The sequence below is a fragment of the Streptomyces sp. NPDC058231 genome (assembly GCF_042882275.1).
GTDB lineage: Bacteria > Actinomycetota > Actinomycetes > Streptomycetales > Streptomycetaceae > Streptomyces.
The window spans coordinates 1-87,315 of the sequence record NZ_JBHVWN010000030.1 but is presented as its reverse complement, the minus strand read 5'-3'; the positions used below and the strand labels follow the sequence as shown (position 1 = coordinate 87,315).

The following is an 87,315-nucleotide window of genomic DNA, read 5'->3' as shown; positions in this document are numbered from 1 at the left end:
GACGCGGGGCGGTCGGCGGGCGGCCGTCAGCGGCGCGGCGGCTCGCCGAAGAGGTCCACGGCGACGCGTACGTCCCTGAGCGCGGATGCCAGTGCGCTGACCGAGCCGACCGCCCCCGCGATCAGCAGCAGCGAGCGGCGCAGCCGCGGAATCTCGGGCGCTCCGGTGATCGCCATCGCGTCCAGGGCCGCCAGTTCGTCCTCGGCGATCCCGCGGTCCGGGAACTCGGCAGGGTGCCCCGCCAGCTCGCGGCGGAGCCGGGAGACGGCCGTACGCAACTCCGTCACCCTCGGGTCCTCACCACTGCTGGTCACCCGCGTCTGCCCCACGCTTCGCAACAAAGCACTCCCCCTCGCACATCTTTGTGCCAGTGTTTCGACCAAATCCCGGACCGTGGTCAAGTGCCCGGGGATGCGCGCAAGTTAACGCCATGAAAGGTGTCGAGCGCCACTCCACCGACAGAATTCAGGGTGACCACCGAGGGACGCAGGGTATCGGCGGTCAGGTAGGAATACGTGGGGCCGGTGGGGTATCCAGAGTCCCATGGCTCATTCTTTCCACTCCCCGCCCTCCCCCGCCCCGACAGATCCGCCGGAGCCACCGGCCGACGGGCGGCGGCCCGTGATCGCCGGGCTGCTGCTCGCCGCGGGCGGCGGCCGTCGCCTCGGCGGCAGGCCGAAGGCTCTGCTGGAACACCGCGGCCGGCCACTCGTCGAACATGCCGCGCACGCGCTGCGGGAGGGGGGCTGCGGCCCCGTCCATGTGGTGCTCGGCGCCGCCGCGGACGAGGTGGCGGCACGGGCGGACCTCTCGGGATGCGTGGTGACCGTCAACCCGCAATGGCCGGAAGGCATGGGTTCGTCGCTGCGGGCGGGGCTCGGCGCGCTCTCCGCCACGGGCGCGGACGCGGCGCTCGTCCTCCTGGTGGACCAGCCGGGCATCGGTGCGCGGGCGGTGGCGCGGGTGCACTCGGCGTACCGCTCCCGGGCGAGCCTGGCGGCCGCCTCCTACGGCGGGGAGCGCGGCCATCCGGTGCTGTTCGGGGCGGACCGGTGGGCGGACATCGCTGCGGGCGCGGTGGGCGACCAGGGCGCCAGAGCCTACCTGCGTACCCACCGCGATGCGATCACGCTCGTCGAGTGTTCGGATGTGGCGGAGGCGTACGACATCGACACGGCGCAGGACCTGACGCACCTCGAATGAGCGGCGCGGCACGCCGCGCCACCGCGCCGTCACTTCCCTCGACCCGGAGAATCTCGACATCAACAAACCATTGAACTTCCACCATAAGGAAACTACTATCCACTGGCCAGAAGCGCTCTGTACCCCGTAAGGCACCCGAGGCCGCATCCCGGCGCCCTGGCACGCCGTGCCGTTCGGGGCGACCCGGCGGCGTACGGCGCCGCCCGCACCGCTCGCTGAAGGAGTGACAGCTCATGTCCGCACCAGCGCCGTCCCCGCTGGCCATCGTCGATGCCGAGCCCCTGCCCCGGCAGGACGAGGTCCTGACCGACGCGGCCCTCGCGTTCGTGGCCGAGCTGCACCGGCGGTTCACGCCGCGCCGTGACGAGCTGCTCGCCCGCCGCGGTGAGCGCCGCGCCGAGATCGCCCGCACCTCCACACTGGACTTCCTGCCCGAGACGGCGGCGATCCGCGCGGACGACTCCTGGAAGGTCGCCCCGGCCCCGGCCGCGCTGAACGACCGCCGGGTGGAGATCACCGGTCCGACCGACCGCAAGATGACCGTCAACGCCCTGAACTCGGGCGCCAAGGTCTGGCTCGCAGACTTCGAGGACGCGTCCGCCCCCACGTGGGAGAACGTCATCCTCGGCCAGCTCAATCTGATCGACGCCTACGAGTGCCGCATCGACTTCACCGACCCGAGGACGGGGAAGTCCTACGCGCTGAAGCCGGCCGGCGAACTCGCCACCGTCGTCACGCGCCCCCGCGGCTGGCATCTGAACGAGCGTCATCTCCAGCTCGACGGTGTCCCGGTGCCCGGCGCGCTGGTCGACTTCGGCCTCTACTTCTTCCACAACGCCCAGCGCCTCATCGACCTCGGCAAGGGCCCCTACTTCTATCTCCCGAAGACGGAGTCACATCTGGAGGCCCGCCTCTGGAACGACGTCTTCGTCTTCGCCCAGGACTACGTCGGCATTCCGCAGGGCACGGTCCGCGCGACCGTGCTGATCGAGACGATCACCGCCGCGTACGAGATGGAGGAGATCCTGTACGAGCTCCGCGACCACGCCTCCGGCCTCAACGCGGGCCGCTGGGACTACCTCTTCTCCATCGTCAAGAACTTCCGCGACGGCGGCTCGAAGTTCGTCCTCCCGGACCGCAACGCGGTGACGATGACCGCCCCGTTCATGCGTGCGTACACCGAACTCCTCGTCCGCACCTGCCACAAGCGCGGCGCGCACGCGATCGGCGGCATGGCGGCGTTCATCCCCTCGCGCCGTGATGCCGAGGTCAACAAGGTCGCCTTCGAGAAGGTCAAGGCGGACAAGGACCGCGAGGCGAACGACGGCTTCGACGGATCCTGGGTCGCCCACCCCGACCTGGTCCCGATCGCGATGGACTCGTTCGACGCGGTCCTCGGCGAGAGGCCGAACCAGAAGGATCGTCTGCGCGAGGACGTCTCCGTGGCGGCGGGCGATCTGATCGCCATCGACACGCTGGACGCCACACCCACGTACGACGGACTGCGCAACGCCGTCGCGGTCGGCATCCGATACATCGAGGCATGGCTGCGCGGTATGGGCGCGGTCGCCATCTTCAACCTGATGGAGGATGCCGCCACCGCGGAGATCTCGCGCTCGCAGATCTGGCAGTGGATCAACGCGGACGTGGTCTTCGAGAACGGCGAGCACGCCACCGCGGCCCTGGCCCGCACGGTCGCGGCCGAAGAACTCGCCGCGATCCGCGAGGAGATCGGTGCGGAGGCGTTCGCGTCGGGCCGGTGGCAACAGGCCCACGACCTGCTGCTCCAGGTCTCGCTGGACCAGGACTACGCGGACTTCCTGACCCTGCCGGCGTACGAGCAGTTGCGCGGCTGACCCGCTCCGGAGACCGACGCTCCCGGCGCACCACCGGGGGCGTCGGTCGCGTCTCCGGGGCGGACCGCCGTGCGCCGGGTCCTGCGTCTACGCCGGTCCCTCACCGAGGACGACGGTGCGCCGTGCCGAGAAGTCGCCCCACTTCCCGTCCGGGAGCTTGGCGCGGATCTTCATCGAGTGGCGGGTCCCGCGCGGGTCACCGACGGTGAGCCGGTAGCTCGCCCGGCCCGCCGGAGGCCTGCCGCCCCAGACGATGGTGGTGGTCAGCCGGCCGTCGATGAAGAGTTGGTACGCGGGGATCTCGCCACCGGTGTCGGGCTGTGCCCAGTCCAGGTCGATCGCGTACTCCTTGCCCTGCGCGCGGCTGGTGACCCGCAGGTCGGTGGGGGCGGTACTCGCCGGGGCCCCGGGGGCGGACGGTGTGGTGAGGTCGAGGGTGTTGCTGTCCGGCGAGGACGTGTCGGCGGCGTCGCGGGCCCGGACGGTGAAGGTGTAGACGGTGCCTGGGCGCAGTCCGCTCAGGTGCGCGGTGGTCTGCGTGCCGGGCACGCTGTGGATGCGGGAGTCCTCCTGGTAGATGTCGTACGAGGTGACGCCGATGTCGTCCGTCGAGCCGCCCCAGGACAGGGTCGCCGCCTTGCTGCCGTCGACCCTGCCGCGCAGCCTGACCGGCCGGGTCGGCGGCCGGTGGTCGGCGGGTGTCGGCGCCGGGGTGGTGACGGCGACGGCCTCGCTCGGTGCGGAGAGGTTCCCCGCGGCGTCGCGGGCCCGGACGGTGAAGGTGTAGGGGGTGGAAGGCGTGAGTCCGTCGACGTCGATCATCTGTCTGGACGCTGCGACGGACTTGACCATCCTGCCCTTGCGGTACACGTCGTAGCCGGCGATCGCCGTGTCGTCGGCGGCCCGGTTCCACATCACGTGCACGGAGGTGGCACTGCTCGCCTGGGCCGTCACCCCGCCGGGCACGGTCGGTCTCTGGAGGTCGGCGGCGTCCGCGGACCCGCCGCAGGCGGTGAGCGCGGCGAGGAGCAGGGCGGTGGAGGTGGTCAACGCGGCGTGTATGTGGGGGCGTCGCACGGTCTTGCCTTCCATCCGGCAGCAATGGTCTGGACCTATATGACACGCCTGACGGGTCTCCGACAAGAGGGTGCGCGGTGTGCTCCGGAACGCGGCCGTGCTGTGCGGTGCACGAAGTCGTGGTGCCCGGCATACGCCGCCCTGGTGCACGGTGCACGCGACGAGCGATGAGTTCCGGGCGCCCGAGCAGTCTGAAGACCATGGACACAGAGAACGGAACGACCCCCACGGCCGATCTGGGACCCGCGGCACGCATGATCACCGAACTGCTCGACGGCGTCGACGAACGGCACCTGGCCGGCCCCACCCCCTGCCCCGACTACGCGGTACGGGAGCTGCTGGCCCATCTGGTCGGGCTGAGCGCCGCCTTCAGGGACGCGGCCCGGAAGGATCTCGGCCCGACGACCGACAACTCGCCGAAGGCCGCGCTGCCGGTCCTCGGTGACGACTGGCGCGCCGCGCTGCCGCCCCTGCTGGACGAGCTGGTGGCGGCCTGGCGTGACCCCGCGGCGCGGCAGGGGATGACCAGGGCGGGCGGTGTGGACCTGCCGGGCGAAGTGGCCGCGATGGTCGCGCTGAACGAGCTGGTCGTCCACGGCTGGGACCTGGCCCGGTCCACCGGCCAGAAGTACGAGGCGGACGAGGCGAGCCTGCTCGTCTCCCTGGCCATGCTGACCCCCCGCGACAACATCCCCCGGCCCGACATCTTCGGGCCACCGGTCCCGGTGCCGGCCGACGCGCCCCTGGTCGACCGCGCTATCGCCATGAGCGGCCGCCACCCGGACTGGCAGCCCGGCCGCTGACGCCCGCGCCCCGGCCTCCGCGCCGAGGCGCTTCACCCGCGGGCGACCGGTGGGCGCCGTCCCCCGACGCAGGGCGCGTGCTGCCCCGCGCCCCGCTCGCCCGGTCGTTCGACCCCGGCCCGAAAGATGGCGGCGGCCGGCCGAGCCCGTCACCGGCTCCGGACGTCGGCGGCCGGTCAGGCTCCCGGGTCAGCTGGTGAAGAACTCGGTGATCTGCTGGGCGACCTGGTCGGCATGGATTTCGTGCACCCGGTGGCCACCGCCGAGCGTGATCAGCCGGCAGTCCGGGATCAGCGAGGCCATATCGGCCAGGCGCCCCTGCGGCATGGTGCTCTCCGGTCCGCCGGCGATCATCAGCGTCGGCGCGACGATCTCGCCGAGACCCTCCGCCCACTGCGGGTCCGGGTCGGCGATCTGGGCCCGGACCGGCGCGACGGCGTTCCAGTCGTAGTCCACCGGGCCGTCGGGTTTCGCGGCGGCCCCCAGCTCGCTGGGGAACGGCGGTGGCGTCTCCACCAGCACCAGCCGCTCCACCCGGTCCGCGTGCTCCTGGGCGAGCAGATGGGCGACGACACCGCCCATGGAGTGACCGACCAGGCCGACGCGGTCGAGCTCGCACTCGTCGAGGAATCCGAGGACGTCGTCCCGCATCAGCTCGAAGGCGTACTCGTCCGGCCAGTCGCTCTCCCCGTGCCCACGCAGGTCGAGGGCGTACACCCGCCATTCCTCGCCGAGCAGGCCCCCGACCGCTTCCCAGCTCGCGGCCGAACCTCCGAGGCCGTGCAGCAGCACGACGGGCGAGCCGAACGAGTCGCCCCAGGTCCGGTACGCCAGCCGGACGTCACCGACATCCACAACAGACTGATCTTCCATGGTCCAGACGCTACAGCCGATCGGGCCAAGATCCTTCTCCGCGCCTGGCAGGCTGGAGAGGTGAAGGTCTCTCCGCGCTCCCGGCCCGCCCCCGCCACCTCTGCCGTCACGGCTCTGCTCATGGCTGTCGCCGTACTCACGGCGTGTTCCGTGCCGGGGGCCGCTTCCGGCAAGGGCGCACCAGGGACCGGGCTCGACGATCCGGCCAGGAAGGAGATCGCCATGGAGCTGGTCTCCAGCGCGGAGAACTCCTCGCTCGACTGGAAGGCGCAGTACAAGTACATCCAGGACATCAGCGACGGCCGCGGCTACACCGCGGGCATCATCGGTTTCTGCTCCGGTACAGGCGACATGCTGAAGGTCGTCGAGCGGTACGCGGCGGCGCGGCCCGGCAACGGGCTGGAGCGGTTCCTGCCCGCGCTGCGCGCGGTCGTGGGCACCGACGCGCACGACGGTCTCGGCCGTCCCTTCACCCGTGCGTGGGTCCGGGCCGCCTCCGATCCCGCGTTCCGGTCGGCGCAGGACACGGAACGGGACCGCTCGTACTTCGGTCCCGCGGTGGAGCGGGCCAAGGAGGACGGGCTGGGCGCGCTCGGCCAGTTCATCTACTACGACGCCTATGTGATGCACGGGTACGGCGACTCGGGGGGCACGGTCGGCTTCAGCACGATGCGGCGGGAGGCGCTCGCCGCGACCGACCCGCCGGCGAGGGGCGGTGACGAGGCGACGTACCTGAACGCCTTTCTCGACGCCCGGGTCGCCGCCATCCGCGAGGAGCCCTCGCACTCCGACACCAGCCGGATCGATACGGCCCAGCGCGTCTTCGTGCGCGAGGGGAAGTTCCAGCTGGAGACGCCGCTGGAGTGGCGGGTGTACGGCGACAAGTACCGTATCGACGCGCCCTGAACCGGAGGAGCGCCCGGTATCGGGCCAGGTGAACCGGGGCGGAACACCGACCGCCCCGGCCGTCGGTGGCGGCCGCGCACGGCGCGGGCTCTTCGCGGATCCCGCGACAGAACTGACTCGCGCGCGTCGAAGGGGTGTACGACTCTCTTCCCGCTCTGATAGTAAAGCTTCCTAACAGAGCAAGGGAACGACGAACTCCCCCATGGAGGAATGGTGTCCGCTCCCCATCAGCGCACCGCACGTCGCAGCACCCGCCCGGTCCGGCTCGCGCTGGCCGCACTCGGGGTGACCGTCCTGGCGGTACCCGCCAACGCCTACGCCGGTGCCCCCACGCACCCGGCCTCGCACCGGGTGGTGACCGCCACCTCGCAGGTGGCCGCCGCCACCGGGCTGGACGATCCGGCGAAGAAGGAGATCGCCATGCAACTGGTCTCCAGCGCGGAGAACTCCTCGCTCAACTGGAAGGCGCAGTACAAGTACATCGAGGACATCGGCGACGGCCGCGGCTACACCGCGGGCATCATCGGATTCTGCTCCGGCACCGGCGACATGCTCGACCTCGTCGAGCTGTACACCCAGCGCAAGCCGGACAACGTCCTCGCGAAGTACCTGCCCGCGCTGCGGGACGTGGACGGCACGGACTCGCACGACGGCCTCGACCCGGACTTCACGAAGGACTGGGCCGGCGCCGCGTCGGACCCGGTGTTCAAGCAGGCGCAGAACGACGAGCGTGACCGGGTCTACTTCGACCCGGCGGTCAGCCGCGGCAAGGCCGACGGGCTCGGTACCCTCGGCCAGTTCGCGTACTACGACGCCATCGTCATGCACGGCGACGGTGACGACAGCACCAGCTTCTCGGCCATCCGCGAGCGGGCCCTGGCCGAGGCGGAACCGCCGGCCCGGGGCGGCGACGAGGTCACCTACCTCAACGCCTTCCTGGACGCGCGGGTCTGGGCGATGCAGCAGGAGGAGGCCCACTCGGACACCACCCGGGTGGACACCGCACAGCGGGTCTTCCTCGACAACGGCAATCTGAACCTGGATCCGCCGCTCGACTGGAAGGTGTACGGCGACAGTTACCACATCGGCTGAGTCCGCCCGGAACACCCGTGGCGCGTACGGCGGCGGTCGCCGTACGCGCCACAGTGCCGTACCGACTACGGCTCAGCGCGCCGTCACCGGCCCCGCGGCGACGGGTTCCTCCCCCGCCGTACCGGCCTTCCGGCCCAGGTGGTTGAAGGCCAGATTGAGGACGATCGCGACGATGCAACCGGTCGAGATTCCCGAGTCCAGGACGACCAGCAGGTCCTTGGGGAAGGCGTGGTAGAAGTCCGGTGCGGCGATCGGTATCAGGCCGGTGCCGACGGCGGCCGCGACGATCAGCGCGTTCTCGCCCTTCTCCAGGGCGGCGGTCGCCAGCGTCTGGATGCCGCTCGCGGCCACCGATCCGAAGAGCACGATGCCCGCGCCGCCGAGCACCGGCAACGGTACGAGCGCGATGACGGAAGCGGCGACCGGGACCATGCCGAGCACGACGAGGATGACGCCGCCCGCGGCGACGACGAACCGGCTGCGCACCTTGGTCATCGCGACCAGTCCGATGTTCTGCGCGAAGGCACTGCACATGAATCCGTTGAAGAGCGGGCTGACTGCGCTGCCCAGGGTGTCGGCACGCAGACCGCCCTCGATGGTCCGCTCGTCCGCAGGACGGCCGACGATCCTGCCCAGGGCCAGCATGTCCGCGGTGGACTCGGTCATGCAGACCAGCATCACGATGCACATCGAGATGACGGCGGCCGTCTCGAACTGCGGGGCCCCGAAGTGGAACGGGGTCGGGAAGCCGACCGGTTCGGCGTCCTTGAGGGCACCGAAGTCGGTGATGCCCGCAGGGATCGCGACGAGGGTGCCGGCGACCAGACCGAGCAGGATCGCGATCTGCTGCAGGAAGCCGCGCAGCAGCCTGCGCAGCGCGAGGACGATCACCAGGGTGGCGGCCGCCATGGAGATGTTGGTCGCCGAACCGTAGCCGTCGGCCGTGGCGTTGCCGCCCTGGGACCAGTTGAAGGCGACCGGCAGCAGCGAGAGACCGATCAGGGTGATGACGGTGCCGGTGACGACGGGCGGGAAGAAGCGGACCAGTCTGCAGAAGTAGGGGGCGAGTACGAAGCCGAGCAGGCCGGCCACGATGATCGCGCCGAAGACGACCGTGATGCCCTCGTGCCCGCGGTCCTTGCCGATCGCGATCATCGGCGTCACTCCGGCGAACGAGACTCCGTTGACGAACGGCAGCCGCGCGCCGACGCGCCAGAAGCCGAGGGTCTGGAGCAGGGTGGCGATGCCCGCGGTGAACAGACTCGCCCCCATCAGGAAGGCGGTCTCCTTCGCGGTGAGCCCCACGGCGGGTCCCACGATCATGGGCGGGGCCACCACGCCCGCGTACATCGCGGCCACGTGCTGCAGTCCGCTGGTGAACATCCTCAGCGGGGGGAGGCGCTCGTCGACCGGGTGCCTGTCGTCGGCGGCCCCGGGGCCGCCGGGTACCGGCTGCCGGTCGGGGACTGCGACTGCGTCGTCACGAAACCTGGATTGTGCTGCCACGGCGATATTCCTCCGGTCGGGTACACGTCAAGGCGACGTGGGTGTCAGGGAGGTGATGCGTTGGTGCGGGTGGGGAAGGTCGTGCAGCTGGTGCGGCAGCTTCGGGGACACCGGTCCGGCGGGCGCTCACGCGCGCGCCGGACCGGCTGCCACGGACCCCGCTCGGGTCCGCGGCGGCCGGCCGAGGGCCGTCCCCCTCCGGCCGGCCGTTCTCGGGATGGCCCCGGAGCCGTCAGGCCCCGGCGGCGATCTGCGCGAGGCGGCGTGCCTCGTCGCGGGTGGCGCGGGCGACGGCTTCCTCGTCCACCGTCGTCAGGTGGTTGCCCTCGACGACCGGTCTGCCGTCGACGAGGGAGAGGGTGACGGGCGCCGCGGCGCCGAAGACCAGCGCGGTGACCGGGTCGGCGATGGAGGCGTGGGCGAGGGTGTCCAGTTTCCAGAGCACCAGGTCGGCGAGTTTTCCTGCCTCCAGGGAGCCGATCTGGCCGGCTCGGCCGAGGACCTGGGCCCCGCCGTACGTACCCAGCCGCAACGCCTGACGGGCGTTCAGAGCGCGTTCGCGGTGGGCGCCGAGGCGGTTGATGAGGAGGGCGTTGCGCAGTTCGGTGTGGAGTTCACCCGACTCGTTGGAGGCGGTCCCGTCGACACCGAGCCCGACGGGAACACCCGCGGCGAGCATGTCGGGGACCCGGGCGATGCCTGCCGCAAGGCGGGCGTTGGAGGACGGGCAGTGCGCGACCCCGGTGCCGGTGCGGGCGAACGCGGCGATGTCGGAGTCGTTCATGTGGACGCAGTGCGCCATCCACACGTCGTCGCCGAGCCATCCCGTCGACTCGAAGTAGTCGGTGGGACCCATTCCGAACAGCTCGTGGCAGAACTTCTCCTCCTCCACGGTCTCCGACCCGTGGGTGTGCATCCGGACCCCGCGCCGACGGGCCAGCTCGGCTCCCTGGCGCAGCAGTTCGGTGGAGATGGAGAACGGCGAGCAGGGCGCGACGGCGATCTGCGTCATCGAGTCGAACGAGGCGTCGTGGTGGGCGTCGATGGCCGCTTCGGTGGCGGCGAGCGCGTCGTCGAGCGTCTCGACGGCGAAGTCCGGCGGCAGTCCGCCGTCCTTCTGGCTGCGGTCCATGGAGCCGCGGGCCAGTGTGAACCGTACGCCCATGTCGCGGGCCGCCCCGATGATGGCGCCGGAGAGATCGCCGGAGCCCTGCGGGTAGACGTAGTGGTGGTCCATGGCGGTGGTGACGCCGCCGCGGGCCATCATCGCGAGTGAGCCCTGGGCCGCGGCACGGACCATCGGCTCGTCGATGCGCGCCCAGGTCGGGTAGAGCGCGACCAGCCAGTCGAAGAGGTTGTGGTCGGTCGCCAGTCCCCGGGTGATCCACTGGTAGAAGTGGTGGTGGGTGTTGACGAGGCCGGGGGTGGCCAGATGCCCGGTGCCGTCGATGCGGCGTACGACGTTTTCCAGGCCCTCGGGGGCCCGGCCGGCTCCCACGCGTTCGATCCGGTTGCCCGCGACGACGACATGGCCCGAGGCGTACTCGGTGTCGTGGGCGTCGACGGTCGCGATCGCACAGTTCTCGATGACGACGCGTTCCACACGATCAGGGGCTGCCATGGCACTTCCTTCTTCTCGCTGCGGTGGGGTGGGCACGGCAGGACCCTGGGAGGTTCGAGTGCCGCGGCCGTGCGGCCGCGGGTGCCGAGATGATGGAGGAACACTTCCCTCCGGGGCGGCCGGTCCCCACCCGCCGGCGGGCGGGGACCGGCCGGCGCCGCGTCAGAGGTTGGTCATGTCGACCGGGATCTGCGGCTCGATGCCGTCGCGCAGCACGGTGGCCTCGATCAGTCCGTACGGGCGGTCGGCCGCGAAGTAGACAGCGCCGTCGGCGGTGTCGTTCTTGAGGCCGAACGGCTCCAGGTCCACCAGGAAGTGGTGCTTGTTCGGCAGCGAGAAACGGATCTCGTCCACCTCGCTGCGGCTGTTGATGATGCGTGAACCCATCTGGTAGAGGGTCTGCTGCAGGGAGAGGGAGTACGTCTCGGCGAAGGCCTGGAGCAGGTGCTTGCGCGTCTGCTCGTAGGACTTCTCCCAGTTCGGCATGGGCGCGTCGTCGCTGGTCCAGTTGTAGCGCCACCTGGCGGACACCTCGGTCGCCAGGATGCGGTCGTACGCCTCCTTGAGCGTCGTGTACTTGTCCTTGACGTAGCCCCAGAACTCGGAGTTGGTGGAGTTCATCACCACGAGGTCCTTGAGGCCGGAGATGATCTGCCAGTTCTCGCCGTCGAAGGTGACCTGGGTAGTGCGCGTCTCCTGGCCCTTGCGGACGAACGAGTGCCGCACCTCGTCGGCCCCGATGAACCGCGAGTTGCCGTCGGATGTGGCGATGCGCTCCCAGGCGTACTCCTCGATCCTGATCCGCGCGGTCCTGATCGGCTCCTGCGAGGTCACGAAGTGACGGGCGAGGTGGATGCCGAACTGTTCGGCGGACTCGATGCCGTGCTCCTTGGCGAACGCGTACACCGTGTTCTTGGTGGTGTCGGTCGGCAGGACATTGGTGTTGGCGCCGGAGTAGTGGACGTCGTCCATGTCGCCGGAGAGGGCGACCGAGACGTTCAGGTCCTTGATGTGGTGGGTGTCGCCGTCCCGCGTGATCCTGACGACGCGGTTCTCTGCTTTGCCGTACTGGTTCTGGCCGAGAATCGTGGGCATGTCGGTGCTAGCTCCCTCGGTAAACGGAGTAGCCGAACGGGTTGAGCAGCAGCGGTACGTGATAGTGCTCGCCCGGTACGACGGCGAAGGTGATCGCCACTTCCGGGAAGAACACACCGCTGTCCCTTGCGCGGGGGGCGTCCTGCTGCGCCTCGGCTTGCCTGTCGGAACGGTGCTCCTGCGTGAAGTACGCCTCGGTCCCGAATTCGAGACGTACCCGGGTGGTGCCCGCCGGCAGCGCCGGCAGGTCCTTGCACCGACCGTCCGCGTCGGTCGCGGAACCGCCGAGCACCACCCACTGGGCGTCGCCGCCGCTGCGGGCGGCGAGTGAGACGGTGACGGCTGCGGCGGGGCGGCCGATGCTGGTGTCCAGGATGTGCGTGGACACCGATGCGGTGGTGTCGGTGCTCAAGACCGTCACTCTCCTTCGGTTACGAGACGGGTCAGCCGGATACGGTTGATCCTGCCCAGCTCGGTGCGCGCGATCTCGCGCTCGTGCTCGGGCGAGTTCCCGATCCGGGACTTCACCGCGTCGCACATCTGCTCACCGGTGGCGCCGGTGGCGCAGATCAGGAAGACATGTCCGAACCGCTCCTGGTAGGCCAGGTTCAGTTCGAGCATCTCGGCCCTGAGCTCCTCGGTGGCGCCGGCCATCCCGCGCTGTTCGCGCGACGAGGCGGGGTCCCCGGGGACCGGGCGGCCGATCGGGGGGTGCCCGGCCATCGCTTCGGCCAGATCCTCACCGGTCAGCGCCGCCGTGGCGGCGTCACCGGCGGAGAGAAGGGCTTCGACGGTGGCGTACGGGCGCCGGGAGAGGATCGCTCGTCCCCATGCCGTACCGGCACACACCTCGTGCAGCACGGTGGTGGCCTCGTCGTCCGCCAGGGCGTTGAACCGGGCGAGACCCGGCGTCGAGCTCACAGTCACGGGAGCCTCCGTGGCTTCTTTCGCTGTGCGTTGGTCGGGCTGCGGACAGCTAACGCCTTCCACAACACCACGTCAACACTTTGTTGAAATAACGCGAACGTAAAAGGCCGTCGCCCAGATGATCCGGACGACGGCCTTCCACGCACTTCCGAGGCGTTCGCTCAACTACTCACCTTTGGCGGCGTTTTCGCGGTTCAGGTAGTTGTAAACGGTGAAACGGCTGACCCCCAGGGCCCCCGCCACCGTCTCCACGCCATGGCGTACCGAGAAGGCACCCCGCGCCTCCAGGGTCCGTACGACCGACTGCTTGGCCTTGCGGTCCAGCTCGGCCAGCGGCATGCCGTGCCGCCGCTCCATCGCGGCCAGGATGTGGTCGAGCGAGTCCGAGAGCTGCGGGAGCCGGACGGCTATGACATCCTCGCCCTCCCAGGCCAGCACCACGTCGTCGGCCTGCGCCTGGTCGGGGCCGACCAGCTCGGCGCCCATGGCGTCGACGAGCGGCTTGACCGCCGCGACGAGCGGGTGGTCGGCGGGCGCGGTCACTTCGCGCCCTCCCCGATGACGTTGACCTGGAGCGACACCCGGGTGGCACCCGACGCCAGGGTCCTGCGCAGCAGCGAGTCCACCACGGTGAGCACCGCGTCGGCGCCGCCCTCCGCCGTATTGCCGAACGGGCCGACGTCCACGGCGTCCAGCTCGGCCGACTGGACCACCTCGCGGGCCACCACCGCGTGAGCGGGCGCCTCGTCGAGATCGAATGGCTCGGTGGTGAACTCCACTCTCAAGCGCACTGTGCCTCCCTCATGTGCTCGCCGCACCCGGGGGCCCGCGGCTCGGCCCCGACCCTAACGGACCGCTACCCGTGCCGGGGCGCGAGCGGCAGCACACAGACGGCCACCGGGGCGGCGAACGGGGAACCGGTGCGGCGCAGCCCCCCGCCGGCCCGGTCCACCTCGAAGACCGTCACGGTTCCGGACCGCTGGTTGGCGGCGAAGAGCAGGGCGCCGTCGGGCGAGAAGGCGATCTGCCGGGGGAAGTCGCCGCCCACCGGGACCGTGTCGATCAGCCGCAGCGCCGCCCCGCCGTCCTCGACGGCGTAGCGGGTCAGGCTGTTGTGCCCGCGGTTGGCGAGGTAGGCGAAACGCCCGTCGGCGGTGACCAGGAACTGGGCGGGGTAGCTGGTGCCCGGTCCGGTCCCGGTGGACTGCGGGTCACCAGGGGTCAGGACACCGGTGGCGGGGTCGTAACCGCAGACGACCACGGTGTTGTCCACCTCGCAGGCGAGGTAGGCCGAGCGGCCGCCCGGATGGAAGGTGAGGTGGCGCGGTCCGGCCCCCGGCCGCAACGTGGCCCGCGCGACCTCGTGGAGCGTCCCGCGGTCCAGGTCGAGGCGGTACGTGTACACGGTGTCGTTGCCCAGGTCGACGGCGAGCACGTGACCGCCGTCGGGGGTGGTGACGATCTGGTGGGCGTGCGGACCGTCCTGGCCGGGGCCGGGCGCCGGCTCGGTGTGGGCGACCAGGTCGCTGCGCTCCCCCAGTGAGCCGTCGGCGGCGATCGGGTGCACGGCGACGCTGCCCGAGGTGTAGTTGGCGCTCAGCAGCCATCGCCCGGACGGGTGGACCGAGAGGTGGCAGGGCCCGGCGCCGCCGGTGGAGCGGGTGCCGAGCACCCGGAAGGTCCCGTCCGGCCCGACCGCCACGGCCGTCACACCGCCCTGTTCCTGCTCGTCCACGGCGTAGACCGTGGCGCCGGAGGGGTGCTCGGCGAGGTACGAGGGGTTGTCGACGCCGGTCACGGTGGCTCGTCCGGTGATCGTCCCGGTCGAGGGGTCGTACCCGGCCGCACCGATCCCCGTGCCCCCTCCGTCGGACGAGGTGTACGTCCCCAGGAGGAGCGTCCCGGTCCGGCCCGCGCGGGCGGTGGGGGCGGTGGGGGCGCCCCGCCGGCTCCCGGGCCGGTCCGTCGCGGGCGGGGCGGGCGCGGCGGCGAGCGCGGCGCCCGCCAGGAGTGTTCCGAGAAGGGTGCGGCGGCTGGTGGGGGCGGTCATACGGGGCACCTCGGGGATCGACTGCGTCGGACGTCAGCCACAGTGACCTTCCCCGGCCACCGCCGCAAGATGCGCACCGGCCATTGCATCCTGCACAACGGTGGCGTGCAGGCGCCGCTCCGCGCGCCGGGCCCATGACCGGCCCCGAATCGCGGACTCACCCTTGACACTCTCCCCACCTCGCAGGCACTCTTCCGTTGAGCAGAAATCAACTTCCGCAATACGGAAGGAGCGCCGCATCTCATGGCCGCTCTCCCTGCAGAGAAGACTGGGCAGGACCAGCGCTTCGATGTGAACCTTTCGATCCTCTTCACCGAACTCCCGCTCCTGGAGCGACCGGCGGCAGCCGCCGCGGCCGGCTTCACGGCGGTCGAGCTGTGGTGGCCGTGGCCCGAGAACCCCACACCGCCGCAGGCGGATCTCGATGCCCTCAAGAAGGCGCTCGACGACGCCGGTACGCAGCTGGTGGGGCTGAACTTCTACGCCGGCCGGCTGCCAGGCCCCGACCGCGGCGCACTCTCCGTGCCCGGCGCGCAGTCCGACCGCTTCCGCGCCAATGTCGAGGTGGCGACCGCCTTCGCCGCCTCGGTCGGCTGCGGGGCGCTCAACGCGCTCTACGGCAACCGCGTCGAGGGCGTGGACCCGGCGGCGCAGGACGAACTCGCCCTGGAGAACCTGACCCTGGCCGCCCGCGCGGCCGACCGGATCGGGGCCGTCCTGCTGATCGAGACCCTGAACGGGCCCGAGTCGCCGGATTACCCGCTGCTGAGCGCACCGGCCGGGATCGAGGTCGTCGACCGGGTCAATGCCGCGACGGGCCTCGGCAACGCGAAGTTCCTGCTGGACCTTTACCACCTGTCGATGAACGGGGAGGACCTCGGCCGGGTCATCACCGACCACGCCGACCGGACCGGTCACGTCCAGATCGCCGACAACCCGGGACGCGGCGCGCCGGGCACCGGTTCGCTCCCGCTGGAGCAACTCCTCGGCGCGTTGACGAAGGCCGGATACGACGGCTGGGTCGGCCTGGAGTACAAGCCGGGCGACCGGCCGAGCGCCGAGTCCTTCGAGTGGCTCCCGGCCGCGTCCCGGGCGGCCTGCTGAGGGCGCCGGCCCCACCCCCGTACGCATGTTCACCGGAAGGCATCCTCATGAGCAACAACCTCCCCAAGGTTGCGTGGATCGGGCTCGGCATCATGGGCTCGCCCATGTCCGAGAACCTGATCAAGGCCGGTTACGACGTCACCGGCCACACTCTGGAACAGGACAAGATCGACCGGCTGGTCGCGGCCGGCGGCACGGGCGCGGACTCGATCGCCGAGGCCGTCGCGGACGCGGACGTCATCATCACGATGGTGCCCGCCTCCCCGCAGGTGGAGGCCGTCGCCTACGGCCCCGGGGGCATCCTCGAGAACGCGCGGCGCGGCGCCCTGCTGATCGACATGTCCTCCATCACCCCCCGGACCTCCGTCGACCTCGCGAAGAACGCGGAGGAGAAGGGCATCCGCGTGCTGGACGCCCCGGTCTCCGGCGGCGAGGCCGGGGCGATCGAGGCGGTGCTCTCGATCATGGTCGGCGGCGAGCGGGCCGACTTCGACGCCGCCAGGCCGGTGCTCGACGCGCTGGGCACGACGGTCGTGCTCTGCGGTCCGCACGGCTCCGGCCAGACGGTGAAGGCCGCCAACCAGCTGATCGTCGCGGTCAACATCCAGGCCTGCGCCGAGGCTGTCGTCTTCCTGGAGAAGTCCGGGGTCGATCTCGCGGCCGCGCTCGACGTCCTGAACGGCGGGCTGGCCGGCTCGACCGTACTGACACGCAAGAAGGACAACTTCCTGACGCGGGACTTCACACCGGGCTTCCGGATCGACCTGCACCACAAGGACATGGGCATCGTCACGGACGCCGCCCGCAACGTCGGCGCCGCACTGCCCGTCGGCGCCGTGGTCGCCCAGCTCGTCGGCTCGTTGCGCGCCCAGGGCGACGGCGGCCTGGACCACTCGGCGCTGCTGCGCTCGGTCGAGCGCCTCTCCGACCGGCCCGCGCAGGCATGACCCGCCCCGGGCGGGCCCGCACGGGGCGCGGCCCGGACGCACCGGCCGCTCCCTCCGGGGACAACGGCCGCGCGGACTTCCGGATGGCGCCGACGCCGACACCTGTCCTGTCGCGCCCAGGCGCCGACGCCATCCGGAACACCCCTCCCTCGATTTCAACAAACTGTTGACGTTGGGTTCGGGGCGTACTTACGCTCCTGGAGCCCCCAGGGCGTCGCAGTTCAGCAGCTCCCGTACGGAAGGTTGCCCCGACACCATGACGCAGCGTGTGCTTACGACCGAGTCAGGCGCCCCGGTCGCCGACAACCAGAACTCCGCCACCGCCGGTGCCGGTGGCCCGCTCCTCCTCCAGGACCAGCACCTGCTGGAGAAGCTCGCGCGCTTCAACCGTGAACGCATCCCGGAGCGGGTGGTCCACGCCCGCGGCTCAGGTGCGTACGGCTACTTCGAAGTGACCGACGACGTCACCGGATTCACCCGCGCCGACTTCCTCTCCGCCGTCGGCAGGCGCACCGAGACGTTCATCCGGTTCTCGACGGTCGCCGATTCCCTCGGCGGCGCCGACGCCGTACGCGACCCGCGCGGTTTTGCCCTCAAGTTCTATACGGACGAGGGCAATTACGATCTGGTCGGCAACAACACTCCGGTCTTCTTCATCAAGGACCCGGTCAAGTTCCCCGACTTCATCCACTCGCAGAAGCGCGACCCCTTCACGGGCCGCCAGGAGCCGGACAACGTCTGGGACTTCTGGGCGCACTCCCCCGAGGCGACCCACCAGGTGACCTGGCTGATGGGTGATCGCGGCATCCCCGCGTCGTACCGGCACATGAACGGCTACGGCTCGCACACCTACCAGTGGACGAACGCCGAGGGCGAGGCCTTCTTCGTCAAGTACCACTTCAAGACCAACCAGGGTGTGCGCTCGCTCTCCGGCGAACAGGCCGCGGAACTCGTGGGCAGGGACGCCAGCTCGCACCAGACGGACCTGCTGCAGGCCATCGAGCGGGGCGTGAAACCGTCCTGGACGCTGTATGTGCAGGTGATGCCGGCCGCCGAAGCCGCGGACCACCGCTTCAACCCGTTCGACCTCACCAAGGTCTGGCCGCACGGCGACCACCCGCTGCAACGGGTGGGCCGACTGGTCCTGGACCGCAACCCGGACAATGTGTTCGCCGAGGTCGAGCAGGCCGCGTTCTCCCCGAACAACTTCGTGCCCGGCATCGGCCCGTCCCCGGACAAGATGCTCCAGGGCCGGCTGTTCGCCTACGCCGACGCGCAGCGCTACCGTCTCGGCGTCAACCACACCCGGCTCCCGGTCAACGCGCCGCGGACCGCCGTCGTCGACAACTACGGCCGCGACGGTCTGCACGCGACCCGCAACGGTGCTCGCCACGACAGGAACTACGAGCCCAACTCGTACGCGGGTCCGGCCCAGACCGACGCGGCGCTCTCCGCGCCGCTCGCGGTCCACGGCTGGACCGGCACCCACGCGACACCCGCCCATACCAAGGACGACGACTTCTTCCAGGCGGGCGAGCTCTACCGGCTGATGTCCGAGGACGAGAAGGGCCGCCTGGTCGCCAACATCGCCGGCGGCCTCTCCCAGGTCACCCGCGACGACGTGATCGAGAAGAACCTCACCCACTTCCGCGCCGCCGACGCCGAGTACGGCAGGCGCGTCGAAGAAGCGGTCCGCGAACTGCGCGAGGACTAGGGTCTTCCGTTCGATCGGGCCGGAGCCGGCCGGAGCAGCCACCGGGGCACACCGTCCCGGCCCGGTCCGGACGAAGGACGTCGGCCACCAGGACCGCGCAGGAGTGTGACGAGTTGTCAGACTCCTTGCGCCGTCCGCCCCGTCGGCCCTGAGGGAGTGCCCGGCGGGACGGACGAGACCGAGCACCGCGGCGGCGCGCGAGCCAGTGCGGTGGTGAAGGCAGCCGGCGACCGCTCTCCGCCTGAGAGAGGGCGGCCCGACTGTCCGTCGCCCGCCGCCGCGGTCCCGGGAACCGGACCGGCGACGACTCCGCCCGGTGGCGCGAAGGACACGGACGCAGCACCACTCGCCGCCGGGCGGTCACCACTCCCGCGTAGGGCGCGGAGGTGCGGACGGCCCCGTACTCCGTCCGTCCCGCGCGTGCGGAGGCCCGGCTCCGTGCACCCGCGTGCGGCTCAGCAGCCGCCCGGGCGGACCAGGCCCGTCTCGTACGCGAAGACCGCCGCCTGGGTCCGGTCGCGCACCCCCAGTTTGGCCAGGATGCGGCTCACATGGGTCTTCGCGGTCTGCTCCGCCACCACCAGCAACCGGGCGATCTCCGCGTTCGACAGGCCCTGCGCGACGAGGGACAGAACTTCGGTCTCACGCTCCGTCAGAACACCCACGCGCTCCTTGAGCGGCGCCCTGGGCGCGGCGGTCACACGGGAGAACTCGGCGATCAGCCGCTTGGTGACGCTCGGGGCGAGCAGGGCGTCACCGGCTGCCACCACCCGTACCGCCTGCGCCAGTTCCTCGGCCGACGCGTCCTTGAGCAGGAAGCCGGAGGCGCCGGCGCGCAACGCCTCGTACACGTACTCGTCGAGGTCGAAGGTGGTGAGGATGAGCACCTTGACCTGCGCGCCGAACGGCGACGTGACGCGGCGGGTCGCCTCGATGCCGTCGAGCTGCGGCATCCGGACATCCATCAGGACGACGTCCGGGCCGAGTTCGGCGACCTGGGTGACGGCGTCCAGTCCGTCCACCGCCTGGCCGACGACCTCGATGTCCGGTTCGGCGTCGAGCAGTACCGTGAAGCCCTGACGGACCATCACCTGGTCGTCGGCTATCAGTACGCGGATGGTCGTCACGTGGCGTCCTCAACAGGGTCGGCGGCCGGGCCGTGGCCGTGTACCGGGAGGACGGCCGTCACCTCGTAGCCGCCGTCCGGGGTGGGCCCGGTGGCCAGTTCACCACCGAGCATGGCAGTGCGTTCGCGCATGCCCAACAACCCGTGCCCGAGGGTGGACGGGACCGGGGCTGATCCGTGCGGTGCGGTGTTGGTGATTCTGACGGTCAGTCCGGCCGCTGCGTAACCGGTCTCCACCCGCACCTCGGCGCCGGGGGCGTGCCGCATGGCGTTGCTGAGTGCCTCCTGGACGATACGGAAGGCCGACAGCTCCACGCCCGGCGGCAGTGGACGCCGCGCACCGACGGTGGCGGTGCTCACCGCGAGCCCGGTGGCGCGCACCGTGTCGACCAGTTCGTCCAGCCGGTCCAGGGTGGGCTGCGGACGGTGCCCCGCGCCGTGCGACAGGGCGTCCTCGGAACGCAGTACGCCGAGCACGTGCCGCAGTTCGGTGAGTGCCTCGACGGCACTGCGCCGGATGCCCGCGAGGTTCTCCCGGAGCTCGTCGGACGGGTTCTCGACCAGGTGGGGTGCGACCTGCGCCTGGATGGAGATCACCGACATGTGGTGGGCGACGACGTCGTGGAGTTCGCGGGCGATCCGGTTGCGCTCCTCCAGCAGGGTGCGCCGCGCCCGCTCCCCGGCGGTGAGTTCCTCCTGCTCGACGAGCTGGGTGCGGGCCATCCGCAGTCCGCGCAGCACGGCTCCGAGCAGCGCGGCGGCGATCAGGACCGGTGCGGTCCGGTCGACGAGGTAGTGGTGCGGCAGGGTGGCGAGGAACGTGCAGGCCTGCATGGCGAGCACGGTGATCGCCAGTGCCCCGGCCGCGCGCCGGGGCCGGACGCGCAGCGCCAGCAGGAAGAGCGCGCCGCTCTGCAGCGCGAGCCCGATGACACCCCAGGGGAACAGGGGTCCCTGCGCCGTACCCGGCTCGCCGAGCAGCACGGTGGCGACCATCAGGACGGTCGACGCCCACCAGGCCGACACCGGGCGGAACATCCCGGCGACGAGCGCCACCCCCTGGCAGAAGCCGAGCACGACCACGTACGAGGGGACCGGGCCACCGGCGGTCCGGCTCAGTTCGTTCACGCGCAGCACGGTCAGGAGGGTCGCGCAGATGACGAGGAGCATTCCGTACACCGGCCGCCAGACCGGCCAACCGGGCTGCCCCATGGGCGGCATCGGGTCGGCGGCCGCGGTCAGATCCTCGAACAGCACCCGTGGCGCCCTGCGCAGGGCGGTCCTCAGTCGCTCCATGTCCCCCATCGCCCCCCCACTTCGTCCGGCCCACCTTATGGGCTGTTCAGTCACTCCTGGCAGGTGCACGACGACCGCCACGGCGCCCGGCCGCGTTGCCGCAACGCCCGCACAAGCCCGGCGCGGCGGGATCCTTCGGCCCTGCGACGCACCGCATCCGGCGCCGTGCGCCGGTACACCGCGGATCACGGGACAGCCCTCAGGCACGGCGGACCACGGGCGCCCTGTCGGGACGGCTCGCGCGGACGACCCGGCCGCTCCTTCGCGGCCGGCCCTCCTCGTACTTGCGGAACGCGGCCCAGCACACCAGCAGCGCCACGGCGAACGCGGGCAGCCAGGCCAGCCGTGCCAGCACCCACTGCGGGTCACCGGGGACGGTGTGCAGTCCCGGCAGCGCCTCGCCCGCGAGAAGACCGAGGGCGGTGACCGCCATCATCGCGGTCTGATGCCAGAGGAACACCGTCATCGCGGAGAGGTTGACCAGCGCCACCGCCGCCCAGGCGGCCGGGCGCCGCAGAATTCTCCGGAGCGGGCCGAGCAGCAGCCGGGCCGCGCCGCACTGGGCGAGACCGAAGGTGACGGCCGCGAGCGTGGGCGGGTCGAGGTTGGAGATGCGGCTGCCGGGCACCCCGACCATGGACGCCGGGTATCCGGCCCACAGGACGAGTCCGGCGGTGGCCGCGGCGCCCGTCAGCAGCACCGCCCATCCGGTCGCCCGGCTCCGCAGACCGCCGCGGGCCCAGGTCGCACCCAGGCAGTACGGGACCAGCCAGCCGGCCGCCACGTTGATCCAGCCGAGGCAGGCCGGGCCGCCCAGCCCGAACCTGATCAGATCGACATGCACCACGACGGCGAGCGGCCACAGCGGATGGAGTCTCGCGACGAGCGGGGTCGCCGCGGTGAGTGCCGTGAGGACCAGCAGGAACCAGAGCGGCGACAGCACCAGTTTGAGCAGCGCGTGCACGGTCCCGATACCCACTCCGGAGGCGAGCAGCACCCCCGCGATCACGGTCCACACGACCAGCAGGGCGGCCACCGGCCGGAACAGCCGGCTCGTCCGCGCGCCGGTCCACTGCCCGTACGTGACGCCGCGGGCACGGGCCGCGGCGTAGCTCCTCGCTCCCATCTCCCCGCCCACCAGGAAGAAGACCGCAAGAGTCTGGAACAGCCAGGAGACCGGCACCAGTTCGGGCATGTGCTGGAGGGGGCTTGCGGCGCGCACGGATCCTGTGTCGGCGATCAGCGCGGTGACCAGCCAGTGCCCGAGCACCACGCCGAGGATGGCGAGGGCGCGCAGCGCGTCTACGGCGCGGTCCCGGTCATGCGGTGTGGCGGCGTCGATCCGCCGGACGATTTAACAGATCACCGAAGACCTCCGCGCCGCGGCCGCCGTCGCGCCCGTCGAAGGAGAGGAAGTGGCGTGCGGGATCGGCGAAGGCGCGCAGGGCGGCGGCCCGCTTCCGGTCGCCGTGGCCGGTGGCCATGCGTTCGGCCGCCAGGATGGATCCTCGGTTGGCCGCGTAGCGCCGGGCCAATGCCTCGGGGGTCGCTGCGCGCAGCGGGGCGAGGGCGGCGGGGGCCGGCGCCGGGACCGCCGTGGGCCGGGCCGCACCCGACACGGGTACGGCGACCGCGGCGATCACGAGGGCGGCGAGCAGCGTGCGGGCACCGCGCGCACGGCTGGTGGGGGTGCGTCCCGCGAGCGGGAGCCTGCTGGGCGGGCGGGGCGCCATGGGAATGGTCCTTCCGTACCGGATGTCCGTGGTTCTTCCGGTACAGAAGCTAGGGACCGGACCCCGTGGCCGGCGTCAACCCGTGGGGGTCACCTTCCAGATAGCTCTGAAGTACTACGAGTAGGGGGAATTGGCCTCGCCGGCCGCGCCGGGACCGGTGTGCGGGACGGATCACCGGGGTCCGGCGGTCCGCCCCGCGAACGGCACCGGCGGGTGAGTCGTCAGCTCGCCACGAAAGGGCGGACCGCGGTCGGGGCGTGACCCGGTTCGGTGACGACGTCCTCCCACTCGTTGACGGCGTCGATGCCGGCGGCGCCCATCGAGATGTTCGTGACGCGCTCCAGGATCGCCTCGACGACCACCGGGACCCGGAACCGGGCAGCCAGCTTCTTGGCCTCCTCGAACGCGGGCAGCAGCCGGTCGGGCTCGGTGACCCTGATCGCCTTGCAGCCCAGCCCCTCGACGACCTTGACGTGGTCGACGCCGTAGCCGCCCAGCTCCGGGGAGTTGATGTTCTCGAACTCCAGGTTGACCTGGAAGTCGATGTCGAAGCTGCGCTGCGCCTGGCGGATCAGCCCCAGATAGGAGTTGTTCACCAGGACATGGACGTACGGGATGTGGTGCTGTGCGCCGACCGCCAGCTCCTCCAGCATGAACTGGAAGTCGTAGTCGCCGGAGAGCGCGACGACCTGGCCGTCGGGGTCTGCGGTGGCGACGCCAAGCGCGGCCGGGATCGTCCAGCCGAGCGGCCCGGCCTGGCCGCAGTTGATCCAGTGGCGCGGCCGGTGGACGTGCAGGAGTTGCGCGCCGGCGATCTGGGAGAGGCCGATGGTGGTGACGTAGCGGGTCTCGGGTCCGAAGGCGCGGTTCATCTCCTCGTAGACCCGCTGCGGCTTCATCGGGACCTGGTCGAAGTGGGTACGGCGCTGCAGCCTGGCCCTGCGCTCCTGGGTGGCGGCGGCCCACGCGCTGCGGTCCGGGAGCCCGCCCACGGCCTTGAGCTCCTTCGCCACCTCGACGAAGAGCTCCAGCGCGGCCTTGGCGTCGGAGGCGATGCCGAGGTCAGGCGCGAAGATCCTGCCGAGCTGGGTGGGCTCGATGTCGACGTGGACGAATGTGCGGCCCTCGGTGTACACGGCGAGGTCGCCGGTGTGCCGGTTGGCCCAGCGGTTGCCGATGCCGAGGACGAAATCGGACTCCAGGAAGTTGGCGTTGCCGTAGCGGTGCGAGGTCTGCAGTCCGACCATGCCCGCGTTCAGACCGTGGTCGTCGGCGAGGATGCCCCAGCCCATCAAGGTCGGGACGACCGGCGTTCCGGTCAACTCGGCGAATTCGACGAGGAGGTCGCAGGCGTCGGCGTTGATGACGCCGCCGCCGGCGACGATCACAGGGCGTTCGGAGGCGAGCAGGAGAGCGGTCGCCTTCTCGATCTGGGCGCGGGACGCGGCCGGCTTGTAGACGGGCAGCGGCTGGTACGTCTCCGGATCGAACTCGATCTCGGTGAGCTGGACGTCGATCGGCAGGTCGATCAGAACCGGCCCCGGACGGCCCGAACGCATCAGGTGGAAGGCCTCCTGAAAGACGCCCGGCACCTGTGCGGCCTCCAGGACGGTCGTCGCGGCCTTCGTCACCGGCCTGGCGATCGAGGCGATGTCGACGGCCTGGAAGTCCTCCTTGTGGAGCTTGGCCACCGGTGCCTGGCCGGTGATGCAGAGGATCGGGACGGAGTCGGCGGCGGCCGAGTACAGCCCGGTGATCATGTCGGTCCCGGCCGGTCCCGACGTACCGATGCAGACACCGATGTTCCCGGCTTCGCTCCGGGTGTAGCCCTCCGCCATGTGGGAGGCGCCCTCGACATGGCGGGCAAGCGTGTGGTCGATGCCACCGCCCGCCCTGAGCGCCGCGTAGAAGGGGTTGATCGCCGCGCCCGGCACGCCGAACGCGTGGGTGACGCCTTCCCGCTTGAGGATCTCAACTGCCGCTCGGGCAGCGGTCATTCGAGGCATCGATTACTCCTGCTCGCCTGGTGGAGTCGGGCTCCGTCGCGCCACCTGAGAGCGCCGATTCCGTATCGTGGAATCTCATTTCTACTATACGGAAGCAATGTAGGAGCTGGTCCGACGGCCGTCAAGGGCGGGCGCCGGAGCTGCCCCGCAGGGCACGCGTGGTGCGGCGATTCCGCCAAGTCGCTCCCCCACGCCCGGCTCTTGGTGGAGCATGGGGACGCGGGGCGCAGCCGGCGCGGGGTGCGACGGGGAGCGCCGCGCGAGGCCGGACCGCGTTCCGGCGTCGGGCCGCGGGGTGTTCCCGTGCCGCCGGCCGGGTCCGAGGCGCGGCACGGGGTACCGGAGGGAGACGATGGTGGAGTCCGTGCCGGTACGCTGCCCGGCCTGCCGACTGGATCAGCCATATCTCGCACCGGTCTATCCGTGCCCGTGCGGCTCCCCCACCTCCCCGCCGTTACTGCCCGGCGCCCCGCCCCAGCCGGTCACGCACCGCTCCTGGAACGACGACTGGGTGACCGTGCGCTGCCTCGCCTGCGGACGCCACGACGAGTGGCCGCAGCCGGAACTGTGCTGTCCCTGCGGGACGGTGCTGCGGATCCCGGTCCGTCCGGTGGCTCCGGGTGGCACCCTGCCGTCCCACATCCCGTCGCCTCGCACGGCGCCCGCCCCGCGCCCCCCGTTCCGGCCGACGACAATCCGTACCGGACCTGACGCGGTCACCGCCGCCGCGGCGTATCTGACCTGGCTGGGCTACCGCGACGTGGTGCGGTCGGCCGAGCGTCCTTCGTCCCGGATCGATCTGCGCGCCGCCGGTCTGATCGCCCAGGTCGACTCGACCACCCGGCCGACCGCCCGGCGCGACGTCGAGTGCCTCTGGCTGTACGCCCTGAACTCGTCGGTGACCGGCGTCCTGTTCTCGCTGGCGGGGTACGCGCCGGATGCCGGAGCACGCGCCGACGGCCTCCGTGTCCCACTCTTCGTGATGGACCTCACCGGGACCCCGCAGCCGGTGAACAGCCCGGCGGACGAACTGCTCTCCACCGGAGCCTGACCGCACACCGGCCGACCACGCCATACTGAGGCATGCGTATCCGTCCCGCCCGCCGCTCCGATCTCCCGCAGCTCCAGGACATCGAGCGCGCCGCCGGCGAACCGTTCCGCTCCCTCGGCATGTCCGCCGTCGCGGACGACGACCCACCACCCCTCGGCCTGCTGGACGACTACCGCAGGGGCGGCCGCGCCTGGGTGGCCGCCGATTCCGACGACCGTCCCGTCGGATATCTGATCGCCGACCCGCTCGACGGCGCCGCCCATGTGGAGCAGGTCTCGGTCCATCCGTCCGCCGCCCGGCAGGGCGTGGGACGCACACTCATCGATCACCTCGCCGACTGGGCGGGCGACGGACGGCTGACCGCCCTCACCCTGACGACGTTCTCCCATGTCCCGTGGAATGCGCCGTACTACACGCGGCTCGGCTTCCGCGCACTCACGGAGGCCGAACTCACCGACGGACTGAGGAAGATCAGGGCCGAGGAGGCGGAACACGGACTCGACCGCTGGCCGAGGGTCTGCATGCGACGCGAACTCTGACCCACCGCCGGACCGGCCGGTTCCGCTGTGGAACCGGCCGGCAACAGCGAGTGCAATCGGTCACGTTCGGTCCTGGGCCCACAAATGTTCGGTCTCTGTCAGTGGGCGGCCTTAGAGTGGTGCGCATGGCCTTAATCCCACGACACGCACCATCCTCCGACCCGCTGGACACCGTACAGCCGACGCACACGTCCGCCGTCGAGGCGAACGAGGCGATCCGCGCCCTGGTGGACGCGCGAGCCGGACAGGACTGGTCCTCCGTGGAGTCCGCCGCCTACGAGGTGCTGCTGATCGAGTGGGCGGCGGCGACCCGTGGCGCCGCCGGCGACGTCATCGAAGCCGCCTGACGGCGCGGGGGCACCGCCTTCCCGACTCGGCCTATCCGTAGCTCTCGCGCAGTTCGATCTTCCGGACCTTCCCGCTGACCGTCATCGGGAAAGCCTCCAGGATCCGCAGCCGCCGTGGCACCTTGTAGTGCGCCAGCTGCTCCCGGCAGTACTCCGACACCTCGTCCAGGGTCGGCGGGTCCGCGGGGTCCCGGGGGATGACACAGGCCAGGATCTCCTCGCCGTACCTCTCGTCCGGCACCCCCACCACCTGCACGTCCGCGATCTTCGGGTGGCCGTAGAGGAACTCCTCGATCTCCCGCGGGTACACGTTCTCGCCGCCACGGATGATCATGTCCTTGATCCGGCCGACAATCTGTACGTAACCGTCGTCCCGCATCACCGCGAGGTCGCCGGTGTGCATCCAGCGTCCCTCGTCGATCACCTCGGCGGTGCGCTCGGGCTGCTCCCAGTAGCCGAGCATCACGCTGTAGCCGCGGGTGCGGAGTTCGCCCGCCTCACCTCGCGGCAGGGTCACGCCCGTCACGGGGTCGACCACCTTCACCTCGATGTGCGGCAGGGCCCGGCCGACCGTGCCGGTGCGGCGCTCCAGATCGTCCTCGCGGCGGGTCTGGGTGGAGACCGGGGAGGTCTCCGTCATGCCGTAGCAGATGGACACCTCGTCCATGTGCATCTCGGCGACGACCCGCTTCATCACCTCGACCGGGCAGGGCGACCCGGCCATGATCCCGGTGCGCAGCGAGGACAGGTCGTACGAGGCGAATTCAGGGAGGTTCAGTTCCGCGATGAACATGGTGGGGACACCGTAGAGCGAGGTGCAGCGCTCCTGCTGGACCGCGGCGAGTACGGCGGCGGGCTCGAAGGCGGGGGCCGGGATCACGATGCAGGCGCCGTGCGAGGTGATCCCCAGGTTGCCCATCACCATGCCGAAGCAGTGGTAGAACGGGACGGGAAGACAGACCCGGTCCTGCTCGGTGTAGGCAACCATCTCCCCGACGAAGTAGCCGTTGTTGAGGATGTTGTGGTGGGAGAGCGTGGCTCCCTTGGGGAAGCCCGTCGTACCCGAGGTGTACTGGATGTTGATCGGGTCGTCGCAGGACAACCCGGCTTCCCTGTGGGCCAGTTGCTCGCCGGTCACCGATCCGGCCGCCGCCGTCAGCTCGTCCCAGGAGGGATCGCCGATGTAGTGCACGGACCGCAGGGCGGGGCACTCGGCCCGGACCTGGCCGACCAGTGCACGGTAGTCGCTGGTCCGGTGGGAGAGCGAGGAGACCAGGAGCGAGATCCCGGCCTGGGCGAGCACGTACTGCAGCTCGTGCGCCCGGTAGGCCGGGTTGATGTTGACCATGATCGCGCCGATGCGGGCGGTGGCGTACTGGACGAGCACCCACTCGGGGCAGTTGATCGCCCAGATGCCCACGCGGTCCCCCTCGGCCACCCCGGAGCCCATCAGTCCGCGCGCCAGCTCGTCGACCGCGGCGCCGAATTCGGCGTAGGTCCAACGGCGTCCCGAGGCGACATCGACGAGTGCCTCGCGCTCCGGGTACGCCTCGATCGCCCGGTCGAGATTGCGTCCGATGGTGTCGCCGAGCAGGGCGGTGGTGCCGGTGCCGTGTGCGTAGGACAGTCCGGTCCGTCCGGTCATCGCAGGTCCCCCTCGTCGTACTCGGTTCCGATGCCCTCGGCCGTGCGCTCACGCAGTTCGATCCGGCGGATCTTCCCGGACACGGTCTTCGGCAGCTCGGCGAACTCCAGCCGGCGGATCCGCTTGTACGGGGCCAGCACCGCCCGCGAGTGCGCGAACAGCACCTTCGCCGTGTCGGGTCCGGGCTCCCAGCCCTCGGCGAGGACGACGTACGCCTTCGGGACGGCGAGCCGGAGCGGGTCGGGGGCGGGCACGACCGCCGCCTCGGCGACCGCCTCGTGCTCCAGCAGGGCGCTCTCCAGCTCGAACGGCGAGATCTTGTAGTCGGATGCCTTGAAGACGTCGTCGGCACGCCCCACATAGGTGATGTAGCCGTCCTCGTCCCGGGAACCGATGTCGCCGGTGCGGTAGTAGCCGCCCGCCATCGCCTCGGCGGTACGGTCCGGGTCGCCGTGGTAGCCGGTCATCAGGCCGACCGGACGGTCCGTCAGGTCGAGGGCGATCTCGCCCTCGGAGGCACCGGGCTCGCCGGTGACCGGGTCGAGCAGCTCGACCTTGAAGCCCGGGCTGGGCCGCCCCATGGAGCCGGACTTCAGCAGCTGGCCCGGGGTGTTGGCGACCTGGACGGCCGTCTCGGTCTGCCCGAAGCCGTCCCGGATGGTGACGCCCCACTCGCGCCGGACGGTCTCGATGACCTCGGGGTTGAGCGGTTCGCCCGCGGCGACGACCTCGCGCGGCGGGGTTCGCAGCTGGGAGAGGTCGGCCTGGATGAGCATCCGCCAGACGGTGGGCGGGGCGCAGAAGCTGGTGACGCCCGAGCGGTCCATCTCCGCCATCAGCCGGCCCGCGTCGAACCGGGTGTAGTTGAAGATGAAGACCGTCGCCTCTGCGCTCCACGGCGCGAACAGGTTCGACCAGGCGTGCTTGGCCCACCCGGGCGACGAGATGTTGAGGTGGATGTCCCCGGGCTTGAGCCCGATCCAGTACATCGTCGACAAGTGGCCGACGGGGTACGAGACATGGGTGTGCTCGACCAGCTTGGGGCTGGCGGTCGTGCCGGAGGTGAAGTACAGCATCAGCGGCTCGTCGGCGTCGGTCTCCCGGTCCGCCCGGAAGGTCTCCGGCTGCCCGTCGGCGCCGGTGTACGGCAGCCAGCCCGCCACGTCCTCGCCGACGGCGATCCGGGTGTAGTCACCGGGCACCTCGTCGAACTTGGCGGCGTCCTCGTCCCGCACGATCACATGCCGGACCCGGCCGCGGGCCACCCGGTCGCGCAGGTCGACGGGGCCGAGGAGCGGTGTGGCGGGGATGACGACGGCACGCAGCTTCATCGCGGCGAGCGCCGTCTCCCAGAGTTCGACCTGGTTGCCGAGCATGACGAGGATCCGGTCCCCGGCCCGTACCCCTTGGACGCGCAGCCAGTTCGCGACCTGGTCGGAGCGGGCGGACATCCGGGCGAAGGACACCTCGGTGCGCCGGCCGTCCTCCTCCACGATGTGCAGGGCGGTGCGGTCGTTGTCCTCGGCGATGGCATCGAACCAGTCGAGCGCCCAGTTGAAGTGGTCGGCCCGGGGCCAGCGGAAACCCTCGTAGGCCGCCCGGTAGTCCTCCCGATGCCGCAGCAGGAAGTCCCGGGCGGCCCGGAACGTCTCCGTCGCGCTGGTTGCCGACATGTGCCCTCCTCATTGCGGACCGGACCGGTCTCTTAACATCATGTAAACAGTGACCCAGGTCTCACCACCCCCGAACGGGGGGTACCCGCGGCGAGGCCGATCGGCCCGCCCGGACCGGGCAGAGAGGCGACAGCGTGCCGGAACCGGTGGATGTGGTCGAGATGCAGACGGCGCTGCTGCGGTTGCGGCGGACGAGCGGGCTGCCCGTGGTGTTCGGCGGACTGCTCTCGGACGCGCGCCACGCCCGGATCGCGGAGCTCAACGGGGCGCGCACCGCGGCGCTGCGAGGACTCGTCATATCGGCGGGCAGCGGGCTCGGCGGCAAGTCGATCGCCCTGTCCCGGCCCTGTGCGGTGATCGACTATCCGTCGTCGCGGCACATCAGCCACGAGTACGACACGGCCGTCGCGGCGGAGGGGCTGCGCTCGGTGGTCGCGGTGCCCGTCGTCGTACGCCGCAAGGTGCGGGGGGTGCTGTACGGGGCGCTGCGTGAGCCGCTCGCCCTCGGGGACCGTACCTTCGACGCGGCGGTCGCAGCCGCCCGGGACGTGGAGCAGGCGCTCGCCGTGCAGGACGAGGTGCAGCAGCTCCTGTCCGTCACCCGCGACCGGACGACGGACCCCGGGGAGGCCCCGGGCGCGTGGGAGGAAGTGCGCGAGGCCCACCGCGAACTGCGTGCGCTGCTCCCGAAGGTGGCCGACCCGGCGCTGCGCGAGGAGCTTCTCTCGGTGTGCGGCCGGCTCGCCTCGGCGTCCGGGCGGCGGGTACCGCGCTCCCGCGGGGTGCAGCTGGCACCCCGCGAGATCGACGTCCTCGGCTGCGTGGCGACGGGCGCGACCAACGCGGTGGTGGCGGACCGGCTGGGGCTGCGGCCGGAGACCGTGAAGGGATATCTGCGCGCGGCCATGCGCAAACTGGGGGCCCGCACCCGGCTGGAGGCGGTGGTGGCGGCGCGGAAGGAGGGGCTGCTGCCGTAGGCCCGTCGGGCGAGGCGTCCGCTCATTCACCGAAGTCGACGAAGCGGGCGAACCGGACTTCGTGTGCGGACGGGTCCGCGGGAAGCATCGCCGCGAGCATGCCCATCCCCTCCTCCGTGACCGCGTCGCGCTCGGCCCGGCTCAGCCGGCCGAGTGCCTGCACGGTGAGGGTCGTCGCCTCGCGCGGCTTCCCACCCGGCGTCCCGTACCGCCAGACAGCCGCGAGGAATCCGTCGACCAGCACGGTTCCGTACGCCTGGTTTCCGTTCCCGTTCCGCCCCCGGTACCGCGGCGGGATGATGCGCGTACGGTCCGCGTGGCCGAGCAGCACGTTGTCGAACTCGGGCAGGAAACGCGGCGGGGCGGGGGTGTCCGGATCGGGGCGCGGGGCGTCGGGCAGGTCGAAGAGTTCGACGCCGTTCTCGTCGCGGAAGGTGACCAGCCGCGGCCGCAGTCGTTCGAACACCTCCCCCAGCCGGGTCAGTCCGGCCCACCGCTGCATGTCCATCACGGAGGCGGGTCCGAATGCGCCGAGGTAGCGCAGCACGGTCGCGTCGGGTGCGGCGGCCTGTCGCGCCGGCCGGCCGAGCCAGTGCTCGACGGTGGTCAGCTCTACCTGTCCGCTCCGGCCCCAGAGCCCGCGCGGGACCACCTGGACCAGCGGCAGCGTGCAGCGGGCGGCCACGCTCAGCGCCTGCGGGTCGGCGTCCGGCCACTGGACGAGCAGCGCCTCGCGGAGTTCCTTCGGAGTGCGTGGCCGCTCCTCGACGAGCTCTCTGCCGATCGCCGCGAGCCGGTCCGGATCGACGCCGACGAGCCCCCGGCGGAACATGTTCAGTTCCCGGTCGCGCGCCGGCTGGACGAGCGGGCGCAGGGTGAGCGCGTCGTCGGCGGTGTGGGTGTGGATGGTGGACCGGAGGGTGACGATGCGCACCACCTCACGGGACTCCATCAGCGTGGAGAGCTCGGCGGGGTCGAAGTCGGCGAGGCGGGCGAAGAGCTGGTAGTACGGCGGCCTGGTGTTCTGCGCCTGGAGCCCCACGAGATGGCCGACCGCGTCCTTCGCGGACATCGGGCTCCGGCTCAGGAGCAGTTGGCGCTCCAGGGTGGCTCGGCCCAGCGCCCGGGGCGGGAGCACGCGGGGTCGGGCGGATGCGGCTGGTGCGGCGGGGTTCGTCTGCTCGGCCATGACCGGCACGGTACGTGCGGTTGCGGACACCCGCGGTCCGCAATCGCACCGCCCCGCCGTTCCTCCGGCCGCCGCACCGCAGGAGGGCAGGACCCGGGATCGGGCGCGGTCCGCCCGCATCATGGACCGGTGATCAGTGTCCTGTTCGCCATCCTGACCGCAGTCAGCAACGGCGCCGCCTCCGTCCTACAGCGCCGGGCCGCTCTCGTCGTACCCGACACGGAGGCGATGCGTCTTTCGCTCATCGGCCATCTGCTGCGCCAGCGGGTGTGGCTGGCCGGCATCGGCCTGGTGATCGTCGCCGCGGTCTGCCAGGCGGTCGCGCTGGCCACCGGTCCGATCGCCGTGGTCCAGCCGATCTTCGTCATCGAACTGCCGGCGACGCTGTTGCTGGCCGGATTCGTGATGCGGGTCCGGGTGCCCCGGAAGGTCTGGTACGGCGTGGCCGCCGTGACTTTCGGACTGGCCCTCGGCATGGGGTCGGCGGCGCCGGGCGGCGGCAGCACCTCGGTGGCGGGCACGGCCTGGATCCCCGCGCTGATCCTGACCGGGATCTTCGAAGCCGCCCTGATCACCGGCGCGATGAAGACCCGGGGCAACCCCCGGGCCGCGCTGCTCGGACTGGCCGCCGCGTGCGGGTACTCGCTCACCGCCGCGCTGATGAAGGACGCCATGGGGCGGCTCGGCGACGGCGGGCCGACCGCGCTGCTGACCTCTTGGCAGCTGTACGCCACCGCCGCCGCCGGAGTGGGCGCGCTGTACCTCCTCCAGAACGCCCTGCAGGCCGGCACCCTGGTCGCAGTCCAGCCGATGCTGACCCTGGGCGACGCGCTGATCAGCGTTCTGTACGGGGTGACGCTGTTCGGCGAGGAGCTGCGCACCGGCTGGTGGCTGCTGCCGGAACTGGTCGCCGTCGCGCTGATCGCGCTGGGCTGCGTCGAGCTGGCCCGCTCACCGCTGGCATCCGGAAACGCCGTACCGCCGCGCTCCTCCCGCGTGAAGTGACACTCCCGCGGCCGGACGGCCGCTCCACGGCGGCGTGAGCCGGACGGCCGGCGGCGAGAGTGCCGCCGGCCGGTACCGGGCACCGGCGGGAGCGGAACCGGCCCGCGGGTGCCCTGCTCCGGCGGCGCCGGGACACGCGGGCCGGACCGGTCCGGCCGAGAAGCCCTAGACGCCCTGGCCCGGTCCGGAACCCGTCCCGGACGCCGCCTTGATGCCCTTCGTGATGTCGTCCATCACCGAGATCGCGGGCGCCTTGGCACCGGCGTCGAAGCCGGACCGTACGAGAACCAGCATGTCGGCGGAGTTCGGGGAGGGCAGGGCCAACGACTGGACGTAGCCGTCGTCGCCCTCCTTCGTCACCACCTTCCAGCGCACCAGGTAGCCCTTCTGGCCCGCCACGGTGACGGCCTCGGACTTCAGCTGCTGGTGCGAGGTGATGGCGCCGTACGCCTTGCCGCCGTACGACTCCTTGGCGTTGGTGGCGATATCGGCCTTCGCCGCCGCCTCCGCCGTCTTCGCCGTGATCTTCAGCGCCTGCGCCGGGGCGACGAACACCCCGCCACGCTCGCATTTCTGCGAGGCGTCGGCCGGGCAGTTGTACGTACCGGTGCTCACCGAGGCGCCGGCCGTGGCCGACTTCCCTGTCCAGCCGTCGGGCACCGGCAGGCTGAGGCCGCTGATCATGTCGGTGACATAGCCGTCCTCGGACGGCGGCTGCTGCTGCTCGGGCGCCGGGCTCTGGCCGTCGGTACCTCCCTGGCCACCCGAGCCGCCCTGGCCGTTCCGACCGCCTCCGGGGAAGCCGCCTCCGGGAAAACTGGGCGCGGGCGACACGGCACGGTCGGACGTGTTCTCCGGGTTACCGGATCCGTCCGTCAGCAGGACGGCACCACCCGCGACCGCGGCCAGTACCACCACACCCGCGACGACGCCGACACCGATCCGGATCCGGCGGCGCCGCACGGCGGCGGGCGGCATCCGGAGCTGATCCGTCCACTGGCTCCCGTCCCACCAGCGTTCCTGGACGGGGCCTGTTCCTGTATACCCGGGGTCCGTATGCCAGCCGGGAGGGCTCATCTGGGTCACGTCGCCCACCGTAGAGGGGCTCTGTGAAAATCCCATGAAACGGATGCGGAAATCCCCGCCGCTCGCAGCCTACGGACCTGGGCACGACAGGTCCGTAGGCCCCCCGTTCCGGGTGCGGCCATGACCCCGGAGGTAATCGACGCGCCTTCCCGCATCGGACACCGTGTCACTCACCAGCCGCACCGGAGCCCGGCCGCGGGGCCGGGTCCGTGGGAGAGGAGACACGATGACCGCATACGAGGAAGCCGTCCAGCGCTACTTCGCCGCCTGGAACGCGCCCACCCCGGAAGAGCTCGCCAAGGCGGTCGCCGCCGCGTTCACCGAGGGGGCCACGTACACCGACCCACTGGCCGACGTACGGGGCCACGACGGGCTGGCCGCCGCGATCAGCGGAGCCCAGCAGCAGTTCCCCGGCTACGAGTTCACGCTGACCGGAGCCCCGGACGGGCACCACGGCATCGTCCGCTTCAGCTGGGACCTGGTCTCCACCGCCGACGGGTCGGCGCCCGCCGCCGGGTCCGACGTCGTCACCCTCGACGACGACGGGCGGATCAGCTCGGTCAGCGGGTTCCTGGACCGGGTCCCCGGAGCATGAGCGGACGCTACGCGGCAGGCGTGGCGCGGCGTCGCCGCGCCGGGTCTGTCAGCGCGACCGGGTGGTAACCGGCGTCACGCGCCGACAGGTTGGTGCCGGGCGGGACGATCTTGTCGATCTGGTCCAGCACGTCCCGGCTCAGCCGCACCCGGTCGGCGCCGAGCTGCCCCTGCAGCTGCTCGAAGGTCCGCGGGCCGATGATGGCGGAGGTGATCGCCGGGTGCTCCAGGACGAAGGCCAGAGCAAGTTGCACGAGGGTCAGCCCGGCATCCTCCGCCAGCTGGGCGAGGGCTTCGGCGGCGGCGAGCTTGGCGCTGTTCTCCGGGGAGGCGATGTCGAAGCGCTCCGCCTGCCGTTCGGCGCGGCTGGAGACGGGCTGACCGGCCCCTGTGCGGTAGCGGCCGGTGAGCCAGCCGCCTGCCAGTGGACTCCAGGAGAGCACCGCCAGGCCGTACCGCTGGGCGACGGGCAGCACTTCGCGTTCGATGCCGCGGGCGAGGAGGGAGTACGGAGGCTGCTCGGCGACCACGCGCTCGCGGCCGCGGCGCTCCGCGATCCACTGGCCCTCCACGATCGCGGAGGGTTCGAAGGTGGACGTGCCGATGTAGCGGATCTTGCCCTGCCGTACGAGGTCGGAGAGGGCGCCGAGAGTCTCGTCGAAGTCGGTGTCCGGGTCGGGGCGGTGCACCTGGTACAGGTCGATCCAGTCGGTACCCAGCCGGCGCAGGCTGTTCTCGACCTCGCGGACGATCCAACGTCGGGAATTCCCCTGCTGGTTGGGGTCGCTTCCGAGGCTGCCGTGAAACTTGGTGGCGAGCACCACGTCGTCGCGGCGGCCACCGGCGAGCGCCTTGCCGACGATGGTCTCCGACTCCCCGGCGGAGTAGACGTCGGCGGTGTCGACGAAGTTGATGCCGGAGTCCAGGGCATGGTGGATGATCCGGATGCTGTCGTCGTGGTCGGGGTTGCCGCGCGGTCCGAACATCATGGTGCCCAGACAGAGCGGGCTGACCTTCACGCCCGTTCGGCCGAGGTTGCGGTAGTCGGTCATCGTGCACTCTCCTTGACGAGTCCGGTGTTCTGCGGGTGGTTGCCGGTGACGGCCGCCGCGTCTCCGGTCTGCCGGAAGGCGTCCCAGAGGCGGCGGTACGGGCCTTCGGCGGCGAGCAGTTCGGTGTGGGTGCCGGTCTCGACGACGGTTCCCGCGTCGAGGACCACCACCCGGTCCGCCCGGGCCGCCGTCGTCAGCCGGTGGGCGACGACGACGGTGGTACGCCGGCGGGTCAGTACCCGGGTCGCGGCGGCCACCCGGCGTTCGGTGGCCAGGTCCAGCGAAGCGGTCGCCTCGTCGAGCAACAGGACGTCCGGGTCGACGAGTTCCGCCCGGGCCAGGGCGAGCAGCTGGCGCTGCCCGGCGGAGAGACCGCGACCCCGCTCCCCCACCGGCTGGAGGTAGCCCAGCCGCAGCCCGGCGATCATCTCGTGCGCGCCGACCGCGCGGGCCGCCGCCTCCACCTCGGTGTCGGTGGCGTCCGGACGTCCGTAGGCGATCGCGTCCCGGACCGTGCCGCTGAACAGGTGCGCCTCCTGCGGCACCACACCCAGCCTGCGGCGGAAGCCTGCCAGATCGAGCTCGCGCAGGTCGTGCCCGTCCACCCGGACCGTACCCGCCGAGGGGTCGTAGAAGCGGGCGAGGAGTTTGACGACGGTCGACTTGCCGGCCCCGGTGGCACCGACCAGGGCGACGGTCTCGCCGGGGGCGATGCGCAGGCACACCCCGTGCAGGACCTGTCGGCCGGCGCCGCCCTCGTAGCCGAAGGAGACACCGTCGAACTCGACCTCCCCGCGCAGCGCCCCGACCGGCCGGGCCTCCCGGGAGAGCGGCGTGCCGGTGGGGGTCCGCATCAGCGCCCGGAGCCGGCCCAGGCCGACGACGGCCTGCTGGTAGCCGTCGAACACCTGGGAGAGCTGCTGGATCGGCGAGAAGAACAGCTCGACGTAGAGGAGGAACGCGATGAGCGTGCCGGCGCTCAGTTCGCCCGACCGGACCTGCCCGGCGCCGACGGCCAGCACGGCCGCGGTGGACAGCGTGCCGAGGAACTCGACGAACGGGAAGAAGGTTCCCATGTAGCGCTGGGCGCGCAGTCTGGAGTCCCGGAAGGACCAGGCCAGTTCGGCGAAGTCACGGGCGTTGCGCCGCTCGCGGCGGAAGGCCTGGGTGACGCGGATGGCGGTGACGTTCTCCTGGAGGCAGGCGTTCACCGCGCTGATGCGTTCCCTGGCCTCCCGGTAGGCGGGTACGGAGTAGTGACGGAAGACCGCGGTCGCGGCGATCAGCACCGGCAGCGCGGCGAGCAGCACCAGGGCGAGTTCCGCGTCGATCGCCAGCAGTGTGACGAGGACACCGAGGACGGTCAGCAGGCTGACCACGGCGGTGATCAGTCCGGTCTGCAGGAAGTTCGACAGGGCGTCCACGTCGGTGGTCATCCGGGTCATGATGCGTCCGCCGAGCTCCCGCTCGTAGTAGTCCAGGCCGAGCCGCTGCAACTGCGCGAACGTTTTCACGCGCAGGGTGTACAGCAGTCGTTCGCCGGTGCGTCCGGTCGTACGGACCTGGGCCACGCCGATCATCCAGTTCACGGCGACGACGGCTGCCGCGGCCACGGCGGCGGCCAGCAGAACACCCCCGGCGTGGTGGGCGACGCCGCGGTCGACCCCTTGCCGTACCAGGACAGGCACGGTGATCTGGGCGAGTGCGTCCAGCGCGACGAGCAGCAGGCCGAGCAGCAGCGGCACACGGAACGGCCGGAGCAGGACGCCGAGCCCGAACGCCGGGTCGGCGGCGACGGCCTGGCCGGTGGGGACCTGGGGGTCGGCGGCGGGCAGCGGCAGCCGGGCGAGCCCGGCGATGAGTTCGGCACTGGGCGGGGCCGAGCCCAGGACCCCGGCGCCCGGTCCGCCGCGTCCCGGCCCGGAGGTGGCCGCGGCTTCGGCGAGGGCCCGGGCGGCGCGGACGGCGGTTCCTTCGAGCTGGTCCGAGCTGGGGTCGTCGGGGCGGTGCCAGAGATGGGCGGTGAGGGTGCCTGCGGGCGGCCCCGTCGCCTCGGCCGCGGGACCTGCCGCCGGTACGGCCTCCGGCGCGGTCTCGTCGGCGTTGCTGCCCCTGGCACCGACCATGACGTCCGCGGGAGCCTCTGCCCCGGTCCCGGGCGTGGCTTCGGCCGTGACATCGGCCGTGGAGAGCAGGTTGCGGAACAGGGCCGAACCGGAACGGAGTTCGTCGAGGGTTCCGGTCTCCACGATCCGTCCGTCGTCGAGTACGGCGATCCGGTCGGCGAGTTCCAGGGTCGATCTGCGGTGGGCGACGATCAGCGTGGTGCGGCGCCGGGTGTCCTCGCGCAGCCGCTGGTGGATCTCCGACTCCACCCGCGCGTCGATGGCCGATGTCGCGTCGTCGAGGACGAGGACCGCCGGGTCGCCGATCAGCGCGCGGGCGAGAGCCATCCGCTGACGCTGCCCGCCGGAGAGGGTGAGGCCCTGTTCCCCGACCACCGTGTCGTACCCCTGGGGCAGCCGGTCGACGAACTCGTCGGCCCTGGCGATCCGCGCGGCGGCCCGTACCTGTTCGTCGGAGGCGTCCGGGAGGCCGTACGCGATGTTGGCCCGCACGGTGTCGGAGAGCAGCAGGCTCTCCTCGAAGACGAAGCCGATACGGGAACGCAGGGAAGCCAGGGCGAGTTCGCGTACGTCGCAGCCGCCCACCCGTACCGAGCCGTACGGAACGTCGTAGAAACGGGCGAGCAGCGCCGCCGCTGTGGACTTGCCGGAGCCGGCCGGGCCGATCAGGGCCAGCGTCTCGCCGGGACGGATGTCCAGGGAGAACCCGCGGAGCAGCGGTTCACCGTCCCCGTAGCCGAAGGTGACGTCGCGCCAGGAGAGAGTGGGAGGTTCGTCGGGCAGCTGCCGGGCGTTCGTCGCGTCGGCGATGGCGGGCCTCTCGTCGACGACCTCCAGGACGCGCTCGGCGCCGGCCCGTGCCTGCTGCCAGACGGTGAGCAGGGTCGCCACCTGACGCACCGGGGTGACGAACGAGCCGAGGTAGGTGGTGAAGGCGAGAAAGGTGCCGAGGGAGATCCGGCCGTGCAGCGCCATCCAGCCGCCGAGGGCGAGGACGGCGACCTGGCCGAGCGCCGGGACCGCCTGGAGCGCCGGGTTGTAACGGCTGGTGAACCGGACGACCCGCAACCGGGAGGCGAACAGCTTCCGGGCGCGCTGTTCGAGACCGGCGACTTCGCGCTGTTCCTGGCCGAAGCCTTTCACCACGCGGACGCCGGTGACGGTCGCCTCGACGGTCGAGGCGACCTCGGCGGCTTCCTGCTGGGCGTGCCAGTTGGCTGGGAACAGGTGGCGGCGGGAGCGCAGGGCGATGAGCCAGAGCAGCGGGCCGACGACCAGGGCCACCACCGTGAGCAGCGGCGACAGCAGCGCCATGAAGACCAGGGAGAAGAGGAACATCAGCGCGTTGCCGGTGAGGTTGGGCAGGAACTGCAGGAGTGTCTGGATGAGGGTGATGTCGGAGATGGACCGGCTGACCACCTGCCCGGTGCGCAGATCGTCCTGCTGGGCGCCGCCGAGCCGCAGCAGCGCGGCGAACGCGTCGTTGCGGAGGTCGTACTGCACGCCCAGGGAGAGCCGGCCGGAGCGGTAGCGGCGGGTGAAGCTCGCCCCGAGGCGGACCGCGCCGACGGCGGCGAGGAGGACGGTCCACGGCAGGAGCGAGGCGGTGGTGCCGGCCGCCACCCCGTCCACCACGTGCCGCAGCACGAGCGGCAGGGTGGCGGTGGCGACGGCCGCGACCACGGCCGCGCCGAAGGCGGCCAGCAGGTCGGTGCGATGGCGCAGGCAGTAGCCCAGCAGCCGCCGCGCCCATCGGGACGGCTGCTGGGCGACAGAACCCGGCGTACAGTCCGTCACCGGATCTCCGCCAGCCCGATGCCGATGTGGCCCTCGCTCCGGTCGACGGGCTCGAACAGCCGGTTGGCGGGGCGCGGCAGCCCGTAGTGGCCGCGGAGCGTACGGGCGGTGTACTCGGTACGGAACAGGCCGCGCTCCTGGAGGATCGGCACCACGCGGTCCACGAAGACCTCCAGGCCGGAGGGGAGGACGGCGGGCATGATGTTGAATCCGTCGGCGGCTCCGCTGTCGTACCAGTGCTCGATGGTGTCGGCGACCTGCTCGGCAGTTCCGGCGAAGGTCCGGTGTCCGCGCCCGCCGCCGAGCCGGCCGATCAGCTGCCGTACCGTCAGCTTTTCGCGCCTGGCGAGCTCCACGATGAGGGTGTAGCGGCTCTTGGCCCCCTCGATCTCGTCCTCGGTGGGTATGTCCTCGGGGAGTTCGGCGTCCAGGTCGAGCGCGTCGGGAGCGATCTTCAGTCGCTGGGCGAGCTGCCGCTTGGCGTACTCGGGGACGATGAGCGCCTCCAGTTCGGCGTCCAGGGCGAGTGCCTGCGCCTCCGTGTCGCCGATGACGGGCACGATGCCGGGAAGGATCTTGATGCCGTCCGGGTTGCGGCCGATGGCCGCCGCGCGCTGCTTGACGTCCTTGTAGAAGGCGATGCCCTCCTCCAGGGTCTGCTGCGCGGTGAACACCGCCTCCGCATAACGCGCCGCGAAGTCCTTGCCGTCCTCGCTGGAGCCCGCCTGCACCAGCAACGGGTAGCCCTGCGGCGGGCGTTGCACATTGAGCGGCCCGTCGACCCGGAAGAACTCGCCGGAGTGGCCGATCGCGCGTACCCGCTCGGCCAGTGCGTGCACGCCGCGTTCCTTGTCGGCGATCACGGCATCGTCCGCCCAGCTGTCCCAGAGCTTGGTGGACACCTCGACGAACTCACCGGCCCGGCGGTAGCGGTCCCGGTGCAGCGGGGTGTCGTCCAGGCCGAAGTTGCGGGCGGCGTCGGCACCCGCCGTGGTGACGATGTTCCAGCCGGCCCGGCCACCCGAGACATGGTCCAGCGAGGCGAACCGGCGGGCCAGGTTGTACGGCTCGTTGTAGCTGGTGGATGCGGTGGCGATGAGACCGATGTGTTCGGTGGCGCCGGCGAGTGCGGTCAGCAGGACGGTGGGCTCCAGTTTGGCAGCGGGCCGCCTCCCCGGGTCACCCATCAGGACGGGACTGTCGGCGAGGAAGACCGAGTCCAGCCTGCCTCGCTCGGCGATCCGGGCGAGGTTCTTGTAGTGCTCGATGTCCGCGTTCGCCCCGGCCGGGCTCTCGGGGAGACGCCAGGACGCCTCGTGGTGACCGGTGGACATCAGGAAGGCGTTGAGGTGGAGCGTCTTGCGGTCAGGCCTGCGGGACATGGGTTTCCTTCTCCTCGTACGTGGTGTGGGGCTGCGTCACGCCGAGCGCGGCGAGCAGGGTGTCGCGGTACTCCTGGAACCGGGGGTCGCGCCGCGACCGCGGGTTCAGCAGGTCCACGGAGAGATCGACGGAGATCCGGCCGTCCTCCAGAACCAGTACCCGGTCGGCGAGTTCGACGGCCTCGTCGACGTCGTGGGTGACGAGCAGCACCGCGGGGCGGTGGCGTTCGTACAGTTCACGGAGGAGACCGTGCATCTTGATCCGGGTGAGGGCGTCCAGCGCGCCGAACGGCTCGTCGGCGAGCAGGAGTTCGGGTTCCCGGACGAGGGCGCGGGCCAGGGCGGCCCGCTGCTGTTCGCCGCCGGACAGTTCGTGCGGCCAGGACCGGTCACGGCCTTCCAGCCCGACTTCGGCGAGTGCGGTCAGCCCGCGTTCGCGGACCGCCGGCCCGCGCAGACCGAGCACCACGTTGTCGAGCACGCGGAGCCAGGGCAGCAGCCGGGAGTCCTGGAAGGAGAGCGACACCCGTTCGGGGACGGCGAGTTCGCCGGATCCCTCGACGGTGTGGTCGAGGCGGGCGACAGCCCGCAGCAGAGTGGACTTCCCGGAGCCGCTGCGGCCGAGCAGGGCGGTGAACTCCCCCTGCGCCACCGTCAGGTCGAGCTCCTTGAGGATCCTCCGGTCGCCGAACCGACGGACCAGCTTCCTGGTCCGTACCGCCGCGGGGCCTGCCTCCTGCGCGATCAAGGCCGCCCAGCCGCTCCCCGCGCTGATGCCGCTCAGCCCGCCAGTGTGCGTCGCCATGACAGGACCCTCCTCTCCACGGCGCGTACCGCCGCGTCCGAGGCGAAGCCGAAGATTCCGTAGGCCACCAGCCCCACGATGATCACGTCGGACTGGGCGTACTGCTGGGCCTGGAACATCATGTAGCCGATGCCGCTGGTGGCGTTGATCTGCTCCACCACGATCAGGCCGAGCCAGGAAGCGGTCACGCCCAGCCGCAGGCCGACGAAGAACCCGGGCAGCGAGCCGGGGACGACCACCTTGCGGATGAACTGCGGGCGGCTCAGGTCGAGGCCTTCGGCGAGTTCGACGTACCTGCTGTCGATGCCGGTCAGCGACGAGTACGTGTTGATGTACATGTTCACCGCGACGCCGAGGGCGATGACGGTGACCTTCATCTGCTCACCGATGCCGAGCCAGAGGATCAGCAGCGGAAGCATCGCCAGCGAGGGGATGGCCCGTTTGATCTGCAACGGTCCGTCGAGGAGGTACTCGCCGGTGCGGCTGAGTCCGGCCGCCACGGCCAGGATCACCCCGGCCGCCACTCCGAAGAAGAGGCCCAGGCCCGCCCGTTGGAGCGAGATCAGGACGTTGTCCTGGAGGCGTCCGCTCCGTATCAGGTCCGCGGCGGTGGACACCACGGTGCCGGGCCCGGACAGGATGCGGGGGTCGAGAAAGCCGGCGGCCGAGGCCGCCCACCAGGCCGCGACCACCAGCACCGGGCCGATCAGCCGGCCGAACGGGAGGGCGCGGCCGGGGCCGAGCCTGCGCCGGGTGGACCGGGCGTCGGAGACGGTGGGCGGCTCCGACGCGGGGTCCGTGGTGTCGTGGGGCGGCAGCGGCCGGTTCTCCGGTCCGGCGCTCCCGGCCGACCGGTGCGACCCGCGTGCCTTCGACAGCAGCTCGGTCATGACGTCTCCCGGTACCGGGCGGGTACGGCCTTCGCCGCCAGCCCCTCGAAGCGGCGGTCGAACAGCCCGGTGACGTCCTGCTTCGGCACGAAGCCGCCCTCGGCCATCAGGTCGGCGGTCTCCTGCTCCCACTCGATCGCCTTGTCCCAGCTCACCGGGAACTGCGGCTTGTGGAGGGAGGCCACGATGCGCCTGCCGTCCTCCTTCGTGACGCCCTGGTCCTTGACGTAGTACGCGTCGATCCACTCGTCGCCGTTCTCCCACGCCCACACCTGGCCGCGGGACCACAGCGGGACGAAGCTGCGGACGGCCGCCGCCTTCGCGCTGTCGCGCAGCACCTCGTCGGGCGCCCACAGGACGCTGAGCAGGTCCACCACGTCTGTGGTCACCCCGCGGGCGCCGTCCTTGCCGTACTGGCCGAGGTACTTGGTCAGCGTCGGTTCGCCCAGCGGGGCCACATCGACCTGCTTGGACTGCAGAGCGGTCAGGAACTGGGTGCTGGGCAGCGCGACCAGCTCGACGTCGCTGTTGCGCAGACCCGCCTTCTTCAGAGCCCGCAGGACGACCACGCCCTGCGCCTGCCCCTGGGAGAAGCCGATCTTCCGGCCTCGGAAGTCGGCCACCGTCCTGATGTCCGAGCCGGGAGCCGTCGCGAAGACGTAGGACGGGTGGGGTCGCACCTGCACCGCGACGATTTTCGCTGCGACACCGATGGCGTGGGCCTGGATCGGCGGTATTCCGGCGTTGACCGCGAGGTCGATGGAGTGCGCCCGGAATCCCTGGATGATGTCGGGACCGGCATTCAGATTGGGCCATTGCGACACCGTGAACGGCAGATCCTTCCGCAGTCCGGCAGGGCCCAGTTGAAGGCGGGTGGTCCGCACCGCTATCGACAGTTCGGTGCCCGGCGGCGGCGCGCCGGAGGGGAGTTTGCCGGTGGGCTCCGCACCGGCGACTGTTCTTACCTGCGGGGAGCAGGCGGCGAGACCCAGAATCGCCCCGCCGGTGAGCGCGAGGAACGACCGGCGGCCGACTGCATGGTGTACGTCGTGGCGTGGCATGGTGAATTCCCGATCAGTGGTCGTGAGGAGGTTTCGGCGCGTGCCGGCGGTCAGAGCGAGTGGTAGGTGCCGTCGTGGAAGAGAAGCGGGCTGCGCCCCTCGTCGAGCCAGGAGTCCACGACGCGGGCTATGACGATCCGGTGGTCGCCGGCCGGGACGATCTGCTCGGTCTCGAGCCGCAGCCAGCCGGCCACGCCGTCGAGGACGGGTTCGCCCTCCGGCAGCCGTCGCCAGGCGGTGGGCGCGGCGAACCGGTCGATGCCACTGGTGGCGAACGTCGTTGCCAGGCGCTGTTGTTCGGCACCCAGGAAGTTGACGACGGCGGTGGCGGACCGCTCGATGTGAGGCCAGGACGAGGTGGCCGTCCCGATGCCGAAGGAGACCAGCGGCGGGTCGAGCGAGAGGGAGGTGAGCGACGTGGCGGTGAAGCCGACGGGGCCGTGACCGGCGTCGGCGGTGACGACGACCACGCCGGCCGGATAGCGGCGGAAGGCCTGCTTGAACCGGTCCGGGGCAATGCCCGGCGCGGCCGTCGCGGGATATGAGGACACGGTGACGGTCAACGTCTCTCCCAGGATGGAAGGCGAATACAGGAAAGGGATCGGCGAATGCGGAGAAATATCAGCGGACGCCGGACGAGCACGCCGAATCGGGGCTGCGCGCAGACACGTGTAACCGTTGGAACGATTTCAGCGGGTGGTTATCGGCAGCCCGTACAGGGGCGACAACAGAATCGGCGGGCGGAGACACGCACCGGCGCGGCCGAGCGGCGGCGGCGCGCGGCTGAGGGCGCGTACCGTGAATTCCGCTGCTGGCTGGTCATGAATCCATCATCCGTCGGGGCTCCGGCTCGGTCAACAATGCAACTGTCTGAATTAAGTCGGGTATTCGAGGTGTGTCACGACACCGCGGGGAGGGCGGGCCACGGGCCGAGCGGGTCCAGGTACAGCGCGCCCAGCGCCACCGCGCCCCCTGCGGTCGCCAGGACGGAGCCGGTGAAACTGGACGGCACCACGGCCCGCTCCGGGTCGTCGCAGACCCATGAGCGCTCCGCCACTTCGGCACGGAGGTCGGCCAGGCACTCCGGGATCCGGCCCGCCCCCGGCTCCACCACGACGAGCACCTCCGGGTCGAACATGTCGAGGAGCAGGGCCGCGGCCCGGCCCACCAGCCGGGCCCGGCGCCGGAACAGCGCCACCGCCCGTGCCTCGCCTGTCAATGCCTGGTCGAGCAGGTCCCGGAACGAGGCTGCCGGCAGCCCTTGTTCGGCCGCCCGGCGAATCATGGCCCGCTCCGACACCTCGGACTGGAGGCACCCGGACCGCCCGCACGAGCACGGTTCGGCGCCACCGGATCCTCCCGGGCCGAGCGGCAGATGAGCGACGCTGCCCGCCCCGGAGCGCGGCCCGCGGTGCAGGGCACCCCCGGTGGCGAACGCGGCGTCGACGACCGCGCCGACGAAGAGCAGCACGGTACTCGCCCGGGTCGATGCCTCGCCGAACATCTGCTCGGCCCGCGCCAGCGCCCGGGAGTGGCTGTCCACATGGACGGGCAGTCCGGTCGCGGAGGAGAGGACGTCCCGCACCGGTACGTCGCGCCAGCCGAGTTGCGGGTGTTCCACGATCACCCCGGAATCCGGGTCGACCCGGTGACCGGTGGCGACGCCCAGCGCGAGGACGTCCCGCCCCGCGGCGTGCGCGGACACCAGCGGGGTGAGGCGCCCGGCCAGGTCGTCGAGCATCCGGCGGGGGTCCGTGGTCCGGTGCGGCCGCCGGTCCTCGGCGACGACCCGCCCCCGGAGATCCATCAGTGAGACCGTCGAATGGGCCACGGCGATGTGCGCCCCGGCCACCAGGTAACGGCCGGTGTCGATCTCCACGGGGATGTGCGGCCGCCCGAGCCCCCGAGGGCCGGTGGTCTCCGCACTCTCACGGACCAGCCCGCGGGCAAGCAGCTGCCCGACGTGCCCGGTCACGGAGGCGGGTGACAGGCCGGTGAGCCGGGCGACGGTGGACCGGGCGACCGGGCCGTGGTCGAGGATCGCCCCGAGTACGGCCCCGGTGCCCGGGAGACGGCGCACGGGCGCGGCGGGGGTGACATCGGATCGGCGCAGGGGGACGGAACGGCGGGCGGGCGCAGACAGACTCTTCACGTGTCTTCCAGGTCCTCGACGGCAGCGGGTGACGCGATGCGCGCTCCTCGAAGAAGGGCGTGACAGAGCTCGGCTGACGCATGATCAGCGAATCTCTGCTTCTCCCGTGGAGAGAAAACACCCTGCGAGGGTCCGGTGGGCTGCACCCGGGGTGCTCACCCCTGCGGCCGGTCGCGCGGGCGCCGTGCTCTCAGACCTGATGACACGCGGCGGAGCACACACGCTTGAGGTCGACATGACCTCGCGTCGTCAGGTGTGTGGATCGCTGCATGTCGCGCAAGGTAGCCGGAATGACATAACCCGGTCAAAGGGGTGCCCGCATCATGGACAGCTCCGCGCGCGGCGGGTGTTGCCCGCACATTGCGGCTGCATGGCGTGGTGCCCCGCCCCCGGCCGCGCCGGCCGTGCGTCCGATGCCCGTCGGGGCGTTTTCTGGAATTAACCTCTGATGCCTTGTCATGGCCGGGTCTACGCGCATAGCTTGTGCCCCCTCAACACACTTTGGGGGCAGTTCACCGTGCACATATCCCGACCCCGTTCCGTCCTCCTGGCCGGCGCGGTCGCCGTGACGCTCTCGGCGACCGCGCTGCCCGCCGCCTTCGCCGCCCCGTCCTCGACCGCCGTGATCTCCGAGGTGTACGGCGGCGGGGGCAATTCGGGCGCGACACTCACCCGCGACTTCATCGAACTGGCCAACGCCGGCTCGGCGGCGTACGACCTGTCGGGCTTCAGCGTCCAGTACCTGCCGGGCGCACCGTCCGCCGGGTCGCTGTGGCAGGTCTCCGCGCTGACCGGATCGGTCGCGCCCGGCGGCCGCTACCTGATCGCCCAGGCAGCCGGCACCGGTGGCACCGTCGCCCTGCCCACCCCGGACGCCACCGGGACCGTGGCGATGTCCGCGGCCAGCGGCACCGTCGCTCTTGTCTCCGGCACCACCCCGCTGACCTGCAAGACGGCAGCCGACTGCGCCGCCGAGACCCGCGTCGTGGACCTCGTCGGCTACGGCTCCGCGGTCGTACGGGAGGGCAGCCCGGTGACGGGTGCCTCCGCCACCGCCTCCGTGGCGCGCGGCACGTCGCTCGCCGACACCGACGACAACGCCGCCGACCTGACGGCGGGCGCCCCGACACCGGTCAACACGGCCGGTGAGACGTCCGGCGGCACGGGACCGGGCGACCCCGGTGACCCGACCGAGCCTGGCACCGTACGCGTGCACGACATCCAGGGCACCACCCGTGTGTCGCCGCTGAACGGCCAGTCGGTGACGGGCGTCCCCGGCATCGTCACCGGCGTGCGGACCAGCGGTTCCCGCGGTTTCTGGATCCAGGACGCGACGCCCGACGCCGACGCCCGTACCGCCGAAGGCGTCTTCGTCTTCACCGGCTCCGCCGCACCGGCCGTCGCGGTGGGCGATTCGGTGCTGGTCAGCGGCAAGGTCGACGAGTACTACCCGTCGACCACCACCCAGTCGATCACCGAGATCACCGCACCGCGGACCACCGTCCTGTCGTCGGGCAACACGCTGCCCGCCCCGGTCGTTCTCGACGCGGCGTCCGTGCCCGGCGCGTACGTCCCCTCGGCGGGCGGCGGTTCGATCGACGCGCTGGCCCTGGATCCGGCGACGTACGCACTCGACCTCTACGAGTCGCTCGAAGGCACCCGCGTGCGGATCGCCGACAACCGGGTCACCGGTGCGACGACCGCGTACGGCGAGGTCTGGGTGACGGTGAAGCCCGACGAGAACCCGACCCGGCGCGGCGGCACGCTGTACTCCTCGTACACCGACCAGAACACCGGCCGCATCAAGGTGATGTCGCTGGACCCGGCCGGGCCCGTGCCCACCGCGAACGTGGGCGATGTGCTCTCCGGCGCCACGACCGGTGTCATGGACTACGACTCCTTCGGCGGCTACAGCCTCCAGGCCACCGAGCTCGGCACACTCACCGATCACCACCTCAAGCGCGAGGTCACCCGCAAGCAGAAGAGCAAGGAGCTCGCGGTCGCCACGTACAACGTGGAGAACCTCGACGCGCTCGACGAGCAGGCGAAGTTCGACACCCTCGCCGCGGGCGTCGCGGTCAACCTCTCCTCCCCCGACATCGTGTCGCTGGAGGAGATCCAGGACGACAACGGGGCGGTGAACGACGGAACGGTCGGCTCCGAGGCGACCCTCAAGCGGTTCACCGACGCGATCGTCGCGGCGGGCGGCCCGCGCTACGCGTGGCGCTACATCGCCCCGGAGGACGGCAAGGACGGCGGCGAGCCCGGCGGCAACATCCGTAACGTCTTCCTCTTCAACCCCAAGAGGGTCGACTTCGTCGACCACCCGGGCGGCGACGCGACCACCGCGGTGACGGCCGTGAAGACGAAGAAGGGCGTCACCCTCTCGGCGTCACCCGGCCGGATCGACCCGGCCAGCGACGCGTGGGACGACAGCCGCAAGCCCCTCGTCGGCGAGTTCCGCTTCCACGGGAAGGCGGTCTTCGTCATCGGCAACCACTTCGCCTCCAAGGGCGGCGACCAGCCCCTGCACGGGCGCTACCAGGAGCCGACACGCAGTTCGGAGACGAAGCGGGTGAAGCAGGCGACGGAGGTCAACACCTTCGTCAAGTCGCTGCTGGCCGCGGACAGGTCGGCCCAGGTCATCACACTCGGCGACCTCAACGACTTCGCGTTCTCGCCGACAGTGGGCGCGCTGACCGAGGGCAAGGTGCTCAAGCCGTTGATCACCACACTGCCGAAGAACGAGCAGTACAGCTACGTGTACGAGGGCAACTCGCAGACGCTGGACCACATCCTGACCAGCCCCGGCGTGCGCCGCTTCGACTACGACGTCGTGCACGTCAACGCGGAGTTCGCCGACCAGGCGAGCGACCACGACCCGCAGATCGTCCGGGTGGACGTGAACGCCCCGGCCCACGGGCACCACGGTCACCACTGACCCGGCAGGCAGGGGGCCGCCCGCCGACGGGCGGCCCCTCTGTTCGACCGGTCGTATCGCTATCGTCCCCGCTCATGAGCGCCGGACCGATACGACCGAGCGGCACCGCGCAGAGCGTGCTGCGTCCCGTCACCCCTGCCCGGATCAGCGGCGGCCTCTGGGCCGCCCGCCGCCGCACCAACGCGGAAGTCAGCATCCCGCAAGGACCCCGCAGGCTCGAAGAGGCCGGAAACCTGGCGAATCTGCGGGCGGCCGCGACCCGCGGGGGCGGCTTCGCCGGAGACTTCCCCTTCCAGGACTCCGACGTCCACAAGTGGCTGGAGGCGGCGTCCTGGCAACTGGCCGACCCGGACACCCCGGACGGCGTTCGGCTCGCCGCCGACGTGGACCGGTTCATCGAACTGCTCGGCGCCGCACAGGAACCGGACGGCTATCTGCAGACCCACTACCAGGTCGCGCACGCCGAGCGCCGCTGGCAGGAGCTGGACTGGGGCCATGAGCTCTACTGCGCCGGCCATCTCATCCAGGCGGCCGTGGCCCACCACCGCTCCACCGGAAAGCCGGAACTCCTCGCCCTCGCCGAGAGGTTCGCCACCCACATCGACTCCGTCTTCGGTGCGGACCGGCGCATCGACGGCGTCTGCGGGCACCCCGGGATCGAGACCGCGCTCGTCGAACTGCACCGGGAGACCGGCGACCGGCGCTGGCTGGACCTGGCCGGGTACTTCGTGGACCGGCGCGGCCACGGTCTCCTCGGTGACGGCGAGAAGGGTTTCCCCGGCGCCGCCTACTGGCAGGACCACGTTCCCGTGCGCACGGCGGAGACGGTCACCGGGCACGCGGTGCGCCAGCTCTACCTCCTGGCCGGCGTCACCGATCTCGCCGCCGAGACCGGCGACGCAGGGCTGCGGGACGCGTCCGTGCGGCTGTGGGAGGCCATGACCGCGTCGAAGACGTATCTGACCGGCGGACTGGGCGCCCGGCACGAGCTGGAGTCGTTCGGCGACCCGTACGAGCTGCCGCCGGACCGCGCGTACGCCGAGACCTGCGCGGCCGTCGCGTCGGTGCAGTGGAGCTGGCGGCTGGCCCTGCTCACCGGCGAGGCCCGCTACTCGGACCTGATCGAGCGCACGCTCCTCAACGGGTTCCTGGCCGGGGCAGGGCTCGACGGCGACAGCTGGCTGTACGTCAACCCGCTGCAGGTCCGTGAGGGGTACGAGGGCCGTCGCGACGACCGGGCCGCCCGCCGCACCCCGTGGTTCCGGTGCGCCTGCTGCCCGCCGAACGTGATGCGGCTGCTGGCCTCGCTGCCGCACTACTTCGCCAGCACGAGCGGCGACGGGGGTGATGTGCAGCTGCACCAGTACGCGACGGGGACCTTCGGGCCCGTCTCCGTGGAGACCGGCTACCCGTGGGACGGGCGCATCGCCGTGACCGCCGGCCGGTCCGGTGTGTGGACGCTCTCGCTGCGCATCCCCGCCTGGTGCACCGGGGCCACGCTGGACGGTACGCCGGTGATCGCCGAGGCGGGCTGGCTCCGGGTACGTCGCGACTGGCGGCAGGGCGAGACCGTCGTGCTCGGCCTGCCGATGGAGCCTCGGCTGACCCGCCCCGACCCGCGCGTCGACGCGGTGCGCGGCTGTGTCGCGATCGAGCGCGGGCCCCTCGTGTACTGCCTGGAGTCCGCGGATCAGAGCCGGCGTCTGGACGAGGTGGTGCTGCCACCGGACACCCCGCTCACCGCCGGCCACCGGCCCGGCCTGCTGGGCGGGGTCACGGTGGTGACGGGAGGCGGGCTGACCGCGGTGCCGTACGCGGTGTGGGCTAACCGGGGAGCCGGAGCCATGCGCGTGTGGATCCCCACCGCCTGAGAGCCGGCGGAGTGCCCGACGACGACAGGCGGGTCAGGCGATCGCCGCGCCGAGTACGGCCCGGTGCTGGTGCGGCACCGAGGCGAGCACCGGGGCGGTGCCCAGGGGACGGTCGGTGAAGAAGCGGGCCACCAGGTCCGCCACGTCGTCGGGGCGCTCCAGGACGGCCCAGTGGTCGGTCTGCCCGATGGTGAGAAACGCGCTTCCCTCGATGGTGGCGGCGAACTCCCGCTGCTGCGCCGGCGTACTGACCGTGTCGTGCTCGCCCGCGAAGACCAGTGCGGGCACTCCCGTCAGCCCGCCGGAGAAGTCGGGCGGGTCGCCCAGCACCCGGCTCATCGAGTCCGCGGCGTGCGGGGACCGGGCCAGGGCGTGCAGGAAGGAGCGTCGTACGTAACGCAGGGCCAGTTTCCTGCGGTGGACCGGGCGCTCGGGGTCGAGGCACATCAGCCCTTCCGCGGCGAGAGTGGCGAAGCCCTCGGAGTCACCGGCGCGCAGCCGTTCCTCGGCCCGCAGCCAGTGGGCCCGCTGACTGTCGTCGATGTGGGAGGGCACTCCGCCGAGGATGAGGCGGGCAACGCGGCCGGGGTTGTGCTGGGCGCATCGCAACGCGATCGAGGTGCCGTAGGAGTAACCGAAGAGGTTGACCCTCGGCGCGCCGAGATCGTCGATGATCCCGGTGACGGCGCTGCACAGGAGTTCGGCGCTGGGACCCGCGGGAAGCGGCTCGGCGTCGCCCATGCCCGGCAGGTCGGCGGTCACCACGTCGGCCACCGCGCCCACGTGATGGTCCATCTGGGGCCAGCCGAACATCCCCTGCAGCGCGCCGCCGAGGATGACGACCGGCTCGGTGCGCGGGGCGGGCTGTGGCAGCACACGGTAGCCGTAACGCACTCCGTCCACCGTCCGGGTCCGGACGATCTCCTCGGGCTCCATGCCGAGTCCTCCGTTTCTACGTCAGGCCCTGGTGAGGACGAGTGCGGCGTTGTGGCCGCCGAAGCCGAGCGAGGTCTTCACGGCTGCGTCGAAGACGCCGGCCCTGGCCTCCTTGCTCACCACGTCGACGGTGATCTCCGGGTCGGGGGCGTCGAGATTGACCGTGGGCGGGACGAGTTGGTGCTGCAGGGCGAGCACGGTCAGCGCGGTCTCGATACCGCCCGCGGCGCCGAGCGTGTGCCCGGTCATCGCCTTGGTGGAGGTGACGAGGGGCCGGTCGCCGAGGACCCGGCGGAGCATCGCCGACTCGATGAGGTCGTTGGACACGGTCGAGGTGCCGTGGGCGTTGACGTGGCCGATGTCCGCTCCGGCCAGGCCGGCGTCGGCGAGGGCGGTGCGGAGCGCCCGTTCGATGCCGAGCCCTTCGGGGTCCGGGGCGACCGCGGAGTACGCGTCACTGGACGCCCCGTACCCGGCGACGTGGGCGCGGATCGTGGCGCCACGGGCGCGGGCGTGTTCGGGGTGTTCCAGTACGAGCAGGCCGGCGCCCTCGCCGACGACGAAGCCGTCGCGGTGGGTGTCGAACGGGCGGCACGCGGCCCCCGGGTCGTCGCGGCGGGTGGAGACGGCCCGGAGCTGGCAGGCACTGGCGATCAGCAGCCGGGAGCAGACCGATTCGGCGCCCCCCGCGATGACGATGTCGCAGGCACCGGTGCGCAGCATCTGGTGGGCGGTACCGATGGCGACGGTGCCGGAGGAGCAGGCGGTGGAGACGGCCTGGCTGGGGCCGTGGACACCGAGGTCGGTGGCGACGCTGCTGGCGGCGCCGTTGACGACGCTGAGCGGGGCGAGCTTCGGTGAGACGCGACGTGCCCCTCGCCCGGTGAGGGTGGCGTGCTGCTCGTCGTAGAAGGGCAGCCCGCCGTGGGCGGAGCCGATGACGACGGCGACGCGGGCGCCGTCCCAGACCGCCGGTCCCAGTCCCGCGTCCGCGACGGCCTCACGGGCCGCGATGACGGCGAGCTGCGAGAACCGGTCCATCAGCCGGTGGGTGGCCACCCCGAGTACGGCCTTCGTGTCGAGACCGGTCACGGTGTACATGAAGTCGCAGGGCAGGCCGAGAAGTTCCGGTCGCCGCAGGACCGAGGGAGCGGTGTCGGCCTCGGACACGGTCTGCCAGGCGGCATCGGCGCCGACACCCGCCGCGGTGACCAGTCCGATTCCGGTGACGGCCGCGGAGAACGGCTCCGGGCGCTGCATCGGGATACGGCGCCCGGTGGAGGGGCGGGCGGTCACTCGGCGGCCCTGGCGTGGACACTCTCGACCAGTTGCCCGAAGGTGTCCCGCGAGGTCAGCTGGACGTCCTCCAGATCGACGCCCATCCGGTCCTCGATCAGCAGGCGCAGCTCCTCCAACGCCAGTGAGTCCAGCCGGAGCTGATGAAGCGGCACCTCGGGCCGGATGGCCAGGGGGTCGGTTCCGAAGTTCGCTACCAGCAAGGTGTTGAGCTGTTCTGCCGTGCCCATGGGGCGTTCCTCCGCTGTCGTACGCGGTGACGCCTTGCCGCGTGAGATGTGCCTGCCATCGGGGACGCCGGCCGGTCCGGAGGGACCCTTTATACGCCTTCGCGGCGGGCTTCCCGGTCCGCGTTCCCCCGTGCGGTGGGGGGACGTCCAGGTGTACGAATCCGCGGGTGCGCGGCGGTGGCCCGGTCGCCCCCGCCAACGGGTCTCCCCCTCCCGGGGCTTCGCCCGTACACTCCGCGATCATGACAATCGAAACGGTTCAAACCGCCGGATCCGCGCTCGAAGGACCCGCCCTCTTCGCGACCATGTCCACCATGCGCGCCATGCGCCGCCTCAAGCCGGAGCCGGTGCCGGAGGAGACGCTCCGGCAGCTCGTCCAGGCCGCCGTCTGGGGGCCCAGCGGCGGCAACATGCAGTGTTACGAGTACGTGGTGGTGACCGGCCGCGAGGTGATGGCCCGTCTGGCGCCGCTGTGGAAGCGCTGCGTGGACGCGTATCTCGCGACGACCGGGAAGTACGCGCCGAAGGGCATGGACGACGCCGCCTACGGCCGGATGGTCGCCGCGATCGAGTACCAGCGCGACCACTTCGCCGATACGCCCGCGCTGATCATCCCCTGCTACCGGTTCCCGGAGCCGCGCATCGAGGAGGAGGGCCTGGCCGTCTACGCCGAGGCCCTCGGCCCGGCGGGGACCGAGCACATGATGAACACGCAGACGCGGTTCCAGGCGCTCGCCGAGGGTTCCTGCGTCTACCCGGGTGTGCAGAACATCCTGCTGGCCGCGCGGGGACTGGGGCTCGCCGCGAACGTCACCATCTGGCATCTGATGCTGGAGCAGGAGTGGAAGGAAGCCCTCGGCATACCGGAGGACATGCAGACCTTCGCCGCCATTCCCGTGGGGTGGCCGCAGGGCAACTTCGGGCCGGTGCGGCGCCGCCCGGTGGCCGACGTCATCCACCGTGACCGCTGGTAGCGGCGACCCCACATCCGGCAACTCCGTTGGAGTGAAGGGCAGTTCGACACAGCAAAGGGTGATCTTCATGTCCTGAACGCATCGGTACGGTGAGTGGGCTTCGCGGCCCTCGGCCCGCCCCCTCGGGCCCGGGGGCCGTTCTTTCTCCCCCCACAGAGCAGGAGCAGGTATGCCCACACGCGTCGCAGCCCACACAAAAGGACGCGCATCCGTGCTGGCGGCCCTCACCGTCACCGTGCTCGCCGCGACCGGCACGCCGGTCCTCGCCGCCGCCCCTCCCGATGCCGGCCGCCACTCCATGAACCATGCGTTCGCGCGGGCGGCACGGAAGTTCGACGTACCGCGCGATCTGCTCACCGCCGTGGGCTACGGCGAGACCCATCTCGACGGACACGCCGGCCGCCCCAGCGCGGCGGACGGCTACGGCGTGATGCACCTGGTCAGCAACCCCACGAACCGGACCCTGGAGAAGGCGGCCGCGCTCACCGGCGAGCCGCTGTCGGAGCTCCGGCGGAACACCGCTGCCAACATCCTGGGCGGCGCGGCCGTACTGCGTTCGTACGCGGACCGGCTCGGCCTCGACGGCGACGAGCGCAGCGACATCGACGCCTGGTACCCGGCCGTCGCGCGGTACAGCGGGGCGACGGGCCCGGCCGCCGCCCGCTACGCCGACACCGTCTACGGCTTCCTGGCGAACGGGCTGAACACCACCGTGCCCGGCGGCGAGCGGATCTCGGTCACCGCCCGCCCCGTCACCCCGGAGAAGGGCTCGCTCGCCGGGGCCGCCGTACGCACCCAGAGCGCCGACTACCCGTCGGCGCTCTGGGTCCCGGCCGATCCGAACAACTTCGCCACAGGCCGCTCGGCACCGATCGACAAGGTGATCATCCATGTGACGCAGGGCTCGTACTCGGGCTCGATCAACTGGTTCCAGGACCCGACGTCCGAGGTGAGCGCCCACTACGTGGTCCGTTCCTCGGACGGGCAGATCACCCAGATGGTCCGCAACAGCGACACGGCGTACCACGCCCGGAGCGCCAACGCCTCGGCGCTCGGCATCGAGCACGAGGGATTCATCGACGACCCGTCCTGGTTCACGGACGCGATGTACCGCTCCTCGGCGGCCCTGACCAGCTCGCTGTGCGACAGATACGGAATCCCGAAGGACCGGGCGCACATCATCGGGCACAGCGAGGCACCGGGCAGCGACCACACCGACCCGGGCCAGTACTGGGACTGGCCCCGCTACATGAGTTACGTCGCGGGCGACGACGGCGGGAGCGGCGACGGGCTGAGTTTCGCCTCGTACCCGACCCTGCAGAGCGGGTCGACGGGCCCCCAGGTCAAAGCCGCCCAGCAACTGCTGAACGAGCAGGGCTTCGACGCGGGCTCGGTCGACGGGACCTTCGGCTCCGCCACGCTGACCGCGGTGAAGGCGTTCCGGACCGCGCGCGGACTGGGCACCGACGGCGTCGTGGACGCCCGGACCTGGACGGCACTGCTCTCGGCCGGCACCACGCCGACGCTGCAGCAGGGCGGCTCGGGCGCGGACGTGAAGCGGCTCCAGCGGTCACTGACCGCGGCACTGGGCACCACTGTGGACGTGGACGGGAGCTTCGGCCCGACGACGGTGACGGCCGTCCGCAGCTACCAGACGAGCCGTGGGCTGCCGGTCGACGGGGTCGTGGGCAGCGGTACCTGGGCGGCGCTGCAGTCGGGCCGCTGACCCTGCGAACAGAGCCCCCCGTACACGAAAGGGAGGGGCCGCCTCGCGGTACACGAAGGGAGGGGCCGCCTCGCGCCCGCGCGGGAGGACCCTGCCGAGGGCGACCGGCGCCCCGGGACATGGGCGGCGGTGTGAGCGCGGGCCCGCGACCGGGCCGTCGCTCACACCGGACGGGCACCCCGGCCGCACGCTCGGCGGGCCTTCTCCCGAGCGCTGTCCTACTCGGCCCGCTTACCCGGTTCCGGGGGCAGTCCCACTTCTTCGCGGTCCTCCTCGACGAGCTCCTCGAGCTTCTTCTCGTCGGGGCGCCGGGGCATACCGTGCCCGTGGCCGGAATCCGGATCCCCTTCGACTCTCTTGTTCGACTTGTGGTGATGCGCCATTTCTCTCTCCTTGCGGTAGCCGTGCCGCCGGACCGCTCCGTCCGCCGCGCGAACGTGTCCGTGTCGCCGCCGTCCGGCAGCGCGCCGGGTATGCGCGGGACCGATACGGGAGACGCCGGTTTCCCGGGCGGGCGCGCCTCGGACCGGAATGCGCTCGGTGCCGGGACATTCCGCGGAACGATTCGACAGTTCACTGACCGAATCTCCGCGGGCCGAATTCCGCACCGTGCGGTACGGACATGGCGGCTGCTCTCACTCGGCGCGCTCTCCCACTGAAACGCCTTGCGTGCAACTCCGCAAGCGGGGTCGCTGCCGTTGGAGCAGTTCGCTGCCGTCGCTCCGACGGCAGCGAACTCGTGACTGAATGTTCCACGACCTGCCCGGGCCTCGAAACGGGCATCTCGACGGCGGTCACCCGGGCCGGGTAATTCTGGTTTCCGTCGCGGAGCCGGAATTGGCGGGGCCAGATCTGCGGGCCTAGCGTTGGTGACAATGCCGAAAGACGGGACTGCGATCCCTCTGCCGAAAGCGGTGAGAGTCTTGAGCGCCTCGCAGAACGAACAGGAACCGCCGGAGGCCCGGGTCGGTCCCGTTCCCGAGGGTGATCCACACTTTCACCCCTACCACCACCCGGCTGCCGGCTGGGGTGCCGCCAAGAGCGTGACCCGATTCATGACGCGGGAGGGCACACTGCTGGACGGCCCCCGGGCGATCATGCGGATGAACCACGAGAACACCGGTTTCGACTGCCCGGGATGCGCCTGGCCGGACGACACCAAGGGTCTGCATCTCGACATCTGCGAGAACGGCATCAAGCACGTCACCTGGGAGATGACGCGCAAACGGGTCGACCGCGAGTTCTTCGCCGCCCACTCGGTGACCGAGCTGTCCGGGTGGAGCGACTTCGACCTGGAGAACCAGGGCCGGCTGACCGAGCCGATGGTCTACGACCCCGACACGGACCACTACGTCCCGATCAGCTGGAAGCACGCGTTCGAGCTGGTCGGCCGCACCCTGCGCGAGCTGGACTCGCCTCACCGGGCGTCGTACTACACCTCCGGCAGGCTGGGCAACGAGGCCACCTTCCTCTACCAGCTGATGGCCCGTGAGCTGGGCACGAACAACCTGCCCGACTGCTCCAACATGTGTCACGAGGCAAGCGGCCGCGCCCTCACGGCGTCGCTGGGCACCGGCAAGGGGACCGTCGACCTCAAGGACTGGGAGGCCACCGACGCGCTGTTCATCCTGGGAGTCAACGCGGCCTCCAACGCGCCCCGGATGCTGACCGCCCTCGCCGAGGCGTACCATCGCGGCGCCCAGGTCGTGCACATCAACCCACTGGTCGAGGCGGCCGCCACCCGCGCCATCATCCCGCACGACTTCACGGACATGGCGACGTTCCGCTCGACCCGGACCAGCACCCTCAACCTGCAGCCGCGCATCGGCGGCGACATGGCGCTCGTACGCGGCATGGCCAAGGCGGTCCTGGAACAGTCCGCCACCGATCCCAAGGCCCTGGACCAGGAGTTCATCGACCGCCACACCTCCGGCTTCGAGGAATACCGGGCCGTGTGCGAGGCCACCCCGTGGGAGGAGATCGAGAGGCAGTCCGGGCTCGGCCGCGACGACATCCTCAAGGTGGCGCGGGTGTACCGCGAAGCCGACCGCAGCATCGTCAGCTGGTGCCTGGGGATCAGCCAGCACGAGCACGGTGTCGACACCGTCCGGGAGATCGTCAACCTGCTCCTGCTGCGCGGCAATCTGGGACGCGAAGGCGCCGGCCCTTCGCCGGTGCGCGGCCACAGTAACGTCCAGGGCAACCGCACCTGCGGCATCGACCACCGCCCCGCCGACGAGTTCCTGGAGCGGCTCGCCGAGGTCTGCGACATCCGGCCGCCCCGTGAACACGGTCTGGACACCGTCGGCACCATCCGGGCGATGCACCGTGGTGACGTGAAGGTGTTCATCGGCATGGGCGGCAACTTCGCTCTCGCGGCGCCGGACACCCCGTACACCTTCGCGGCGCTGCGCAAGTGCGATCTCACGGTTCAGGTGAGCACCAAACTGAACCGCAGTCATCTCGTGCACGGCCGCCGGGCCCTGATCCTGCCGTGCCTCGGCCGAACGGAGAAGGACCATCAGCGCAAGGGCATCCAGAGCACGTCGGTCGAGGACTCGATGAGCATGGTGCACCTGTCCATCGGCATGAAGCGCCCCGCCTCGCCGCACCTGCTCTCCGAGCCCGCCATCATCGCCGGCATGGCCCGCGCCGCACTGCCCGACAGCGCCACTCCCTGGGAGTCGTACATCGAGGACTACGACCGCATCCGCGACACCATGGCTCAGGTACTCGACGGCTTCGAGGACTTCAACCGCCGCGTGCGCCTGCCGCTCGGCTTCCGCATCAAGCAGCCCGCCCGCGAACTGGTCTTCCGCACCCCGTCCGGACGCGCCGAGTTCTCCGCGGCGGTCCTGCCCGACGTGGTTCCCGCCCCGGGCACCCTGGCGCTGGGCACCATGCGCTCCCACGACCAGTGGAACACCACCATCTACTCCGACAACGACCGCTACCGCGGCATCAAGAACCTGCGGACGCTCGTCTTCATGAACAAGGACGACATGCGCGAACGTGGGCTCTCGGAGTTCGACCCCGTCGACATCACCAGCACCGCCAAGGACGGCAGCAACCGCCACCTCAACGGCTTCCTGGCGATCCCTTACGACATCCCCCGCGGCTGCGCGGCCGGATACATGCCCGAGATGAACGTGCTGTGCGCACTGTGCGACTACAGCGCCCAGAGCGACCAGCCGCTCATGAAGCACGTCAAGGTCACGATCACCCGGGCCGCCTGAGCGGAAGGGCGCGGGCCGACGAGGTTCCGGCCGGCTCCTCCGGTGGCATCACCGCCATCGGAGGAGCCGCTCCAGGAGAAGGTAGGCACGCTGTTCCGCCGCGGCGAGCTCGGTGGGATCGATCTCCGCCTGCCACAGCTCCCCCGCCGCCGCGTCGTCGGCCTCGCGCAGCTCCACCACGGCTGCCGCCAGCTGCGTCTGGACCACCGGGAAGGCCGGCTCCGCGCGTTCGGTCAGCGCACGCTCCGCACGTCCGGCGGCCTCCGTGCACGCGCGCAGCGCGCACTCCGCCCGGATCGCGGCGTGGCCGTGGACCACCAGGAGCCCGCAGCCCAGACCGACGACGATCCCCAGAAGGCTGCTCAGCGCCCGGTCCTGCACCAGGGTGCCGGCCGGCGCCGGCGCGGCCAGGCTGGTCATGAGCAGCGCGAGCGGTGTCAGGAAGACGACGCCCAGACCGTAGTTGGCGACGACGTACTCCAGCAGGAACTCCAGGAGCACGATCACGAGGACGAGTGCGACGGGATCGGGGTCCGTGGCGAGCACCCCCAGGGCGAGCGCCAGCCCGGCGATCGTGCCCAGGGTCCGCTGCACGGCACGCTGGGCAGCCGTGCGGAGGTTGATCGAGTGCAGCACCGCGGCGGCCGAGATCGCCGCCCAGTAGCCGTGGCCCAGGCCGAGCAGAAGGGCCAGTCCGCCCGCGAGTCCGGTGCCGAGGACGATCCGCAGGGCGGGAACGAGCAGCACCGGCAGATGGCCGTGCCCACCGGGGAGCCGGCCCGTCACCAGTTCGGCGGCGCGCAGTTCGGCGGCGAGCCGGGTGGAGGGGCGGGCCGGATCCCGTCCGGCCCCCGCCGTGCCCGGGCCCGTGCCGCCCTGGACGATCACGAACGCGACGGACAGCTCGGGCAGCAGGGACGGGACCCGTCTGCGGCGGCTGACGAGGAGACGGACCTGGCGGCGCAGGTGGAACGCCAGTGCGGCCGGATCGTCCGGCGAGCGGCGCGCGGAGTCGATCAGCAGCGACCACGAGAGATCGGCCAGACGCACGCACACGTCGCCCCGGCCGCCGCGCTCGGCGGCCGTCGGAGGCATGACCCCCAGGGAGCGGTACGCCCGCAGGGTGTCGGCGGTCGCCCGGTGCCGGGTGAGCCCCCTTCCGTCTCCCTCGCCGAGAGCCTCCAGCAGCTCGGCGAGGTCGCGCAGGGCCGCCGCCACCGCGAGACGCTGCGGCCGGTCCGGGTGCACGAGCCAGCCGGATACGGCCAGGACCCAGGCCACCGCACCGCCCACCGCGGCCAGGACGGTCTGCGGAAGGACGTCGCCCGGTGCGGGCGCCCCGTTGGCCGCCACGGCGAAGGAGAAGAGCAGCAGGACAGCGCCCAGCCCCCGCAGACGAGCCGCGTCGCAGACGAACTTCGCCACGCCGGCCACCAGGGCCATGGCCACGACGACCACGACCTCACCGGCTCCCCCCTCGCGTGGACGGGCCCACACGGCGAGAGCGGAGCCGCCGCCCACACACGCGGTCATGGCCACCGCGACGAGCGCGAGGACCCGGGCACGGTGGGCGTACGGGAGATTGCGGCCGAACGTCGTGGTGAAGGAGCCCAGCATGGCGTAGACGGCCTGCTCGGAATGGCCGGCCAGCGCCATCGGCACGGCCGGCACGGCCATGGCGAGCGCCGCACGCAGGGCGAAGGACGACGCCCCGTCCACCCTGTGCAGCACGAGTGCGCCGCGCGGCGAGAGCACGCGCGCCACGCCGGCCGTCGAGCGCCGCCGGCGGCTCCCGGTCGCGGCCGGCGGAGGAAGGCGCGAACGGGACATGAGCGGTGTATATCACCTGGGCCCGCGGTGAATCGGCTCATCGCCCGATGCACCCGTCAGGCTTCCTGCCGCTCCAGGGAGCTTCCCTGTCCGCGGACGCCCGGAGCCGGACCATCGCCACAGGCCGCCACCGACCGCGGGCCACACGGCGCGTCGCGCCCGGACTGCGCACCGGTCCGCGGACGGATAGCCTGACCCGGCACCTCCGCCCCGTCCACGAGTGATTGTCCCTATGGCGTTCGCGCAGCCCGACAGGAGTGCCAGCACCATGACGATCCCCTCGGCGACGGCGAGCAACCCGCACATCGGATCCGCGCCGGTCACGTCGGACATCTTCGGGACGCCGGCCTCCCTGCCGCATGCCGATCGGGTCACGGCCACCACGGACACCCGGGACCTCGGGTGAGGCACCGGCTGCCCCAGTCCGCGGTTCCCCGGCTCGCGGCTTCGGCGGTCGGCGGAGCAGCCGTCGGCCTGGTCGCCGGTGTGCTGACGCGCGTGCCGCTGGGCATTCTCGCCGCCATCGCCACGGCGGAGGCGGTCTTCGTCGTGGCGGGCTGGGTCGTGCTCTGGCCCATGGACGCATCGGCCACCCGCCGCAACGTCCGCCGCGAGGACTTCCGGCCCGTCACCGAGGAACTCGTCGTCGTCTCGACCGCCCTGTGCGGTCTGGTCGGCATCGTGATGCTGCTCCTGCTCGGCGATTCCGGCACCGGCCACGCCGCGGCGGCCACCGCGCTCGCCGGGGTCTTCATGGCCTGGGCGGCCCTGCACCTGATGTACGCCACCCGCTACGCGGACCTCTACTACCGGACCACCGACGGCGGGATCGACTTCAACTCCGAGAATCCGCCGAAGTACAGCGATTTCCTCTATTTCAGTTACAACCTCGGCATGACCTATCAGGTGTCCGACACCGATGTCTCGAGCTCCGTCATCCGAGCGGTGGCGCTACGGCACTGCCTGCTGTCCTACGTCTTCGGCGCCAGCATCCTCGCCACCACGATCAACCTCGTCACCGGCATCGTCACCGGCTGACGCACCCCCTGGCGACCCCACACCGCCCTACGGCTCGGCGCCCTGGTCCCCGAGCGACAGCACGACCACGCTCGCGCCGCCTTCGGGCGTCTCGTAGTTCACGGTGTCGCCGGCGCGACGGCCGAGCAGTGCACGGCCGAGCGGGCTGTCGGCGGTGACCAGGCTCCGGTCCGGGTCCTCGACGACCTCGCCGATCCGGATGGTCGTCTCCGTCCCCTCCGCGAACCGCACGGTGACCGTGCTGCCCACGCCGACCGTACCGGCGGGCGGCGGTCCCGCGACGGACGCCTCCTGGATCCGCCCCTCGATCTCGGCGATGCGTCCGTCCAGGCGCGCGAGATCCGAGGCGCGCTGCAACTCGTCGGCCTCGTCGGCGCTGTCCCCCACGGGATCTTCGCCCCGCAGGGTCGCTGCCACCTTCCCCCGGTCGGAGCGCAGCTCGTCGAGCTCCTGCTGGAGCTCCCGAAGGTCGGCAGCACTGATGGGCTCTGGTCCACCGGTCATTCCTGCTCCCGTGGTGCGGGTGGAACGGTCGAGAAGGAACCTCAATTACCGCATTTTGCATAACATCCGGCAAATCGCCGCACCCGGGGTGCGGTATCCGCCGGCCCGTCCGCGGGCGACGGCGGCCCGCGCGGCGGCACGGCCCGGCCCCGGCGGGACACACGGACCTACCTGGCGCCCAGCGGGGCGCGCCGCGCGATGACCTTGCGATGACTGATGCGCCAGCCGTCGGCGCGGCGCACGATCGTGTCCTCGTACGTCACGCTCCCGCACGTCCCGTCCGCGTTGATCCCGATCCCCTTGGACCGGGCGCGCACCCGGTCGTCGGCGATTCCGGTGAGGACGATGTTGGTGATGTGGTGGCCGACCGGGTTCCGCTCCCCCATGGCGAGTGCCGCGTCCCTGATCGCGGCGACCCCGTGCAGCGGTGCGCTGCCGAAGTCGGACAGGTCGTAGACGACGTCGGCGGTGAACAGCTCTCCCAGCCTGTCCAGTTCGCCGTCGTCGACCAGATGGCCGTGGAGCGCGATGAGCTCCGTGACGGCAGCACGGTCCTCGGCGGTGAAGGTCACTCGCCGGCCGCCCGCGCCGGGACGGTCGCCGGGGTGCGGCGCTGCCCCGCACTCCCCAGGGATCCCCCGAAGTACGGTGATTTCGCGCCTTGTCGGACTCCTCCGACGTCACCGTGGACCGCGCCCCCGGCGCACCGGAGTCCGCCGGCCACCCATCTGTTGCCTCTGATCCGTTCCGACATGGACCCGCCTCTCCCGGACATTGCCCGCAGTCGGCCGCGGCGAGGGACGTGCGTCCGGCGCCGGTGATCCTACGGGCAGGACCACCGGTGCGCCCAGCTCCGGTGGTCCTGCCCCCGGACCTGCCCGGCGTCGGCGAACGACCGTACCGTCGGGGCCTGTTGGCTGCGGGACGGGCCGCTGGTAGCTTGGCGCGGATGTTCTTCCTCCGTGCCTGAGGGCCGCCCCGTGATCCATGGCGGGCGCACGACGGCTTCGGCGCCTCGCCACGTCGTCGAAGCGCCCGAGTACGCCCGGCACGAGGACGCCCCTGCGTCTTGCGGCCCCGCGCGACCACGCCCCGTGTCACCGGGTGCGGCACTCGATGTCCCTGTACACGCACAGCGTTCACGTACGCGCTGCCTTCCCGAGGAGCAGGCCTCATGCTTTCGCCTTCGAGAACCCGTCCGCCCGCCCCCTCGTACGTGGCGGTCCTGCGCACCCGTCACGCCTCCCGGGCCTTCGGCGCGGCCCTGCTGGGGCGCCTCTCGTACGGGATGGTCTCCCTCGCCCTGATGCTGGCGGTCAAAGGCTCCACCGGCTCGTACTCCGTGGCAGGCGCCGTCATGGCCCTGTTCGGAGCCACCAGCGTCTTCCTCTCCCCCGCCCGGGCCGCCCTGATCGACCGGTACGGGCCGCGCCTCGCACTGCCTCCCATGGCCACCGTCTACGCGCTGCTCCTCTCGGTCCTGGCGTACGCGACCTGGCAGCCCGGCACGTCGGGGTTCCGGCTGGGCGCGCTGGCCGTGACCGCCGGTGCCTGCACGCCGCCGCTGGGGCCCGTGATGCGGGCCGTGTGGAGCACGCTCGTGCCCGACAAGGAACTGTTGCAGCGTGCCTACAGTCTGGACGGCGTCGCGGAGGAACTGCTCTTCGTCACCGGGCCGTTGCTGGTGGGTCTGCTGGTGAGGTTCGCCGAGCCCGCCGCCGGTGTGGCGGCGAGTGCGGCGCTGGTGCTGGTCGGTGCGCTGGCCCTGGTGGCCTCTCCGGCGGTACGCGGTCAGGGGGTCCGTCCGCCGAGGACGGCGCCCCGTCCCCCCGCGCGGCGCGGGCAGCGGCTGCTCGGCGTGGTCGGGCTGCGTCACGCGGTCATGGCGTCGGCAGGGGTGGGGCTGTGTCTCGGGGCGCTGGAGCTGCTGGCGGTGGCCTTCACCGAACAGCACCACCGGGGAGCGGCCGTGGCCTGGGTGATGGCGGCGCTCTCGACGGGGAGCGCGGTCGGCGGACTGGCCTACGGTGCCGTCTCCTGGCGCAGGTCGAGCCGGCTGCGGCTGGCCGCACTCGCTGCGGGCCTGGGACTCTCCCTGCTCGCGGCCGGGGTGTCTCCGAACCTGTACGTACTGGTGGGTGCGGTCGCCGTCGCCGGGCTGTTCGTCGCCCCGGCCATCACCACCGCGTACCTGATCGCGGACGAGTCGGCCGGCGTGGACAGCCGTACGCAGGCCGGCGCCTGGGTCAACACCGCTGTCAATGCCGGGTCCTCGGGCGGAACCGCCGCGGTCGGACTGCTGGTGGGACAGCTTCCGCTTGCGGCGTGCTTCGCTCTCGCGGCGGCGCCGGTGCTGCTCTGCGCGGCGTTCATGGCCGGCCGGGTCCACCGGTGAGGTCGGCTGCCCGGATGCACGCCTCGAGTTCGTCCGCCGGATAGGGGTACGTCTTCCGCCCGCCGGTCATGTTCCGGCGGAAGCCGCTCAGGAGGAGGGCCGTCGGCGCGTGCCGGGTGAGGAGTTCCGCCAGGGGTCCGGTGACGTCGCCCGGCCGGACCCCTGCGGCCCAGTCGCGTACGAACTGTTCGCCCTCCCGCGTCCCGCGAAGACGATCCGCGAGGTGGTACCGGACCAGCTGACCGGCCACCTGAGCCCGGTCGTAGAACCGGTGCCGCGCCAGGAACTCCCGCTCCGTCCGGTCGAGTTCGAAGCGGTCGCTGAGCGCGAGACCGAAGTCCGAGAAGTACAGCTGCCGGCCGTCGGTCAGGATGTTGGCGAAGTGGGCGTCGAAGTGGACGAGTCCGCGGGCGCGCATGAAGTCGGCCGTCTCCGCAAGTTCCGCGTCCACCCGGAGAGTCTCGGCGGGGTCGTCGCGGTGTGCCAGCCAGGCGCCGAGGGTCTGCGGGACGTACTCGAGGAAGAGCACGACGCCCGCCGTCGCGTCCCGGATCGCCTCCAGCCGGCCGCGTACCGCGGGTGAGCCGTCCCAGTGGTCGACCGCGGCGTCCAGGCCACCGAAGAGGTCGAACGCGTTCGTCGCCCCGGCGGCGTGGGGCAGCACCCGCCAGTGGTACATCAGCGGGAAGGCGTGACTCGCGCCGCCGAGCACCCAGTTGGTGGTCATGGTGTGCACGGCGAGTTCGCGCCACGCCCCGAACCCGGCCGACTCCAGGCCGTACTGGTAGAAGGGCGGCAGCCCGAACAGGTTCGCCGTCGACCGGACGTTCTCCGGGCGCAGCTCCCGGGCGGTCAGCGGGACCCGCTTCACGAATGTCTTCACCCCGTCGACGTCCAGCACCGACGTGGTGCCGCCGATCCCCGCGCCGACCGGGGCCGCCCGGGCGACGAGCCGGCCGAGCCGGTCGTCGCTGAGGAAGGAGAGGGCGCTGGACACGGTGGCGTAGGAGGACAGGCGTGCCGGGCGGTTCCGCGGGGCGGGCGGATCGGGCAGGGCTCGTGCGGCATCCTGGAAGGTCACCCGTCCCATCCAACCGTATCCGGCCGGGCCGGACCGTCCGGTCACGCGACGGGTCAAGGGGTGATGACGTGCCGTCGATCCGGCTGTCCGGAGCGGCTGTTCAGGCCACCGAGGAGACGCGGCCGGTCACCCGCCGGCCGCCGTCGTGGTGGATCGGGGTGTGGGCCCCGGTGAGCGGGACGCCGCTGCCGCCGCGCCGGCAGGCGACGATCTCGGCGGCGATGGACAGCGCGGTCTCCTCGGGGGTACGCGCTCCGAGGTCGAGGCCGATCGGCGAGTGGAGCCGGGCCAGTTCGAGCTCGGTGACCCCGACCGCGCGCAGCCGGTCGTTGCGCTCCAGATGGGTGCGGCGCGATCCCATGGCGCCGACGTACGCCACCGGGAGCTTCAGCGCCGCTTCCAGCAGCGGCACGTCGAACTTGGCGTCGTGGGTCAGTACGCACAGGACCGTGCGCGCGTCGACAGCGGTGCTCGCGAGATGGCGGTGCGGCCAGTCGACGACGATCTCGTCGGCGTCGGGGAAGCGGGCCCTCGTCGCGAAGACGGGGCGGGCGTCGCAGACGGTGACGTGATACCCGAGGAACTTGCCGGCCCGGACCAGGGCGGCGGCGAAGTCGACGGCCCCGAAGACGATCATCCGGGGCGGCGGGACGCTCGATTCGACGAGCAGGGAGAGGGGTTGTCCGCAGTGCGAGCCCTCCGCACCGATCGTGGCGGGGCCGGTGCGGCCCGCGTCCAGCATCGCGCGGGCCTCGGCCGCCGCGGCGCGGTCCAGCTCCGGGTGACCGCCGAGGCCGCCCTCGTACGCACCGTCGGGATGCACGAGGAGGGGGCGGCCGAGGAGACCGGCGGGCCCGTCGGTGATCCGCGCGACCGCCGCCGCCCCGCCTCCGGCGGCGGCGGCGAGCGCAGCCGCGAACACCGGGCGTGCGGGGTCGCCCGCACGGACCGGTGTCACCAGGATGTCGATGACTCCGCCGCAGGTCAGACCGACCGCGAAGGCGTCGTCGTCGCTGTAGCCGAACCGCTCCCGCACGGTGGTGCCGTCGTCGAGGGCCTGTCGGCACAGCTCGTACACCGCCCCCTCCACGCACCCGCCGGAGACCGAGCCGATCACCGTGCCGTCCGTGTCGACGGCCAGGGCGGCTCCCGGCTGCCGGGGCGCGCTCCCACCGACCGCCACCACCGTGGCGACGGCGAAGTCGCGTCCCTGCCCGACCCACCGGTGCAACTCGTCGGCGATGTCCAGCATGGCGTGCCTCCTTGGGCGAGGTGTGGAGTGGCGGCCGGGGTCAGTTGACGCCCAGCCAGCTCTCGATCGGATGGAGCGCGTAGTAGACGGTGAAGATCGCCGTCAGCCCCCACATGAGGCCGCCGATCTCGCGGCTCCTGCCCTGGGCCGCCTTGATGGCCACGTAGGAGATGACTCCGGCGGCGACGCCCGGCGTGATGCTGTAGGTGAAGGGCATCAGCACGACGGTGAGGAAGACCGGTACGGCGATCGCGCGGTCGCTCCAGTCCACATGCCTGGCGTTCTGCATCATCATCGCGCCGATGACGACCAGGGCCGCGGAGGCGACCTGGGGCGGGACCATCGCGGTGAGCGGGGTGAAGAAGAGGCAGGCCGCGAAGAACAGTCCGGTGACCACGGAGGCGAGACCGGTCCGTGCGCCTTCGCCGACCCCGGTCGCCGATTCGACGAACACGGTCTGCCCGGAGCCTCCGGCGACACCGCCGATGGCACCCCCGGCGCCGTCGATGAACAGTGCCTTGGACAGGCCCGGCATCCGGCCCCGGTCGTCGGCGAGCTTCGCCTCGGTACCGACACCGATGATCGTGGCCATCGCATCGAAGAAGCCGGCCAGCACCAGGGTGAAGACGATGAAGCCGACGGTCATCGCGCCCACGTCGCCCCAGCCGCCGAACTCGACCTTCCCGAAGAGCGAGAAGTCGGGGGCGGAGACCGCACCACCGTTCAGCTCCGGCGGGGACATGTTCCACGCCTTGGCGTCGAGGCCGGCCACCCGGTGGACGACGACCGCGGTCACGGTGCCGACCACGATGCCGATCAGGATCGCGCCGGGAACGCCCCGGGCCTGCAGCATGAAGATCATCAGGAGCGTGACGCAGAAGATCAGCACGGGCCAGCCGGCGAGCTCACCGCCGGTGCCGAGGGTGACCGGCGGCCCGTTCGGTGCACCCCTGCCGACGAACCCCGCCTTGTAGAGGCCGATCAGGGCGATGAAGAGCCCGATGCCCATGGTGATGCCGTGTTTCAGCGCGAGCGGGATCGCGTCCATGATCAACTCGCGGAGGCCGGTGACCACCAGGAGGCAGATCACCACGCCGTAGATCACGCACATGCCCATCGCCTGCGGCCAGGTCATGGCGGGTGCGACCTGCGACGAGAGGACGCCGGAGACGCTGAGACCGGCCGCGAGCGCCAGCGGCACCTTGCCGACGAACCCCATCAGCAGGGTGGTCGCGGCCGCGGCGAGCGCCGTGGCGGTGATCAGTCCGGGCCGGCTGAGCAGATGCCCTTCGACGTCCTTGCCGCCGAGGACGAGCGGGTTGAGCAGCAGGATGTACGCCATGGCCATGAAGGTCGTGACGCCGCCGCGCACTTCGCGTGCGACGGTGGATCCGCGCTCGGAGATGTGAAAGTACCGGTCGAGCCAGGATCGGCCGGCGGGGATGCGCGAGCCGCGGCCCGCCTCCTCCGCGCTCGTCCTGGGCTCCACTGACTGCTGGGTCATGATGCCTGACTCCCAAGGTTCACAGGGGCACCCGCGATGGAGACTCGTGATGCGGGATTTGGGATGACTGCTTGGCTGCACGACCCGGGGGACGGCCCGAGACGAATGCTCCGCACAGCGTGACTGTGCGGGTACCGCGGTGCCCGGTGCGGCGGCGTCGTGGCCGCCGCCCGGGGTACGGAGCGCCGCGAGCGGTGCGGTACTCCGGCTCTCCGAGCGGTGCGGGCGGCGGAGGTGTGACGTTGCCGGGAGGCATGCACGGCCCGGAGAGTTCGGGGTGAGCCGCTCAGGTGCCGGTGAGGTGCTCGGGGCGCACCGGCGTCCTGTTCAGCTCCAGACCCGTCGCGTTCCTGATCGCCGCGAGAACGGCCGGGGTCGACGACAGGGTCGGGGCCTCACCGACGCCACGGAGCCCGTACGGGGCGTGGTCGTCGGCGAGTTCGAGCACATCGACCGGGATGGCCGGGGTGTCGAGGATGGTGGGGATCAGGTAGTCCGTGAAGGAGGGGTTGCGTACCTTCGCGGTCTTCGGGTCGACGAGGATCTCCTCCATGACGGCGACACCCAGCCCCTGGGTGGTACCGCCCTGGATCTGGCCGACGACCGAGAGCGGGTTGAGCGCCTTGCCGACGTCCTGCGCGCAGGCCAGTTCGATGACCTTGACCAGTCCGAGCTCGGTGTCGACCTCGACGACCGCGCGGTGCGCGGCGAAGGAGTACTGGACATGGCCGTTGCCCTGTCCGGTGCGCAGGTCGAACGCCTCGGTGGGCCGGTGGCGCCACTCCAGCTCGATGTCGACCGCCTCGCCCTCCAGCACATCGACCAGATCGGCGAGCACCTCGCCGCCGTCCGTGACGACCTTGCCGTCCTCGAGGAGCAGCTCGGCGGTGGCCCAGGCGGGATGGTACGTACCGAACTTGCGGCGTCCGATCTCCAGGACCTTCTCGCGGACGGCCTCGCAGGAGTGCTTCACGGCGCCGCCGGTGACGTACGTCTGCCGCGAGGCGGACGTGGACCCGGCCGAGCCGACCTGGGTGTCGGCCGGGTGGATGGTGACCTGGGCGACGCCCAGTTCGGTGCGGGCGATCTGGGCGTGGACGGTGACGCCGCCCTGCCCGACCTCCGCCATCGCGGTGTGCACGGTCGCGACGGGCTCGCCGCCGACGACCTCCATGCGTACGCGCGCCGTCGAGTAGTCGTCGAAGCCCTCGGAGAATCCGACGTTCTTGAGACCGACGGCGTAGCCGACGCCCCGTACGACGCCTTCGCCGTGCGAGGTGTTGGACAGACCGCCGGGCAGCGCCCGTACGTCGGCCTGCTCACCGGCGACCTCCCACTGCCGCTCGGGCGGCAGCGGCCTGGCCTTGACCCGGCGCAGCAGCTCGGCGACCGGGGCGGGCGAGTCGACGGTCTGCCCGGTCGGCAGGAGGGAGCCCTGCTCCATGGCGTTGAGCTGCCTGAACTCGACGGGGTCCATGCCCAGTTCGGCGGCGAGCTTGTCCATCTGCGCCTCGTAGGCGAAGCACGCCTGGACCGCGCCGAAGCCGCGCATGGCGCCGCACGGCGGGTTGTTGGTGTAGAGCGCGATCGCCTCGATGTCGACGTCGTCGACGACGTACGGGCCGACGGAGAGCGAGGAGGCGTTGCCGACGACGGCCGGTGAGGCGGAGGCGTAGGCGCCGCCGTCCAGCACGATGCGGCACCGCATGTGGGTGAGCTTGCCGTCGCGGGTGGCGCCGTGCTCGTACCAGAGCTTCGCGGGGTGGCGGTGGACGTGTCCGAAGAAGGACTCGAAGCGGTTGTAGACGATCTTGACGGGCTTGCCGGTGCGGAGCGCCAGCAGGCAGGCGTGGATCTGCATCGACAGGTCCTCGCGGCCGCCGAAGGCACCGCCGACACCGGAGAGCGTCATGCGGACCTTCTCCTCGGGCAGGCCGAGGACGGGGGCGATCTGGCGGAGGTCGGAGTGCAGCCACTGGGTGGCGACGTACAGGTCGACGCCGCCGTCCTCGGCGGGGACCGCCAGGCCGGACTCGGGGCCGAGGAATGCCTGGTCCTGCATGCCGAAGACGTACTCACCGCTGACGATCACGTCGGCGCGTGCCGCTGCCGCTGCCGCGTCGCCGCGGACGACGGGCTGGCGGTGGACGATGTTCGGGTGCGGGACGTGCCCGGCGTGGTGGTCGCTCCGGCCCTCGTGGACGAGGATCGCGTCGGGGGCGGTGGCGGACGCCTCGTCGGTGATGACGGGCAGCTCGCGGTAGTCGATCCTGATCTTCGCGGCGGCGCGGCGGGCGGTCTCCGGGTGGTCGGCGGCGACCAGCGCCACCGGTTCACCGTGGTGGCGGACCTTGCCGTGGGCGAGGACGGGGGTGTCCTGGATCTCCAGGCCGTAGTGCTTCACCGAGGTGGGCAGGTCGTCGTAGGTGAGTACGGCGTAGACGCCGGAGGTGGCGAGCGCCTCGGAGGTGTCGATCGAGACGATCTCGGCGTGCGCGACCGTGGAGCGCAGTGTGTGGCCCCAGAGCATGTCCTCGTGCCACATGTCCGAGGAGTACGCGAACTCACCGGTGACCTTCAGGATGCCGTCGGGACGGAGTGTGGACTCGCCGACGCCGCCCTTGGTGCGGGTGCCCTGGTTGATGTTCGTGGGGGATCCGGTGACGCCCATCGTCAGATCCTCTCTTCCGCGCGGGCGGCCGCGAGGCGGACCGCGTCGAGGATCTTCTCGTAACCGGTGCAGCGGCAGAGGTTGCCGGAGAGCGCTTCGCGGATGTCCGCGTCGGACGGCTGCGGATTGTGCTCCAGCAGTTCGTCGGCGGCGACCAGCAGACCAGGGGTGCAGAAGCCGCACTGGACGGCCCCGGCGTCGATGAACGCCTGCTGGATCGGCGAGAGTTCACCGGCGTCCCGGGGCTGCCGCCCGGTCGGCCCGGCCTCCCACCGGCGCGCCCGGTCGAGCGAGGTGCCGCAGGCACCGGATGCGCAGCCACTGCCCGGGTGCGCCTCGGCCCGGTGGGCGGCGAAGTCCGCGAGGCCCTCCACGGTGACGACCTCGCGGCCCTCCACCTGCCCGGCGGCGACCAGGCAGGAACAGACCGGGACACCGTCCAGGCGGACCGTGCACGAGCCGCATTCACCCTGCTCGCAGGCGTTCTTCGAACCGGGCAGACCCATCCGCTCACGCAGTACGTAGAGGAGGGACTCGCCCTCCCAGACGTCGTCGGCCTCGTAGCTGCGGCCGTTGACCGTGAAATTGACGCGCATGATCAGGCAGCTCCTTCGGTGCTGCGGCCGTTGCCGCGGTACGACTCCCAGGTCCAGCCGAGGGTGCGGCGGGCCATCACTCCCACCGCGTGCCGGCGGTAGCTCGCGGTGCCGCGCACGTCGTCGATCGGGTTGCAGGCGCCGGCCGCGAGCACGGCGAACTGCGCCGCGACGGACGGCGTGATGACCGTGCGGCTGTCCCAGAAGCCACCCTCTTCGAGAGCGGCGTTCAGAAATTCTTCGGCCGCCTTCGCCCGGACGGGTGTCGGGGCGGCGGAACCGATGCCGGTACGGACCGTGCGGGTCTCCGGGTGGAGCGCCAGGCCGAAGGCGCAGACGGCGATGACCATGGCGTTGCGGGTGCCGACCTTGGAGAACTGCTGCGGTCCGTCGGCCTTCTTGATGTGCACGGCCCGGATCAGCTCGTCCGGTTCGAGGGCGTTGCGCTTGACCCCGGTGTAGAAGGAGTCGATCGGGATCATCCGGGTGCCGCGTACGGACTCGGCCTCGACCTCGGCGCCCGCGGCGAGCAGCGCCGGGTGCGCGTCTCCGGCGGGTGACGCGGTGCCCAGGTTGCCGCCGACGCCGCCGCGGTTGCGGATCTGCGGGGACGCGACGGTGTGCGAGGCGAGCGCCAGACCGGGCAGCTCGGCCCGCAGGTGCTCCATGATGCGGCTGTACGGCACGGAGGCGCCGAGCCGCACGTTCTCCTGGCCCACCTCCCACTCGGACAGCTCACCGATGCGGTTCAGGTCCAGCAGGTACTCGGGGCGCCGGTGGTCGAAGTTGATCTCGACCATCACATCCGTGCCGCCCGCGATGGGCACGGCCGTCGGGTGCTCGGCCTTGGCGGCGAGCGCCTCCTCCCAGCAGGCGGGGCGAAGGAAGTCCATGAGTGGCTCTCTTCTTCTCATTCGGTCGTTCGCTGGGGGCTGGGGACGGCCGGCCCTCGACTGGTTGTTCATCTGCTGTTGACGTGGTGTGTGGCCCAGTACACAACCGGGACCCGTCCCGGTGCAGTCACCGAAACAATGAAGGAGTTGGCTGGTCCCGGTTCTTGTCTTGTAGATTCGAACGAATGGCGGGGATCAGTAACCTCACCGCAATACCCAGTTTTCACCCGCACCAACGAAAGAGATCGGCGGCGACGAGATGCGGCTGCGCGCACTGCTGGAGACCGACGCGCTGGGCCTGCGGCTGCTCGGTGGCGAGGACGAGCTGGACCGGTCCGTCCGCGGCGTGATGACCACCGACCTGCGGGACCCGAGCCGGTATCTGACCGGCGGCGAGCTGGTCCTGACGGGCCTGGCCTGGCGCCGGGACACGGCGGACTCGGAGCCGTTCGTGCAGATCCTGGCGGTCGCCGGGGTCGCCGGGCTCGCGGCGGGCGAGGCGGAGCTCGGCGACATCCCCGACGATCTGGTCGAGGCGTGCGAACGGCACAGGCTGCCACTCTTCGCCGTCCACGAGACCGTCGCATTCGCGACGATCACCGAGCATGTGGTGCGCCAGGTCTCGGGGGAGCGTGCGGGCGACCTGGCGGCGGTCGTGGACCGGCACCGCAGGCTGATGACCTCGGGCCCGGCCGGCGGCGGCCCGGAGGTGGTGCTCGACCTGCTCGGCTCCGATCTCGACCTGCACGCCTGGGTGCTCTCGCCCACCGGCCGGCAGATCGCGGGCGCCGGTGCGCCGCTGCCCGGCCGGGTCGGCGCGACGCTGGCGGGTCACCATCTGGCCGCGACCCGCGCCGGACGCCGTGCCCCGCACCGCGCCACGGTCGACGGCACCGCTTATTCGCTGTTCCCGATCCGGAACATCGGCCGGGGTGCGGCACCGGCCTCCCGCGATGTCCGTGAGTCGGTGCTCTCCGACTGGCTGCTCGCCGTCGAGGCCGACGCGGGCGACTGGCCCACCGCCCGGCTGGACCTGCTCCAGGGGGTCACCCAGCTGATCGCGGTCGAACGGGACCGGCGCGACGCCGCCCGCACGGTACGCCGCAGGCTCGCCCAGGAAGTGCTGGAACTGGTCCAGACCGGTGCCCCGCCCACCGAGATCGCGGCCAGGCTGCGGGTCGCCGTTCCGGTCCTGCTGCCCGGTCTCGGCAGCGCCCCGCACTGGCAGGTCGTCGTGGCCCGGGTCGAGTGGGACGCGGAGCCCGGGGAGACCCCGGCCGTGAAGGGCGGCTCCCTCGCCGGTGGTCCGATCGCCCAGGCGCTGCTGGAGGAGATCCTCGTCGATCCGCTGGTCGCCGGTCCGGACTCCGCCGACCGGATCGCGGTGGCGCACACGGACGACGAGGCCATCGCCCTCGTACCGCTGCCCGCACTCACCGCACCCCTGCCGGACTCCACGGCTGCCGAGGGACCGGACGCTGCGGACGGGGCGCCGGCCACCGGCGAGGGACCCTCGCTGCACGCCGACGCGCTGCTCGCCGCCGTCCGCGAACCGCTCTCCGCGGGCCTGGCGGGCGACGGCCGCCTGACACTGGGTGTCAGCGCCGCCGTGCACTCTCCCGAGGGGCTGCGCGGCGCCCTGGAGGAGGCACGGCACGCACGCCGGGTGGCGGCCGCACGTCCCGGCCGGGTCTGCGCGGCAGGCCACCACGAACTGGCCTCGCACGTCCTGCTGCTGCCCTTCGTCCCCGACGACGTGCGACGCGCGTTCACCGCACGGCTGCTCGACCCGCTGCGCGACTACGACCGGCGCCATCGCGCCGAGCTGATCCCGACGCTGGAAGCGTTCCTGGACTGCGACGGTTCCTGGACCCGCTGCGCGGCCCGGCTGCATCTGCACGTCAACACATTGCGCTACCGGGTCGGGCGAATCGAGCAGTTGACGGGACGTGACCTTTCGCGCCTCGAGGACAAGCTCGATTTCTTCCTGGCCCTGCGTATGAGCTGACTCGCCGGGCCTACCACAGCCCTGGCCGCGGCCGGTCGATTGTGAATTCATTCACCTGACCCCTTGGCCCGGCGTGCCAATCCGTGCTGAGATGCGGCCAGACTCAACAGCTCAATGGCGCGCTCGGGGAGGGCAATGTGGCGCATACCGCCATGTCTGGTTCCGGAACGACAGCAGATGACGATCCGCCGCTCCAGACCGCGGTATGGCGGCTGCGGTCACGCGCCTGCTGGACGGATGCCGCCGCACTGCTCGAACACGACGCGGTCACCGATCCGGCCGCGGCCCTCCAGCGGACGGCGCTGCTGACCGAGCGGTGTCTCTACACCGGTCAGGGCTGGACCGACGCCGAGGACGCCCTGCGCACGGCCGAGGCGCTCGCCCACGACGACGCCGAGCGCGGCGCCGCGGCCTGCGAACGCGGTCATCTGGCGTACGCGTCGACCCTTCTCGGGGTACGGGACCGGGCCGACGAGGCCCGGGTCGCGCTGAGCCGCTCCGCGGCCCTGCTCTCCCCCTCCGCTCCGGGCCGTCCACTGCTGGACTTCCGCCGTGGCCTGATCGCGCAGAACATCGCCGACTCGCCGCAGGCCGCCCGCGCCGCATACCGCAGGGCACACGCCGGCGCCACGGCCCAGGGGGACGAGCTGCTGCTCTCGTCGACCTGGCGCCATCTGGCACTGCTCTCGCTGCGCGAGGGCGAACTGGCCGAGGCCCGGCACGGGTTCGCGGAATCGCTGCGGATAAGGGAGGAGCTGGGCTACCTGGTCGGTACCGCCCCGGCCCTCATCGCCCTGGCGGACGCCGAACCGGAACCGGAGGCGGCGGCACGGCTGCGCGCCGAGGCCGGGCGGCTCTTCCGGCTCCTGGGCGGAGTGCCCACCTGGCTGGCGCCGCACCTGGAGCCGCCCGCGCCGGGGACGGCCGCGGCGAACTGAGCCGCCCCACCGCCGAGGACCGTCAGGTGCGGTCCTCGGCCGGGTCGCCGGGCTTCCAGCCCGCGTCGCTCCACTCGGGGGTCGGCGTCGGACGCGGCGGAGCGGGCGGCGGGTTCGGGCCGTGGTAGGGGTTCTGCGGTACCGCGGCGGCGGGTTTGCCGTTCTGCCCGCTGCTGTCGCGCCGGGGCGGCGTGATCGGGGACTTCGGCGGTGCCGTCTTCCTCGTCGGCGGCACGGAGACGGCGGCCGGGGCGGAGGCGGACGGATCCGCTGAGTGCGTCGGCGGCGTGGCGGAGGCCGAGGGGGTCCTGCTCGGGCTCGCGCCCGGTGAAGGGGGCGCGGCCGCGGGCGTCCTGGAAGGATTCCCGGTGGAGCCGCCGGACCCGGAACCGGAACAGCCGGTCACCGCCAGGCCCGGCACCAGCACCGTCACCAGCAGCGCGGCCGTCGGCCACGGCCCGCGGTTCCGTACCATTGCGCCCCCGAAATGATCACGTGATGGGAGACACAGGCTACCCGCGGCGGCCCGTGACCACTGCGGCGGCCCCGGCCGCGAAATCAGCGGTCCGCGCCGGCGAAGTGTTCCCGTACGAGCGACTGCACGACGGCGAGATCCTGGGCGATCAGCGCGTCGAGAAGGGCCGCGTGCTCCGCGGCGTCTGCGAGCAGGTCGGCCCGGCGGGTGGCCGGGGCGTTCCTCAGTGGCCACTGGGAGCGCCGGTGCAGGTCGTCGGCGACCGTCACCAGCTGCTGGTTGCCGGAGAGGGCGAGGACCGCGCGGTGGAACGCCCGGTCGCACTCGGCGTAGCTCGCCCGGTCACCCACCGCGGCCGCCGCCACCGTGGCGTCGGCCAGCGGCCGCAGACCGCACCAGCGGGCCTGGTCCACGGTGCGGGCCAGCCGCAGCATGACGGGCACCTCGATCAGGGCACGCACCTCGGCCAGCTCGGCGAGCTCGTTCGGACCGCGCTCGGCGACCCGGAAGCCCCGGTTCGGCACGACCTCGACGGCACCCTCGACCGCCAGCTGCTGCATCGCTTCGCGTACCGGTGTCGCCGACACACCGAAATCGGCGCCGAGCGCAGGGGCGGAGTACACCTGCCCCGGCACCAGGTCGCCGTCGACCAGTGCGGCGCGCAGGGCGTCCAGTATCTGGCCGCGCACGGAGTGCCGCTGCACCACGACGCGGGGCGCAGGCGGCTCGCTGTGGGTGTGCTCGCCCCGTACCGGCTCGGCGGACGCGCCCCGGGCCTGCTCCGGAACCCTGCCGGACGGTACCGACGACCGGGCGGCCGCGGATGCGGCGGACGCGTACGACGCCCGCACCTGCTCGCGCGCTCTGCCCTGCTCCACCCTGACCTCCTCGGCCTGCCGTGGGCGCGGCTCACGTGCGCCATGCCCCTTGTGCACGATAGGCGGAGGAGGCCGCAGTTCAAACACCGATCCGGTCGGATAAGGTAAGGCTTACCTGCAAACGATCGTGATTCGGTGGTCCCTGCATGACCCTGCCTGCCCTGCTCCCCGGCACATCCGCGTCCGCCGTGGCGGACGCGTACGCCCGCCTGGCGGAGGTATTCCCAGGGCTGCGTGCCGAGGTCCTCCGGTGGGACGAGCCGACGCCGTCCGGCCCCGGCTGGGTGGGCGCGGACGAGCTCGCCGCCGGCGGCGACGCGCTGGACGGTTTTCTGGCCTGGGACGACGAACAGGTGCTGCGGGACTACGGACAGCAGGCCCGCCCGGACGTGGTCGCCAGCTTCGGATTCCATCGGTACGCATGGCCCGCCTGCCTGCTGGTGACGGTGCCGTGGTTCCTGCACCGCCGGGTGCCGAGGATTCCCGCCGGGGACGTCGCCTTCCAGCGCGCCCTGGGCCATCTGACCGTACGGGTACGGGAGTTCGCCTGCCTGCCGGACGATCCGGCGGCCGGCCTGCCGGGCGCGCGGGTGGTGGCGGACGAGTCCGCGCTGCGGTCCGAGGTGCTGGCGTCGGTGGCCGAACACATCGGGTCGGTGCTCGACGGCTTCGGACCCCGGATGCGGCGCGGCAGGCGGGCGCTGTGGGGCATGGCGACGGACGAGATCGTCGAAGGCCTCTGGTACGTCGCCCATCTGCTGGGCGAGGAGCGGCGCGCGATGGCGGAGCTGGAGGCGCTGCTGCCGGGGACCACGAAGCCGTACGTCGGCACGGCGGGCTTCCGTGAGCTGACCGGTCCGGACGGGGAGCCGCTGCCCACCCGCGACCGGGCCAGCTGCTGCCTCTTCTACACCCTGCGCCCCGAGGACACCTGCGTCACCTGCCCGCGCACCTGCGACGCGGACCGGGTGCGGAAACTCTCCGCCGTCCACTGATCCACACCACTCGCGGGAGTGACGGCATTCGAACATGCCTCCATTCCCGAATAGTGCATTCGACTAAATCTCGCGCATCCGTACAACAGGCCACCCCAATCGCGTTCTCTTGCCGCAAAAACCTCTGGGCGCGGTGCCACTTCCGCGACGATGGCGCCCGAAACCCCCTACGCGATGCAAGGGACCGCGCATGAGACTGACCGACATATCGCTGAACTGGCTCCTGCCGAGCGTTGTGCTGCTCGTGGGGGCCATGGCGGCGGTGGCGATGGTCGCACGCGGCAAGCGCGCCGCCGAGAAGTCCGCGGCCGACGACAGCTGGGAACGCAGCGAGGACCGGCGCAGGCGCAAGGAGGCGCTCTACGCCACCGCCTCCTACGTGCTGCTGTTCTGCTGTGCGGCGGTGGCCGCCGCGCTCTCCTTCCACGGACTGGTCGGCTTCGGCCGGCAGAATCTCGGGCTCTCCGGGGGCTGGGAGTACCTCGTCCCGTTCGGCCTCGACGGGGCGGCGATGTTCTGTTCCGTGCTCGCGGTGCGTGAGGCGAGCCACGGTGACGCGGCACTCGGCTCACGGCTGCTGGTGTGGACGTTCGCCGGTGCGGCGGCCTGGTTCAACTGGGTGCACGCGCCGCGCGGCATCGATCACGCCGGCGCCCCGCACTTCTTCGCGGGGATGTCGCTCTCGGCGGCGGTGCTGTTCGACCGTGCGCTGAAGCAGACCCGTCGGGCGGCGCTGCGCGAACAGGGCCTGGTGCCGCGGCCGTTGCCGCAGATCCGGATCGTCCGGTGGCTGCGCGCACCCCGCGAGACCTTCGGCGCCTGGTCGCTGATGCTCCTCGAAGGTGTGAGGACGCTGGACGAGGCGGTCGACGAGGTGCGCGAGGACCGGCGGGAGAAGGAGACCAACCGTCTGCGCCGGAGGGACCAGGAGAAGCTGGACCGGGCCCACATCAAGGCCCTGAACCGGCAGAACCGGGCCTGGGGCCGGGTCGGCCGGGGCGGCACCCAGGTCGACGTACAGACCATCGCCCCGGCGGCGGGCTCCCAGTCCGTCGTGGAGCCCGCCATATCCGAGCCGGGACAACTGCCCCTGAGGCCTCGGCCGTCCCTGCAGGCCGTGAGCGACACGAGCTCGAACGGAGCCCCGGACCGGACCGCGGCTGACGCGAGGACCGTCGACCTCACGGCCGAGGACGACACCCAGGCCCTGCCCCGGCTCGACTCGCTGGAGCAGAAACTCAAGGATCTGGAGCAGCAGTTCGGCTGACCGGACCGGTCGGTCCGGACATCGGGCCGCCATGCCGCCGCTCGAACGGATCGGGCGGCGGAAGGGCTCTCACAGCCTTTCGCCGTCCAGCTCGAACCAGACCACCTTGCCGAGCGCCTGTGCCGTCACCCCCCAGGTGTCCGCGAGAGCCCGCACCAGGACCAGCCCCCGGCCGTGCGTACCGTCGTCGGCGTCCGGTACATACGGCATGGGCAGCCCGGTGACGAAGTCCCGGACCTCGACGCGCAGCATCATCGGCGTCACGTTGACCGTGACGACCGCACCGTGGTCCGTGTGAACCAGTGCGTTGGTCACCAGCTCGCTGAGCAGGAGTTCCGCCACCTCGGCCGAATCCCCCCGCCATCGGTACCGTAGGAACTCCCGTAGCGCACAGCGCACTTCCGCCACTGCCGCCAGATCGGTCCGGGCCAGTCTGCGGCGCAGCTGAACATGCTCCTGACGCTCCATCGTTTCCCCCGCGTGCACAGTGAATCGCCCCCTTCGCGTCGAACGCCTTCACGGGATGCATGCCCCGCACGCGGGATGTCACGCTTGTCGACTCATCAATATGCGCATACGGGAGCACGCAGGACACTCCGTACCCACGGGCACCCGGCCGACACCTTCACGTCGGCCGTGTTAACTTCCAAAAAATTCACATGAGTTGCCGTTGACGCGGCCATGTCTACGCGCGTCATCATGGTGGGCATGCGAATCCCCCCACGGATCACCATGCTCGGCGGCGCCGCCGCCCTCCTGTCCGCCCTCCTCGTCGGCGGCCCGGTCACCACGACGGCCACCGCCGCCGCCCAGTTGGTCGGCAGCATCTGCTACTCGGCCCTGCCGGCCCAGGCACACGACACCCTCGACCTCATCGATGCGGGCGGCCCCTTCCCGTATTCGCAGGACGGCGTCGTCTTCCAGAACCGCGAGGGCGTGCTGCCCAGTGAGAGCACCGGCTACTACCACGAGTACACGGTCATCACTCCCGGCTCACCGACCCGCGGAGCACGCAGGATCGTCACGGGCGAAGCGAGCCAGGAGGACTACTACACCGCCGACCACTACGTGACGTTCGACCTCGTCGACTTCGGCTGCTGACCCCCGAGCGTCCTGCCGGGCCCCGGCAGGACGGCACCCTCCGGTCCGATCCGCGCCGTAGCCCCCCACCTGCGGCGCGGGTCCCCGGACCGCCGGGAGGACGCCCTGCGGCCGACGGAGCGTGCGTCCGCCCGGACTGCCCGGGAACCACCGCCGCCGCGGCGCCTCCCCCAGGGGCCGGACGCCATCCGGAATCCCTTGCCCGGCGGCGGGCCACCCGGGCGCCCCCGTTCCGGCACGCACCGCGGTACATCGTCGTCCGCCAGGGGTGCCCCACGCGTCACCGGGGAAGTGGAGCCATGAACGCCCCGCGACCGCCGACCCGGAGGAGCCGTGATGCACGACGACCGCACGCTGGTGGAGGGACGCCTGGAGCGGGCCCTCCAGCAGTTCATCCGCCCCGCCCAGTACGCCGACCGGCGCCCGGTCACCCTGTCCGTCTGGCACGCCCCGGGCGAGCCGGTGCCCGTGGCCGAAGCGCTGAAGGGGACGTACGAGCCGTTCGAGACCGGCACCGAGTGGGGCAGCCCCTGGTCGACCAGCTGGTTCCGGCTGGAGGGCACCGTGCCCGAGGAGTGGGCGGGGCGCCCCGTCGAAGTGGTCCTCGATCCGGGTTTCTCCGGGCAGGGGCCGGGGTTCCAGGCCGAGGGAATGCTGTACGACGCCGAGGGTGTGCCGCTCAAGGGTATCCATCCGCGCAATCGCCATCTGACGATCGCAAGCGCAGCGGCCGGCGGCGAGCCCGTCTCGCTGCTGCTGGAGGCGGCGGCCAACCCGGCCGTTCTGGAGCACGGCTTCGAGCCGACTGCGCTCGGTGACATCCTGACGGCGGGTGACCGCCCGCTCTACCGGTTCGCCTCCGCGGATCTCGCGGTACCGGACCTGGAGGTCTGGCATCTCGTCCTGGACATCGAGGTGTTGTCCGAGCTCATGCACGAGCTGCCCGCCGACCGGTCGCGCCGCCACGAGATCCTGCGGGCCCTGGAACGGATGCTCGACGCGCTCGATCTGCACGATGTCGCGGGCACGGCGACGGCGGGCCGGGCGGAGCTCGCCGAAGCGCTCTCCCGTCCGGCGTCGGCGAGCGCGCACCGGATCTCCGCCGCCGGTCATGCGCACATCGACTCGGCCTGGCTGTGGCCGCTGCGCGAGACGGTACGGAAGGCATCGCGCACCTTCGCCAATGTCACCGCGCTCGCCCAGGACTATCCGGAGCTGGTCTTCGCCTGTTCACAGGCGCAGCAGTACGCCTGGGTGCGTGACCATCAGCCGCACATCTGGGAGCGGATCAAGAAGGCGGTGGCGGACGGGCAGTGGGCCCCGGTCGGCTCGATGTGGGTCGAGTCCGATGCCAACATGCCGGGCGGCGAGGCCCTGGCCCGGCAGATCGTCCACGGAAAGAGGTTCTTCCAGGAGGAGCTGGGCGTGGACACGGAGGAGATCTGGCTGCCGGACTCCTTCGGCTACACGGCGGCCTTCCCCCAGCTGGCCGAACTGGCCGGGGTCAAGTGGTTCCTGACGCAGAAGCTGTCCTGGAACCAGACGAACAAGATGCCGCACCACACCTTCTGGTGGGAGGGGATCGACGGCACCAGGGTCTTCACCCACTTCCCGCCCGTCGACACGTACAACGCCCAGTTCCACGCACGTGAACTCGCCCACGCGGAGAAGAACTTCGCCGACAAGGGCCGCGCGAGCCGCTCGCTGGTGCCGTTCGGCTGGGGCGACGGCGGCGGCGGTCCCACCCGCGAGATGCTGGAGAAGGCGCGCCGGCTCCGTGATCTGGAGGGCTCGCCGCGGGTCGAGATCGAGAAGCCTTCGGCGTTCTTCGCGGCTGCCCAGGAGGAGTACGGGGAGCAGGCGCCGGTCTGGTCCGGTGAGCTGTATCTGGAACTCCACCGGGCGACGTACACCACGCAGGCCAAGACCAAGCAGGGCAACCGCCGCAGCGAACACCTTCTCCGCGAGGCCGAGTTGTGGGCGACGACGGCGGCGCTCCGGGCACCCGGGTACGCCTATCCGTACGAGACGCTCGACCGGGTGTGGAAGACGGTACTGCTGCATCAGTTCCACGACATCCTGCCGGGTTCGTCGATCGCGTGGGTGCACCGCGAGGCCCGTGACACGTACGAGCAGGTGAAGGCGGAGCTGGCGGACGTGGTGGCCGACGCGGTGACCGCACTGGGCGCCGCGGAAGGGCTGGTGGCCCTCAACTCCAGCCCGTATGACCGCCGTCAGGTGCTGGAACTGGACGCGGAGGCCGGTGGGGTGCTGCCTTCCGGCGCTCGTGTGCAGCAATTGGACGATGCGCACACGGCGGTTCTCGCCGAGGCGCCGGGCCTGGGCGCTGGGCTGCTCAGTGGGGCGGCGGTGCCGGAACAGGAGGTCACGGCGGACCGCGCGGCGGACGAGGGGTTCGTCCTCGACAACGGGCTGCTGCGGGTCGCCGTCGACCGCGACGGGCTGATCTCGGCCGTCCGCGACCTCGTCGCGGGCCGCGAGGTCCTCGCCCCCGGACACCGGGCCAATCTGCTCCAGCTGCACCCGGACCACCCCAACCACTGGGACGCCTGGGACATCGACCGGCACTACCGCCGTACCCGTACCGATCTGACCGGGGCCGATTCGGTCGAGCTGATCGAGGAGGGGCCGCTGCGGGCCGCCGTACGGGTCGTCCGGTCGTTCGGGAGGTCGCGGATCGTGCAGGAGCTCAGGCTGGCGGCGGAGAGCCGGCAGATCGACATCGTCACCGAGGTGGACTGGCAGGAGTCGGAGAAGGTTCTCAAGGCCGCGTTCCCGCTCGATGTACACGCCGAACGGTCCACGTCCGAGATCCAGTTCGGGCACGTCCACCGCCCCACGCACGACAACACCGGCTGGGACGCGGCGCGTTTCGAGATCTGCGCGCACCGCTGGCTCCGGGTCGCCGAGCCGGGGTACGGGATCGCGGTGCTCAACGACTCGACGTACGGGCACGATGTGACCCGGACCCCGCACGCGGCAGGCCTGGCCACTACCGTACGGCTGACGCTGCTGCGCGCGCCGCACAGCCCGGACCCGGAGACGGACCTTGGCCTGCACCGGTTCCGTTACGCGCTGGCGCCCGGCGCGGACGTCACGGACGCGGTGCGCGAGGGGCTCGCGCTCAATCTGCCGCTGCGTGCGGCGGTGGCCCCGTCGGTGCCGTCACTGGTCACCACCGGGCATCCGGGGGTGACCGTCGAATCGGTGAAGCTCGCCGAGGACCGCAGCGGCGATGTGATCGTGCGGCTGTACGAGTCGGCGGGCGGACGGGCGGAGGCCACGCTCCAGGTCGGCTTCCCCGTCACGCGGGCACAGATCACCGACCTGCTGGAGCGGCCGCTGCGCGCCGCGACGGCCGACGAGCACGGTCTCGCGCTGGCGCTCCGTCCGTTCCAGATCCTGACGGTGCGCCTGACCCCCGCGTGACCGGTCGCCCCGCCGCTGAACCGTTCAGGGGCGGGGCACGTTCCGCAGGTTGGAACGGGCCATCTGGACCATCCGGCCCACTCCCCCGTCCAGCACGATCTTGGACGCGGAGAGGGCGAACCCGGTCACCATCTCCGCGCTGATCTTCGGCGGGATGGAGAGCGCGTTGGGGTCGGTGACGATGTCGACCAGTGCCGGGCCCTTGTGCTTGAAGGCGTCCTTGAGGGCGCCTTCGAGCTGCTTGGGCTTCTCGACCCGGACGCCGTAGGCCCCGGCCGCCCGGGCGACGGCCGCGAAGTCCGGGTTCTTGTTGGTCGTGCCGAACGAGGGCAGCCCCGCTACCAGCATCTCCAGTTCGACCATGGAGAGCGCGGAGTTGTTGAACAGGACCACCTTCACCGGCAGGTCGTACTGGACGAGGGTCAGGAAGTCCCCCATCAGCATGGTGAATCCGCCGTCCCCGGACATCGACACGACCTGCCGGTTCCGGTCGACGAACTGGGCGCCGATGGCCTGCGGGAGCGCGTTGGCCATCGAGCCGTGGCTGAACGAACCGATCACCCGGCGCTTGCCGTTGGGGGTGAGATAGCGGGCCGCCCAGACATTGCACATGCCGGTGTCCACGGTGAACACCGTGTCGTCGTCCGCCAGTTCGTCGAGCACAGCGGCGACGTACTCCGGGTGGATCGGGACGTGCTTCTCGACCTTGCGGGTGTACGCCTTGACCACGCCCTCCAGGGCGTCGGCGTGTTTCTTCAGCATCCGGTCGAGGAACTTGCGGTCCGTCTTCGCCCTCACCCGCGGTGTCAGGCAGCGCAACGTCTCGCGGACATCACCCCAGATCGCCAGGTCCAGCTTGGAACGGCGGCCCAGGTGCTCCGGGCGCACATCGACCTGGACGATCTTCACATCGGTGGGGAGGAAGGCGTTGTACGGGAAGTCGGTGCCGAGCAGGATCAGCAGATCGCACTCGTGGGTGGCTTCGTAGGCGGCGCCGTAACCGAGCAGTCCGCTCATCCCGACGTCGTACGGGTTGTCGTACTGGATCCACTCCTTGCCGCGCAGCGCGTGCCCGACCGGGGCCTTCACGCGTTCGGCGAACTCCATGACCTCGGCGTGGGCGCCGGCCGTGCCGCTGCCGCAGAACAGCGTCACGCGTTTCGCCTCGTCGACCATGCGGCAGAGTTTCTCGATCTCCGCGTCGCCGGGCCGGACCGTCGGCCGCGAGGTGACCAGGGCGTGCTCGACCGACTTCTCCGGCGCGGGCTGGGAGGCGATGTCGCCCGGCATCGACACGACGCTGACCCCGCCTCGCCCGATCGCGTGCTGGATCGCCGTCTGGAGCAGCCGCGGCATCTGCTGCGGGTTGGAGATCATCTCGTTGTAGTGGCTGCACTCCTGGAAGAGCAGCTCCGGATGGGTCTCCTGGAAGTAGCCGAGACCGATCTCGCTCGAAGGGATGTGCGAGGCGAGGGCGAGGACCGGTGCCATCGAGCGGTGGGCGTCGTAGAGGCCGTTGATGAGGTGCAGATTGCCCGGGCCGCAGGAGCCGGCACAGGCCGCGAGGGAGCCGGTGATCTGGGCCTCGGCGCCGGCGGCGAACGCCGCGGTCTCCTCGTGCCTGACCTGGATCCAGTCGATGGCCGCGTTGCGCCGAATGGCGTCCACGACCGGGTTGAGGCTGTCGCCGACGACCCCGTACATGCGCTTGACGCCCGCCCGGACGAGGATGTCGACGAACTGCTCCGACAGGTTCTGCTTGGCCATGGGTGCGTATCCTCTCCGCGCTAGGAGTCCATCAACCCATGGCACGCGCGGTTACGCCTCCCAGACGCCGACGCCCGTACGGTCGTCGGCGTACCCCTTCAGTCTGAGCTGGGTGTCGACGAGAAACGCGGCCAGGCCGGGCGGTTCCGGGGGCGTCCAGCGTCCGGCGAGCTCGTCGGCGAAGGCGGGCTCGGCGCGCATCGGCTCGGCGAGCCCGGTGCTGCACAGCAGCAGCGTGTCCCCCGGGCGGGCCACCGAGGCCCGGAAGAGGAACGGCTCGGCGGGCGGCGGGGGCGGGCTCTCGACGTACGGCGACGCCGGTGTCGTGATGCCCAGGTCCATGGTCAGCCGGTCACCGCCGGGCTCGCTCTCGGGGGGAGCCGATCCGAATCCGACGACGGCCTCGCCGGTGACGGCCGTGGGCTTCGGCACCTCGGGTTCGAGGTCCTGCCAGGCGCCGTCACGCAGCCGGAAGAGCCCCCCGGGGCCCACCCCGAAGAAGACCCGGGTGCGGCAGGCGGGGTCGGCTGACAGCAGCAGGCAGCGCAGACCGGCGGTGTACTCCTCCGGTTCGAGGCCCAGTTCGGCCGCGCGGGCGCGGAGTCTGCCGTAACTGCGGTCGGTGAGGCGGTGCAGCCCTGATTTGAGGTCGCCGCGGCGGCCGGCCCGTATGTCCTCGGAGAGCCTGCCGTGGCTGCGGCCGACCGCTCCGCCGATCCAGCGGCAGACGTCGGCGGCCGCGAGGTGCGCGCCCGCGGTGGCACGGGCTCCGGCGGCGACGGCGACCAGCACGAGGGCGTCCTCGGCCGCGCCGAACCGCACGGTGAGCAGGACGTCGCGCCGGGGCTCGCCCCGGAACCGGGCCGAGTCCCCGCGTACGGATGCGGCGCGCAGGGTGTACGTCCCGTACCGGGCGCCGTCGAGCACGGTGTCGGCGACGACGTTGTCCAGTTCCTGGGCGACGGTGGCGGGGAGGGCGGTGGGTTCGGCGTCGTAGGTGGGCGGCCGGTCACCGACGTACGGAAGTCCGATACGGACCGCGGGTGCGGGAACGGCCGGCGGCGGGCCGGGGTGTTCGGTCCGGGATTCCTCCGCCCGGACGGCGGCCGGCCGGCGCGGCAGCGGCGGTGCGGTGGGCGGGGGCGCGGTGGGCGGG

The 87,315-nt window shown here is 71.5% G+C and carries 73 protein-coding genes and 1 pseudogene; 29 read left to right on the top strand and 45 right to left on the bottom strand.

Translation table 11 applies throughout. The features are described 5' to 3' along the window. Positions 1-26: 26 nt before the first annotated feature. Positions 27-329, bottom strand: a complete 303-nt coding sequence (locus ACFVXE_RS20975) for a DUF5955 family protein (protein ID WP_389672974.1) — start codon at positions 327-329, stop codon at positions 27-29. A 304-nt stretch (positions 330-633) separates the two neighbouring features. Here ACFVXE_RS20975 and ACFVXE_RS20970 point away from each other — a divergent pair, with 304 nt between their 5' ends. Further along, positions 634-1,203, top strand: a complete 570-nt coding sequence (locus ACFVXE_RS20970) for an NTP transferase domain-containing protein (protein WP_389672980.1) — start codon at positions 634-636, stop codon at positions 1,201-1,203. A gap of 233 nt (positions 1,204-1,436) precedes the next feature. After that, positions 1,437-3,059: a malate synthase A gene (aceB, locus tag ACFVXE_RS20965; RefSeq protein WP_389672972.1), complete on the top strand. Its 1,623-nt coding sequence runs from the start codon at positions 1,437-1,439 to the stop codon at positions 3,057-3,059. A gap of 87 nt (positions 3,060-3,146) precedes the next feature. On the opposite strand, the gene ACFVXE_RS20960 is transcribed toward aceB, so the two are convergent. Next, positions 3,147-4,151 carry a fibronectin type III domain-containing protein gene (locus tag ACFVXE_RS20960; protein ID WP_389672970.1) on the bottom strand — a complete coding sequence of 335 codons (1,005 nt, stop codon included), beginning with the start codon at positions 4,149-4,151 and terminating at the stop codon, positions 3,147-3,149. A 185-nt stretch (positions 4,152-4,336) separates the two neighbouring features. On the opposite strand from ACFVXE_RS20960, the gene ACFVXE_RS20955 reads away from it, so the two are divergent. Next, positions 4,337-4,939 (top strand): TIGR03086 family metal-binding protein, encoded by a 603-nt coding sequence (locus tag ACFVXE_RS20955; RefSeq protein WP_389672968.1) that lies wholly within the window; start codon positions 4,337-4,339, stop codon positions 4,937-4,939. Positions 4,940-5,128: 189 nt separating this feature from the next. Here ACFVXE_RS20955 and ACFVXE_RS20950 read toward each other — a convergent pair whose 3' ends face one another. Further along, a complete protein-coding gene (locus ACFVXE_RS20950; protein WP_389672967.1) occupies positions 5,129-5,812 on the bottom strand; it encodes an alpha/beta fold hydrolase in 684 nt (227 codons plus the stop codon). Positions 5,813-5,872: 60 nt separating this feature from the next. Between ACFVXE_RS20950 and ACFVXE_RS20945 the strand changes: the two genes are divergently transcribed. Next, a complete protein-coding gene (locus ACFVXE_RS20945) occupies positions 5,873-6,718 on the top strand; it encodes a chitosanase (RefSeq protein WP_389672965.1) in 846 nt (281 codons plus the stop codon). Positions 6,719-6,931: 213 nt separating this feature from the next. Further along, positions 6,932-7,810, top strand: coding sequence for a chitosanase (locus ACFVXE_RS20940; RefSeq protein WP_389672963.1), 879 nt, complete (start codon positions 6,932-6,934; stop codon positions 7,808-7,810). Between the two features lie 72 nt (positions 7,811-7,882). Here ACFVXE_RS20940 and ACFVXE_RS20935 read toward each other — a convergent pair whose 3' ends face one another. From ACFVXE_RS20935 to ACFVXE_RS20900, 8 genes are all read right to left on the bottom strand, one after another. Beyond that, on the bottom strand, positions 7,883-9,316 hold the full coding sequence (locus tag ACFVXE_RS20935; RefSeq protein ID WP_389672961.1) for a nucleobase:cation symporter-2 family protein: 1,434 nt from the start codon (positions 9,314-9,316) through the stop codon (positions 7,883-7,885). 232 nt (positions 9,317-9,548) lie between these two features. Then, positions 9,549-10,937, bottom strand: coding sequence for an 8-oxoguanine deaminase (locus ACFVXE_RS20930; RefSeq protein WP_389672959.1), 1,389 nt, complete (start codon positions 10,935-10,937; stop codon positions 9,549-9,551). 162 nt (positions 10,938-11,099) lie between these two features. Next, on the bottom strand, positions 11,100-12,032 hold the full coding sequence (gene pucL, locus ACFVXE_RS20925; RefSeq protein WP_389672957.1) for a factor-independent urate hydroxylase: 933 nt from the start codon (positions 12,030-12,032) through the stop codon (positions 11,100-11,102). Positions 12,033-12,039: 7 nt separating this feature from the next. Beyond that, positions 12,040-12,444, bottom strand: a complete 405-nt coding sequence (gene uraH / locus ACFVXE_RS20920; protein WP_389672955.1) for a hydroxyisourate hydrolase — start codon at positions 12,442-12,444, stop codon at positions 12,040-12,042. 5 nt (positions 12,445-12,449) lie between these two features. Further along, a complete protein-coding gene (gene uraD / locus ACFVXE_RS20915) occupies positions 12,450-12,959 on the bottom strand; it encodes a 2-oxo-4-hydroxy-4-carboxy-5-ureidoimidazoline decarboxylase (protein WP_389672953.1) in 510 nt (169 codons plus the stop codon). Between the two features lie 165 nt (positions 12,960-13,124). Further along, a complete protein-coding gene (locus tag ACFVXE_RS20910) occupies positions 13,125-13,502 on the bottom strand; it encodes a helix-turn-helix domain-containing protein (RefSeq protein ID WP_389672951.1) in 378 nt (125 codons plus the stop codon). Next, the gene (locus tag ACFVXE_RS20905) at positions 13,499-13,750 is read right to left on the bottom strand and encodes a hypothetical protein (RefSeq protein ID WP_389672949.1); all 252 of its coding nucleotides are present in this window, start codon (positions 13,748-13,750) and stop codon (positions 13,499-13,501) included. The genes ACFVXE_RS20910 and ACFVXE_RS20905 overlap by 4 nt, the downstream gene beginning before the upstream one ends. Before the next feature lie 65 nt (positions 13,751-13,815). Further along, entirely contained in the window at positions 13,816-15,009 is a 1,194-nt protein-coding gene (locus ACFVXE_RS20900; RefSeq protein ID WP_389672947.1) for a lactonase family protein, read from the bottom strand. 243 nt (positions 15,010-15,252) lie between these two features. Between ACFVXE_RS20900 and ACFVXE_RS20895 the strand changes: the two genes are divergently transcribed. From ACFVXE_RS20895 to ACFVXE_RS20885, 3 genes are all read left to right on the top strand, one after another. Continuing rightward, a complete protein-coding gene (locus tag ACFVXE_RS20895) occupies positions 15,253-16,113 on the top strand; it encodes a TIM barrel protein (RefSeq protein WP_389672945.1) in 861 nt (286 codons plus the stop codon). 47 nt (positions 16,114-16,160) lie between these two features. After that, positions 16,161-17,060: a 2-hydroxy-3-oxopropionate reductase gene (locus tag ACFVXE_RS20890; RefSeq protein ID WP_389672943.1), complete on the top strand. Its 900-nt coding sequence runs from the start codon at positions 16,161-16,163 to the stop codon at positions 17,058-17,060. Positions 17,061-17,316: 256 nt separating this feature from the next. Then, entirely contained in the window at positions 17,317-18,774 is a 1,458-nt protein-coding gene (locus ACFVXE_RS20885) for a catalase (protein WP_389672942.1), read from the top strand. A 455-nt stretch (positions 18,775-19,229) separates the two neighbouring features. Here ACFVXE_RS20885 and ACFVXE_RS20880 read toward each other — a convergent pair whose 3' ends face one another. From ACFVXE_RS20880 to gcl, 5 genes and pseudogenes are all read right to left on the bottom strand, one after another. Further along, positions 19,230-19,901: a response regulator gene (locus tag ACFVXE_RS20880; protein WP_389672940.1), complete on the bottom strand. Its 672-nt coding sequence runs from the start codon at positions 19,899-19,901 to the stop codon at positions 19,230-19,232. Further along, positions 19,898-21,196, bottom strand: a complete 1,299-nt coding sequence (locus ACFVXE_RS20875) for a sensor histidine kinase (protein WP_389672939.1) — start codon at positions 21,194-21,196, stop codon at positions 19,898-19,900. Before ACFVXE_RS20875 ends, ACFVXE_RS20880 begins: the two co-directional genes overlap by 4 nt. Before the next feature lie 199 nt (positions 21,197-21,395). Then, entirely contained in the window at positions 21,396-22,550 is a 1,155-nt protein-coding gene (locus tag ACFVXE_RS20870; protein ID WP_389672979.1) for an acyltransferase, read from the bottom strand. Between the two features lie 4 nt (positions 22,551-22,554). Then, positions 22,555-22,929: pseudogene (locus tag ACFVXE_RS20865) on the bottom strand (hypothetical protein); the annotation flags it as partial. Between the two features lie 221 nt (positions 22,930-23,150). Further along, the gene (gene gcl, locus ACFVXE_RS20860) at positions 23,151-24,935 is read right to left on the bottom strand and encodes a glyoxylate carboligase (protein ID WP_389672937.1); all 1,785 of its coding nucleotides are present in this window, start codon (positions 24,933-24,935) and stop codon (positions 23,151-23,153) included. A gap of 355 nt (positions 24,936-25,290) precedes the next feature. Here gcl and ACFVXE_RS20855 point away from each other — a divergent pair, with 355 nt between their 5' ends. The 3 genes from ACFVXE_RS20855 (at position 25,291) to ACFVXE_RS20845 (ending at position 26,872) form a co-directional block, all read left to right on the top strand. Next, positions 25,291-25,986, top strand: a complete 696-nt coding sequence (locus ACFVXE_RS20855) for a hypothetical protein (protein WP_389672977.1) — start codon at positions 25,291-25,293, stop codon at positions 25,984-25,986. 32 nt (positions 25,987-26,018) lie between these two features. Further along, a complete protein-coding gene (locus ACFVXE_RS20850) occupies positions 26,019-26,525 on the top strand; it encodes a GNAT family N-acetyltransferase (RefSeq protein WP_389672936.1) in 507 nt (168 codons plus the stop codon). A 125-nt stretch (positions 26,526-26,650) separates the two neighbouring features. After that, on the top strand, positions 26,651-26,872 hold the full coding sequence (locus ACFVXE_RS20845) for a hypothetical protein (protein ID WP_389672934.1): 222 nt from the start codon (positions 26,651-26,653) through the stop codon (positions 26,870-26,872). 31 nt (positions 26,873-26,903) lie between these two features. Here the strand turns inward: ACFVXE_RS20845 and ACFVXE_RS20840 are convergent, their stop codons facing one another. Together ACFVXE_RS20840 and ACFVXE_RS20835 are read right to left on the bottom strand one after the other, a co-directional pair. Further along, entirely contained in the window at positions 26,904-28,517 is a 1,614-nt protein-coding gene (locus ACFVXE_RS20840; RefSeq protein WP_389672933.1) for an AMP-binding protein, read from the bottom strand. Continuing rightward, positions 28,514-30,190, bottom strand: a complete 1,677-nt coding sequence (locus tag ACFVXE_RS20835) for an AMP-binding protein (protein ID WP_389672931.1) — start codon at positions 30,188-30,190, stop codon at positions 28,514-28,516. The genes ACFVXE_RS20840 and ACFVXE_RS20835 overlap by 4 nt, the downstream gene beginning before the upstream one ends. A gap of 134 nt (positions 30,191-30,324) precedes the next feature. Here ACFVXE_RS20835 and ACFVXE_RS20830 point away from each other — a divergent pair, with 134 nt between their 5' ends. Beyond that, a complete protein-coding gene (locus ACFVXE_RS20830) occupies positions 30,325-31,167 on the top strand; it encodes a response regulator transcription factor (RefSeq protein ID WP_389672930.1) in 843 nt (280 codons plus the stop codon). 22 nt (positions 31,168-31,189) lie between these two features. On the opposite strand, the gene ACFVXE_RS20825 is transcribed toward ACFVXE_RS20830, so the two are convergent. Next, a complete protein-coding gene (locus ACFVXE_RS20825; RefSeq protein ID WP_389672928.1) occupies positions 31,190-32,356 on the bottom strand; it encodes a winged helix DNA-binding domain-containing protein in 1,167 nt (388 codons plus the stop codon). A gap of 129 nt (positions 32,357-32,485) precedes the next feature. Between ACFVXE_RS20825 and ACFVXE_RS20820 the strand changes: the two genes are divergently transcribed. Continuing rightward, entirely contained in the window at positions 32,486-33,361 is an 876-nt protein-coding gene (locus ACFVXE_RS20820; RefSeq protein WP_389672927.1) for a DMT family transporter, read from the top strand. Positions 33,362-33,526: 165 nt separating this feature from the next. Here ACFVXE_RS20820 and ACFVXE_RS20815 read toward each other — a convergent pair whose 3' ends face one another. Then, on the bottom strand, positions 33,527-34,447 hold the full coding sequence (locus tag ACFVXE_RS20815) for a DUF2510 domain-containing protein (RefSeq protein WP_389672925.1): 921 nt from the start codon (positions 34,445-34,447) through the stop codon (positions 33,527-33,529). A gap of 226 nt (positions 34,448-34,673) precedes the next feature. On the opposite strand from ACFVXE_RS20815, the gene ACFVXE_RS20810 reads away from it, so the two are divergent. After that, entirely contained in the window at positions 34,674-35,042 is a 369-nt protein-coding gene (locus tag ACFVXE_RS20810; protein ID WP_389672923.1) for a nuclear transport factor 2 family protein, read from the top strand. 7 nt (positions 35,043-35,049) lie between these two features. Here ACFVXE_RS20810 and ACFVXE_RS20805 read toward each other — a convergent pair whose 3' ends face one another. From ACFVXE_RS20805 to ACFVXE_RS20770, 8 genes are all read right to left on the bottom strand, one after another. Further along, positions 35,050-36,093: an aldo/keto reductase gene (locus tag ACFVXE_RS20805; protein WP_389672921.1), complete on the bottom strand. Its 1,044-nt coding sequence runs from the start codon at positions 36,091-36,093 to the stop codon at positions 35,050-35,052. Beyond that, positions 36,090-40,016 (bottom strand): ABC transporter ATP-binding protein, encoded by a 3,927-nt coding sequence (locus ACFVXE_RS20800; protein WP_389672919.1) that lies wholly within the window; start codon positions 40,014-40,016, stop codon positions 36,090-36,092. Before ACFVXE_RS20800 ends, ACFVXE_RS20805 begins: the two co-directional genes overlap by 4 nt. After that, complete coding sequence (locus ACFVXE_RS20795) at positions 40,013-41,398, bottom strand: LLM class flavin-dependent oxidoreductase (protein ID WP_389672917.1); 1,386 nt, start codon at positions 41,396-41,398, stop codon at positions 40,013-40,015. The genes ACFVXE_RS20800 and ACFVXE_RS20795 overlap by 4 nt, the downstream gene beginning before the upstream one ends. After that, positions 41,382-42,203 carry an ABC transporter ATP-binding protein gene (locus ACFVXE_RS20790; protein ID WP_389672915.1) on the bottom strand — a complete coding sequence of 274 codons (822 nt, stop codon included), beginning with the start codon at positions 42,201-42,203 and terminating at the stop codon, positions 41,382-41,384. Before ACFVXE_RS20790 ends, ACFVXE_RS20795 begins: the two co-directional genes overlap by 17 nt. Beyond that, a complete protein-coding gene (locus tag ACFVXE_RS20785; RefSeq protein WP_389672913.1) occupies positions 42,179-43,093 on the bottom strand; it encodes an ABC transporter permease in 915 nt (304 codons plus the stop codon). The genes ACFVXE_RS20790 and ACFVXE_RS20785 overlap by 25 nt, the downstream gene beginning before the upstream one ends. Continuing rightward, a complete protein-coding gene (locus ACFVXE_RS20780; RefSeq protein WP_389672911.1) occupies positions 43,090-44,154 on the bottom strand; it encodes an ABC transporter substrate-binding protein in 1,065 nt (354 codons plus the stop codon). The genes ACFVXE_RS20785 and ACFVXE_RS20780 overlap by 4 nt, the downstream gene beginning before the upstream one ends. A 50-nt stretch (positions 44,155-44,204) precedes the next feature. Beyond that, positions 44,205-44,717 carry a flavin reductase family protein gene (locus tag ACFVXE_RS20775; RefSeq protein WP_389672909.1) on the bottom strand — a complete coding sequence of 171 codons (513 nt, stop codon included), beginning with the start codon at positions 44,715-44,717 and terminating at the stop codon, positions 44,205-44,207. Between the two features lie 335 nt (positions 44,718-45,052). Continuing rightward, positions 45,053-46,306 carry an ROK family protein gene (locus ACFVXE_RS20770; RefSeq protein ID WP_389672907.1) on the bottom strand — a complete coding sequence of 418 codons (1,254 nt, stop codon included), beginning with the start codon at positions 46,304-46,306 and terminating at the stop codon, positions 45,053-45,055. 517 nt (positions 46,307-46,823) lie between these two features. Here ACFVXE_RS20770 and ACFVXE_RS20765 point away from each other — a divergent pair. Beyond that, positions 46,824-49,247: an endonuclease/exonuclease/phosphatase family protein gene (locus tag ACFVXE_RS20765; RefSeq protein ID WP_389672905.1), complete on the top strand. Its 2,424-nt coding sequence runs from the start codon at positions 46,824-46,826 to the stop codon at positions 49,245-49,247. Positions 49,248-49,321: 74 nt separating this feature from the next. Continuing rightward, positions 49,322-51,118: a glycoside hydrolase family 127 protein gene (locus ACFVXE_RS20760; protein WP_389672903.1), complete on the top strand. Its 1,797-nt coding sequence runs from the start codon at positions 49,322-49,324 to the stop codon at positions 51,116-51,118. A 33-nt stretch (positions 51,119-51,151) separates the two neighbouring features. Here ACFVXE_RS20760 and ACFVXE_RS20755 read toward each other — a convergent pair whose 3' ends face one another. From ACFVXE_RS20755 to ACFVXE_RS20745, 3 genes are read right to left on the bottom strand one after another with little or no spacing between them, the layout of a single operon-like run. Then, entirely contained in the window at positions 51,152-52,054 is a 903-nt protein-coding gene (locus ACFVXE_RS20755; RefSeq protein WP_389672902.1) for an alpha/beta fold hydrolase, read from the bottom strand. A 21-nt stretch (positions 52,055-52,075) separates the two neighbouring features. Further along, positions 52,076-53,314, bottom strand: coding sequence for a beta-ketoacyl-[acyl-carrier-protein] synthase family protein (locus ACFVXE_RS20750; protein WP_389672976.1), 1,239 nt, complete (start codon positions 53,312-53,314; stop codon positions 52,076-52,078). Positions 53,315-53,346: 32 nt separating this feature from the next. After that, entirely contained in the window at positions 53,347-53,580 is a 234-nt protein-coding gene (locus tag ACFVXE_RS20745; protein ID WP_389672900.1) for an acyl carrier protein, read from the bottom strand. Positions 53,581-53,822: 242 nt separating this feature from the next. On the opposite strand from ACFVXE_RS20745, the gene ACFVXE_RS20740 reads away from it, so the two are divergent. Together ACFVXE_RS20740 and ACFVXE_RS20735 are read left to right on the top strand one after the other, a co-directional pair. After that, entirely contained in the window at positions 53,823-54,554 is a 732-nt protein-coding gene (locus ACFVXE_RS20740) for a nitroreductase family protein (RefSeq protein WP_389672899.1), read from the top strand. 169 nt (positions 54,555-54,723) lie between these two features. After that, entirely contained in the window at positions 54,724-56,280 is a 1,557-nt protein-coding gene (locus ACFVXE_RS20735; RefSeq protein WP_389672897.1) for a peptidoglycan-binding protein, read from the top strand. 218 nt (positions 56,281-56,498) lie between these two features. On the opposite strand, the gene ACFVXE_RS20730 is transcribed toward ACFVXE_RS20735, so the two are convergent. After that, complete coding sequence (locus tag ACFVXE_RS20730) at positions 56,499-56,663, bottom strand: hypothetical protein (protein WP_389672896.1); 165 nt, start codon at positions 56,661-56,663, stop codon at positions 56,499-56,501. A 492-nt stretch (positions 56,664-57,155) separates the two neighbouring features. Between ACFVXE_RS20730 and ACFVXE_RS20725 the strand changes: the two genes are divergently transcribed. Beyond that, positions 57,156-59,516, top strand: coding sequence for an FdhF/YdeP family oxidoreductase (locus ACFVXE_RS20725; protein WP_389672895.1), 2,361 nt, complete (start codon positions 57,156-57,158; stop codon positions 59,514-59,516). 48 nt (positions 59,517-59,564) lie between these two features. Here the strand turns inward: ACFVXE_RS20725 and ACFVXE_RS20720 are convergent, their stop codons facing one another. Next, positions 59,565-61,346: an FUSC family protein gene (locus tag ACFVXE_RS20720; RefSeq protein WP_389672893.1), complete on the bottom strand. Its 1,782-nt coding sequence runs from the start codon at positions 61,344-61,346 to the stop codon at positions 59,565-59,567. 268 nt (positions 61,347-61,614) lie between these two features. Between ACFVXE_RS20720 and ACFVXE_RS20715 the strand changes: the two genes are divergently transcribed. Next, positions 61,615-61,752, top strand: a complete 138-nt coding sequence (locus ACFVXE_RS20715) for a hypothetical protein (protein WP_389672892.1) — start codon at positions 61,615-61,617, stop codon at positions 61,750-61,752. Next, positions 61,749-62,384, top strand: a complete 636-nt coding sequence (locus ACFVXE_RS20710; RefSeq protein WP_389672890.1) for a DUF1345 domain-containing protein — start codon at positions 61,749-61,751, stop codon at positions 62,382-62,384. Before ACFVXE_RS20715 ends, ACFVXE_RS20710 begins: the two co-directional genes overlap by 4 nt. A gap of 27 nt (positions 62,385-62,411) precedes the next feature. Here ACFVXE_RS20710 and ACFVXE_RS20705 read toward each other — a convergent pair whose 3' ends face one another. Continuing rightward, a complete protein-coding gene (locus ACFVXE_RS20705) occupies positions 62,412-62,888 on the bottom strand; it encodes a GreA/GreB family elongation factor (RefSeq protein WP_389672888.1) in 477 nt (158 codons plus the stop codon). Between the two features lie 167 nt (positions 62,889-63,055). After that, complete coding sequence (locus ACFVXE_RS20700; protein WP_389672886.1) at positions 63,056-63,460, bottom strand: nuclear transport factor 2 family protein; 405 nt, start codon at positions 63,458-63,460, stop codon at positions 63,056-63,058. Positions 63,461-64,062: 602 nt separating this feature from the next. Between ACFVXE_RS20700 and ACFVXE_RS20695 the strand changes: the two genes are divergently transcribed. Then, positions 64,063-65,283: an MFS transporter gene (locus tag ACFVXE_RS20695; RefSeq protein ID WP_389672885.1), complete on the top strand. Its 1,221-nt coding sequence runs from the start codon at positions 64,063-64,065 to the stop codon at positions 65,281-65,283. Here the strand turns inward: ACFVXE_RS20695 and ACFVXE_RS20690 are convergent. The 6 genes from ACFVXE_RS20690 to ACFVXE_RS20665 all read right to left on the bottom strand — a co-directional run bounded on the left by ACFVXE_RS20690 (position 65,258) and on the right by ACFVXE_RS20665 (position 73,280). Next, positions 65,258-66,364, bottom strand: a complete 1,107-nt coding sequence (locus ACFVXE_RS20690; RefSeq protein ID WP_389672884.1) for a protein kinase family protein — start codon at positions 66,362-66,364, stop codon at positions 65,258-65,260. The two genes, ACFVXE_RS20695 and ACFVXE_RS20690, sit on opposite strands and share 26 nt — an antisense overlap. A 100-nt stretch (positions 66,365-66,464) precedes the next feature. After that, positions 66,465-67,616 (bottom strand): XdhC family protein, encoded by a 1,152-nt coding sequence (locus ACFVXE_RS20685; protein WP_389672882.1) that lies wholly within the window; start codon positions 67,614-67,616, stop codon positions 66,465-66,467. Between the two features lie 40 nt (positions 67,617-67,656). Beyond that, a complete protein-coding gene (locus tag ACFVXE_RS20680; protein WP_389672880.1) occupies positions 67,657-69,120 on the bottom strand; it encodes an NCS2 family permease in 1,464 nt (487 codons plus the stop codon). Positions 69,121-69,406: 286 nt separating this feature from the next. Then, positions 69,407-71,791, bottom strand: a complete 2,385-nt coding sequence (locus ACFVXE_RS20675; RefSeq protein ID WP_389672878.1) for a xanthine dehydrogenase family protein molybdopterin-binding subunit — start codon at positions 71,789-71,791, stop codon at positions 69,407-69,409. Positions 71,792-71,793: 2 nt separating this feature from the next. Continuing rightward, positions 71,794-72,387, bottom strand: a complete 594-nt coding sequence (locus ACFVXE_RS20670; RefSeq protein ID WP_389672876.1) for a (2Fe-2S)-binding protein — start codon at positions 72,385-72,387, stop codon at positions 71,794-71,796. A 2-nt stretch (positions 72,388-72,389) separates the two neighbouring features. After that, a complete protein-coding gene (locus ACFVXE_RS20665; RefSeq protein WP_389672874.1) occupies positions 72,390-73,280 on the bottom strand; it encodes an FAD binding domain-containing protein in 891 nt (296 codons plus the stop codon). Between the two features lie 259 nt (positions 73,281-73,539). On the opposite strand from ACFVXE_RS20665, the gene ACFVXE_RS20660 reads away from it, so the two are divergent. The 3 genes from ACFVXE_RS20660 to ACFVXE_RS20650 all read left to right on the top strand — a co-directional run bounded on the left by ACFVXE_RS20660 (position 73,540) and on the right by ACFVXE_RS20650 (position 76,717). Then, complete coding sequence (locus ACFVXE_RS20660; protein ID WP_389672872.1) at positions 73,540-75,288, top strand: PucR family transcriptional regulator; 1,749 nt, start codon at positions 73,540-73,542, stop codon at positions 75,286-75,288. A 152-nt stretch (positions 75,289-75,440) separates the two neighbouring features. Further along, positions 75,441-76,226, top strand: coding sequence for a hypothetical protein (locus ACFVXE_RS20655; protein ID WP_389672871.1), 786 nt, complete (start codon positions 75,441-75,443; stop codon positions 76,224-76,226). Positions 76,227-76,381: 155 nt separating this feature from the next. Next, positions 76,382-76,717 (top strand): hypothetical protein, encoded by a 336-nt coding sequence (locus ACFVXE_RS20650; protein WP_389672869.1) that lies wholly within the window; start codon positions 76,382-76,384, stop codon positions 76,715-76,717. A gap of 67 nt (positions 76,718-76,784) precedes the next feature. On the opposite strand, the gene ACFVXE_RS20645 is transcribed toward ACFVXE_RS20650, so the two are convergent. Continuing rightward, complete coding sequence (locus ACFVXE_RS20645) at positions 76,785-77,579, bottom strand: GntR family transcriptional regulator (protein ID WP_389672868.1); 795 nt, start codon at positions 77,577-77,579, stop codon at positions 76,785-76,787. A 146-nt stretch (positions 77,580-77,725) separates the two neighbouring features. On the opposite strand from ACFVXE_RS20645, the gene ACFVXE_RS20640 reads away from it, so the two are divergent. Both ACFVXE_RS20640 and ACFVXE_RS20635 read left to right on the top strand, forming a co-directional pair. Further along, complete coding sequence (locus ACFVXE_RS20640; RefSeq protein ID WP_389672867.1) at positions 77,726-78,574, top strand: (2Fe-2S)-binding protein; 849 nt, start codon at positions 77,726-77,728, stop codon at positions 78,572-78,574. Between the two features lie 190 nt (positions 78,575-78,764). Then, entirely contained in the window at positions 78,765-79,841 is a 1,077-nt protein-coding gene (locus ACFVXE_RS20635; protein ID WP_389672866.1) for a DUF2637 domain-containing protein, read from the top strand. A gap of 69 nt (positions 79,842-79,910) precedes the next feature. On the opposite strand, the gene ACFVXE_RS20630 is transcribed toward ACFVXE_RS20635, so the two are convergent. Next, a complete protein-coding gene (locus tag ACFVXE_RS20630; RefSeq protein ID WP_389672864.1) occupies positions 79,911-80,309 on the bottom strand; it encodes an ATP-binding protein in 399 nt (132 codons plus the stop codon). Between the two features lie 240 nt (positions 80,310-80,549). Here ACFVXE_RS20630 and ACFVXE_RS20625 point away from each other — a divergent pair, with 240 nt between their 5' ends. Beyond that, a complete protein-coding gene (locus ACFVXE_RS20625) occupies positions 80,550-80,942 on the top strand; it encodes a ribonuclease domain-containing protein (RefSeq protein WP_389672863.1) in 393 nt (130 codons plus the stop codon). Between the two features lie 336 nt (positions 80,943-81,278). Next, positions 81,279-84,392: an alpha-mannosidase gene (locus ACFVXE_RS20620; RefSeq protein ID WP_389672861.1), complete on the top strand. Its 3,114-nt coding sequence runs from the start codon at positions 81,279-81,281 to the stop codon at positions 84,390-84,392. 24 nt (positions 84,393-84,416) lie between these two features. Here ACFVXE_RS20620 and ACFVXE_RS20615 read toward each other — a convergent pair whose 3' ends face one another. Together ACFVXE_RS20615 and ACFVXE_RS20610 are read right to left on the bottom strand one after the other, a co-directional pair. Beyond that, positions 84,417-86,159, bottom strand: coding sequence for a pyruvate dehydrogenase (locus ACFVXE_RS20615; RefSeq protein ID WP_389672860.1), 1,743 nt, complete (start codon positions 86,157-86,159; stop codon positions 84,417-84,419). A gap of 51 nt (positions 86,160-86,210) precedes the next feature. Continuing rightward, the coding region (locus tag ACFVXE_RS20610; protein WP_389672858.1) for a protein phosphatase 2C domain-containing protein at positions 86,211-87,315 on the bottom strand (1,105 nt) is incomplete at its 5' end.

Bases quoted from the DNA above. Each gene is read 5' to 3' on its own strand.
- ACFVXE_RS20705 (WP_389672888.1), bottom strand. From the start codon at position 62,888: ATGACCGGTGGACCAGAGCCCATCAGTGCTGCCGACCTTCGGGAGCTC.
- ACFVXE_RS20885 (WP_389672942.1), top strand. From the start codon at position 17,317: ATGACGCAGCGTGTGCTTACGACCGAGTCAGGCGCCCCGGTCGCCGAC.
- ACFVXE_RS20665 (WP_389672874.1), bottom strand. From the start codon at position 73,280: ATGGACTTCCTTCGCCCCGCCTGCTGGGAGGAGGCGCTCGCCGCCAAG.
- ACFVXE_RS20755 (WP_389672902.1), bottom strand. From the start codon at position 52,054: ATGGAGCCCGAGGAGATCGTCCGGACCCGGACGGTGGACGGAGTGCGT.
- ACFVXE_RS20655 (WP_389672871.1), top strand. From the start codon at position 75,441: ATGTCTGGTTCCGGAACGACAGCAGATGACGATCCGCCGCTCCAGACC.
- ACFVXE_RS20620 (WP_389672861.1), top strand. From the start codon at position 81,279: ATGCACGACGACCGCACGCTGGTGGAGGGACGCCTGGAGCGGGCCCTC.
- ACFVXE_RS20735 (WP_389672897.1), top strand. From the start codon at position 54,724: ATGCCCACACGCGTCGCAGCCCACACAAAAGGACGCGCATCCGTGCTG.
- ACFVXE_RS20680 (WP_389672880.1), bottom strand. From the start codon at position 69,120: ATGACCCAGCAGTCAGTGGAGCCCAGGACGAGCGCGGAGGAGGCGGGC.
- ACFVXE_RS20875 (WP_389672939.1), bottom strand. From the start codon at position 21,196: ATGGAGCGACTGAGGACCGCCCTGCGCAGGGCGCCACGGGTGCTGTTC.
- ACFVXE_RS20635 (WP_389672866.1), top strand. From the start codon at position 78,765: ATGAGACTGACCGACATATCGCTGAACTGGCTCCTGCCGAGCGTTGTG.
- ACFVXE_RS20900 (WP_389672947.1), bottom strand. From the start codon at position 15,009: ATGACCGCCCCCACCAGCCGCCGCACCCTTCTCGGAACACTCCTGGCG.
- ACFVXE_RS20740 (WP_389672899.1), top strand. From the start codon at position 53,823: ATGACAATCGAAACGGTTCAAACCGCCGGATCCGCGCTCGAAGGACCC.
- ACFVXE_RS20760 (WP_389672903.1), top strand. From the start codon at position 49,322: ATGAGCGCCGGACCGATACGACCGAGCGGCACCGCGCAGAGCGTGCTG.
- ACFVXE_RS20750 (WP_389672976.1), bottom strand. From the start codon at position 53,314: ATGCAGCGCCCGGAGCCGTTCTCCGCGGCCGTCACCGGAATCGGACTG.
- ACFVXE_RS20810 (WP_389672923.1), top strand. From the start codon at position 34,674: ATGACCGCATACGAGGAAGCCGTCCAGCGCTACTTCGCCGCCTGGAAC.
- ACFVXE_RS20630 (WP_389672864.1), bottom strand. From the start codon at position 80,309: ATGGAGCGTCAGGAGCATGTTCAGCTGCGCCGCAGACTGGCCCGGACC.
- ACFVXE_RS20745 (WP_389672900.1), bottom strand. From the start codon at position 53,580: ATGGGCACGGCAGAACAGCTCAACACCTTGCTGGTAGCGAACTTCGGA.
- ACFVXE_RS20640 (WP_389672867.1), top strand. From the start codon at position 77,726: ATGACCCTGCCTGCCCTGCTCCCCGGCACATCCGCGTCCGCCGTGGCG.
- ACFVXE_RS20930 (WP_389672959.1), bottom strand. From the start codon at position 10,937: ATGGCAGCCCCTGATCGTGTGGAACGCGTCGTCATCGAGAACTGTGCG.
- ACFVXE_RS20890 (WP_389672943.1), top strand. From the start codon at position 16,161: ATGAGCAACAACCTCCCCAAGGTTGCGTGGATCGGGCTCGGCATCATG.
- ACFVXE_RS20845 (WP_389672934.1), top strand. From the start codon at position 26,651: ATGGCCTTAATCCCACGACACGCACCATCCTCCGACCCGCTGGACACC.
- ACFVXE_RS20675 (WP_389672878.1), bottom strand. From the start codon at position 71,791: ATGGGCGTCACCGGATCCCCCACGAACATCAACCAGGGCACCCGCACC.
- gcl (WP_389672937.1), bottom strand. From the start codon at position 24,935: ATGCCTCGAATGACCGCTGCCCGAGCGGCAGTTGAGATCCTCAAGCGG.
- ACFVXE_RS20695 (WP_389672885.1), top strand. From the start codon at position 64,063: ATGCTTTCGCCTTCGAGAACCCGTCCGCCCGCCCCCTCGTACGTGGCG.
- aceB (WP_389672972.1), top strand. From the start codon at position 1,437: ATGTCCGCACCAGCGCCGTCCCCGCTGGCCATCGTCGATGCCGAGCCC.
- ACFVXE_RS20790 (WP_389672915.1), bottom strand. From the start codon at position 42,203: ATGGCGACGCACACTGGCGGGCTGAGCGGCATCAGCGCGGGGAGCGGC.
- ACFVXE_RS20715 (WP_389672892.1), top strand. From the start codon at position 61,615: ATGACGATCCCCTCGGCGACGGCGAGCAACCCGCACATCGGATCCGCG.
- ACFVXE_RS20805 (WP_389672921.1), bottom strand. From the start codon at position 36,093: ATGACCGACTACCGCAACCTCGGCCGAACGGGCGTGAAGGTCAGCCCG.
- ACFVXE_RS20795 (WP_389672917.1), bottom strand. From the start codon at position 41,398: ATGTCCCGCAGGCCTGACCGCAAGACGCTCCACCTCAACGCCTTCCTG.
- ACFVXE_RS20955 (WP_389672968.1), top strand. From the start codon at position 4,337: ATGGACACAGAGAACGGAACGACCCCCACGGCCGATCTGGGACCCGCG.
- pucL (WP_389672957.1), bottom strand. From the start codon at position 12,032: ATGCCCACGATTCTCGGCCAGAACCAGTACGGCAAAGCAGAGAACCGC.
- ACFVXE_RS20720 (WP_389672893.1), bottom strand. From the start codon at position 61,346: ATGTCCCGTTCGCGCCTTCCTCCGCCGGCCGCGACCGGGAGCCGCCGG.
- ACFVXE_RS20850 (WP_389672936.1), top strand. From the start codon at position 26,019: ATGCGTATCCGTCCCGCCCGCCGCTCCGATCTCCCGCAGCTCCAGGAC.
- ACFVXE_RS20785 (WP_389672913.1), bottom strand. From the start codon at position 43,093: ATGACCGAGCTGCTGTCGAAGGCACGCGGGTCGCACCGGTCGGCCGGG.
- ACFVXE_RS20725 (WP_389672895.1), top strand. From the start codon at position 57,156: ATGCCGAAAGACGGGACTGCGATCCCTCTGCCGAAAGCGGTGAGAGTC.
- ACFVXE_RS20840 (WP_389672933.1), bottom strand. From the start codon at position 28,517: ATGACCGGACGGACCGGACTGTCCTACGCACACGGCACCGGCACCACC.
- ACFVXE_RS20730 (WP_389672896.1), bottom strand. From the start codon at position 56,663: ATGGCGCATCACCACAAGTCGAACAAGAGAGTCGAAGGGGATCCGGAT.
- ACFVXE_RS20625 (WP_389672863.1), top strand. From the start codon at position 80,550: ATGCGAATCCCCCCACGGATCACCATGCTCGGCGGCGCCGCCGCCCTC.
- ACFVXE_RS20685 (WP_389672882.1), bottom strand. From the start codon at position 67,616: ATGCTGGACATCGCCGACGAGTTGCACCGGTGGGTCGGGCAGGGACGC.
- ACFVXE_RS20670 (WP_389672876.1), bottom strand. From the start codon at position 72,387: ATGCGCGTCAATTTCACGGTCAACGGCCGCAGCTACGAGGCCGACGAC.
- ACFVXE_RS20835 (WP_389672931.1), bottom strand. From the start codon at position 30,190: ATGTCGGCAACCAGCGCGACGGAGACGTTCCGGGCCGCCCGGGACTTC.
- ACFVXE_RS20780 (WP_389672911.1), bottom strand. From the start codon at position 44,154: ATGCCACGCCACGACGTACACCATGCAGTCGGCCGCCGGTCGTTCCTC.
- ACFVXE_RS20950 (WP_389672967.1), bottom strand. From the start codon at position 5,812: ATGGAAGATCAGTCTGTTGTGGATGTCGGTGACGTCCGGCTGGCGTAC.
- ACFVXE_RS20825 (WP_389672928.1), bottom strand. From the start codon at position 32,356: ATGGCCGAGCAGACGAACCCCGCCGCACCAGCCGCATCCGCCCGACCC.
- ACFVXE_RS20615 (WP_389672860.1), bottom strand. From the start codon at position 86,159: ATGGCCAAGCAGAACCTGTCGGAGCAGTTCGTCGACATCCTCGTCCGG.
- ACFVXE_RS20660 (WP_389672872.1), top strand. From the start codon at position 73,540: ATGCGGCTGCGCGCACTGCTGGAGACCGACGCGCTGGGCCTGCGGCTG.
- ACFVXE_RS20895 (WP_389672945.1), top strand. From the start codon at position 15,253: ATGGCCGCTCTCCCTGCAGAGAAGACTGGGCAGGACCAGCGCTTCGAT.
- ACFVXE_RS20960 (WP_389672970.1), bottom strand. From the start codon at position 4,151: ATGGAAGGCAAGACCGTGCGACGCCCCCACATACACGCCGCGTTGACC.